Annotated in this window: 107 protein-coding genes, 1 pseudogene and 1 riboswitch (1 of these 109 running past the window's edge); of the genes and pseudogenes, 51 read left to right on the forward strand and 57 right to left on the reverse strand. The window is 70.2% G+C overall.

Annotated features, from left to right (window positions below):
• Positions 1-61 precede the first annotated feature (61 nt).
• Positions 62-757, forward strand: coding sequence for a FadR/GntR family transcriptional regulator (locus OG407_RS13595; RefSeq protein ID WP_405857984.1), 696 nt, complete (start codon positions 62-64; stop codon positions 755-757).
• Here the strand turns inward: OG407_RS13595 and OG407_RS13600 are convergent.
• From OG407_RS13600 to fabG, 3 genes are all read right to left on the reverse strand, one after another.
• Positions 732-1085 (reverse strand): hypothetical protein, encoded by a 354-nt coding sequence (locus tag OG407_RS13600; protein ID WP_405857986.1) that lies wholly within the window; start codon positions 1083-1085, stop codon positions 732-734. The genes OG407_RS13595 and OG407_RS13600 overlap by 26 nt on opposite strands.
• Positions 1086-1260: 175 nt before the next feature.
• Entirely contained in the window at positions 1261-2028 is a 768-nt protein-coding gene (gene fabI, locus OG407_RS13605) for an enoyl-ACP reductase FabI (RefSeq protein ID WP_365309025.1), read from the reverse strand.
• A 5-nt stretch (positions 2029-2033) separates the two neighbouring features.
• A complete protein-coding gene (fabG, locus tag OG407_RS13610; RefSeq protein ID WP_405857988.1) occupies positions 2034-2753 on the reverse strand; it encodes a 3-oxoacyl-[acyl-carrier-protein] reductase in 720 nt (239 codons plus the stop codon).
• 240 nt (positions 2754-2993) lie between these two features.
• Here fabG and OG407_RS13615 point away from each other — a divergent pair, with 240 nt between their 5' ends.
• From OG407_RS13615 to tyrS, 3 genes are read left to right on the forward strand one after another with little or no spacing between them, the layout of a single operon-like run.
• Positions 2994-4517: a TldD/PmbA family protein gene (locus tag OG407_RS13615; RefSeq protein ID WP_403601677.1), complete on the forward strand. Its 1524-nt coding sequence runs from the start codon at positions 2994-2996 to the stop codon at positions 4515-4517.
• On the forward strand, positions 4514-5908 hold the full coding sequence (locus tag OG407_RS13620; protein WP_405857990.1) for a metallopeptidase TldD-related protein: 1395 nt from the start codon (positions 4514-4516) through the stop codon (positions 5906-5908). The genes OG407_RS13615 and OG407_RS13620 overlap by 4 nt, the downstream gene beginning before the upstream one ends.
• 48 nt (positions 5909-5956) lie before the next feature.
• Complete coding sequence (gene tyrS / locus OG407_RS13625; RefSeq protein ID WP_405857992.1) at positions 5957-7225, forward strand: tyrosine--tRNA ligase; 1269 nt, start codon at positions 5957-5959, stop codon at positions 7223-7225.
• Positions 7226-7312: 87 nt separating this feature from the next.
• Here the strand turns inward: tyrS and OG407_RS13630 are convergent, their stop codons facing one another.
• On the reverse strand, positions 7313-7591 hold the full coding sequence (locus OG407_RS13630) for a GlsB/YeaQ/YmgE family stress response membrane protein (RefSeq protein WP_019060682.1): 279 nt from the start codon (positions 7589-7591) through the stop codon (positions 7313-7315).
• A 254-nt stretch (positions 7592-7845) separates the two neighbouring features.
• Between OG407_RS13630 and OG407_RS13635 the strand changes: the two genes are divergently transcribed.
• Both OG407_RS13635 and OG407_RS13640 read left to right on the forward strand, forming a co-directional pair.
• Entirely contained in the window at positions 7846-8232 is a 387-nt protein-coding gene (locus tag OG407_RS13635; RefSeq protein WP_405857994.1) for a DUF3099 domain-containing protein, read from the forward strand.
• Between the two features lie 236 nt (positions 8233-8468).
• Positions 8469-8687, forward strand: a complete 219-nt coding sequence (locus OG407_RS13640) for a hypothetical protein (RefSeq protein ID WP_327405070.1) — start codon at positions 8469-8471, stop codon at positions 8685-8687.
• Positions 8688-8711: 24 nt separating this feature from the next.
• Here the strand turns inward: OG407_RS13640 and moaA are convergent, their stop codons facing one another.
• The 3 genes from moaA to OG407_RS13655 all read right to left on the reverse strand — a co-directional run bounded on the left by moaA (position 8712) and on the right by OG407_RS13655 (position 11858).
• The gene (gene moaA / locus OG407_RS13645; RefSeq protein WP_328684179.1) at positions 8712-9701 is read right to left on the reverse strand and encodes a GTP 3',8-cyclase MoaA; all 990 of its coding nucleotides are present in this window, start codon (positions 9699-9701) and stop codon (positions 8712-8714) included.
• Between the two features lie 184 nt (positions 9702-9885).
• On the reverse strand, positions 9886-11505 hold the full coding sequence (locus tag OG407_RS13650; RefSeq protein WP_405857997.1) for a cation acetate symporter: 1620 nt from the start codon (positions 11503-11505) through the stop codon (positions 9886-9888).
• Positions 11502-11858, reverse strand: coding sequence for a DUF485 domain-containing protein (locus tag OG407_RS13655; RefSeq protein WP_327405067.1), 357 nt, complete (start codon positions 11856-11858; stop codon positions 11502-11504). Before OG407_RS13655 ends, OG407_RS13650 begins: the two co-directional genes overlap by 4 nt.
• Positions 11859-12109: 251 nt before the next feature.
• Between OG407_RS13655 and OG407_RS13660 the strand changes: the two genes are divergently transcribed.
• From OG407_RS13660 to OG407_RS13670, 3 genes are all read left to right on the forward strand, one after another.
• Entirely contained in the window at positions 12110-13648 is a 1539-nt protein-coding gene (locus OG407_RS13660; protein ID WP_405857998.1) for a S8 family serine peptidase, read from the forward strand.
• Positions 13649-13764: 116 nt separating this feature from the next.
• Positions 13765-15255 carry a CoA transferase gene (locus OG407_RS13665; RefSeq protein WP_405858000.1) on the forward strand — a complete coding sequence of 497 codons (1491 nt, stop codon included), beginning with the start codon at positions 13765-13767 and terminating at the stop codon, positions 15253-15255.
• A 100-nt stretch (positions 15256-15355) separates the two neighbouring features.
• Positions 15356-16366 carry a CopD family protein gene (locus OG407_RS13670; protein WP_405858002.1) on the forward strand — a complete coding sequence of 337 codons (1011 nt, stop codon included), beginning with the start codon at positions 15356-15358 and terminating at the stop codon, positions 16364-16366.
• 35 nt (positions 16367-16401) lie between these two features.
• On the opposite strand, the gene OG407_RS13675 is transcribed toward OG407_RS13670, so the two are convergent.
• From OG407_RS13675 to OG407_RS13710, 8 genes are all read right to left on the reverse strand, one after another.
• Positions 16402-17448 (reverse strand): zinc-dependent alcohol dehydrogenase family protein, encoded by a 1047-nt coding sequence (locus tag OG407_RS13675; protein WP_405858004.1) that lies wholly within the window; start codon positions 17446-17448, stop codon positions 16402-16404.
• A gap of 42 nt (positions 17449-17490) precedes the next feature.
• Positions 17491-18198 (reverse strand): lysoplasmalogenase, encoded by a 708-nt coding sequence (locus OG407_RS13680; RefSeq protein WP_405858006.1) that lies wholly within the window; start codon positions 18196-18198, stop codon positions 17491-17493.
• Complete coding sequence (locus OG407_RS13685) at positions 18195-19073, reverse strand: sterol desaturase family protein (RefSeq protein WP_405858008.1); 879 nt, start codon at positions 19071-19073, stop codon at positions 18195-18197. Before OG407_RS13685 ends, OG407_RS13680 begins: the two co-directional genes overlap by 4 nt.
• Positions 19074-19185: 112 nt before the next feature.
• Complete coding sequence (locus OG407_RS13690) at positions 19186-19905, reverse strand: VIT family protein (protein ID WP_403601649.1); 720 nt, start codon at positions 19903-19905, stop codon at positions 19186-19188.
• Between the two features lie 24 nt (positions 19906-19929).
• Complete coding sequence (locus tag OG407_RS13695) at positions 19930-21195, reverse strand: amidohydrolase family protein (RefSeq protein WP_405858010.1); 1266 nt, start codon at positions 21193-21195, stop codon at positions 19930-19932.
• The gene (locus tag OG407_RS13700) at positions 21192-22475 is read right to left on the reverse strand and encodes an amidohydrolase family protein (RefSeq protein ID WP_405858012.1); all 1284 of its coding nucleotides are present in this window, start codon (positions 22473-22475) and stop codon (positions 21192-21194) included. Before OG407_RS13700 ends, OG407_RS13695 begins: the two co-directional genes overlap by 4 nt.
• Positions 22476-22485: 10 nt before the next feature.
• On the reverse strand, positions 22486-23370 hold the full coding sequence (locus OG407_RS13705; protein ID WP_405858014.1) for an SDR family NAD(P)-dependent oxidoreductase: 885 nt from the start codon (positions 23368-23370) through the stop codon (positions 22486-22488).
• Positions 23370-24167: an acetoacetate decarboxylase family protein gene (locus OG407_RS13710; RefSeq protein WP_405858016.1), complete on the reverse strand. Its 798-nt coding sequence runs from the start codon at positions 24165-24167 to the stop codon at positions 23370-23372. The genes OG407_RS13705 and OG407_RS13710 overlap by 1 nt, the downstream gene beginning before the upstream one ends.
• Positions 24168-24339: 172 nt before the next feature.
• Here OG407_RS13710 and OG407_RS13715 point away from each other — a divergent pair, with 172 nt between their 5' ends.
• The 5 genes from OG407_RS13715 to OG407_RS13735 all read left to right on the forward strand — a co-directional run bounded on the left by OG407_RS13715 (position 24340) and on the right by OG407_RS13735 (position 29150).
• Positions 24340-25323 carry a DEDDh family exonuclease gene (locus OG407_RS13715; RefSeq protein ID WP_366494352.1) on the forward strand — a complete coding sequence of 328 codons (984 nt, stop codon included), beginning with the start codon at positions 24340-24342 and terminating at the stop codon, positions 25321-25323.
• 93 nt (positions 25324-25416) lie between these two features.
• Entirely contained in the window at positions 25417-25650 is a 234-nt protein-coding gene (locus OG407_RS13720; RefSeq protein ID WP_033286388.1) for a hypothetical protein, read from the forward strand.
• A gap of 85 nt (positions 25651-25735) precedes the next feature.
• On the forward strand, positions 25736-26530 hold the full coding sequence (locus OG407_RS13725) for an SURF1 family protein (protein ID WP_405858018.1): 795 nt from the start codon (positions 25736-25738) through the stop codon (positions 26528-26530).
• A 71-nt stretch (positions 26531-26601) separates the two neighbouring features.
• Positions 26602-28389, forward strand: coding sequence for a glycoside hydrolase family 15 protein (locus OG407_RS13730; RefSeq protein ID WP_405858020.1), 1788 nt, complete (start codon positions 26602-26604; stop codon positions 28387-28389).
• A 5-nt stretch (positions 28390-28394) separates the two neighbouring features.
• A complete protein-coding gene (locus OG407_RS13735; protein WP_405858022.1) occupies positions 28395-29150 on the forward strand; it encodes an SDR family oxidoreductase in 756 nt (251 codons plus the stop codon).
• Between the two features lie 68 nt (positions 29151-29218).
• On the opposite strand, the gene amaP is transcribed toward OG407_RS13735, so the two are convergent.
• The 5 genes from amaP to OG407_RS13760 are packed head-to-tail and all read right to left on the reverse strand — an operon-like array spanning position 29219 to position 31586.
• The gene (gene amaP, locus OG407_RS13740; protein ID WP_405858024.1) at positions 29219-29806 is read right to left on the reverse strand and encodes an alkaline shock response membrane anchor protein AmaP; all 588 of its coding nucleotides are present in this window, start codon (positions 29804-29806) and stop codon (positions 29219-29221) included.
• Entirely contained in the window at positions 29803-30480 is a 678-nt protein-coding gene (locus OG407_RS13745) for a DUF6286 domain-containing protein (RefSeq protein ID WP_405858026.1), read from the reverse strand. The genes amaP and OG407_RS13745 overlap by 4 nt, the downstream gene beginning before the upstream one ends.
• Positions 30477-30863, reverse strand: a complete 387-nt coding sequence (locus OG407_RS13750; protein ID WP_403601626.1) for an Asp23/Gls24 family envelope stress response protein — start codon at positions 30861-30863, stop codon at positions 30477-30479. Before OG407_RS13750 ends, OG407_RS13745 begins: the two co-directional genes overlap by 4 nt.
• Positions 30860-31045: a hypothetical protein gene (locus OG407_RS13755; protein WP_019060657.1), complete on the reverse strand. Its 186-nt coding sequence runs from the start codon at positions 31043-31045 to the stop codon at positions 30860-30862. Before OG407_RS13755 ends, OG407_RS13750 begins: the two co-directional genes overlap by 4 nt.
• A 55-nt stretch (positions 31046-31100) precedes the next feature.
• Complete coding sequence (locus OG407_RS13760) at positions 31101-31586, reverse strand: Asp23/Gls24 family envelope stress response protein (RefSeq protein ID WP_033286381.1); 486 nt, start codon at positions 31584-31586, stop codon at positions 31101-31103.
• Positions 31587-31673: 87 nt separating this feature from the next.
• On the opposite strand from OG407_RS13760, the gene OG407_RS13765 reads away from it, so the two are divergent.
• The gene (locus tag OG407_RS13765) at positions 31674-32456 is read left to right on the forward strand and encodes a nucleopolyhedrovirus P10 family protein (RefSeq protein ID WP_405858028.1); all 783 of its coding nucleotides are present in this window, start codon (positions 31674-31676) and stop codon (positions 32454-32456) included.
• A 21-nt stretch (positions 32457-32477) separates the two neighbouring features.
• On the opposite strand, the gene OG407_RS13770 is transcribed toward OG407_RS13765, so the two are convergent.
• From OG407_RS13770 to OG407_RS13780, 3 genes are all read right to left on the reverse strand, one after another.
• The gene (locus OG407_RS13770) at positions 32478-33290 is read right to left on the reverse strand and encodes an enoyl-CoA hydratase/isomerase family protein (protein WP_405858030.1); all 813 of its coding nucleotides are present in this window, start codon (positions 33288-33290) and stop codon (positions 32478-32480) included.
• A gap of 117 nt (positions 33291-33407) precedes the next feature.
• A complete protein-coding gene (locus OG407_RS13775; protein ID WP_019060653.1) occupies positions 33408-33626 on the reverse strand; it encodes a helix-turn-helix domain-containing protein in 219 nt (72 codons plus the stop codon).
• A 368-nt stretch (positions 33627-33994) separates the two neighbouring features.
• Positions 33995-35593 (reverse strand): ABC-F family ATP-binding cassette domain-containing protein, encoded by a 1599-nt coding sequence (locus OG407_RS13780; protein ID WP_328684157.1) that lies wholly within the window; start codon positions 35591-35593, stop codon positions 33995-33997.
• Between the two features lie 344 nt (positions 35594-35937).
• On the opposite strand from OG407_RS13780, the gene OG407_RS13785 reads away from it, so the two are divergent.
• The gene (locus tag OG407_RS13785; RefSeq protein ID WP_405858032.1) at positions 35938-36828 is read left to right on the forward strand and encodes a neutral zinc metallopeptidase; all 891 of its coding nucleotides are present in this window, start codon (positions 35938-35940) and stop codon (positions 36826-36828) included.
• A gap of 143 nt (positions 36829-36971) precedes the next feature.
• On the forward strand, positions 36972-37415 hold the full coding sequence (locus tag OG407_RS13790; RefSeq protein WP_405858034.1) for a VOC family protein: 444 nt from the start codon (positions 36972-36974) through the stop codon (positions 37413-37415).
• 6 nt (positions 37416-37421) lie between these two features.
• Here OG407_RS13790 and OG407_RS13795 read toward each other — a convergent pair whose 3' ends face one another.
• The 3 genes from OG407_RS13795 to OG407_RS13805 form a co-directional block, all read right to left on the reverse strand.
• Entirely contained in the window at positions 37422-38831 is a 1410-nt protein-coding gene (locus tag OG407_RS13795) for a hypothetical protein (protein ID WP_390158436.1), read from the reverse strand.
• A 243-nt stretch (positions 38832-39074) separates the two neighbouring features.
• A complete protein-coding gene (locus tag OG407_RS13800) occupies positions 39075-40202 on the reverse strand; it encodes an alpha/beta hydrolase family protein (RefSeq protein ID WP_405858036.1) in 1128 nt (375 codons plus the stop codon).
• A gap of 815 nt (positions 40203-41017) precedes the next feature.
• Positions 41018-41761: a class II aldolase/adducin family protein gene (locus OG407_RS13805; RefSeq protein ID WP_405858038.1), complete on the reverse strand. Its 744-nt coding sequence runs from the start codon at positions 41759-41761 to the stop codon at positions 41018-41020.
• Positions 41762-41957: 196 nt separating this feature from the next.
• Here OG407_RS13805 and OG407_RS13810 point away from each other — a divergent pair, with 196 nt between their 5' ends.
• The 10 genes from OG407_RS13810 to cobI all read left to right on the forward strand — a co-directional run bounded on the left by OG407_RS13810 (position 41958) and on the right by cobI (position 55760).
• The gene (locus tag OG407_RS13810) at positions 41958-42761 is read left to right on the forward strand and encodes a lysozyme (RefSeq protein WP_405868394.1); all 804 of its coding nucleotides are present in this window, start codon (positions 41958-41960) and stop codon (positions 42759-42761) included.
• A 110-nt stretch (positions 42762-42871) separates the two neighbouring features.
• Complete coding sequence (locus OG407_RS13815) at positions 42872-44134, forward strand: anion permease (RefSeq protein ID WP_405858040.1); 1263 nt, start codon at positions 42872-42874, stop codon at positions 44132-44134.
• A 34-nt stretch (positions 44135-44168) separates the two neighbouring features.
• The gene (locus tag OG407_RS13820; RefSeq protein ID WP_033287090.1) at positions 44169-44390 is read left to right on the forward strand and encodes a hypothetical protein; all 222 of its coding nucleotides are present in this window, start codon (positions 44169-44171) and stop codon (positions 44388-44390) included.
• Between the two features lie 134 nt (positions 44391-44524).
• Positions 44525-44667: riboswitch (cobalamin riboswitch) on the forward strand.
• A gap of 99 nt (positions 44668-44766) precedes the next feature.
• The gene (locus OG407_RS13825) at positions 44767-45708 is read left to right on the forward strand and encodes a cobalamin biosynthesis protein (protein WP_405858042.1); all 942 of its coding nucleotides are present in this window, start codon (positions 44767-44769) and stop codon (positions 45706-45708) included.
• Complete coding sequence (locus OG407_RS13830; protein WP_405858044.1) at positions 45705-47216, forward strand: cobyric acid synthase; 1512 nt, start codon at positions 45705-45707, stop codon at positions 47214-47216. The genes OG407_RS13825 and OG407_RS13830 overlap by 4 nt, the downstream gene beginning before the upstream one ends.
• A complete protein-coding gene (cobN, locus tag OG407_RS13835; protein WP_405858046.1) occupies positions 47213-50866 on the forward strand; it encodes a cobaltochelatase subunit CobN in 3654 nt (1217 codons plus the stop codon). The genes OG407_RS13830 and cobN overlap by 4 nt, the downstream gene beginning before the upstream one ends.
• Positions 50863-52896, forward strand: coding sequence for a putative cobaltochelatase (locus OG407_RS13840; protein ID WP_405858048.1), 2034 nt, complete (start codon positions 50863-50865; stop codon positions 52894-52896). Before cobN ends, OG407_RS13840 begins: the two co-directional genes overlap by 4 nt.
• Positions 52896-53495, forward strand: a complete 600-nt coding sequence (gene cobO, locus OG407_RS13845; protein WP_033287085.1) for a cob(I)yrinic acid a,c-diamide adenosyltransferase — start codon at positions 52896-52898, stop codon at positions 53493-53495. Before OG407_RS13840 ends, cobO begins: the two co-directional genes overlap by 1 nt.
• 7 nt (positions 53496-53502) lie before the next feature.
• Positions 53503-55029, forward strand: coding sequence for a cobyrinate a,c-diamide synthase (locus OG407_RS13850; protein WP_405858050.1), 1527 nt, complete (start codon positions 53503-53505; stop codon positions 55027-55029).
• Positions 55014-55760 (forward strand): precorrin-2 C(20)-methyltransferase, encoded by a 747-nt coding sequence (cobI, locus tag OG407_RS13855; RefSeq protein WP_327405032.1) that lies wholly within the window; start codon positions 55014-55016, stop codon positions 55758-55760. The genes OG407_RS13850 and cobI overlap by 16 nt, the downstream gene beginning before the upstream one ends.
• A 20-nt stretch (positions 55761-55780) precedes the next feature.
• Here cobI and OG407_RS13860 read toward each other — a convergent pair whose 3' ends face one another.
• Positions 55781-56509 carry a ZIP family metal transporter gene (locus OG407_RS13860; RefSeq protein WP_405858052.1) on the reverse strand — a complete coding sequence of 243 codons (729 nt, stop codon included), beginning with the start codon at positions 56507-56509 and terminating at the stop codon, positions 55781-55783.
• 139 nt (positions 56510-56648) lie between these two features.
• Between OG407_RS13860 and cobM the strand changes: the two genes are divergently transcribed.
• From cobM to cobC, 6 genes are read left to right on the forward strand one after another with little or no spacing between them, the layout of a single operon-like run.
• Complete coding sequence (cobM, locus tag OG407_RS13865; protein ID WP_405858054.1) at positions 56649-57479, forward strand: precorrin-4 C(11)-methyltransferase; 831 nt, start codon at positions 56649-56651, stop codon at positions 57477-57479.
• Complete coding sequence (gene cbiE, locus OG407_RS13870) at positions 57476-58714, forward strand: precorrin-6y C5,15-methyltransferase (decarboxylating) subunit CbiE (protein ID WP_405858056.1); 1239 nt, start codon at positions 57476-57478, stop codon at positions 58712-58714. Before cobM ends, cbiE begins: the two co-directional genes overlap by 4 nt.
• The gene (gene cobJ / locus OG407_RS13875; protein WP_405858058.1) at positions 58711-60420 is read left to right on the forward strand and encodes a precorrin-3B C(17)-methyltransferase; all 1710 of its coding nucleotides are present in this window, start codon (positions 58711-58713) and stop codon (positions 60418-60420) included. Before cbiE ends, cobJ begins: the two co-directional genes overlap by 4 nt.
• Positions 60417-61070 (forward strand): precorrin-8X methylmutase, encoded by a 654-nt coding sequence (locus tag OG407_RS13880; RefSeq protein WP_405858060.1) that lies wholly within the window; start codon positions 60417-60419, stop codon positions 61068-61070. Before cobJ ends, OG407_RS13880 begins: the two co-directional genes overlap by 4 nt.
• Positions 61067-62005, forward strand: coding sequence for a sirohydrochlorin chelatase (locus OG407_RS13885; protein ID WP_403601567.1), 939 nt, complete (start codon positions 61067-61069; stop codon positions 62003-62005). The genes OG407_RS13880 and OG407_RS13885 overlap by 4 nt, the downstream gene beginning before the upstream one ends.
• Positions 61995-63095 carry an Rv2231c family pyridoxal phosphate-dependent protein CobC gene (cobC, locus tag OG407_RS13890; RefSeq protein WP_405858063.1) on the forward strand — a complete coding sequence of 367 codons (1101 nt, stop codon included), beginning with the start codon at positions 61995-61997 and terminating at the stop codon, positions 63093-63095. Before OG407_RS13885 ends, cobC begins: the two co-directional genes overlap by 11 nt.
• 125 nt (positions 63096-63220) lie before the next feature.
• Here cobC and OG407_RS13895 read toward each other — a convergent pair whose 3' ends face one another.
• The 5 genes from OG407_RS13895 to OG407_RS13915 all read right to left on the reverse strand — a co-directional run bounded on the left by OG407_RS13895 (position 63221) and on the right by OG407_RS13915 (position 67926).
• Positions 63221-64126 (reverse strand): SCO1860 family LAETG-anchored protein, encoded by a 906-nt coding sequence (locus tag OG407_RS13895; protein ID WP_405858065.1) that lies wholly within the window; start codon positions 64124-64126, stop codon positions 63221-63223.
• Between the two features lie 131 nt (positions 64127-64257).
• The gene (locus OG407_RS13900; protein ID WP_405858067.1) at positions 64258-65349 is read right to left on the reverse strand and encodes an amidohydrolase family protein; all 1092 of its coding nucleotides are present in this window, start codon (positions 65347-65349) and stop codon (positions 64258-64260) included.
• Positions 65350-65438: 89 nt separating this feature from the next.
• On the reverse strand, positions 65439-66233 hold the full coding sequence (locus OG407_RS13905) for an amino acid ABC transporter ATP-binding protein (protein WP_405858069.1): 795 nt from the start codon (positions 66231-66233) through the stop codon (positions 65439-65441).
• Positions 66230-67069, reverse strand: coding sequence for an amino acid ABC transporter permease (locus OG407_RS13910; RefSeq protein ID WP_405858071.1), 840 nt, complete (start codon positions 67067-67069; stop codon positions 66230-66232). Before OG407_RS13910 ends, OG407_RS13905 begins: the two co-directional genes overlap by 4 nt.
• Positions 67066-67926 carry a transporter substrate-binding domain-containing protein gene (locus OG407_RS13915; RefSeq protein WP_405858073.1) on the reverse strand — a complete coding sequence of 287 codons (861 nt, stop codon included), beginning with the start codon at positions 67924-67926 and terminating at the stop codon, positions 67066-67068. Before OG407_RS13915 ends, OG407_RS13910 begins: the two co-directional genes overlap by 4 nt.
• Before the next feature lie 252 nt (positions 67927-68178).
• Between OG407_RS13915 and OG407_RS13920 the strand changes: the two genes are divergently transcribed.
• The 5 genes from OG407_RS13920 (at position 68179) to thpD (ending at position 72838) form a co-directional block, all read left to right on the forward strand.
• Positions 68179-69279 carry a pyridoxal-phosphate-dependent aminotransferase family protein gene (locus tag OG407_RS13920; RefSeq protein WP_405858075.1) on the forward strand — a complete coding sequence of 367 codons (1101 nt, stop codon included), beginning with the start codon at positions 68179-68181 and terminating at the stop codon, positions 69277-69279.
• Positions 69280-69649: 370 nt separating this feature from the next.
• Complete coding sequence (gene ectA / locus OG407_RS13925) at positions 69650-70156, forward strand: diaminobutyrate acetyltransferase (protein ID WP_405858077.1); 507 nt, start codon at positions 69650-69652, stop codon at positions 70154-70156.
• Positions 70157-70205: 49 nt separating this feature from the next.
• Positions 70206-71477, forward strand: coding sequence for a diaminobutyrate--2-oxoglutarate transaminase (ectB, locus tag OG407_RS13930; RefSeq protein WP_405858078.1), 1272 nt, complete (start codon positions 70206-70208; stop codon positions 71475-71477).
• A 54-nt stretch (positions 71478-71531) separates the two neighbouring features.
• The gene (locus tag OG407_RS13935; RefSeq protein WP_405858080.1) at positions 71532-71936 is read left to right on the forward strand and encodes an ectoine synthase; all 405 of its coding nucleotides are present in this window, start codon (positions 71532-71534) and stop codon (positions 71934-71936) included.
• Between the two features lie 5 nt (positions 71937-71941).
• Positions 71942-72838, forward strand: coding sequence for an ectoine hydroxylase (gene thpD / locus OG407_RS13940; protein ID WP_405858082.1), 897 nt, complete (start codon positions 71942-71944; stop codon positions 72836-72838).
• 97 nt (positions 72839-72935) lie between these two features.
• Here thpD and OG407_RS13945 read toward each other — a convergent pair whose 3' ends face one another.
• The 4 genes from OG407_RS13945 to OG407_RS13960 form a co-directional block, all read right to left on the reverse strand.
• Positions 72936-74021 (reverse strand): aminotransferase class V-fold PLP-dependent enzyme, encoded by a 1086-nt coding sequence (locus tag OG407_RS13945; protein ID WP_405858084.1) that lies wholly within the window; start codon positions 74019-74021, stop codon positions 72936-72938.
• Positions 74022-74104: 83 nt separating this feature from the next.
• Positions 74105-74839, reverse strand: coding sequence for a DsbA family oxidoreductase (locus OG407_RS13950; protein ID WP_405858086.1), 735 nt, complete (start codon positions 74837-74839; stop codon positions 74105-74107).
• Between the two features lie 77 nt (positions 74840-74916).
• On the reverse strand, positions 74917-75408 hold the full coding sequence (locus OG407_RS13955; RefSeq protein ID WP_405858088.1) for a GNAT family N-acetyltransferase: 492 nt from the start codon (positions 75406-75408) through the stop codon (positions 74917-74919).
• Complete coding sequence (locus tag OG407_RS13960) at positions 75405-76409, reverse strand: GlxA family transcriptional regulator (protein ID WP_405858089.1); 1005 nt, start codon at positions 76407-76409, stop codon at positions 75405-75407. The genes OG407_RS13955 and OG407_RS13960 overlap by 4 nt, the downstream gene beginning before the upstream one ends.
• 70 nt (positions 76410-76479) lie before the next feature.
• Between OG407_RS13960 and OG407_RS13965 the strand changes: the two genes are divergently transcribed.
• The gene (locus OG407_RS13965) at positions 76480-77862 is read left to right on the forward strand and encodes an MFS transporter (RefSeq protein WP_405858091.1); all 1383 of its coding nucleotides are present in this window, start codon (positions 76480-76482) and stop codon (positions 77860-77862) included.
• Here OG407_RS13965 and OG407_RS13970 read toward each other — a convergent pair.
• Both OG407_RS13970 and OG407_RS13975 read right to left on the reverse strand, forming a co-directional pair.
• Positions 77822-78430 carry a DUF1349 domain-containing protein gene (locus OG407_RS13970; protein ID WP_403601521.1) on the reverse strand — a complete coding sequence of 203 codons (609 nt, stop codon included), beginning with the start codon at positions 78428-78430 and terminating at the stop codon, positions 77822-77824. The two genes, OG407_RS13965 and OG407_RS13970, sit on opposite strands and share 41 nt — an antisense overlap.
• Before the next feature lie 129 nt (positions 78431-78559).
• Complete coding sequence (locus tag OG407_RS13975; RefSeq protein WP_405858092.1) at positions 78560-80089, reverse strand: aldehyde dehydrogenase (NADP(+)); 1530 nt, start codon at positions 80087-80089, stop codon at positions 78560-78562.
• A gap of 133 nt (positions 80090-80222) precedes the next feature.
• Here OG407_RS13975 and OG407_RS13980 point away from each other — a divergent pair, with 133 nt between their 5' ends.
• From OG407_RS13980 to OG407_RS13990, 3 genes are all read left to right on the forward strand, one after another.
• Positions 80223-80996 (forward strand): IclR family transcriptional regulator, encoded by a 774-nt coding sequence (locus OG407_RS13980; protein WP_366494305.1) that lies wholly within the window; start codon positions 80223-80225, stop codon positions 80994-80996.
• 3 nt (positions 80997-80999) lie between these two features.
• Positions 81000-81473: a GNAT family N-acetyltransferase gene (locus OG407_RS13985; protein ID WP_405858095.1), complete on the forward strand. Its 474-nt coding sequence runs from the start codon at positions 81000-81002 to the stop codon at positions 81471-81473.
• 88 nt (positions 81474-81561) lie between these two features.
• Positions 81562-83019, forward strand: coding sequence for a peptidoglycan D,D-transpeptidase FtsI family protein (locus OG407_RS13990; protein WP_405858097.1), 1458 nt, complete (start codon positions 81562-81564; stop codon positions 83017-83019).
• A gap of 81 nt (positions 83020-83100) precedes the next feature.
• Here OG407_RS13990 and OG407_RS13995 read toward each other — a convergent pair whose 3' ends face one another.
• Positions 83101-84552, reverse strand: a complete 1452-nt coding sequence (locus tag OG407_RS13995; protein ID WP_405858099.1) for an NCS2 family permease — start codon at positions 84550-84552, stop codon at positions 83101-83103.
• A gap of 264 nt (positions 84553-84816) precedes the next feature.
• On the opposite strand from OG407_RS13995, the gene OG407_RS14000 reads away from it, so the two are divergent.
• The 3 genes and pseudogenes from OG407_RS14000 to OG407_RS14010 form a co-directional block, all read left to right on the forward strand.
• A complete protein-coding gene (locus tag OG407_RS14000) occupies positions 84817-85383 on the forward strand; it encodes a SigE family RNA polymerase sigma factor (RefSeq protein ID WP_328684118.1) in 567 nt (188 codons plus the stop codon).
• Entirely contained in the window at positions 85380-86237 is an 858-nt protein-coding gene (locus tag OG407_RS14005) for a hypothetical protein (RefSeq protein WP_405858101.1), read from the forward strand. The genes OG407_RS14000 and OG407_RS14005 overlap by 4 nt, the downstream gene beginning before the upstream one ends.
• 90 nt (positions 86238-86327) lie before the next feature.
• A pseudogene (locus OG407_RS14010) lies at positions 86328-86507 on the forward strand (rhamnogalacturonase B precursor); the annotation flags it as partial.
• A gap of 72 nt (positions 86508-86579) precedes the next feature.
• Here the strand turns inward: OG407_RS14010 and OG407_RS14015 are convergent.
• Entirely contained in the window at positions 86580-87533 is a 954-nt protein-coding gene (locus OG407_RS14015) for a MerR family transcriptional regulator (RefSeq protein ID WP_405858103.1), read from the reverse strand.
• A gap of 189 nt (positions 87534-87722) precedes the next feature.
• Positions 87723-87851, reverse strand: coding sequence for a hypothetical protein (locus tag OG407_RS14020; RefSeq protein WP_405858105.1), 129 nt, complete (start codon positions 87849-87851; stop codon positions 87723-87725).
• Between the two features lie 106 nt (positions 87852-87957).
• Here OG407_RS14020 and OG407_RS14025 point away from each other — a divergent pair, with 106 nt between their 5' ends.
• Entirely contained in the window at positions 87958-88212 is a 255-nt protein-coding gene (locus OG407_RS14025) for an acetyl-CoA synthetase (RefSeq protein WP_405858107.1), read from the forward strand.
• Positions 88213-88250: 38 nt separating this feature from the next.
• Here the strand turns inward: OG407_RS14025 and OG407_RS14030 are convergent, their stop codons facing one another.
• The 4 genes from OG407_RS14030 to OG407_RS14045 all read right to left on the reverse strand — a co-directional run bounded on the left by OG407_RS14030 (position 88251) and on the right by OG407_RS14045 (position 93607).
• A complete protein-coding gene (locus OG407_RS14030; RefSeq protein WP_405858109.1) occupies positions 88251-90911 on the reverse strand; it encodes a glycosyl hydrolase in 2661 nt (886 codons plus the stop codon).
• A gap of 164 nt (positions 90912-91075) precedes the next feature.
• Positions 91076-92284: an MFS transporter gene (locus OG407_RS14035; protein WP_405858111.1), complete on the reverse strand. Its 1209-nt coding sequence runs from the start codon at positions 92282-92284 to the stop codon at positions 91076-91078.
• Positions 92281-92451, reverse strand: a complete 171-nt coding sequence (locus tag OG407_RS14040) for a hypothetical protein (RefSeq protein ID WP_405858113.1) — start codon at positions 92449-92451, stop codon at positions 92281-92283. The genes OG407_RS14035 and OG407_RS14040 overlap by 4 nt, the downstream gene beginning before the upstream one ends.
• A gap of 1 nt (position 92452) precedes the next feature.
• Positions 92453-93607 (reverse strand): right-handed parallel beta-helix repeat-containing protein, encoded by a 1155-nt coding sequence (locus OG407_RS14045; RefSeq protein WP_405858115.1) that lies wholly within the window; start codon positions 93605-93607, stop codon positions 92453-92455.
• A 324-nt stretch (positions 93608-93931) separates the two neighbouring features.
• Between OG407_RS14045 and OG407_RS14050 the strand changes: the two genes are divergently transcribed.
• A complete protein-coding gene (locus tag OG407_RS14050) occupies positions 93932-96067 on the forward strand; it encodes a family 43 glycosylhydrolase (protein ID WP_405858116.1) in 2136 nt (711 codons plus the stop codon).
• 17 nt (positions 96068-96084) lie between these two features.
• On the opposite strand, the gene OG407_RS14055 is transcribed toward OG407_RS14050, so the two are convergent.
• Positions 96085-96876: an HAD family acid phosphatase gene (locus tag OG407_RS14055; RefSeq protein WP_405858118.1), complete on the reverse strand. Its 792-nt coding sequence runs from the start codon at positions 96874-96876 to the stop codon at positions 96085-96087.
• 202 nt (positions 96877-97078) lie between these two features.
• On the opposite strand from OG407_RS14055, the gene OG407_RS14060 reads away from it, so the two are divergent.
• Genes OG407_RS14060 through OG407_RS14075 form a run of 4 tightly spaced genes read left to right on the forward strand, consistent with a single transcriptional unit; the run spans position 97079 to position 102491 of the window.
• Positions 97079-97441, forward strand: coding sequence for a hypothetical protein (locus OG407_RS14060; RefSeq protein ID WP_365301937.1), 363 nt, complete (start codon positions 97079-97081; stop codon positions 97439-97441).
• On the forward strand, positions 97425-101738 hold the full coding sequence (locus tag OG407_RS14065) for a DUF6531 domain-containing protein (RefSeq protein WP_405858120.1): 4314 nt from the start codon (positions 97425-97427) through the stop codon (positions 101736-101738). The genes OG407_RS14060 and OG407_RS14065 overlap by 17 nt, the downstream gene beginning before the upstream one ends.
• 20 nt (positions 101739-101758) lie before the next feature.
• Positions 101759-102226 carry a hypothetical protein gene (locus OG407_RS14070; protein ID WP_405858122.1) on the forward strand — a complete coding sequence of 156 codons (468 nt, stop codon included), beginning with the start codon at positions 101759-101761 and terminating at the stop codon, positions 102224-102226.
• Between the two features lie 34 nt (positions 102227-102260).
• Entirely contained in the window at positions 102261-102491 is a 231-nt protein-coding gene (locus OG407_RS14075) for a hypothetical protein (protein WP_405858124.1), read from the forward strand.
• A 45-nt stretch (positions 102492-102536) separates the two neighbouring features.
• Here the strand turns inward: OG407_RS14075 and OG407_RS14080 are convergent, their stop codons facing one another.
• The 11 genes from OG407_RS14080 to OG407_RS14130 all read right to left on the reverse strand — a co-directional run.
• Positions 102537-103649: a right-handed parallel beta-helix repeat-containing protein gene (locus tag OG407_RS14080; protein ID WP_405858126.1), complete on the reverse strand. Its 1113-nt coding sequence runs from the start codon at positions 103647-103649 to the stop codon at positions 102537-102539.
• 43 nt (positions 103650-103692) lie between these two features.
• Positions 103693-104715, reverse strand: a complete 1023-nt coding sequence (locus OG407_RS14085) for a pectinesterase family protein (protein ID WP_405868396.1) — start codon at positions 104713-104715, stop codon at positions 103693-103695.
• 7 nt (positions 104716-104722) lie between these two features.
• Positions 104723-105898, reverse strand: a complete 1176-nt coding sequence (locus OG407_RS14090; protein ID WP_405858128.1) for a pectinesterase family protein — start codon at positions 105896-105898, stop codon at positions 104723-104725.
• An 88-nt stretch (positions 105899-105986) separates the two neighbouring features.
• Positions 105987-107255, reverse strand: a complete 1269-nt coding sequence (locus OG407_RS14095) for a polysaccharide lyase family 1 protein (protein WP_405858129.1) — start codon at positions 107253-107255, stop codon at positions 105987-105989.
• A 59-nt stretch (positions 107256-107314) separates the two neighbouring features.
• On the reverse strand, positions 107315-108103 hold the full coding sequence (locus OG407_RS14100; RefSeq protein ID WP_405858131.1) for a rhamnogalacturonan acetylesterase: 789 nt from the start codon (positions 108101-108103) through the stop codon (positions 107315-107317).
• A gap of 98 nt (positions 108104-108201) precedes the next feature.
• Positions 108202-109539: an ABC transporter substrate-binding protein gene (locus OG407_RS14105; protein WP_405858133.1), complete on the reverse strand. Its 1338-nt coding sequence runs from the start codon at positions 109537-109539 to the stop codon at positions 108202-108204.
• A 114-nt stretch (positions 109540-109653) separates the two neighbouring features.
• The gene (locus tag OG407_RS14110; RefSeq protein WP_405858135.1) at positions 109654-111162 is read right to left on the reverse strand and encodes a family 43 glycosylhydrolase; all 1509 of its coding nucleotides are present in this window, start codon (positions 111160-111162) and stop codon (positions 109654-109656) included.
• Positions 111159-112004: a PmoA family protein gene (locus tag OG407_RS14115; RefSeq protein WP_405858137.1), complete on the reverse strand. Its 846-nt coding sequence runs from the start codon at positions 112002-112004 to the stop codon at positions 111159-111161. The genes OG407_RS14110 and OG407_RS14115 overlap by 4 nt, the downstream gene beginning before the upstream one ends.
• Complete coding sequence (locus OG407_RS14120; protein ID WP_405858138.1) at positions 112004-113257, reverse strand: Gfo/Idh/MocA family protein; 1254 nt, start codon at positions 113255-113257, stop codon at positions 112004-112006. The genes OG407_RS14115 and OG407_RS14120 overlap by 1 nt, the downstream gene beginning before the upstream one ends.
• A 49-nt stretch (positions 113258-113306) precedes the next feature.
• On the reverse strand, positions 113307-114191 hold the full coding sequence (locus tag OG407_RS14125; protein ID WP_405858140.1) for a carbohydrate ABC transporter permease: 885 nt from the start codon (positions 114189-114191) through the stop codon (positions 113307-113309).
• A protein-coding gene (locus tag OG407_RS14130; RefSeq protein ID WP_405858142.1) for a carbohydrate ABC transporter permease crosses the window boundary here: on the reverse strand, positions 114188-114423 show its final stretch. Its footprint extends 700 nt past the window's final position; the window shows 236 of its 936 coding nt (coding positions 701-936); the start codon falls outside the window, past its right edge — the gene reads right to left on this strand; the stop codon is at positions 114188-114190. Before OG407_RS14130 ends, OG407_RS14125 begins: the two co-directional genes overlap by 4 nt.

Genomic DNA, 114423 nt, shown 5'->3' on the forward strand with positions numbered 1-114423 from the left:
GGATGATTGGTTGTCCATCCCCGGGTGGCCCGCTCCCGCCCCGCCCATGCGAAGGTGTGCCATGCCCCTGAGCCATCCCCGTCGTTCGGCGCTGTCCGAGCAGGTCATCGCCTCACTGCGGAACCAGATCACCTCGGGCGAGTGGCCGGTCGGCTCCCGGATCCCGACCGAGCCGGAGCTGGTCGAGCAGCTCGGGGTCGCCCGCAACACGGTCCGCGAGGCCGTCCGCGCGCTCGCGCACAACGGCCTGCTGGACATCCGCCAGGGCTCCGGCACGTACGTCGTGGCGACGAGCGAGCTGGCCGGCGTGATGCACCGCCGCTTCGCGGACGCCGACCCCCGGCACATCGCCGAACTGCGCTCCACGCTGGAGTCGTCGGCGGCGCAGCTGGCGGCCGAGCGGCGCACCGAGAAGGACCTCAAGCAGCTGGACGCCCTCCTCGTACGCCGTGAGGAGGCCTGGGCATCGGGCGACACGGAGGCCTTCGTGACGGCCGACGCGACCCTGCACATGGCCGTGGTGGCGGCCTCGCACAACGACGTCATGACGGCGATGTACGCCGACCTGGGCGAGGTGCTGCGGGACTGGCTGCGCGCGGACGTCGGCGAGGCGCTGACTCCGGAGACGTACATGGATCACACGCGGCTGGTGGACGCGATCCGCACGGGTGACGCGCGGGCGGCCGCGGTGGAGGCGGCCGGCTATCCGTTCGTGTGCCGCCCGGGGAGGCTCAGCTCGCCCGCTTCTGGTGGCTGACCCACACCGCGCGGACGTCCTCCCAGCAGCGGCCGGTGAGCCGTACGGTCTGTGCCGGTCCGGCGTCGGTCGCGATGCCGTCGCTGTCGATGTCCCACCAGCGGTCGCACTCGATGTGCAGGCTGACGCGGTCGGTCCGGGGGTACGGGTTGTGGCAGTACGCGATCACTTGCGAGCCGTGGACGGCGGTGCGGCAGTCGGCGCCGAACAGCTGGGGTGGGGCCGGTTTTCGGGCCTCCACGCGTGCGTGGGGCGTCGCCTCGTACGCCAGGGAGATGACGAGCGCGACGGCGACGGTCACTGAGGCCAGGCTGCGGGACAGACGCACAAGGGAAACCTCCTCGGCAGTGCTGGGGAGGGAATCGCGTGGTGAACGCGTAATCCAGAGTGCGCGGTTGTGCCCTGCCCCCGCCCGGCCGGAGGGGCCGAACGGGTGACGCCCCGCTCCCCGCGCGGTGCGGGAAACGGGGCGTCGACGCCGTAGGAGAGGCCGGGCCGGGAGGTCAGGCTCCGATGGCGTGCAGGCCGCCGTCCACGTGGACGATCTCGCCGGTGGTCTTCGGGAACCAGTCGCTCAGGAGGGCGACGATGGCCTTGCCGGCCGGCTCCGGGTCGTTGAGGTCCCACTCCAGGGGGGAGCGGTTGTCCCACACGGAGGCCAGCTCGCTGAAGCCGGGGATGGACTTGGCGGCCATCGAGCCGAGCGGGCCCGCGGAGACGAGGTTGCAGCGGATGTTCTGCTTGCCCAGATCGCGGGCGAGGTAGCGGCTGGTGGCCTCCAGGGCGGCCTTGGCCGGGCCCATCCAGTCGTACTGCGGCCACGCGAAGGACGCGTCGAAGGTGAGGCCGACGACCGAGCCGCCGTTCTGCATCAGCGGCAGGCAGGCCGTGGTCAGCGACTTCAGGGAGAACGCCGAGACGTGCATCGCCGTGGCGACCGACGCGAACGGCGTGTTGAGGAAGTTGCCGCCGAGCGCGTCCGGCGGCGCGAACCCGATGGAGTGCACGACACCGTCCAGGCCGCCCAGCTCCTCGCCCACGATGTCGGCAAGGCGCGCCAGGTGCTCGTCGTTGGTGACGTCGAGCTCGATGACCTTGGTGGGCTTGGGGAGCTTCTTGGCGATGCGCTCGGTCAGCGTGGGCCGCGGGAACGCGGTCAGGATGATCTCGGCGCCCTGCTCCTGGGCCTGCTTGGCGGCGTGGAAGGCGATGGAGGACTCCAGCAGCACACCGGAGATCAGGACGCGCTTGCCCTCGAGAATTCCGCTCATGGTGATCAGTGACCCATTCCCAGTCCGCCGTCTACGGGGATGACGGCTCCAGTGATGTACGAGGCGTCGTCCGAGGCCAGGAACCGCACCGTCGCGGCGACCTCCTCGGGCTGCGCGTAACGGCCGAGCGGCACCTGCTTGACGATGCCCTCACGCTGCTCGTCGGTGAGCACCTTGGTCATGTCGGTGTCGACGAAGCCGGGCGCGACGACGTTGAAGGTGATGTTCCGCGAGCCCAGCTCACGGGCGAGGGAGCGCGCGAAGCCGACGAGGGCGGCCTTGGAGGCGGCGTAGTTCGACTGGCCGGGGCCGCCCATCAGGCCGACGACCGACGAGATCAGCACGACGCGGCCCTTCTTGGCGCGCAGCATCGCGCGGTTGGCGCGCTTGACGACGCGGAAGGTGCCGGTGAGGTTCGTGTCGATGACCGAGGTGAAGTCGTCCTCGGACATGCGCATCAGGAGCTGGTCCTTGGTGACGCCGGCGTTGGCGATCAGGACCTCGACCGGGCCGTGCTCGGCCTCGATCTCCTTGTAGGCCTGCTCCACCTGCTCGGAGTCGGTGATGTCGCACTTCACGGCCAGGCAGCCCAATTCCAGCAAGGCGGCCGGCGGCTCTCCCGAGCGGTAGGTGAAGGCGACCTTGTCGCCGGCGTCGGCGAACGCACGGGCGATGGCGAGGCCGATGCCCCGGTTGCCTCCGGTGACGAGAACCGAGCGGCTCAACGGATCACCCTTTCGATAGCGGTCCTGCACGCCTGCCCGGTACACCTGGTCGACAGGCGGCTTTATCGAAAACCTATCGGTCCGCCCCGTCCGGCGGACAATCGGGCACCGACAGTGGCTTACGGGACTCGCTGTCGGGTCCCTACAGAAAGTGCCGACGCAGCGCGGAAACGTGTGGTCCCCGCACCCGCTCGCGCGACATGATCGGACCCGACAGGCCACGACAGCAGGGAGACCTCCGTGCCCCATTCCATCGACGAAGCCTTCACGGCACTTCCGCTACGCGCCCTGGCCGACGCCGCGCTGGCACGCGCGCGTGCGCTCGGTGCCGAGCACGCGGACTTCCGGTTCGAGCGGGTGCGCAGCGCGTCCTGGCGGCTGCGGGACGCCCGGCCCGCCGGTACGTCGGACACCACCGACCTCGGGTACGCGGTGCGGGTCGTGCACGGCGGCACCTGGGGGTTCGCGTCGGGCGTGGACCTGAGCATGGACGCCGCCGCCAAGGTCGCCTCGCAGGCGGTGGCGATGGCGAAGCTCTCCGCCCAGGTGATCAAGGCGGCCGGGTCCGATGAGCGGGTCGAGCTGGCCGCCGAGCCCGTGCACGAGGAGCGGACGTGGATCTCGTCGTACGAGATCGATCCCTTCTCGGTGCCCGACGAGGAGAAGGCGGGGCTGCTGGCGGACTGGAGCGCCCGGCTGCTCGCGGCGGACGGCGTCAACCACGTGGACGCGTCGCTGCTCACCGTGCACGAGAACAAGTTCTACGCCGACACCGCCGGGACGGTGACCACCCAGCAACGCGTGCGGCTGCACCCGCAGTTGAACGCGGTGTCGGTCGACGAGTCGAGCGGTGAGTTCGACTCCATGCGCACCATCGCGCCGCCCGTGGGGCGCGGCTGGGAGTACCTGACGGGCACCGGCTGGGACTGGGACGAGGAGCTGGCGCGGATCCCCGAGCTGCTCGCGGAGAAGATGCGGGCACCGAGCGTCGAGGCGGGCCTGTACGACCTCGTCGTCGACCCGTCCAACCTGTGGCTGACGATCCACGAGTCCATCGGCCACGCCACCGAACTGGACCGCGCGCTCGGCTACGAGGCCGCCTACGCAGGCACGTCCTTCGCCACCTTCGACAAGCTCAACAAACTGAAGTACGGCTCCGAGCGGATGAACGTCACCGGCGACCGCACCGCCGAGCACGGCCTCGCGACCATCGGCTACGACGACGAGGGCGTCGAGGGCCAGTCCTGGGACCTCGTCAAGGACGGCACCCTGGTCGGCTACCAACTCGACCGCCGCATCGCCAGGTTGACCGGCTTCGAGCGTTCCAACGGCTGCGCGTACGCCGACTCCCCCGGGCATGTGCCGGTGCAGCGCATGGCCAACGTGTCGCTCCAGCCGGACCCGGCGGGGCTGTCCACGGAGGATCTGATCGGCGGGGTCGACCGCGGGATCTACGTGGTCGGCGACCGGTCGTGGTCGATCGACATGCAGCGCTACAACTTCCAGTTCACCGGGCAGCGGTTCTTCAGGATCGAGAACGGGCGGATCACCGGGCAGCTGCGGGACGTCGCCTACCAGGCGACGACCACCGACTTCTGGGGGTCCATGGCGGCCGTCGGCGGTCCGCAGACCTACGTCCTGGGCGGCGCCTTCAACTGCGGCAAGGCCCAGCCGGGCCAGGTCGCCTCGGTCTCGCACGGCTGCCCGTCGGCCCTCTTCACGGGCGTCAACATCCTCAACACCACGCAGGAGGCCGGTCGATGAGTCCTCGTACGAACAAGCCGCACGAGATCGTCGAGCGCGCCCTCGCACTGTCGCGGGCCGACGGCTGTGTCGTCATCGCCGACGAGCAGTCGACCGCCAACCTCCGCTGGGCGGGCAACGCGCTGACCACGAACGGCGTCACGCGCGGGCGCACGCTCACCGTCATCGCGACCGTCGACGGCAAGGAGGGCACGGCCTCGGGGGTCGTGTCCCGGTCCGCCGTCACCCCGGAGGAGCTGGAGCCGCTGGTGCGGGCCGCCGAGGCCGCCGCGCGCGGTGCCGCGGCCGCCGAGGACGCGCAGCCGCTGGTCACGGGCGTGGCGCAGTCCCCCGACTTCACGGACGGCCCCGCCGAGACCTCGTCCAGTGTGTTCGCCGACTTCGCCCCCGCGCTCGGCGAATCGTTCGCACGCGCGCGTGCGGGCGGTCGCGAGCTGTACGGCTTCGCCAACCACGAGCTGGTCACCAGCTACCTGGGCACGTCGACGGGCCTGCGCCTGCGCCACGACCAGCCCAACGGCACACTGGAGCTGAACGCCAAGTCCCCGGACCGCACGCGCTCGGCCTGGGCCGGCCGCTCGACCCGGGACTTCAAGGACGTCGACCCGGCGGCGCTGGACGCCGAGTTGGCCGTACGGCTGGGCTGGGCGGAGCGGAGGATCCCGCTGCCCGCGGGCCGCTACGAGACGCTGCTGCCGCCGACCGCGGTCGCGGACCTGCTGATCTACCAGATGTGGTCGGCGTCGGGCCGGGACGCGGTCGAGGGCCGCACGGTGTTCTCCAAGCCCGGCGGCGGCACCCGTGTCGGCGAGAAGCTCACCGAACTTCCGCTGTCGCTGCGCAGCGACCCGAACGAACCGGGCCTGGAATCCGCCCCGTTCGTGCTCGCGCACACCTCCGGGGGCGACCAGTCGGTGTTCGACAACGGGCTGCCGCTGACCGCCACCGACTGGGTGCGAGAGGGTGAGTTGCAGCACCTGCTGACCAGTCGGCACAGCGCGGGACTGACCGGGCTGCCGGTGGCGCCGTCGATCGACAACCTGATCCTGAGCGGGGGCGAGGACCGCTCCCTGGAGGAGATGGTCGCGAACACCGCGCGCGGGCTGCTGCTGACCTGCCTCTGGTACATCCGCGAGGTCGACCCGGCGACGCTGCTGCTGACCGGGCTGACCCGGGACGGCGTCTACCTCGTCGAGAACGGCGAGGTGGTGGGCGAGGTGAACAACTTCCGGTTCAACGAGTCGCCGGTGGATCTGCTGGGCCGGGCCACCGAGGCGGGGCGGACGGAGAAGACGCTGCCGAGGGAATGGAGCGACTGGTTCACCAGGGCCGCGATGCCCGCGCTGCGGGTGCCGGACTTCAATATGAGCTCTGTCAGTCAGGGCGTATAACCTCGTACCTGATTGATTCACGAGACCACTCAAGGAGATACGAGAACCGTGACGGACATCGTCGACGAGCTGAAGTGGCGGGGCCTGTTCGCCCTGTCCACCGACGAAGATGCTTTGCGCAAGGCGCTCGCGGACGGTCCCGTCACGTTCTATTGCGGCTTCGACCCGACCGCGCCGTCGCTGCACCTGGGGCACCTGGTGCAGGTGCTCACCGTGCGCCGGCTCCAGCAGGCAGGACACCGGCCGCTGGCGCTGGTCGGCGGGGCCACGGGCCAGATCGGCGACCCCCGCCCGACGGCGGAGCGCACGCTGAACGACCCGGAGACGGTCGCCGGCTGGGTCCAGAAGCTGCGCGGCCAGATCGAGCCGTTCCTGTCCTTCGAGGGCGAGAACGGCGCGGTCATGGTGAACAACCTCGACTGGACGGCGAACCTCTCCGCGATCGAGTTCCTCCGGGACATCGGCAAGCACTTCCGCGTCAACAAGATGCTGGCGAAGGACTCGGTCGCCAAGCGTCTGGACTCCGAACAGGGCATCAGCTACACGGAGTTCAGCTACCAGATCCTCCAGGGCATGGACTTCCTCCAGCTCTACCGGAGGTACGGCTGCACGCTCCAGCAGGGCGGCAGCGACCAGTGGGGCAACCTCACGGCGGGCCTGGACCTGATCCACCGCCTGGAGCCGGACGCCACGGTGCACGCCTACGGCACACCGCTGATGACCAAGGCCGACGGCACGAAGTTCAGCAAGTCCGAGGGCACCGCCATCTGGCTCGACCCGGAGATGACCACGCCGTACGCGTTCTACCAGTTCTGGCTGAACACGGACGACCGGGACATCTCCACGTACGCGCGCATGCTGTCCTTCAAGTCCCGCGAGGAGCTTGAGGAGTTGGAGCAGCAGACCGAGGAGCGCCCCCAGGCCCGCGCCGCTCAGCGCGCGCTGGCCGAGGAGCTGACGACGCTGGTGCACGGCGCCGAGCAGACGGCCGCCGTGACCGCCGCGTCCAAGGCCCTCTTCGGGCAGGGCGAGCTGGCGGAGCTGGACGAGAAGACGCTGGCCGCGTCGCTCTCCGAGGTGCCGCACGTCCAGGTCGCCGAACTCGGCCCGGTCGTCGACCTGTTCGCCGAGGTCGGCCTGGTGGCGAGCAAGTCGGCCGCGCGGCGGACCGTGAAGGAGGGCGGGGCCTACGTGAACAACGTGAAGGTCGCCGCGGAGGATGCCGTGCCGGCGAAGGAAGATCTGCTGCACGGGCGGTGGCTGGTGCTGCGGCGGGGCAAGAAGAACCTGGCGGCGGTCGAGGTGACCGGAGCGTAAGCGCCAAAGGGGCGCGGGTTAACTGCGGGCCGCGGCTTTCGTCGTGGCTGGTCGCGCAGTTCCCCGCGCCCCTTTGGGGCGCTGTCCTCAGGCTCTCTGTTTGTTCTTGCCGATCGTCGCCATGTACGCCATGTCGACGACGAAGACGATGATGACCGCGGCGACGAGCTGGAACGCGTGGCGGCTCCAGTCGATGCCGCTGGTCGCGTCGACGCCGGCCGCTCGGGCGATCGCGTTGCCCACGATGGCGCCGAGAATGCCGCAGATGGTGGTCAGCCAGAGCGGACTGTGCTGCTTGCCCGGGATGATCGCCTTCGCGATCAGTCCGAGCACGAATCCCACGATGATCGCCCACAACCAGCCCATGGCTGCCTCCTTGTACGGCTCGACGTCCGACGTGAGCATTACGCCAAGTGTGGGTCCGGTCGCAGTACGGCGCATGTCGGGTACGGCCATACGTGCTACGGCGCAGTTCGTTCGCCCAGGCCGGAGGTCCCCCGGTCTCGAAGGCGACGGAGGCGCGGCGTAACGTGGAACGCGTCGGGGCCCGGTTCCCGGATCGGGTGCGAACCGGGGTTGCGGGCCGGGGAGAGTCCGATGCGGGCGGACGGTGGAATGTGATGCGGAAGCTGCACGGCGAAGGCAAGGCCCAGGTGTTCCGGATCACCGGAGCCCGGACGGGACTCGCGGAGGACATCCGCGGGCGCCAGCGCCGGTACGTCATCTCGATGTCGGTCCGTACGGTGTCGGTGATCCTCGCCTGCGCGCTGTGGAACGTCGAACGGCACGTCGCGATCGTCGCGTTGGTGCTCGGTGTGCTGCTTCCCTATGTCGCCGTCGTGATCGCGAACGCCGGGCGGGAGAACGCGCCGGGGCTTCCGTCCACGTTCGTCACCGCGCCGCTGCGGCCGATGATCGCGCCGCCGAGGCCGGACGGGACGTTCGCGGAACCCGTCCCGGAAGGGGTCGTGCCCGAGCCGGCACCCCCCGTGGGAGGCGAACCGTAGGACCGGTCGTGACCATGGCGAACGTGCCAGAACCGGACGTCGGCTCCGCATCAAGCTCAAGAAAAGCTCAGATCAATCATGTTGTTCCGGTGCCGGGCGAGCGGTCACCCGTGACATACTTCGTACGCGCTCCGCATCCCCCGTCGGAGCGACGGACCGACGCCGGGCAGCTCCCCCCGTGGCTGCTCGGCGTCGCCTTTATCAGCGCATCTGTGAGACGAATTCCATGAGTTCCGGTGAGTGACGAGACCCCGATCTGCTCCGCGAAGGGCTGCCGCGCCGACGCCGTGTGGGTCCTCGCGTGGAACAACCCGAAGATCCATACGCCGGAGCGACGCAAGACGTGGCTCGCGTGCGAGGAGCACCGCGAGCATCTGTCCCAGTTCCTCGGTGTACGGGGTTTCCTGAAGGACGTCGTCAAGTTCGAGGACTGGGAAGAGCCCGAGATCCCGTAGGGCCCGTTCGGCTACGACGGCCGCTCAGCCGCCGATCGCCGACATCGGCCGGTCCGGCTGGAGGAACGACGGGTCGTCCAGGCCCGAGCCCGCCTTCTTGCCCCACATCGCCTGACGCCAGATGCGGGCGATCTCCTCGTCCGGGGTGTCGGAGCGGAGCGCGCCGCGGAGGCTGGTCTCCTCGCGGGCGAACAGGCAGTTGCGTATCTGGCCGTCGGCCGTGAGGCGGGTGCGGTCGCAGGCCGCGCAGAACGGGCGGGTGACCGAGGCGATGACGCCCACGCGGTGCGGGCCGCCGTCGACGATCCAGCGCTCGGCGGGGGCCGAGCCGCGCTCGTCGGAGCCTTCGGGCGTCAGCTCGAAGCGGGTGCGGAGGGAGGTGAGGATGTCGCCCGCGGTGACCATGCCCTCGCGCGTCCAGCCGTGCTGGGCATCCAGGGGCATCTGCTCGATGAAGCGCAGTTCGTAGTCGTGCTCCACGGCCCAGGCCAGCAGGTCCGGGGCCTCGTCGGCGTTGAGGCCCGGCATCAGCACCGAGTTGATCTTCACCGGGGTCAGGCCCGCGTCGTGGGCGGCTTCCAGGCCCGCGAGCACGTCCTTGAGGCGGTCCCGGCGGGTGAGGGTCTTGAAGACGTCGGGGCGCAGGGTGTCCAGGGAGACGTTGACCCGGTCCAGGCCCGCCTTCTGCAGGGCGGTCGCTGTGCGCTTGAGGCCGATGCCGTTGGTCGTCAGGGACATCTGGGGGCGGGGCTCCAGGGCCGCGACCCGCTCGACGATGCCGACCAGGCCGGGGCGCAGCAGGGGCTCGCCGCCGGTGAAGCGGACCTCCTCGATGCCGAGGGAGGTGACCGCGATGTCTATCAGGCGGACGATCTCGTCGTCCGTGAGGAGGTCGGGCTTCGCCAGCCACTGCAGGCCCTCCTCCGGCATGCAGTACGTACACCGGAGATTGCACCGGTCGGTCAGCGAAACCCGCAGGTCGGTGGCTACTCGGCCATAGGTGTCGATGAGCACGTGTGCCCCCTTCCTCGTTTCGGATCGCATGTTTTCCGACACCTGCGAGCGTACGCGACACCTCTGACAACGAGAGCGGCCCGATCCCACGAGGTACGGCACGGCCGCGTCGTAGGGATCTACGACGCGGCCGTCGACGTGGGGGGACCCGGTGGGGGGACTCGGGTGGACCGGGCGGGGCGGCTCAGTGGGCTCCGGTGCCGGTCAGGGACCGTACCTCCAGCTCCGCGAACTTGCCGGTGTCCGGCTCCTCCTTGGAGAGGATCGTGCCGAGCCAGCCCAGCAGGAAGCCGACGGGGATGGAGATGATGCCGGGGTTCTCCAGGGGGAACCAGTGGAAGTCGACGTCCGGGAACATCGACGCGGGCTTGCCGGAGACGACCGGCGAGAACAGGACGAGGCCGACCGCGGTGACCAGGCCGCCGTAGATCGACCAGAGGGCCCCGGGGGTGGTGAAGCGCTTCCAGAAGAGGCTGTAGAGGATCGTCGGGAGGTTGGCGGAGGCCGCGACCGCGAAGGCGAGGGCGACCAGGCCGGCGACGTTCAGGTCGCGGGCGAGGGCGCCCAGGAGGATGGAGACGGCGCCGATGCCGACCGTGGCGTAGCGGGCGGCGGCCATCTCCTGCTTCTCCGTCGCCTGGCCGCGCTTGATGACGTTCGCGTAGATGTCGTGGGCGAACGAGGAGGACGAGGCCAGGGTCAGGCCGGCGACGACCGCGAGGATCGTGGCGAAGGCGACCGCCGAGATGGTGGCCAGGAGGATGGCACCCCAGGTGGAGTCGACTCCGCCCAGATGCAGTGCCAGGAGGGGTGCGGCCGTGTTGCCCGCCTTGTTGGAGGCGATGATCTCGTCGGGTTTGATCAGCGCCGCGGCACCGAAACCGAGGGCCAGGGTCATCAGGTAGAAGGCGCCGATCAGGCCGATGGCCCAGATGACCGACTTACGGGCAGCCTTGGCGGTGGGCACCGTGTAGAAGCGGATCAGGATGTGCGGCAGGCCTGCGGTGCCGAGGACCAGGGCGAGGCCCAGGGAGATGAAGTCCAGCTTGGTGGTGCCGGTGGCGCCGTACTTGAGGCCGGGGTTCAGGAAGGCGGAGCCCTTGCCGCTGTTGGAGGCGGCCTTGCCGAGCAGGTCGGAGATGTTGAAGTTGAACTTCAGCAGCACCAGGAAGGTCAGCAGCAGGGCGCCGGCGATGAGCAGGCAGGCCTTGACCATCTGGACCCAGGTGGTGCCCTTCATGCCGCCGATGGTGACGTACACGATCATCAGGACGCCGACCAGGGCGACGATGCCGATCTTGCCCGCGTCGGTGGTGATACCGAGGAGCAGCGAGACCAGGACGCCCGCGCCGGCCATCTGGGCCAGCAGGTAGAAGATCGACACCACGATGGTGGAGGTGCCGGCCGCGGTGCGGACCGGGCGCTGGCGCATGCGGTACGCGAGGACGTCGCCCATGGTGTAGCGGCCCGAGTTGCGCAGCGGTTCGGCCACCAGGAGCAGGGCGACCAGCCAGGCGACCAGGAAGCCGATGGAGTACAGGAAGCCGTCGTAGCCGAAGAGGGCGATCGCGCCGGCGATGCCGAGGAAGGACGCGGCGGACATGTAGTCGCCGGAAACGGCGAGGCCATTTTGGAAGGCGGTGAACTGACGGCCGCCCGCGTAGAAGTCGGCGGCGCTCTTCGTCTGGCGGCCCGCCCATACGGTGATGACGAGCGTGGCGGCGACGAAGATCGCGAACAGGGTGATGATCAGCGGTCGGTGCTGGCTCGCCTCGCCTGCGGCCAGGGTGATCGTGGGGCTCATGCGCCGCCCTCCATCCGGGACTTGATGGCTTCGGCCTTGGGGTCGAGCTTCGCGGCGGAGTACCGCGCGTACCACCAGGCGATGAGGAACGTGGTCAGGAACTGGGCGAGGCCCAGGACCAGGGCGACGTTGATGTGGCCGACGACCTTGGTGTCCATGAAGTCGTCCGCGTAGTTGCACAGCAGCACGTACAGCAGGTACCAGACGATGAACGCGACGGTCACCGGGATGGCGAAGGAGCGGTGGGCGCGGCGCAGTTCGGCGAACTCCGCGCTCTCCTGGACCTGTTCGAACTCCTCGGTACTGGGGAGTTGGTGTTCGGCTTTCGAGGGGGGTGGTGTCTCGGTGGCCACGGTGTCTCCTCGCGTTACGGACCTGCGGGTTCTGGTCTGGCTCGGTGCTTCCTGCCCAAGGGCACGGCGCGACACGTCGACCGGTTCAACTCCTTTGACTTCTTTCGGTAGTCGTCTTTGGGAAATCATTGCTGGCCAGCCACCGCGGGAGATAGCTTCAGGTCTGCACCACTCGTCATGTACCTGATGTATCTGCCCGAGCGCGCCACCACGTCTCGGGCCGTTTCGTTTCCGGATGATGTGGAGATCCCATGGCTCATCTGCGCCCCAGACGCCGGCTCGCCCTCGCCGTACCGGTCGTCCTGTCGCTGACCGCCTCGCTCGGCTTCCTCCCGTCGGCGGCCTCGGCGGTCCCGGCCGCGGAGACCACAGCGCGGACCGCCGACGCGCCGAACCTCGCGTATGTGGTCAACACCCGGCTGGACCACTGGACGATCAACTCGGTCAAGAAGGCGATCAATGCGGCCGGCGGCACCATCGTGGTGACGTACGAGAAGATCGGTGTGATCGTCGTCCACTCGGCGAACCCCGACTTCGGCGCGCGGATCCGCGCGGTGCGCGGTGTGCAGTCGGCGGGTGCCACGCGTACGGCGCCGCTGAGCCTCGCCTCGACGACCGACGAGGGCGCGGTGCAGTACCTCTCCAAGGACCAGGCCGCGAAGACGGCGAAGGCCTCCGCCGCCGCCGGGGACAGCGAGCCGCTCGAAGCCGACCAGTGGGACCTGCCCGCGATCGGCGCCGACAAGGCCGCGAAGATCAACCCGGGCAGCAAGAGCGTGACGGTCGCCGTCATCGACGTCGGCGTCGACGACACCCACCCGGACATCGCCCCGAACTTCTCCGCCTCGCAGTCCGCGAACTGTGTCGGCGGCAAGGCGGACACGACGTACGGCTCCTGGCGTCCCGTGGACTCCGCCCACTACCACGGCACGCATGTCGCGGGTGAGATCGCCGCCGCCCGCAACGGCATCGGTGTGGCGGGCGTCGCGCCGGGCGTGAAGGTCGCCGGGATCACGGTGGCCGAGCCGGACTCGACCCAGCTGTTCTACCCGGAGAGCGTGGTCTGCGCGTTCGTGTTCGCCGCGGACCACGGCGTGGAGATCACCAACAACAGCTACTACGTTGATCCCTGGCTGTACAACTGCATGGACGACCCCGATCAACGTGCCATTGTTGATGCGGTCAACAGGGCCCAGCTGTACGCCCAGAGCAAGGGCACGCTCAATGTCGCGGCGGCCGGCAACTCCAACGACGACCTCGACTCGGACGCCCTCGTCGACGATTCCAGCCCCGACGACTCGACCGCGACGCCCCGGACGGTCGACCCGCACGAGTGCTTCGACGTACCGACCCAGTTGCCGGGCGTCGTCACGGTGAGCTCCGTCGGCGTCAAGAAGGCCAAGTCGTACTTCTCCAGCTACGGCAAGGGCGTCATCGACGTGTCGGCGCCGGGCGGAGACGCCCTGCAGATCCCGGACACCCCGTCGAAGAACGGCCGCATCCTCTCCACCCTGCCGAACAACTCCTACGGCTACCTCCAGGGCACCTCGATGGCGACCCCGCACGTCGCGGCCGTGGCCGCGCTGCTCAAGTCGACGCACCCGCACGCCTCTCCGGCCCAGTTGCAGGCGCTGCTGAAGGCCGAGGCGGACAACCCGGGCTGCCCGACCGCCCCGTACGACACCAACGGCGACGGCGTCGCGGACGCGACCTGCGTGGGCGGCAAGCGCGTCAACGGCTTCTACGGGTTCGGCATCGTCAACGCGCTGCGGGCGGTGAAGCAGAAGTAGCCGACACCTCACCTGTTCACGGGCCGGGCGGATCTCCGCCCGGCCCGTTCGTGTCCGTACGGCCATCCATATCCGCATGACCAATGTTGATTGAATCAATACTGCATAGTTCAATCATGACTGACATCAAGATGGCATGGGCCGCTCTGGGCGGCGATCCCGCTCTGGTCTCACGTGTCTCGACCGTCGCGCGTCAGGGGGCTCTCGAAGCGCGGCTTCCTGTACGGGAGTTGGCGCGGGCCTGCGTGGGAGCATGCGCGCTGGCCGCCGCGGAGCTGGGGGCGCGGCGAGCCGGGCTGGCGGAGGTACCCGGGGTACGGGTGGACGACGGGGCCGTCGCCACGGCGTTCGTCAGTGAGCGGCATCTGTTGATCGACGGGCGGGCGCCGGTCAGTTTCGCGCCGCTGTCACGGTTCTGGCGGACGGCCGACGGCTGGGTCCGCACCCACGCGAACTACCCGCACCACCGGGCGCGGCTGCTGGACGCGTTGAAGCTGCCGGGGGACGCGTCGGTGGAGGACGTGGCCGCGGTGCTCGCCGAGCGATCCGCGCCGGAGGTGGAGGAGACCGTCTACGGCGCCGGGGGCCTCGCGGTCGCGCTGCGGACGGCCGAGGAGTGGGCCGCGCACGCTCAGGGGGTCGCGGTGGCCCGGCGGCCGCTCGTCGAGCGCGAGCGGCTCGGCACGGCACGCGCGCGTGTGCTCCCGCCGCTGGACGGCGACCCGTTGCTGCCCGCCGCCGGGCTGCGCGTGCTCGACCTGACCCGGGTCATCGCGGGCCCGATCGCCACGCGGACGCTGGCCCTGCTGGGCGCGGACGTGCTGCGCGTGGACGCCCCGCAGTTGCCCGAGGATCCCGACGCGCACGCGGACACCGGTTTCGGGAAACGGTCGACCCGGCTGGACCTCGGACTGACCTCCGACCGTTACACCTTCGAGGAGTTGCTCGCGCGAGCGGACGTGGTCGTCACCGGGTACCGGCCGGGCGCCCTGGAACGGTTCGGGCTCTCCCCCGAGGCGCTGGCCGACCGTCGGCCCGGGGTGATCGTCGCGCAGTTGTCGGCGTGGGGCGCGTACGGGTCGTGGGGTGACCGGCGCGGGTTCGACAGCCTGGTGCAGGTCGCCTCGGGCATCGCGGCGATCGAGGGTTCACCGGAACACCCCGGCGCGCTGCCCGCGCAAGCCCTCGACCACGGCACCGGGTATCTGCTGGCGGGCGCGGTGCTGCGGGCGGTGACGGAACAGGCCGAGCAGGGCTACGGCATCGCCCTACGGCTGGCGCTCGCGCGGACTGCGGCGTGGCTGACGGCGGACGGGGGCGAGCGGGGAGGGGCGGTGCCCGGCGGGGCGGCTACCGGAACGGCGCGCGGGAGCGAGCAGGACCGGACGGCACACGGGCAGCGGGGCCGGGCGGCGGACGAGCGAGGCGGAACCGCAAACGACGACAGCGGGACGGCGTACAACCAGCCCGATGCCTGGTTCGTCGAGACGGACAGCGGTATCGGACGGCTACGGCATGCCCGGTCGCCGGTGTCGTTCGTCGGTGGGCCCTCGAACTGGGCGCGACCGCCGGGGCGTTGGGGCACGGACTCGGCCCGTTGGGCTTGATGCGGGGGTCGGGCGGAAACGTACCTATGAGCGGAATGCCGTTCCACCGGTCGTTTCGTTGCACTTGCCCGGTTCTGTGGCGGCTGGTGAAGATCTTGGGGTGACCTTGATACGACCGACTGTCGAAGTGGCCGACACCAGCGGCTCCGGGCGGCGCCCCGGTACGCGTCGGGCCGTCGCCGTACTGGCCCTGGTGGTGCTCGCCGCGCTGATACCCCTGCTCGGCCCGTCCGCCGCGCTGCACGACACCGGGGAGGCCGCCGCGCCCGGTGTCGGCGGCATCGCGCTGCTCCGAGCGGTGTTGTTCGGCGCGCTGTGCGTCCCCCTGGGTGAGCTGTTCGTGAACCGGCTCGCGCGTACCGTGCCCGGCGCTCCCCCGAACGGCCCCCGCAGCTGGGCCCTGTACGCGACCGGTGCCGGTTTCGTCGCCGCGCTGGGGCTCGCGTCGGTCGTGGCGACGGGCAACCTGGTGCCGCACAGCCTTGCCCAGATCGACGTCGGCGGCCTCTACCAGTCCCGGGACGGCAAGTTGGCGCTCCTGGAGGTCAACGCGTTCGCCGTGGCGGCCCTGTGCGCCCGGTCACGCAGGCCCGGCCTCCAGGTGTGGCCCCTGGGCGCCGTGGTCCTCGCGGAGGCGCTGCGCGTGCACCCGGCGAGCGAGCACAGTCCCCTGGTCGGCTCCGAACTGACCCTGGTGCACCTGACGTGCGCGGCGCTGTGGGTGGGCGGTCTGCTGCACGTGCTGCGGACGTTGCGGCAGTGGCGCGGTGCCGAGGCGGGGACCGCGCTGTTGGGGCTCTACGCGCGCGTGGCGGCCGTACTGCTCGCCGCGATCACCGCCACGGGGGTGTGGAGTTCGCTGCGCCGGATGCCGGCCGGCACGATCCTGGACCAGCTGACGACGACGGCGTACGGGCGCACCCTGCTCGCGAAGGTGATCCTCGTCGCCGCCGTCGCCGTCCTCGCGCTGTGGGCCCGGTACCGGCTGCGCAGGGCCTCCGATCCGCTGACCGCGCACTCACCCGCGCGGGCCGAGGTCGTCGCCCTGGGAGTGGTGGTCGTGGTCTCCGGACTGTTGACGGCATTGCCGGTGCCGATCCGCTGGCATTGACGGATCAATGAATCAATCCATCGATCAATAGTTGATCAGCTGTTCGTGACCAGGACCTTCAGGGCCGTGCGCTCGTCCATCGCCTTGTAGCCGTCGGGTACGCCCTCCAGGCCGACCGTCAGGTCGAAGACGGGCGAGGGGTCGATGGTGCCGTCCAGGATGTCGGGCAGCAGCTCCGGGATGTACGTGCGGACCGGTGCGACCCCGCCGCGCAGCGCGATGTTCCGGTCGAACATGACCCCGAGGTCGAGGCCGGTGCCGCTGCCGTGCGGTACCCCGACGAAGCCGATCGCGCCGCCGTCGCGCGCGATGCCGACGGCCGTCCGCATGGACTGCTCGGTGCCGACGGCCTCGACGACGGCGTGTGCGCCCTGGCCGCGGGTGAGTTCACGGACCGCCTCGACTGCGTCCTCACCGCGTGCGGCGACGACGTCGGTGGCGCCGAAGCGGCGGGCGATGTCCGTGCGCACCTCGTGGCGGCCGAGCGCGATGATCCGTTCGGCGCCGAGGCGCTTGGCGGCTAGTACCGCGCACAGGCCGACGGCTCCGTCGCCCACGACGGCGACGGTGGCGCCCTTGCGGACGCCCGCGCCGAGGGCCGCGTGGTGGCCGGTGCCCATGACGTCGGACAGGGTCAGCAGCGCGGACAGCAGGTGGTCGTCGGAGGCCGCATCCTTCGGCAGCCGTACGAGGGTGCCGTCGGCGAAGGGCACGCGTACGGCCTCGCCCTGGCCGCCGTCATAGCCCACGGCGCCCCAGAAGCCGCCGTGCACGCAGGAGGTGGTGAGGCCCTCGCGGCAGTAGTCGCAGACGCCGTCGGACCACACGAAGGGCGCGACCACGAGGTCGCCGGTCTGGACGCCGGTCACCTCGGAGCCGGTCTCCTCCACGATCCCGAGGAACTCGTGCCCGATGCGCTGCCCCGGCTGCCGGGCCGACTCGCCGCGGTACGCCCACAGGTCGCTGCCGCAGATGCAGGCGCGCAGCACCCGGACCACCGCGTCGGTGGGCAGCTGCACCAGAGGCTCGGGGACGTCCTCCACGCGCATGTCGAACGGGGCGTGGATGGTGGTGGCGCGCATGGCGAGGGTCCTTCTCGTCGCGGGTGTGCTGGTGCGGTGCGCTCAGGGGGTGGTCGAGCGCACTTCACGGTACGCCGCCGCCGGTGCGGGGCGCTCGGCGAGGGTGCCGAGCACGCCCTGGACCAGCAGGAACTGTGCGCCGGCGTACGTCAGCATGATCCAGAAGTCGGGCCTGGGCGGCTGCGGCCAGTCGGCGACCCCGGTCGCGATGAGGGTGTCGGAGACCATGAAGAGCGCCCCGCCGAGCCCGGCGGCGAGGCCGAACCGGGTGGCCGCGGCGCACGCCATGGCCGTCAGCAGGGCGCTGTAACCGGCCACGGGGACGCGCAGGTCCGCCGGGAGGTCCGGCCACAGCATCGTGACGGTGACGGCCAGGGCGACGGCGTACCCGGCGACGAGGAGACCGGCACGCACGCGTGGAGCACGTTTCGGGCCGCCGTACGTCCTGAAGACGGCGAGGTAGCAGAGGTGGCCCGCCGCGAAGCAGGCCATGCCGGCGAGGAAGGCGGGGTCGGCGTCGGAGAGCAGCAGGGTGTCGCCTCCCCAGCCGAAGAGGAGCGCGGCGACGAGGAGCCGGGGCGCGCCGCGCAGGGCCGCGTACGCGGCGAGGAGCGGCATCAGGAGGGGCTTGGTGACGGTGTGGCCGGGCTCGTAGCCGACAGCGAGCGAGAGCAGGTCCACGAGGGCTGCCAGTGCGAAGCCGATCAGGAGGGCGCGGGAGACGGCCGGGTGTGCGGTACGTGGGTTCACGCGGCCGCGGTCTCCTCGGCGGCCGGGACGCCCTGATCCGGGACGGGCACCGGCTGCCAGCCCGGTCCCCGGAACACGCGTCCCGCGCGCTCGCGCCAACTGGTCGCCGCTTTCAGGTCCTTGGCGATGGCGACGTACTCATGGGTGGCCACCTTGATCGGGTTGAACGTGTTGATGTTCTTGGTCAACCCATAGACGGGCCGCTCAACCTCCGGCACGAAGGACCCGAAGAGCCGGTCCCAGACGATGAGGATGCCGCCGAAGTTGCGGTCCAGGTAGCCGCCCTGGGAGGCGTGGTGGACCCGGTGGTGGGACGGCGTGTTGAAGACGAATTCGAACCAGCGGGGCATGCGGTCGATCCGCTCGGTGTGGATCCAGAACTGGTAGACGAGGTTCGCCGAGGAGCAGAACGCCAGCGCGGCGGGATGCACGCCCAGGGCGATGAGGGGGACGTAGAACGGCCATACCGTGAGGGTCGTCCAGGGCTGGCGCAGGGCCGTGGTGAGGTTGAACCTGCGGCTGGAGTGGTGGACGACGTGGCAGGCCCACAGGATGCGGATGACGTGGTGGCCGCGGTGGGACCAGTAGTAGAAGAAGTCCTGCCCGAGCAGCATCAGCGGGATCGTCCACCACAGGACGGGCACGCGCAGCGGGGTGAGTTCGTAGATCGCCGTGTAGACCGCGACGATCGGGATCTTCCAGAGGAAGTCGAAGACGAGGCTCCCGAGCCCCATGCCGACGCTCGTGACGGCGTCCTTCGTCTCGTAGCCCGCCGCGTCCTCGTCGGGGTGGATGCGCACGCTGATCACCTCGATCACGGTGAGCAGCACGAAGGCGGGTATCGACCAGAGCACGGCATCGGGCAGGTTCGGCATGGATGAACCGTAAAACCGCGAATCGGCCACGCCTAGACGTTGTTACCCACAAGTATTACCTGGGGTACGCGCTTGCTTGTTGGCGATCTCCGCCAACAGGTCACCCAACCGGTCACGCTCCCGCCGCCCCCAACAGCGTCCCCGCCACATACGTCACCGCCATCGCCAGCACGCCCCCGGCAACGTTCCGTACGATCGCGAGCTTCGGGTCGGCCGCGCCGAGGCGGGCGCTGGTCCAGCCGGTGAAGACCAGGGCGCCCAGGGACGAGACGACGGTGACGCCGAGCCGCCAGTCGGCCGGGGGCAGGACGATCGCCAGGAGGGGCAGCAGGGCGCCGGCCGTGAAGGACAGGAAGCTCGCCCAGGCCGCGTGCCAGGGGTTGGTGAGGTCGTCGGGGTCGATGCCGAGCTCCACGCTGGCGTGGGCGCGCAGGGCGTCGCGTTCCGTGAGCTGGACGGCCGCTTCCCTGGCCACGTCGCGGGTCAGGCCGCGGTCCTGGAGGAGTTCGGTCAACTCCTCCAGTTCGGCCTCGGGTTGCTCCTTCAGCTCGCGCTTCTCCAAGGCCAGGGCGGCCTTCTCGGAGTCGCGCTGCGTCGATACGGACACGTACTCCCCCGCCGCCATCGACATGGAGCCGGCGAGGAGACCCGCGAGGCCGGCCGTCAGCAGGGCCGTGCGGTCGGAGGTGGCACCGGCCACGCCGACGACGAGTCCGGCGGTCGACAGGATGCCGTCGTTCGCGCCGAGGACCGCGGCCCGCAGCCAGTTCAGCCGGGAGCCGAGGCTGCCGCCGTGGGCCTCGGAGTGGGACTCGCCGTTGGTTTCAGTCACCCCCGGAGGATTCCACCCCCGGTGTCACCACACCCGTACCGACGCTCCCCGCGCGAACACCGGGCTCGTGGCATCCTTCGGCGGTTCGGCGAGCGGTTCCGCGATCTCGCTCACCAGGGGGCCGACCTTCGCCGCGATCGGATCCAGGGTGCCGAGGTCGAAGCCGTAGACGCGGGCCGCGTTGCCGCCGACCATGGCGGCGACCTCGTCACGCGGCACGCGCGCGTAGGCGAAGCGCAGGCCCTCCCTGGAGTACGGGTACGTCCCCTCGTCGTGCGGGTAGTCGCTCCCCCACATGATCTTCTCGATGCCGATCCGGTCGCGCAGGGGCACCTCGTGGGGGCGCATGAAACTGGCGCCCACGAAGCAGTTGTCGCGCCATACCTCCGAAGGACCCTTGCCCATCGAACTGGCGAGCCCCGCGCCGAACTTGGACTCCGCGGTCGATGCCTTCGACGCCGCCGCGACCAGGCGCCCGTGGTAGTAGTCCAGCATGTCGAGCACCCCGGGGATCCAGCCGGAGCCCTGCTCGGTCAGGACCAGTCTCAGGTCCGGGTGACGGCGGAAGGCGCCGCCGAAGATCAGGTGCCACAGGGCGCGGTGCGAGAACCAGGTCGTCTCGACCATGTACACCGCGCGGGCGGCCGGTTCGTCGCCCAGGGGCGGGGACGCCGAGCCCGCGTGGTGGTTGACGGGGACGCCGAGTTCCGCGCAGACGGCCCAGATCGGGTCGTACGTCGACGAGTACAGCTCCGGCAGTCCTGAGCCGGGTGGAGTGCCAGGCAGCAGCAACCCGCCCCGGAGGCCCGCCTCGACCGCCCACCGGATCTCCTGGACGGCCTCCTGGACGTCGTTGAGGAGGATCTGGAAGACCCCGGCCCGTCGGCCCGGCGCGGCGGCGCAGAAGTCCGCCAGCCAGCGGTTGTGGGCGCGCAGGCCGGCCCAGCGGCGCCGGAACTCCTCGGCCGTGGGCGCGGGTGCCATCAGGGAGCCGGACGGGAAGAACGGCGGAATGGTGTTCGGGAAGACGACCTCCGCGACGATGCCGTCCTCCTCCAGCTCCGCGATCCGCCGCCCGGAGTTCCAGTTCTTGTCGGCCGTGTCGGCGAGCAGGTCCTCGTACGGGTTGACGTACGCGGCCGCCCACGCGTCGAACTCGTCGTGGTACCGCTTCTCCAAGTAGGGCCGGTAGTCCAGGAGATCGGCGCCCGCGTGGCAGTCCGCGGAGATGACCGTGTACCGGTCCGCGCCCTTGGAACCCGCCGAGCCCATGGAGTCCGTGGAGGTCATGGCGTCGCCCCCAGGACCGGGAAGTCGTGGTCGGTCAGCCAGTGCCGCCCGACCTCGCGCGAGCGCGCCCAGGACGCCCTCACGGCCTCCTGGTCGTCCTGCTGGCCGAGTTCGGCGGGGGTCGGGCCGATCCGGCGGGCCAGCGGGGTCAGAGCCGCCACGTCGAAGCCGAAGGCGTCCGCCGCCGCGAGGCCCAGCATGCGGCGGGTCTCGTCCACCGGGATGTCGTGGAAGGTGCGCTTCAGCCACGCGCGCGTGTCGGGCCAGGTGCCCTCGGGGTGCGGGAAGTCGCTGCCCCAGAGGATGTTCTCGACGCCGATCTCGTACCGCTGGGCCAGTTCACGGCGCTTGGTGTTGGTGGCGCAGATGAAGATCTGCCGGTCGAGGTACTCGCTCGGCGGCCGTTTCAGCTCCGCGAACGGCGAGAGCTTCTTGCCGCCGTGGGCGCCCAGGTAGAGGCGGTCCATGAACCACAGCTGGTTCGGCAGCCACCAACAACCCGACTCCGCCACACCGAACTTGAGGCCCGGGTGGCGCTCGAAGACCCCGGACCAGAGCAGGAACCAGAGCGGCCGGGCGGGCCACCAGGTCACCTCGCTCACATAGATGCCCAGATGGTCGCCGTACTCGTGGCGGGGCGCGGCCCCGGAGTGCGTGAGCACGGGCATCCCGCACTCAGCGGCGGCCGCCCATACGGGGTCGTAACGGCGGTCGTGGTAGGGCTCCTTGTCGACCCACATGGAGGGGATCATCAGGGCGCCGAGGCCCGACTCCTTGGCGCGGTGGACCTCCGCGACGACCTTCTCCGTAGGGGCCGTCACGGGCAACAGGGCGACTCCGCAATGCCGTTGAGGGTTCTCGGAGACGAAGTCGGCGAGCCAGCGGTTGTGGGCCTGCGCGCCCGCCATGCCCAACTCCGGGTCCTGGTCCCCGGAGAGGCCGAGGCCGACTCCGAAGGGCGCGGCCGTCTGGCTGTCCACGGCATCCGCGTCCGGGAAAACCACCTCGGCGGCCACCCCGTCCCCGTCCAGCTCCTTGAGGCGCTGCGCGGTGTCCCAACCCCCGCGCAGGCCTTCCTCGTTGTCCCGGAACCACTTCGTCGCGAACGCCTCGTTGCGGATGCCGAGCCGGGTCATCTCCTCGCGGCGCCGGTCGCGTCCGGCGAGGAACTCGTCGAAGTCCCGGTGGAACCGGGCGTCCAGATAGGGCCGGTACTCCTCGGTGGGCAGCCCGGCGTGGCAGTCGGAGGAGATGATCAGGTACGGCTCCTGGTCGGTCACAACAGCCCCCTCAGTCCAGGATGAAGCTCTCTAGGTACGACGGGTTCGCGCGGTCGAGCATCGAGCCCGCCCTCGCCCGGATCTGGGCGTCGCTGTGCTCGCTCTCGGGCAACAGCCAGAAGCGGTCCGCGCGGATGCCGTCCACGACGAGGTCGGCGACCTCCTCGACGGGCGTGAAGGCGACCTCCTTGCCCGCCTCCCTCATCGCGGTCTCCCACTGGTCGAGACTGCGATAAGGGGTCCTACGGGGGCGCTCCTTCGCGTACCGGTCGGGCCGGTTGCGGTGCGACTCCCACAGGCCCGTGCGCAGCATGTGCGGCCCAGGGAAGAGCACCGAGGCGCCCACGCGCGCGTGCTCCGCCTTCAAATGGGCGTACAGGGACTCGGTCATCGTCACGACGGCCGCCTTGGTGACGGCGTACACGGAGGCGGTGGGCAGCGGGGCGATCCCGCCGTCCCCGGAGGACGTGTTGACGACATGACCGGGTTGACCGGACTTGATCATCCTCGGCACGAACGCCTGGATGCCGTGGAAGACGCCCCACACGTTGACGGCGAACGCCCATTGCCAGTCGTTCGGTTCGTGCTCCCACATCCGGCCCTCGGCGCCCGAGCCGACCCCGGCGTTGTTGCAGAGGACGTGGACGGCGCCGTACGTCTCGTAGGCCGACTCGGCGAGATCCAGGACCTGTTGGCGTACACCGACGTCGACCACGCGCGCGTGCACGTCGGCACCGTCGGCGCGCAGATCGGCGGCGGCCTTGTCGAGGGCTCCCTGCTCGACGTCGGCGAGGACCACCTTGAGCCCGTCGGCGGCGAACCGCCGTGCCATCGCGAGCCCGATCCCGCTCGCGGCCCCGGTGACGACGGCGACCTGACCCTCCCTCAATTCCATCAGGCACTCCCCTCGGGCGGCCCGTCGTGGATCTGCTGCGGGTCGTCGTAGCGCTGGTGGATGTACGGCAACAGAGCCTGCGCGTCGACCCGTTCGACGACCTTGCCGCGCTGGTCGCTGGTCTTCTCGCCGATGGTGATGTCGACGAGGGTGCGGACCGGGAGGTCGGCGACCGGGTCGTACATGGACTCGCGCAAAACGACGTCTCCGGTGACGCGTTCCAGTCGGCGGACCTTCTCGTTGCGCAGGCAGTGCACGAGCACGGGGTCGGCGTCGAAGCCCGAACCGTCCACCGCGGGAAGGAACTTGAAGTAGAAGTCAGTCTTCTGCGTCGGCTCGGGGAGGGGCAGTTCCTCACTGATCGCGCCGCGGACCTCCACGAAGGCGATGCCGTGCCGGGCGAGGGACGCGTGCACGACGAGGCCCACGCGCTCGACGGTCACCTCGCCGAGTTTCTTGGGCTCCCCGAAGACCTCACGGCCGCCGGTGAGGGCCCGTTCGTGGGTCATCGGCATCACCAGGGGGTACCAGCCCTCGACGCCGTCGTGCGCGGCGGCGACCGCGAACGAGCCCGCGCCCAGGGGGTATCCGGTCAGCTCCACCTTGCTGATGTTCACCCGGACCAGGGGCCGCCCGGTGGGCTTGAGGGGCGGCGGCAGGACCGCCGCGACCGCGTCCGGGTCGCTCTCCCAGACGGCCACCACACCGGTGGACCAGATGTCGGGGAGCTTGGAACTCGCCGTGCGTGCGGCGGCGATCTCCGCCTCGGTCCGTGCGCCGTACCGTACGCGTGCCATACGCCGTACCGCCCTTCGTAGGCCGTCATCCGTCAGGCGGGCAGCACGCTTGCACCGGGCGGGCAAAAGGTCCATAGCCACGCGCACGCGCATTCGGCGGACCCGAACGGGCGGGCGGGGCAGGCGACCTGAGGGACAGGACTGTCAGTGGCGGCCCGTATCCTCAGTGACCATGCTCGAAGACCACTCGCCGACAGTGTCCGCAGCCACTCCGTGGCCGGCCGCATATCCCCAGGGGTATGCGGTAGTTGACGTGGAGACCACCGGCCTGGCCCGGGACGACCGGATAATCTCCGCGGCCGTCTACCGTCTGGACGCGCTCGGCGAGGTCGAGGACCACTGGTACACGATGGTCAACCCGGAGCGCGATCCCGGCCCCGTGTGGATCCACGGTCTGACGAGTGACGTCCTGGAGGGCGCGCCTCTCTTCAAGGACATCGCCGAGGAGTTCGCGACCCGCCTGGAGGGCCGCGTGCTGGTCGCGCACAACGCGGTCTTCGACTGGCAGATGATCGCGCGGGAGTACGCACGCGTGCAGATCGAGCCCCCGGTCCGTCAGCGGCTGTGCACCATCGCCCTGTCGAAGGAACTGAGCCTGCCGCTGCCCAACCACAAACTGGAGTCCCTGGCAGCGCACTTCGGTGTCGTACAGCAGCGCGCGCACCACGCGCTGGACGACGCGCGCGTGCTCGCCGAGGCCTTCCGGCCGAGCCTCCGGGCAGCGGCCCAGGGCGGCGTACGGCTGCCGCTGCACGAGTGCCGGCCGCTGACCGAGTGGGCCCAGCCCGCACCCCGGATCGGGCAGCAGGCGGGGGGCTACGGCGGCTTCGGGGCGGGCAGTTGGCGTCCCGCGCGCAAGCGGCCCGCGTGCCCCTACCCGAACCCGGGGCGCTTCGAGGACGGCAGGCCGCTCAAGCAGGGGATGCGGATCGCGTTCTCCGGGGACACGTCCATCGAGCGCGAGCTGCTGGAGGACCGGGCCGTGGAGGCCGGCCTGCACGTCGCGACGAGCCTGTCCCGGCTGACCAGCCTCCTCGTCACGAACGACCCGGACTCGGGCACCTCGAAGGTGGTCAAGGCCAAGCAGTTCGGCACACCTGTGGTGGACGAGGCCGCGTTCGGGCAGCTGCTGCGGGACGTCGAGGCGGCGGACTGACGATGCCCTGGTGACCGTACGGACGGGTGATTGTCGTACGACTCGCCCCGCGCCCGCTCGCCCGTGCCGGGCGGACGGCCCACCCTGTGGCGCATGGCGAGATGTGAAGTGTGCGGCAATGACTACGGCATGAGTTTCGAGGTGCACGCGCAGGGCGCGGTGCACGTCTTCGACTGCTTCTCCTGCGCGATCCACCGCATGGCCCCGATCTGCGAGCACTGCCGGGTGCAGATCATCGGCCAGGGCGTGGAGGTCGAGGGCCGCTGGTTCTGCGGCGGCCACTGCGCGCGGGCGGAGGGAATGGTGGGGATCATCGACAAGGTGTGAGCCACCGGCCTTCCGGGAGCCGGACCCCGTATCCCTTCCGGTACCCCCCTGAATGCGCCCCACGACCGAGTTGTACGGTCGTGGGGTGTACCGCTTCCTGATGTCCCGGCAGTGGGTGATCCTCGCGTTGATCACCCTTCTCCTGATCCCGACGATGATCAGGCTGGGCATCTGGCAGATGCACCGCTACGAGATGCGCAGCGCCCGGAACCAGTTGGTCACGAACGCGCTGCGCGCCAAGCCGGTCCCCGTGGAGACGATCAGCACCCCGGGGCACGCGGTCACCCGTACGGAGAGGTACCGCACCGTCACCGCGACGGGCACCTTCGAGACTTCTAAAGAAGTCGTCGTCCGGCGGCGTACCAATGACGACGACGAGGTCGGCTTCCACGTCCTCACCCCGTTCGTGTTGACGGACGGCAAGGTCGTGTTGATCAACCGTGGGTGGATCCCGGCGACCGGGGTGCAGACGGCCTTCCCGAAGATCCCCGCGCCGCCGAGCGGCAAGACGACCATCACCGGGCGGCTGATGGCCGACGAGACGACCGCGGCGAGCGGCATCAAGGACATCAAGGGCCTGCCCGACCGCCAGATCATGTTGATCAACAGCGAGGAACAGGCGAAGCGGCTCGACGCCCAGGTGCTCGGCGGCTACGTCGAGCAGACCGCGCCGGAGCCGAAGGGCGACACCCCGGAGCAGATCTCCGACCCGGGCAAGGAAGACGCCCCGCTGAACTACGCGTACATGATCCAGTGGTGGCTGTTCGCGGCGGCCGTCCCGGTCGGCTACGTGGTCCTCGCCCGCCGCGAGGCCCGCGACCGCCGGGAGGCGGCGGCGAAGGTGGAGGAGACGGCTGAGGCCGAGCCCGCGACCGTGTGACCCGGGCTTCTCTTCACCCGCCCGGCCCCGAACCTTGATTGCCTCACCGACAGGCAGGGAACCCGCACCCCGTGCACCCACGTATCGAGGACTACGCCCTCATCGGCGACGAACAGACCGCGGCCCTGGTCGGCATGGACGGCTCGGTCGACTGGCTGTGCCTGCCGCGCTTCGACTCGGCCGCCTGCTTCGCCAGAATGCTCGGCGACGAGGACAACGGCCACTGGCGCATCGCCCCCAAGGGCGCCGACCGCTGCACCCGCCGTGCCTACCGCCCCGACACCCTGGTCCTGGACACGGAGTGGGAGACCGACGAGGGCACGATCCGCGTCACCGACCTGATGCCCCAGCGCCACCGCGCCCCCGACGTCGTACGCATCGTCGAAGGCGTCAGCGGCAAGGTCACCGTCCACAGCAGGCTCCGCCTGCGCTTCGACTACGGCGCGGTCGTGCCGTGGATGCGCCGGTCCGACGGGCACCATGTGGCCGTCGCGGGCCCCGACTCGGTGTGGCTGCGCAGCGAGCCCGAGGTGCGCACCTGGGGCGAGGACTTCAGCACCCTCTCGGAGTTCACCGTCGAGGCCGGCCAGAAGGTCGCCTTCGTCCTCACCTGGCATCCCTCGCACGAGCCCCGTCCGCCGCTCGTCGACCCGTACAAGTCGCTGCACACCAGCGTCGCGGACTGGAGGCGCTGGGTGGCCCGCTGCCGCTACGACGGCCCCTACAGGGACGCGGTCGTACGGTCCCTGATCACCCTCAAGGCCCTCACCTACCGCCCGACCGGTGGCATCGTCGCCGCGGCCACCACCTCGCTGCCCGAGGAGATGGGCGGCGTCCGCAACTGGGACTACCGCTACTGCTGGCTGCGCGATTCGAGCCTCACCCTGGGCGCCCTGATCGCCGCGGGCTACCACAGGGAGGCCGAGGCCTGGCGCGACTGGCTGCTCCGCGCGGTCGCCGGCGATCCCGCGGACCTGCAGATCATGTACGGCGTGGCGGGCGAGCGACGGCTCCCCGAGTTCGAACTGCCGCACCTCTCCGGCTTCGCCGGTTCGGCCCCCGTCCGGATCGGCAACGGTGCCGTCAACCAGCTCCAACTCGACGTCTACGGAGAGGTGCTGGACTCCCTGTGGCTGGCCCGCCGCGCGGGACTGTCCCCCAAGCCGCACATGTGGTCGCTCCAGGCCGTCCTCCTGGAGTGGCTGCGCGCGCAGTGGCAGCAGCCGGACGAGGGCCTGTGGGAGGTGCGCGGCGGACGCCGGCACTTCGTGCACTCCAAGGTCATGGTGTGGGTGGCCGCCGACCGCGCCGTCCGCACCCTGGAGGAGTACGCAGACCTGCCCGGCGACCTGGAGGGCTGGCGCGAACTGCGCGACGCGGTGCACCGGGACGTGTGCGAGAAGGGCTACGACCCGGAACGCAACACGTTCACGCAGTACTACGGCTCGCAGGAACTCGACGCCGCCCTGCTGCTCATCCCCCGCTTCGGCTTCCTGCCGCCCGACGATCCCCGGGTCGTCGGCACGGTCGACGCGGTCCGCGAGGCCCTGGGCCACGACGGCTTCGTCCGCCGCTACGACACCGCCGCCGACACCCCGGTGGACGGGCTGCCCGGCGACGAGGGCGCCTTCCTGGCGTGCTCCTTCTGGCTCGTGGACGCGCTGCAGATGACGGGCCGCAGGAAGGAGGCCCGGGTGCTGTTCGAGCGCCTGGTGGGCCTCGCGAACGACGTGGGGCTGCTCGCGGAGGAGTACGACCCGGTGGCCGGCCGTCAGCTGGGCAACTTCCCGCAGGCGTTCAGCCACATCGGCCTGGTGAACACCGCCCTCACCCTGTTCGGGGACGAGGAGGCAGGATAGGGGCCATGGATCTTGGACTGAAGGACCGGGTGTACGTCGTCACCGGAGCCACTCGCGGGCTGGGCAACGCCGCCGCGCGCGAGCTGGTGGCCGACGGCGCGAAGGTGGTCGTCACCGGGCGCGACGAGAAGCGGGCCGCCGACGCGGCGGCCGAGCTGGGGCCGAACGCGGTCGGCGTGGCCGTCGACAACGCCGACGCGGAGGCACCGGCCCGGCTGATCGCCGCCGCGCGCGAGCACTTCGGGGGCTTCGACGGCATCCTCGTGAGCGTCGGCGGGCCGCCGCCCGGGTTCGTCGCCGACACCACCGACGAGCAGTGGCAGTCGTCGTTCGAGTCGGTGTTCCTGGGCGCGGTACGGCTCGCCCGCGCGGCGGCCGAGGAGTTGGGGGCGGGCGGGGTCATCGGGTTCGTGCTCTCCGGGTCGGTGCACGAGCCGATCCCGGGGCTGACGATCTCGAACGCGCTGCGGCCCGGTCTCGCCGGTTTCGCCAAGTCCCTCGCGGACGAGCTGGGCCCGCGCGGCATCCGTGTCGTGGGGCTCCTGCCGGCCCGCATCGACACGGACCGCGTGCGCGAGCTGGACGGCCTCTCCGCGGACCCGGTGGCCACGCGTGCGGCCAACGAGTCGCGGATTCCGCTACGGCGGTACGGGACCTCGGACGAGTTCGGGCGGGTGGCGGCGTTCTTGCTGTCGCCGGCCGCGTCCTACCTGACGGGGATCATGGTCCCTGTTGACGGTGGGATGCGGCACGGGTTCTGACGACCCATCAACTCAATCATCCCGCTCAACCCCTCAATCAACCTGCGCTCAACCCATCAATCAACCTGTCAACTCACCCGCTCCGCGCGGTGCTTGACGCCCGTCAGGCGGACCTCTGTCGGCAGCATCTCCAGGCCGGCCGAATCGCGGGCGTGGGCAAGGGCGTTGGCCGTCAGGTGGTCGAGGGCGACTCCGGGGTCCACGTGCGGTTCCAGGCTGAGCTGGACGCGGGCCTCGGGTGCGGTGCGGGTGCCGGCGAGCCGCACGTGCGCGTGGGCAACGCCGTCCAGGGCGCCCGCGTCGGCGGCGAGGACGCCTTCCAGGGCCCGGCCCCGCAGGAGCGCGCCCTCGCCGTCGCCGGTGCTGACGGCGACCTCGGTGAGCCGACGGCGCCGTAGCACCGCGACGAGCCACCACAGGGCCAGCAGGACGAGGACGGCGAGCACGGCGAGGACCGTCGGCCACCACCAGCCGTCGCCCCGCCAGCGGGTCCGCCGGGCGTCGCTCAGCAGGACGTCGTGGCGCCCGTCGTAGATCCACCAGGAGGGCGGCTTCACGCCGAGGCCGACGGCCAGTACCGAACCGCCGAGCACGAGCAGTACGAGGCCCACGACACCGATCACCGCACGGTTGACGATCCTGAGCACCGGCCTCATCCCTTCCGTCCGGAACGGCCGACGTGCACCGACAGGGCGGGCGGCCGGGCGAGTCCGAGCCCGGTGATCGCGTCGCCGAGCACGGCGTCCAAGTCGGCCCGTACGTCGTCGAGTTCACGGAAATGCGACACCGCGCGGACGTCGGCCTTGGTCCGGCTCGTGCGCACGCGTACCGACTGCACGCCCGAGACCTCCATGGCCCGGTCGCGCAGCACCATCGCGGCGGCGGCGCGTTGCAGGCCCGCCCGGACGTCGGCGTGGGTGCGGCGCATCGGCAGCACCTGGCGCAGGCCGGGTGTCACCGCGAGCACGATCAGCCACAGGCCGAGGGCGGCGGCGATGCCGGCGCCGACGAGCACCCAGGTGTCGTCCAGGGGCCGTTGGGCGAGTTGCCGGGCCAGTTCCCGGCGCCAGTGCGCGGCGGGCCGCTCCGCGCGCACGGCGGTGACGTCGTAGAGCAGGGCGCCCGCGCCGGCGAGCAGCAGGACGGCGACGATACCCGCGGGGACGCGGCGCGCCGACCAGAAGCGGCCGCCCTTGCCGTCCCCGTCATGGACGACGGGAACGGGATCGTAGTCGGACGCGGCGGTGTACCCGCCGGGTCCGGGATCGGTCTCCTTCTCGATGACCGGTAGTCGTTGGGTCGTGCCGTCGGAGCCCTGGGGCTCGCTCATCGCGTCCTCCCCTGTGCCGCGCCATGTGCCGGATGGAGCCGTTCCACTTGGACGGCGACCTCGGGCACGTCCATGCCCACCAACGCGCGTACCCGCTGAACCACCTGTCGACGCACCTGAAAACAGCGGGCGCCGATGTCGCAGGGATAGTCGAGTTCGAGGTGCACGCGCACGCGTACCGTTTCGTGGTGTACGACGACGGTGGCATGCGGCGACGCGGCGTCCGGGTGCAGCGGTCCGAGCGCCTCGCGCGCGGCCTGCGCGGCGATCTTCGCCACGACCCGGTCGGCGATCCGGGTGGCGCCCCGCTCACCGGGTGCGACGACCGCCAGGGGCCTGCCGCGCTCGTCGACAGCGCCGTCCCGGCCGCTCACGGGCGTCATCGCCGCCGGTCGTCACGCGAGCGGAAGAAGTCGCCGAGTTCCAGGTCCCCCTCCAGGAACCGGCCGACGACGAACCCGATGGCGCCCAGGGCCGCCACCAGCAGGAACGCCCCGAACCCGCCGAAGTATCCGGCGAAGCCCAGTGCCATTCCGGCGATCATGCCGACCACGGCCCTGCTCATCCTGCGCTCCTCAACTCGTTCGTCGGCCCGCTCGTTGACTCGTTCGCCGGCTCGGTCACTGGAGCCTGGGCTCCGGTTCGTCGTCCTCTTCGTCCGGCAGTTTCACGTCGCTGACCGCGATGTTGACCTCGACGACTTCGAGTCCGGTCATCCGTTCCACGGCCGCGATGACGTTCTCCCGTACGGCGCGGGCCACGTCCGCGATCGACACCCCGTAGTCGACGACGATCTCCAGGTCGAGCGCGGTCTGCACCTCGCCGACCTCGGCCTTCACGCCCCGGGACACCGACTTCGTACCGCCGGGCACCCGGTCGCGCACGGCCCCGAAGGTGCGGGACAGGCCGCTGCCCATGGCATGGACGCCCAGGACGTCCCGGGCGGCCAGCCCGGCGATCTTCTCCACGACGCCGTCGGCGATGGTGGTCCGCCCCCGGGACGCGGGGTCGCCGCCGCCGCGTTTGGTGGGGGGTTTGCGGGTCTGTACGGACTCCCGCTCGCCGTCGGGGTCCTGTGTCCGGTTCCGCTCCGTCATGTCGGTCATCGCCGTACATCCCTTTCGGTCGTCGTCCTTCGACCACCGTAAGTGCGGTTGCTCGGTCTCGCGCTGGACATGCGGCAGGCTGGAGGAATGACGGCGGACGCGTGGACGCGAGCAGTACGGGATCAACTGCGGCTCGGCAGGCTGCTGCCCCTGGGGGATCGGCGGGACGGCGCGTGGATCGCCGAGCGGGCGGCCGAGGGCGTACTGCGGGGCGCGGCGGAGCAGGTGCGGGGTGTGCGGCTGGGCGCGCTGCGGATCGCGCTCGCCGATCCGGCGGACGCGCACGAGCCCGCCGTACCGCCCCCGCCGGGTGCGCTGCCGCCCGGGCCGCTGCGGATCACGGCCGACTTCGCCGCCGTGGCGACCGAGCCGCTGCCGGCCTCGGCGTCCCGGCTGCGTACGGCCCTGGCCACGGCCGCTGCGGAGCGGCTCGGCCTGGTGGTGGACGAGGTTGATCTACAGGTGACGGTCCTGCTGGACCATATGGACGACGTTGACGGCATGGACGATGTCGACCGTGTGGACGATGCGGATCGCGATCCCGCTGCCGACATTGACCATGTTGATGACATTGATCGTGTGGACGATGTTGACCGTGTTGACGGCGACGACGAGTCCCTGGTCGCCGCCGCCGCACTCGCCGTCCCGGGAGTGGCCCGGCTGACCGGTGCGCTGGGCGGGCTCGGCCGGGCGGTGCACATCCAGGAGGTCGCCGGCGAAGGGGCGCTGCCTCGTCGCCACGCGCGCGTGGAGCTCGCGGTGCGCGCGGACCACCGGGCCCTGGATGTGGCCCGGGAGGTCCGCGCGGGGGTCGGCGAGGTGCTGCCGGATCACCCGACCGTGGCCGTACTGGTCACCAAGGTGGGCTGACGGCAAGGTGGGCTGACGGCCTTATTCGCCGACGCCGGCCAGGTCTCGCAGGCGCCGGGCCTGTGCGGCGCGCTCGGCGGCGCGCTGGTCGTCGTAGGCGCGGCCCTGGACGCCCTGGAGCAGCGCCTTGGTCTCGATGAGGGCGTCGCGCGGGGCGGCCAGCAGTGCGGTCGCCAGGTCGCGTACGGCGTCCTCCACCTGGTCGGCGGGTACGGCGATGTTCGCGAGGCCGGTGCTGACGGCTTCCTCGGCCAGGACGGAGCGCCCGGTCGCGCAGATCTCCAGCGCGCGGGCGTAGCCGACGAGGCCCACCAGGGGATGCGTGCCGGTCAGGTCGGGCACCAGTCCGAGGCTGGTCTCGCGCATGGCGAACTGCACATCGTCGGCGACGACGCGCAGGTCACAGGCGAGGGCGAGCTGGAACCCGGCCCCGATGGCATGCCCCTGGACGGCGGCGATGGACACGATGTCGCTGCGTCGCCACCAGGTGAAGCCCGCCTGGTACTCGGCGATGGTCCCGTCGAGCGTGGCGTCGTCGCTGTGCGCGAGGTCGATGAACGACGGTTCGCCGTCGAAGCCCTCGGGCGTGAACGCCTGGCGGTCGAGTCCGGCCGAGAAGGACTTGCCCTCGGCACGCAGCACCACGACACGGACGGAGCCCGGCAGCAACCGCCCGGCCTCCGCCAACGCCCGCCAGAGAGCAGGACTTTGAGCGTTGCGCTTGGCCGGGTTGGTCAGCGTCACCGTGGCGATCGCGTCGTCGACGGTGAGCCGTACGCCGTCCTTGTCGAGTACGGGACCGAGGTCCTTGTCGTCCTGTTCGGGCGAAGCCATGGGGCGCCTCCGATGTGTGCGGTCAGCAGAGCAGAGCTAAGTGACTGCACAGTAACCACCCGGTCGGTCAGTCGTCCGACCGGGTGGCCACCATCGAAGCCGATGAGCCACCCGGGGTCAGGCCGAAGCCTTCTTGCCCCGGGTCGCCCCGCCACGCCCACGAAGCGTGACGCCCGACTCACTGAGCATCCGGTGGACGAAGCCATACGAGCGGCCGGTTTCCTCGGCCAGCGCTCGGATGCTCGCACCGGAGTCGTACTTCTTCTTCAGGTCTGCCGCGAGCTTGTCGCGCGCGGCGCCGGTTACCCGGCTGCCCTTCTTCAGAGTCTCGGCCACCCGTGCCTCCTCATGGGAAGTGCGCTCTTGGTCTCCTCATGATCACCCCTCCAAGCGTTCATGGCCACCCATTCGGCAAGGTCCGTAAGACAAGGTTTTGACGACAGGAGCACGTCCCCACAAGTGGAATGTGGAATTCCTGAGGATCTTGTCCGTACGGCCGAACGAGTTGTTCCGCAAAGTACCTGGTCAGAGACGCGGGACGGCCGAGCCCTTGTCGATAAAGGACTCGGCCGGGAAATCGGTGTACGACACACCTCGGTACGAGGAGATCTCACACAGATGGTGGATCACCGGTAGGCCGAATGATCCATACGCCGTGGATCAAGCATTCGGTCAACCGGCACTGGCCGTCGGGCGGCCGGCTGTCAGGCGAGCGCGACGAGATCCGCGTAGTCCGCGCCCCACAGGTCCTCGACGCCGTCCGGCAGCAGGATGATGCGCTCCGGCTGGAGAGCTTCCACGGCGCCCTCGTCGTGGGTGACGAGAACGACGGCGCCCTTGTAGGTGCGCAGTGCGCCGAGGATCTCCTCGCGGCTGGCGGGGTCCAGGTTGTTCGTCGGCTCATCCAGGAGGAGGACGTTCGCGGACGACACCACCAGGGTGGCGAGCGCGAGCCGGGTCTTCTCTCCTCCGGAGAGAACACCGGCGGGCTTGTCGACGTCGTCTCCGGAGAACAGGAACGAGCCGAGCGTCTTGCGGACCTCGACCAGGTCCAGGTCGGGGGCGGCGGAGCGCATGTTCTCCAGGACCGTGCGCTCCGGGTCGAGGGTCTCGTGCTCCTGCGCGTAGTAGCCGAGCTTGAGGCCGTGGCCCTCGATGACCTCGCCGGTGTCCGGCTTCTCGGCGCCGCCGAGGAGCTTCAGGAGGGTCGTCTTGCCGGCGCCGTTCAGGCCGAGGATGACGACGCGCGAACCCTTGTCGATGGCCAGGTCGACGTCGGTGAAGATCTCCAGGGAGCCGTACGACTTCGACAGGCCCTCCGCCATGAGCGGGGTCTTGCCGCAGGGCGAGGGCTCCGGGAAGCGCAGCTTGGCGACCTTGTCGGAGACACGCACCGCGTCGAGCCCCGCGAGCAGTCGGTCGGCGCGCTTGGCCATGTTCTGCGCGGCGACCGTCTTGGTGGCCTTGGCGCGCATCTTGTCGGCCTGCGAGTGCAGGGCGGCGGCCTTCTTCTCGGCGTTCTGCCGCTCGCGCTTGCGGCGCTTCTCGTCGGCCTCGCGCTGCTGCTGGTAGAGCTTCCAGCCCATGTTGTAGTAGTCGATCTGGGAGCGGTTGGCGTCCAGATAGAACACCTTGTTGACGACGGTCTCGACGAGGTCGGTGTCGTGGGAGATCACGATGAAGCCGCCGCGGTACGTCTTCAGGTAGTCGCGCAGCCAGACGATCGAGTCGGCGTCGAGGTGGTTCGTGGGCTCGTCGAGCAGGAGCGTGTCCGCGTCGGAGAACAGGATGCGGGCCAGCTCGATACGGCGGCGCTGACCGCCGGAGAGCGTATGGAGCGGCTGGCCGAGGACACGGTCCGGGAGGTTCAGCGCGGCGGCGATGGTGGCGGCCTCGGCCTCGGCGGAGTAGCCGCCCTTGGTGAGGAACTCCGTCTCCTGGCGCTCGTACTGGCGCATGGCCTTCTCGCGGGTGGCGCCGCTGCCGTTGGCGATGCGCTGTTCGTTCTCGCGCATCTTGCGGATCAGGGTGTCCAGGCCGCGCGCGGAGAGGACGCGGTCGCTGGCGAGCACGTCCAGGTCGCCGGTGCGGGGGTCCTGCGGGAGGTAGCCGACCTCGCCGGAGCGGGTGACGGTGCCGCCGGCGGGCTGGCCCTCGCCGGCCAGGACCTTGGTCAGGGTGGTCTTGCCGGCGCCGTTGCGCCCGACCAGACCGATGCGGTCGCCCTTGGCGACACGGAAGGTGGCGGACTCGATGAGGACGCGGGCACCGGCGCGCAGCTCGATACCGGAGGCGGAGATCACGGTCAGACTCCAGAGCGGGGTCGTAGGCGGAAGGGGCGGCTGAGGACGTTCCCGCCGTCTAATGCGCGAGGAGAATGGCCATGGGCCAAGTCTAACGGGGCCGTGCAAGCGCTTTTCCTGTGCGCGGTGGGTCATCGCCCCGGAGCGGGCGGCCCGGGTGATCCGGTACAGGGCGTCCACTGCGATGAGCTGCGCGGTCGGGGCCGGTGCCGGGAGATGAGCACCTCACGCGCGTGACGTACGGCACGCGCGTGCGTGCGGGCTCGGTGGGCGGGGCTGGACGCGTGTCCCCCGTTCGGCCCTCGTCCGGCGCCTTGGAGGGAACGGCGCGCGAGGATGACGCCATGCAGTTCGACGACGACGCGAATCTGGACACCTCCGAGGTGCAGGACGTGCGCGGCAGCCGAATTCCCGGTGGCCGGGCGACCGTGGGCGGTGGCCTCGCGGGGCTGATCGCGCTGCTGCTCGGGCTCTTCTTCGGTGTCGGTCCCGACAACCTGGGGTTGTCGTCGGGCAGCGACTCACCGGCGGCGACCGCGTCCTCGCTGGCCCAGGTGCAGTCGTCCTGCCGTACCGGGCAGGACGCGAACACCAAGGAGGACTGCCGCATCGTGGCCGTGGTCAACAGCGTGCAGGACTTCTGGACGCAGGAGTTCCGGCGGCGCAGCGGTACGTACACGCGGTCGCCCACGGTCTTCTTCAGCGGGCAGGTCGCCACCGCGTGCGGGACGGCGACCTCGGCGGTGGGGCCGTTCTACTGCCCCGGCGACCGGAAGGTCTATCTGGACCTGGGGTTCTTCGACGAGCTGCGGACGAAGTTCGGCTCCAGCGGCGGGCCGTTCGCGCAGGCCTATGTCGTGGCGCACGAGTACGGACACCACGTGCAGGACCTGATGGGCACGCTCGGCCGGTCGCAGGACGGGCGGACCGGCGCGAACAGCAACGCGGTGAAGGTGGAACTGCAGGCCGACTGCTACGCCGGGGTCTGGGCGCACCACGCGACCACCACGAAGGACGAGTCGACCGGGCGGCCGTTGATCACCAGCCTCACGGACGCCGACATCCGGGACGGCCTGGACGCGGCGGCGGCCGTGGGCGACGACCGGATCCAGGAGCGGTTCCAGGGCCGGGTGACGCCGGAGAGCTGGACGCACGGGTCGGCGGCGCAGCGGCAGCAGTGGTTCTACACGGGCTACCGGACCGGGGACATGGCGCAGTGCAACACCTTCCGCTGACAGCCTCGCGGGGCGTTCTCGCGGGGCGTTGTCAGTGGCGGGTGCAAGACTCGTCGAAAGCGATCGAAGCAGCGGAAACGCTGAGGAACCCGACAACGACCAAGAACGGCTGAGAACCCCAGACGCACAAGGAAGTGATCGGCATGGCAGGCGAGGACAGCGGGCGTCCCGGCATCCACCCGTCCATCTACCCGTCCCTGCTGTACGCGGACGCGAAGGCGGCGATCCGGCAGCTCACGGAGGCCTTCGGCTTCACCGAGCTGGCCGTGTACGAGGGCGAGGACGGCTCGGTGATGCACGCGGAACTGGTGCAGGGCAACGGCGCGGTGATGCTCGGCTCCAAGGGCCGCGGCGGCCGTTTCGACGAGGCGATGAAGAGCGCGGGTCCCGCCGGGGTGTACATCGTCGTGGCCGACGTCGACGCCCATCACCGGCGGGCCGTGGAGCACGGCGCGGAGATCCTGATGCCCCCGACGGACCAGGAGTACGGCTCGCGGGACTACATGGCCCGGGACGCCGAGGGCAACATCTGGAGCTTCGGTACGTACGCTCCGGAGTTGCCGGAGATACCGAAGACAGGGGCCTGACCGCGCCTAGCTTCCCCCCGTGTGCACCTGGAAGGCCGCCCGGCGTACGGCCTTGGCGAGCGCCGGGTCGGGGTGGGCCGCGGCGAGTGCGACCAGGACCTGCACGGTGCGGGGATGGCCTACGGCGCGCACCTCGTCGAGGAGCATCGGGACGGTCGGCTGGATCGCGGACTCCAGGTGGCGCACCAGCAGCGGGGCCTCCCCGTGGTCGGCGACGGCGGCGGCGCTGTCGACCCACAACCAGGTGGCCTCTTCGCGGGTGAGGACCTCGTGGGCGTCCTCCGGGTCGATCCCGTCGTGCTCGGCGAGCCACAGCAGGGCGTACGGCCGAAGGGTCGCCTCGTCGGCGACGGCGCGGACATCGGGCTCGGCCGGGGCGCCGACGACGCGCAGCGCCTCGAAGGCGAGGCCGCGCAGCAGGGCGTCCTCACCGCGGGCGGCGTCGATCAGCTGGCCGACGGCGGTGCCCACGGTGCGGGCGGCGAGCCAGGCGCGGTACTCGGCGCGGGCGGCGTTCGGGCGGAGCTGGGAGCAGCCGCGGAGCATGTCCTCGGCGGACTGCTCGATGTTCCCGGCGGGGCTCTGCGCGGCCACGCAGATCTGCTCCAGCTTGACCCAGACCGCCCAGCTGCCGAGCGGGGTGAGGGTGGCCTGGGCGTCGCCGTAGGTGAGGGCGCCGACGGAGGCGAGGGCGTGCAGGGCCCAGTCGAGGAGGGGGTCGAGGGGAGTGTCGGGGGTGTCGGCGGCCGGCGGCTGCTGGACGGGTTCGGGCTGGGGGCCGTAGGGAATCTCGCAGCGCTCGGTGCGCAGTTCGGTGACCCGTTGGCCGAGGAGGTCGAGGAGTTGCTCGACGGGGACGGGGCCGGCGGACAGCTGGAGGAAGGAGAGCACCTGAGGCATGGCCGAGACGACCTCGGCGACGGCTGAGGGCTCGTGCTCCCGGGGTTCCGGGTGGGCGAGCGACCAGGCGTCGAAGAGGGCGACCCAGCCTCGCAGTACGGCGCTGTCGTCGCGGTCCCAGGCGCGCAGCCGCCAGCCGGGGCGGGCCTCGTCGCCGTGCACCTCGACGAGGCCGGCGAGGCGGGCGGTGTCCCAGTCGGCGCGGACCTGAGCCGGGGTCAGGCCCAGATCCTCGGCCGCGAGTTCGGCGGTCGCGTCGGAGAGGGTGCCTTTGCCGTCGGGGCTCGCGCTGTCACGGCCGGGGCGTAGTGCGGCGTCGGCCCAGTGGGCGACGCGGGCGGCTCCGGCCAGGCCGGAGCGAGCCATTCTGGCCAGTTCCGCGGGGGCCGGTGTGCCCTCCGGAGGGCGGGGTGCGGGGCGGCGCGAGCGCCGCTGGTTCATCGCTCGGGGGGCGGCGGCCAGGGGTCGCGGGCGGACGAGTCGAAGCCTGGAGTCGCGCGGGATACGGGACGTCACGGGTGCAGTCTTCCGGTTGACGGTCCGAAAACCCAAACGGAATGTCACGGCGGGCGACGGGGAGGGCCAAGGCACGGGGTCCCGCGGGCGGCTGGGGACCGGGATCAGGCCAGTGGTACAGGGCTAAACGGAAGGTCGGCGGGGTGTGGCGAGGGTGGGAGTCGGGGGTGGTGAAGGAAGGGCGGCCGGTACGGGCCCGACGGATCACATCAGGGTGCGCGAAACACGGCAGCCCCCATCCGCTCACATCAGCGGGGTCAGAAAGCGGCGCAGGATTTCCTCGTATCCGGCCGGGTCGGCGTTCCACATCGCGCTGTGCGGGGCGTGGTCGACCGGCTGGAGGGTGATCAGGTCGGGGCGGTGGGCGGCGAAGCGGCGGGAGAGGGTCCAGGGGGCCACCGTGTCGTCCGGGCCGTGGAAGATCAGGGTCGGGACCCGGAGCCGGGCCGGGTCGGCGGCCTCGGCGATGCGGTCGCCGTGCAGACCGGTGCGGCCCTGGGCGGCGCGGACCGCCAGCGGCAGCAGCGCGCCCGGGGTGTGCCGGGCGGTGGCGAGGGCGCGCAGCGTGGTCTCCCAGTCGAGCACCGGCGAGTCCAGCACCAGGCCGGAGACGCGGTCGCGCATCGCGGAGTGGGCGGCGGCGCGCAGGGCCATGGTGGCGCCGGTGGACCAGCCGTACAGGACGACGTGCTCGGCGCCGTACCGCACGGCGTAGCGGATCGCCGCGTCCAGGTCGCGCCACTCGGTCTCGCCGAGGTGGCCCAGGCCGTCGGGGTTACGCGGTGCGCCCAAGTCGCCGCGGTAGGCGAGGGCGAGCACCGGGAAGCTGTTGCGGTGCAGGAACTCCATGACGTTCAGGGAGAGTTCGCGGGTCGCGGCGAGTCCGTGCACCGCGATCACCCAGGTGCTGCGCGCTCCGGGCACGAACCACGCGGGCAGGGAGCCGAGTTCGCCGGGGATGTCGATGTCGGCGTGGTCCAGGCCGAGGGCGGTGCTCGGGTTGCCGACGTGGACGTTCGGGGTGAGCCACACCTTGTCGCCGGGGCGCAGGGTGCCGTGGGTGACGCGTTCGAGGCGGCGTACGACGGCGTCGGCGGAGGCCGACGCGGTCTCGACGACGGGCCCGACGACCGCGTGGGAGCCGTCGCCGGCGAGGCCGTAGGTGCCGGGGCGCAGGGATGCCAGGTCCCGGGTGAGCGTGATCTGCCCGGCGGCGGTGGAGTGCACCGTGAGCCGGGGTTCGTTCGGCAGGGGACGCCCGGGCGGCGCCTTCAGCGCGGCGTCGCTGGCGAACCGGCCGACGGCGACACCGGCGACACCGGCCGCGAGGGCCACGGAGACGGCCGCGGCCGCCGCTTTGACTGTGCGCACGGGTCCAGTGTCCCGGGGGAGGCGGTTGGCGGCCAGCCGGAGGGGGCGGGGGGATTGTCGGGGCGGGGTGTTTCGGTGGCGGTGAGGGGCGGTGTCGGTGGGGCGGGGCTGCCGGGGGTGGGGCTGGGATGTCTCGGTGGCGGCGACAGAGGGCGACAGAGATGGAGCAGCGACGGTGGGCGCCGCTCGGGGGGCAGGCGCCGGTATTCAGGGACCGGGACGTCCCGGTGATCGCGGAAGACACGGTGCCGGTGGTAGCTGGCGCTGCTTGAGTGGCGACGCGGGTGAGGGTGGGGGGACTGCGCCGGTCGCGCGGGACCCTAGGGGTGATGCGCGGCGGGTTGGCGGAACGAGGCACGAGGGTGACGCCAGGTAGGCCGGTTGCGCGGGACATGGGGGATGCGAGGCAGGCCGGTGGCACGGAGATGACGCGAGGCGTGCCGGTGGCGCGACGCCGTGCGGGTGAGCTGCGCGGGTGAGTTGTGCGGGTGAGTTGTGCGGGTGATACGAGGCAGTTCGGCGCCGCCGGAGGGGTCCTCGCCGGAAGCACGCCGCGAAAGGCCCCGAAGGAAGCGAGCCGCCGACAGCGCCCCTTGGCCCTCGCCGCGCTCACCCCCCGCCATCCGATCCCTTCATCCCGTCACCCCGGCCGACCCCGCCCCGTCACCGCCGCCCATACCCTCTCCCTTGCGTCCACCGCCCTCACCCCTTCACCCCCGCCACCCTCAACCCAGCCGACCCCGCCCCCTCACCACCGCCCATCCCCTCTCCCTCGCATCCACCGCCCGCGCCCCCTCACCCAGCGGTGCGCCCCCTCACCCCGCCGCGCGCCCCCGCTGCCCATACCCCCGCAACCGCTCCCCCGCCTCAGCGACCTGTTCCCCCGTCAGCAACGTCGGCGACAGCCCCGGCACCGACGACGCCGTGAGCCACAACCGGCACATCCACTCCAACTGGGCCGTGCGGTCGAAGGCCTGGTCAAGGGAGTTGCCGTAGGCGATCGTGCCGTGGTTCTGGAGGAGGCAGGCCGAACGGTCCGTCAGGGCGTGGAGCATGTTCTCGGCCAGTTCCTCCGTGCCGTAGGTCGCGTACGGGGCGACCCGGACCGGGCCGCCGAGGGCGCCGGACATGTAGTGGACGGAGGGGAGTTCGGGGACGAGGGTCGAGACGGCCGTCGCGTGGACGGCGTGGGTGTGGACGACGGCGTGGGCGTCGGTGCTGCGGTAGACGGCGAGGTGCATGGGCAGTTCGCTGGTCGGGAGCAGGGTGCCGAGGACCTGCCGGCCGTCGAGGTCGACGCCGACCGTGTCGGCGGGCGCGAGGCGGTCGTAGGGGACGCCCGACGGTGTGACCAGGACGGTGTCGCCGACGCGGACCGAAACGTTTCCGGAGGTGCCGACGACCAGGCCGTCGGCGACCGTCCGGCGCGCGGTCGCGACAAGCGCGCCCCAGGCGTGCGCCTCCTCGGGGAGCACACTGCGCCTCCGCGTCTCCCCCGCAGCTCCCGCACTCTCCCGGGCGCCCCGCTGGTCCCGCTGGTCCCGCCGTTGCTCAGCCATGTCGCGATCCTGTCAGCCGGTGCTCCAACGCACGTTCGGGCGAAGGCACTTTAGGCCGGAAGCCGCACGTCCGAAAGATGACATATGGGCGTGAACCGCCCACTCCAGTCGCCCGGCTGGAGACCGACCGGCATCGACGGATCGCCCGACAACCTCTGGGGGATCCGCCGTGCACGCCGCCATCCCCGGGGGAAACATGGCCCGCGACCGCACACCGTCCCTGACCCGCGTCCGCACCCGCATCCGCCTCCGCGCCAACCCCCGCGCCCGCCTCGCCGCGGCCGCCGTCGCCGCGCTCACCGTCGGCGCGACCACCCTCACGCTCGCCGAACTCCCGGCCGTCGCCGCAGACATCGCCGCGAGTTCACCGAAGGGCCACGACGTCTCCTCGCACCAGAAGAACGTCGACTGGCCGAGCGCGAAGGCGAAGGGCGCCACGTTCGTCTACGTCAAGGCGACCGAGTCGACCACCTACCGCAACCCGTACTTCGATCAGCAGTACGACGGCGCCCGCAAGGCCGGCATCATCCGCGGCGCGTACCACTTCGCCCTGCCGGACAGGTCGTCGGGCGCGAGCCAGGCCGCGTACTTCGTGGCGCACGGCGGCGACTGGAAGGCGGACGGCTGGACGCTGCCGCCCGCGCTGGACATCGAATACAACCCGTACGACAAGAAGCACGGCTGCTACGGCCTGAGCAAGACCGCGATGGTCAACTGGATCAAGGCCTTCAGCGCCGAGGTGAACCGGGAGACCGGCCGCCGCCCGGTGATCTACACGACCACCCTGTGGTGGAAGACCTGCACGGGCAACAACAGCTCCCTGGCCTCGACACACGCGCTGTGGATCGCCCGCCACAACGCGGCGGACGCCGGCCCGCTGCCCGCCGGATGGTCGTACTGGACCTTCTGGCAGTACGACAACAGCGGGAGCCTGCCGGGTGACCAGAATCTCTTCAACGGGACGGTGAGCCAACTGAGGAAGTTCGCCCGGGGCTACTAAGCGATTTACTAGGCAATCCGGCCACCGCAGGGACCCCCTCAGTTCATCTTCCGTTCATCCAGATTGCCTACGGTCAACGCGCCGATGACCTCGAACGATTGCCTGGGTAAATGGAAAACTTCTCGCTGATCCTCGCGATTGTGGTCATCACCGCACTCGCGTTCGATTTTACGAACGGTTTCCACGACACCGCCAACGCGATGGCCACCACCATCTCGACCGGTGCGCTCAAGCCCAAGGTCGCGGTGGCCATGTCGGCCACCCTCAACCTGGTGGGCGCTTTTCTCTCCGTGGAGGTCGCCAACACGATCTCCAAGGGTCTCGTCGACGAGAGCGGCATCCGTCCCGAGGTCATCTTCGCCGCCCTCGTCGGCGCGATCCTCTGGAACCTGGTGACCTGGCTCGTCGGCCTGCCGTCCAGTTCCTCGCACGCCCTGATGGGCGGTCTGATCGGCGCCACCATCGCCTCGGCCGGCACCGGCGCGGTCCACGGCGACGTCCTGGTCACCAAGGTCCTGCTCCCGGCGGTCGCCGCCCCGATCGTCGCGGGCATCGCGGCGATGCTCGCCACCCGCTTCTCCTACGCCCTGAGCCGCAACGCCGGGGGCAAGGCCGCCGACAGGGGCTTCCGCGCCGGCCAGATCGCCTCCGCCGGACTGGTCTCGCTGGCCCACGGCACGAACGACGCGCAGAAGACGATGGGCATCATCACCCTGGCCCTGATCGCCGGCGGCTCCATCGCCCCCGACTCGGACCCGCCCACCTGGGTCATCCTCTCCGCGGGCCTCGCCATCGCGATGGGCACCTACATCGGCGGCTGGCGCATCATCCGCACCATGGGCAAGGGCCTGACCGACCTCCAGCCGCAGCAGGGCTTCGCCGCCCAGACCAGCGCCGCCGCGGTCATCCTGGCCTCCTCGCACATCGGCTTCTCGCTCTCCACCACGCACGCCGTCTCCGGCTCGGTGATGGGCGCGGGCCTCGGCCGCAAGGGCGGGGTCGTCCGCTGGTCGACCGCGACCCGGATGTTCGTCGCCTGGGGTCTGACGCTGCCGGCCGCCGCGCTGGTCGGCGCGCTCGCCGAGTCCGTGACCGACCTCGGCGACTGGGGCACCGCGCTGGTGGCCGTCTTCCTGGTCGCCTCCAGCGCCGGCATCTGGCTGCTCTCCCGCCGCCAGGTCGTCGACGCCTCGAACGTCAACGAGATCGACGAACCGGCCGGCGTGATCACCACCGCGATCGCCGCCGTGACCCCGCCGCCCCCGTCGGTCGCCCTCTCCGAAGGCCTCACGGCGACGATCCCCTCGCCGCCCGTGAACCCGGCCCCCATCGTGCAGTCCGACCCGGCGACACCGCCGGCCGCCGCCGTCTGAGCCCCGCGCCCCGGACACGAAGGAACGAATCAGCATGCACATCGACTGGGCAGCCCTCGGCTCCGTCTTCGGCGTCAGCCTCGTCGCCACCGTCTCCCTGGTGGCCGTCTTCACCCTCGGCATCGTCGGCCTCTCCCGCCGCGAACGCGCCACCGCCCAGGGCGACTCCGCGCCCCTCGCCCTGACCGGCGCGTACGCCTGCTTCGCGGCCTGCGCGGCGGCGGTGGCGTACGGGATCTATCTGATCGTGGCCTGACCGGCCGCCAGTCGAACGGAACGTGGGGTGCGGGACGGATCGCCGTCCCGCACCCCACGTCCGCGTGACCCCTCCGATCCCTCGCGTGTGGGCATCAGCACACTCCGTCCCCGCAGGTCAACAGCAAGTTGACGGCCCTTCCAACAGCATGGTGGACTGCCGGAGCCATATACGGCGGCAGGAGAGGAAGCCGGTGCGAATCCGGCGCGGTCCCGCCACTGTCACCGGGGTAGACACCCCCGGGAGCCAGGAACTCTCACCGCCGGTCTCGTCGAACCAGGGCGTGGACACCCTGAGTGAGGACATATCGCCATGCTCGGCTGTCGTTCGAGGTCCCGTACCCGCACCGTGTCCGATCCAGCGATCGGCTGACCCGATGCGTGCCGATCGCGTCTTCGCGTACGGCGCCGCCGCCGGCCTCCTCGGTGACCACCTGCTCGGCGATCCCCGCCGCGGGCATCCGGTCGCCGCCTTCGGCCGTGCCGCGGGCGCCGTGGAACAGGTGCTGTGGCGCGACCACCGGGGCTGGGGCGCCCTGCACACCGCCGTGTGCGTCGGTGGCACCATCACCCTCGCCGCCGCGGCCACTTCGGCCCTACGACCGTCCCGTACGGCCTCTGCCGCCCTCACCGCCGCCGCCACCTGGGCCGTCGTCGGCGGGACCTCCCTCGCGCGCGAGGCCGGGGTCATCGGGCGGGCGCTGGAGGCCGGTGACATCGACGGTGCGCGGGCCCGGCTCCCCCACCTCTGCGGGCGGGACCCGCAGTCCCTCGACGCCGACGGGATCGCCCGGGCCGTCGTCGAGTCCGTCGCCGAGAACACCTCCGACGCGGTCGTCGGCGCCCTGGTCTGGGGCGGCATCGCGGGCGTCCCGGGCCTGGTCGGCTTCCGGGCCGTGAACACCCTCGACGCGATGGTCGGCCACAAGTCGGCCAAGTACCGCCGCTACGGCTGGGCTTCGGCCCGCCTCGACGACGTCGCCGGCTGGCCGGGCGCCCGCCTCACCGCCGCCCTCGCGACCGTCGCGGGCGGCGACCCGCGCGGCGCCGCCCGCGCCTGGCGCACCGACGCCCGCAAACACCCCAGCCCCAACGCAGGCCCCGTGGAGGCCTCCTTCGCGGGAGCCCTCGGCGTACGCCTCGGCGGGACGCTCTCCTACGGCGGCCGGGTCGAGCACCGGCCCGTGCTGAACGGCGACGGACGCGCCGTCGCCGTACCGGACATCGCGCGTGCCGTACGGCTGTCCCGGCGCGTCGGTCTGCTCGCGCTCGGGGTCAGTGTCGCCGGGCGGCTGCTGGTGAAGGGGCTGAAGTCATGAGCGGCGGTGGGTTGTTGGTGGCCGGCACCACCTCGGACGCCGGGAAGAGTGTCGTCACCGCCGGGATCTGCCGGTGGCTGGTGCGGCAGGGTGTGAAGGTCGCGCCGTTCAAGGCGCAGAACATGTCCCTGAATTCGTTCGTGACGCGCGAGGGTGCCGAGATCGGGCGGGCGCAGGCCATGCAGGCCCAGGCGTGCCGGATCGAGCCGACCGCGCTGATGAATCCCGTGCTGCTGAAGCCGGGCAGCGACCGCACCAGCCAAGTCGTGCTGATGGGCAGGCCCGTTGGCGAGATGAGTGCCCGCGGCTATCACGGCGGGCGGCAAGAGGCCCTGCTCGGGACCGTGTTGGACTGTCTCGCCGAGTTGCGGGGCACGTATGACGCGGTGATCTGTGAGGGGGCCGGTTCGCCCGCGGAGATCAATCTGCGGCGGACCGACATCGTGAACATGGGCATCGCGCGCAATGCCCGACTGCCCGTGCTCGTGGTCGGCGACATCGACCGCGGGGGCGTCTTCGCCTCCTTCTTCGGGACCGTCGCGCTGCTCAGCCCCGAGGACCAGGCCTTCGTCGCCGGGTTCCTCGTCAACAAGTTCCGGGGCGATGTATCGCTGCTGGAACCGGGGTTGGAGATGCTGCTCGGCCTCACCGGGCGGCGGACGTACGGCGTGCTGCCGTTCCGGCACGGGCTCGGGATCGACGAGGAGGACGGGCTGCGGATCTCGCTGCGCGGCACCGTGCGCGAGTCGAACACCGCGCCGCCGGTCGGCGAGGACGTGCTGCGGGTCGCCGTCTGCGCGATCCCCCTCATGTCCAACTTCACCGACGTGGACGCGTTGGCCGCCGAACCGGGTGTCGTGGTGCGGTTCGTGGACCGGCCGGAGGAGCTGGCCGACGCGGACCTCGTCGTGATCCCGGGGACCCGGGGGACGGTGAAGGCGCTGGAGTGGCTGCGGGAGCGGGGACTTGCGGACGCCCTCGTGCGCAGGGCGGCCGAGCAGCGGCCAACTCTCGGTATCTGCGGTGGCTTTCAGATCCTCGGCGAGCACATCGACGACGAGGTCGAGAGCCGGCAGGGGCCGGTCGACGGGCTCGGCGTCCTGCCGCTGCGCGTGCGGTTCGCGCGCGAGAAGACCCTCACCCGGCCCGTCGGCGTAGCCCTCGGCGAACCGGTCGAGGGCTACGAGATCCACCACGGAATCGCCCAACTCACCGGCGGAGAAGCCTTCTTGGACGGCTGCCGGGTCGGTCAGACCTGGGGTACCCACTGGCACGGCTCGCTGGAGTCGGACGGATTCCGGCGGGCGTTTCTGCGCGAGGTGGCGGCCGCCGCGGGCCGCCGGTTCGTGCCGGCGCCCGACACCTCGTTCGCCGCGCTGCGCGAGGAGCAGCTCGACCGGCTCGGCGACCTCATCGAACAGCACGCGGACACGGACGCGCTCTGGCGACTCATCGAGTCCGGCGCGCCGCAAGGACTGCCTTTCATTCCACCGGGAGCGCCCGCATGAGCACAGTGTTGTTGTTGTCGACCGCCGACACGGATCTGCTGGCGGCCCGGGCCTCCGGCGCCGGGTACCGGATCGGCAACCCGAACCGGGTGGACGTGGCGGCCGAGTTGCCCGCGCTCGTCGCGGGCGCGGACGTCGCCGTCGTACGACTGCTCGGCGGCAAGCGCGCCTGGGAGGACGGGCTCGCCGCGCTGAAGGCGTCCGGGATTCCGACCGTGCTGCTGGGCGGGGAGACCGTCCCCGACGCGGAGTTGATGGCCGAGTCGTCGGTACCGGCGGGTGTGGTCGCCGAGGCGCTCAGGTATCTCGTCGAGGGCGGACCGGAGAACCTCGCCGAACTCGCCCGGTTCCTCTCGGACACGGTGCTGCTCACGGGCGAGGGCTTCGAAGAGCCGCGGGAGATGGCCGAGTTCGGCGTCCACGGCGAGCGTGCCTTCGTCGAGGGCCGGCCGACCGTCGGCGTCCTCTTCTACCGGGCGCACCACCTCAGCGGCAACACCGCCTTCGTGGACACCCTCTGCGACCAGATCGAGGCCAAGGGCGCCAACGCCCTTGCCGTGTACTGCGGTTCGCTGCGCGGCGCCGACTCCGGGCTGTACGAGATCCTCGGCAGGGCCGACGCACTCATCGCCACCGTCCTCGCCGCCGGCGGTACGCACGCCTCACAGGCATCGGCAGGCGGCGACGAGGAAGCCTGGGACATCGGCGCGCTCGCCGACCTCAACGTCCCTGTGCTGCAGGGACTTTGCCTTACGTCGTCCAGGGCGACCTGGGACGATTCCTCCGCCGCCCTCTCCCCCATGGACGCCGCGATGCAGGTCGCGATCCCGGAGTTCGACGGACGGCTCATCACCGTCCCGTTCTCCTTCAAGGAGGAGGGCCCGGACGACGTCCCGGTCTACGTCGCCGACCCCGAGCGGGCCGCGCGGGTCGCCGGAATCGCCGTACGGCACGCGAAGTTGAAGCACAAGCCGAACGCCGAGAAGAAGCTCGCGGTCGTCTTCACCGCCTATCCGACGAAGCACTCGCGGGTCGGCAACGCGGTCGGCCTGGACACGCCCGCCTCGGCGATCCGGGTGCTCGATGCCCTGCGGGACGCCGGGTACGGGGTCGACGAACACCCGGACAACGGGGACGAGTTGATCCACCGGCTCATCAACGCCGGTGGCCACGACGTCGAATGGCTCACCGAGGAGCAACTGGCCGCCGCGCCCGCGCGCGTGCCGCTCGCCGACTACCAGGCATGGTTCGACAAGCTCGAACCGGACCTCAGGCAGGGCATGTTGGACGCCTGGGGTGAGCCGCCCGGCAACCTCTACGTCGACGGCGACGACATCGTGCTCGCCTCGCTCCAGTTCGGGAACGTCGTCGTGATGATCCAGCCGCCGCGCGGCTTCGGGGAGAACCCGATCGCGATCTACCACGACCCCGACATGCCGCCCTCGCACCACTACATGGCCGCGTACCGGTGGCTGGACAACAGCTTCGGCGCCGACGCGATCATCCACATGGGCAAGCACGGCACCATGGAATGGCTGCCGGGCAAGGGACTTGGGCTCAGCAGCGGCTGCGCGCCGGATGCCGTACTCGGTGAACTCCCGCTGATCTACCCGTTCATCGTGAACGACCCCGGCGAGGGGACGCAGGCCAAGCGGCGCGGGCACGCCACGGTCGTCGACCACCTGGTGCCGCCGATGGCGCGTGCCGACACCTACGGCGACCTGGCGAAGCTGGAGCAACTCCTCGACGAGTACGCCCTCGTGTCCGACCTGGACCCGACGAAGGCACCGGCCGTGCGCGCGCAGATCTGGACGCTGGTGAAGGCGGCCGAGCTGCACCACGACCTGCATGTGGACGACCAGCCGGACGACGCGGCGTTCGACGAGTTCGTCATGCACATCGACGGCTACCTGTGCGAGATCAAGGACGTACAGATCCGCGACGGACTGCACATCCTCGGCGGCGGACCGGTCGGCGAGGCACGCGTGAACCTCGTCCTCGCCGTGCTGCGCGCCTCGCAGGTGTGGGGCGGGCAGGCGAACGCGCTGCCGGGCCTGCGGGCCGCGCTGGCCGAGCACTTCGGCCTGGTCGAGAAGGAGTTGCTGGCCGAGCCCGGTGCGCCGGTGAAGGTGCCGGTGGAGCTGACCGAGCTGGTCGACGGTCCGGCCCGTTCCGCCGCCGACGCGATCGATCTGCTGGAGCAGTTGTGCCGCCGGTTCGCCGAGGGCATGGAGTCCCAGGAGTGGGAGGTCACGGCGGTCCCGGCGCTCGTCCGTGCCGTCATCGGCGCCGAACTCCCGGACGCCGTCGCGGTGTTGGAGTTCGCCTGCGACGAGGTGGTCCCCCGGCTGGCCCGCACCACCGACGAGATCGACCACATCCTGCTGGCGCTCGACGGCGGTTACGTCCCGGCGGGCCCCTCGGGCTCCCCGACCCGCGGTCTGGTCAACGTCCTCCCGACCGGCCGGAACTTCTACTCGGTCGACCCCAAGGCCATTCCGTCCAGGCTGAGTTGGGAGGTCGGGCAGGCGCTGGCCGACTCACTCGTGCAGCGGTACCTCCAGGACAACGGCGAGTTCCCCACGTCCGTCGGCCTCACAGTGTGGGGTACGTCGGCGATGCGCACCCAGGGCGACGACATCGCCGAGATCCTCGCGCTGCTGGGCTGCCGTCCCGTCTGGGACGACGCCTCGCGCAGGGTGACCGGCTTCGAGATCGTGCCCGTCACGGAGTTGGGCCGGCCGCGCATCGATGTCACGGTGCGGATCTCCGGCTTCTTCCGGGACGCGTTCCCGCACGTCGTCGGGCTGATCGACGACGCGGTGCGGGCGGTGGCCGAGCTGGAGGAGCCGCCGGAGTCCAACTACGTCCGCAAGCACGCCGACGAGGACACCGCCGAGCACGGCGACCGGCGCCGCGCCACGGCCCGCATCTTCGGCTCCAAGCCGGGGGCGTACGGGGCGGGGTTGCTGCCGTTGATCGACGCGCGCAACTGGCGTTCGGATGCCGACCTGGCCGAGGTGTACGCGGTGTGGGGCGGTTACGCGTACGGGCGCGGGCTCGACGGGCGGGCGGCGCGCGGGGACATGGAGACGGCGTTCAGGCGAATTGCCGTAGCGGCCAAGAACGTTGACACCCGCGAGCACGATCTCGTCGACGCGGACGACTACTTCCAGTACCACGGCGGCATGGTCGCCATGGTGCGCCACCTGACGGGCACCAGCCCCGAGGCGTACGTCGGCGACTCCGCCACCCCGGACCAGGTGAAGACCCGCACGCTGGGCGAGGAGACCCACCGCGTCTTCCGCGCGCGGGTCGTCAACCCCCGCTGGATGGCGGCGATGCGGCGCCACGGCTACAAGGGTGCCTTCGAGATGGCGGCGACCGTCGACTACCTCTTCGGGTACGACGCGACGGCCGGGGTCGTCGACGACTGGATGTACGAGAAGCTCAGCGCTGAGTACGTCTTCGACCCGGAGAACCGGGACTTCATGAAGAAGTCCAACCCGTGGGCGTTGCGCGGCATCACCGAGCGGCTGCTCGAAGCGGCCGAGCGCGGTCTGTGGGCCGAGCCGGACGCGGACACGCTGGAACGACTGCGGGCCACCTACCTGGAGCTCGAAGGCGACCTGGAGGGCGACGACAAGTGACAACTCCCTTTCCGTTCACGGCCGTTGTCGGCCAGGACGATCTGCGGCTCGCGCTGCTGCTGAACGCCGTGTCGCCGGCGGTCGGCGGTGTGCTGGTGCGCGGCGAGAAGGGCACCGCCAAGTCGACGGCCGTGCGCGCGCTTTCGGCACTGCTGCCGGAGGTCGCCGTCGTCCCCGGCTGCCGCTTCTCCTGCGATCCCTCCTCCCCCGACCCGGCCTGCCCGGACGGCCCGCACGAGACCGGGCCCGGGGCCCAACGCCCCGCCCGTATGGTCGAGTTGCCGGTCGGCGCCTCCGAGGACCGGCTCGTCGGCGCACTCGACATCGAGCGCGCGCTCGCCGAGGGCGTCAAGGCCTTCGAGCCGGGCCTGCTCGCCGACGCGCACCGGGGCATCCTCTACGTCGACGAGGTCAACCTCCTCCACGACCACCTGGTCGACCTGCTGCTGGACGCGGCGGCGATGGGCGCGTCGTACGTCGAACGCGAAGGTGTCTCCGTCCGGCACGCCGCCCGTTTCCTGCTCGTCGGCACCATGAACCCCGAAGAGGGCGAACTGCGGCCGCAGTTGCTCGACCGCTTCGGCCTGACCGTGGAGGTCGCGGCCTCACGGGAGCCCGACCAGCGGGTGGAGGTCGTGCGGCGCAGGCTCGCCTACGACGACGATCCGGAAGGGTTCGCCACGCGCTGGGCGGACGAGGAGTCCTCCGTACGGGCGCGGATCATCGCCGCGCGTGCGCTGTTGCCGTCCGTGCGGCTGGGCGACGGGGCGTTGCGGCAGATCGCGGCGACCTGTGCCGCCTTCGAGGTGGACGGCATGCGGGCCGACATCGTGATGGCCCGTACGGCGACCGCGCTGGCCGCGTGGGCCGGGCGGACCGACGTGCTCGCCGAGGACGTACGGCAGGCCGCGTTGCTCGCGCTGCCGCACCGGCGGCGGCGAAATCCCTTTGACGCGCCGGGACTTGACGAGAACAAGCTCGACGAGACGTTGGAGGAGTTCGCGGAGCAGGAGAAGGGGCAGGAGCAGGGGTCCGAGGACGACGATCCGGATCCGGACGGTGGTCCTGACGGTTCCGGTGGGGGTGGCGGGCAGCAGCCGCCCGAGTCCGATTCCGATGGGCCCGAGGGCGATGACGCCGGGGCGCGGCCCGAGGCCGGGGAGGGCGGGGAACCGCAGCCTTCGGGCACGGGCTCGGGTGAGCAGCAGCCCGTGCGGGCCTCCGAGCCCTTCCGGACCAAGGTGTTGAGCGTGCCGGGTCTCGGCGAGGGTGCCGCCGGACGGCGGTCGCGGGCGCGCACCGAGCACGGGCGGACCACCGGGGCCCGACGGCCCCAAGGGGCGCTCACCAAGCTGCACTTGGCGGCCACCATCCAGGCGGCCGCTCCGCATCAGCTGGCGCGTGGACGGGCCGGGCGTGGACTGGTCGTACGCCGGGACGATCTGCGGCAGGCGACGCGGGAGGGGCGTGAGGGCAACCTCGTGCTGTTCGTCGTGGACGCGTCCGGGTCGATGGCGGCGCGGCAGCGGATGAGTGCGGTGAAGGGGGCTGTGCTGTCGCTGTTGTTGGACGCCTATCAACGGCGGGACAAGGTGGGGCTGGTGACCTTCCGGGGGGCGGCGGCTGATGTCGCCCTGCCTCCGACTTCCTCCGTGGACGCCGCCGCCGTACGGCTGGAGTCGTTGCCGACGGGTGGGCGGACGCCGATTGCCGCCGGGTTGCTCAAGGCGCATGACGTGCTGCGGGTGGAGCGGTTGCGGGATCCGGCCCGTCGGGCGTTGGTAGTCGTAGTGACCGATGGGCGGGCCACCGGTGGTCCTGAACCGGTCGCGCTTGCCGGGCGGGCGGCGCGGTTGTTCGCCGCCGACGGGGTCGCTTCCGTGGTCGTGGACTGCGAGTCGGGGCCCGTACGGCTGGGGCTGGCCGGGCAGTTGGCCGGTGAACTGGAGGGCACGGCGGTGACGCTGGACGAGTTGCGGGCGGACTCGATCGTCGGGCTGGTCAAGGACGTTCAGAGGAGGGCCGCGTAATGCCGCAGGGGCAGCCGAGTGTCGTACCGGACGACGGACTGACGACCCGTCAGCGTCGTAATCGGCCACTTGTCGTCGTGCATACGGGAGTTGGGAAGGGCAAGTCCACCGCTGCTTTCGGGCTCGCGTTGCGTGCCTGGAATCAGGGGTGGCCGATCGGGGTGTTCCAGTTCGTCAAGTCGGCGAAGTGGAAGGTCGGGGAGGAGAACGCGCTTCGGGTGCTGGGGGCTTCCGGCGAGGGCGGGTCCGTCGACTGGCACAAGATGGGCGAGGGGTGGTCGTGGGTTCAGCGCGACTCCCAGATGGACAACGAGGAGAAGGCGCGCGAGGGGTGGGAGCAGGTCAAGCGGGATCTCGCCGCCGAGACCTACAAGCTGTACGTGCTGGACGAGTTCGCCTATCCGATGCACTGGGGGTGGGTCGATGTCGATGAGGTCGTCTCCGTGCTGCGGGATCGGCCGGGCACGCAGCATGTTGTGATCACCGGGCGGAACGCGCCCGAGAAGCTCGTCGAGTACGCCGATCTCGTCACCGACATGTCCAAGGTCAAGCACCCGATGGACGCCGGGCAGAAGGGTCAGCGGGGTATCGAGTGGTGAAGCTGTCGTGACTTCCTTGTCCTCCCTGGTCTCCGTTCCTCGGTTGGTTATCGCCGCGCCGTCCTCCGGTAGTGGCAAGACAACCGTCGCTACTGGGTTGATGGCCGCGTTCGCCTCGCGGGGGCTTGCCGTGTCTCCGCACAAGGTCGGGCCGGACTTCATCGATCCCGGGTATCACGCGCTCGCCACCGGGCGGGTGGGGCGGAATCTCGACGCGTATCTGTGTGGGGCGGAGTTGGTCGGGCCGCTCTTCGCGCACGGTGCTCGCGGGTGTGATCTCGCTGTTGTCGAGGGTGTGATGGGGATGTTCGACGGGGCTGCGGGGGAAGGGGAGTTGGCGTCGACGGCGCATGTCGCGAAGTTGCTGCGGGCGCCGGTTGTTCTTGTCGTCGACGCTTCTTCGCAGTCTCGGTCTGTTGCCGCGCTCGTGCATGGGTTTGCTTCCTGGGATCCGGAGGTTCGGGTTGGGGGCGTGATCCTGAACAAGGTGGCGTCCGACCGGCATGAGGCGTTGTTGCGGGAGGCGTTGGACTCGGCGGGGGTGCCTGTGCTGGGTGTGTTGCGGCGGGCTCCTCAGGTGGATACGCCGTCCCGGCATCTGGGGTTGGTGCCGGTCGCCGAGCGGCGGGCTGCTGCGGTGGAGGCCGTCGCGGCTATGGGGGCGCAGGTGGACGCCTGGTGTGATCTTGAGGGGTTGCTTGCGCTGGCGCGTAGTGCCGGTGCGTTGTCGTGTGCGGCTTGGGATGCGGCTGAGGCCTTGGTTTCTTCGCCCCCGCCGCCCCTACCCGTCCCATCACTGGGGGCTGCGCCCCCAGACCCCCGCTTCGGCCCTGAAGGGGCCTCGTCCTCAAACGCCGGACAGGCTGAATTTGCCGGCCTGCGCCCAGAAGTGAGCGGACAGGCACGGAGTGCCGCCCCGCAGCAAGAAGCCAAAGTGAGGGTTGCCGTCGCCGGCGGCCCCGCCTTCACCTTTTCCTACGCCGAGCACGCCGAACTGCTCACAGCCGCCGGTGCCGAGGTCGTCGTATTCGATCCGCTGCGGGATGAGCAACTCCCGGACGGGACGCGCGGGTTGGTCATCGGGGGCGGGTTTCCCGAGGTGTACGTGGCTGAGTTGTCCGGCAATGAGCCGTTGCGCAAAGCCGTTGCCGCCCTCGCGGAGAGTGGTGCTCCCGTCGCCGCCGAGTGTGCCGGACTCCTCTACCTGTCCAGGGAGTTGGACGGGATGCCCATGTGCGGGGTGCTCGATGTGTCCGCGCGGATGAGCGAGCGGCTGACGTTGGGGTATCGGGATGCCGTCGCGTTGAGCGACAGTGTGCTGGCCGTGGCCGGGACGCGGATGCGGGGGCACGAGTTTCATCGGACCGTCGTCGAGCCCGGCTCGGGGGCGGCTCCCGCCTGGGGGGTTCGCGCTCCTGAGCGGCGGGTCGAAGGTTTCGTACAACAGGGTGTGCACGCGAGTTATCTGCACACGCACTGGGCGGCCGAGCCCGGTGTGGCCCGTCGGTTCGTGGAGAGGTGCCGGACGTCATGAGCAGCAGCAGGTTGATCGGAGTCGGGGTGGGTCCCGGGGATCCCGAGCTGGTGACCGTCAAGGGTGTCAACGCTCTGCGGGCCGCCGATGTCGTGGTGGTGCCCGTTATGGACAGCGGGGAGCGGGGGCGGGCCGAGGCCACCGTTCTGCATTACGTGCCTGAGGAGAAGGTGCTGCGGGTTGTGTTCGCGCTCAACGAGCGGACCGACCGGGCCCGGCGCGAGGCCGCCTGGGATGCCGCGGGGGCGAAGGTCGCCGAGCTGCTCGGCGCGCATCGCGTCGTCGCGTTCGCCACCATCGGGGACCCCAACGTCTACTCCACCTTCACCTATCTCGCCCTGACCATCGGGGAGTTGGTGCCGGGGACCGTCGTCGAGACCGTGCCCGGGATCACCGCCATGCAGGATCTCGCCGCGCGGTCCGGGGCCGTACTCACCGAGGGGACCGAGCCGCTCACGCTCGTGCCGGTGACCGCGGGGGCCGCCGTGCTCAAGGACGCGCTCGCCGGGCCGGGGACGGTCGTGGCGTACAAGTTCGGGCGGCAGGCTGCGGAGGTCGCCGAGGCGTTGCGGGTGACCGGGCGGATCGGGGACGCGGTGTGGGGGTCGGCGCTCGGGCTGCCCGAGGAGTCGATCCGGCCCGCCGCCGAGTTGGACGGAGAGCCGTTGCCGTACCTTTCCACGCTCATCGCGCCCGCGCGGCGTGAGGGCGGGCGGGGCGGGAAATTGTGACCGGTCGTAGATGTCGTGGATCAGGCCGCGAGGCCTACCACCAGCCAGATGAACGCCGCTCCCGCGACCGTGCACAGCAGGGTCGCGGGTGCGGGGTGCTCGTGGTGGGCCTCGGGGAGGATCTCGGCGGCGGCGAGGTAGAGGAGCACGCCGCCGAAGAAGCCGAGATAACCGCCGAGCAGAGCCTCCGGGATGGTGAGGAAGGCCGTCGAGGCGGCGCCCGCCACCGGGGCCGCCGCATCCGCGACCAGCATCGCGATCGCCTTGCGGCGGGCGTTGCCGTACAGGCTCGTGATCGTGTACGTGTTGAAGCCGTCCGCGAAGTCGTGGGCGATGACCGCGAGCGCGACCGCCGTGCCCATGCCGCCGCCGACCTGGAAGGCGGCGCCGATCGCGACCCCGTCCATGAAGCTGTGGCCGACCATCGCGGACGCCGCCGTGAGACCCACCTCGGGCGCGCGGCCGTTGTTCTCCTCGGCCCCGTGCGAGGCCTGGCGGGCGGCGAGCAGGCGTTCGACCATATGGGCCACGAGGAAGCCGGCCACGAAGAGCAGCAGGGCGGCCGGTACGCCGAAGACCTCGCGGCCCGCCGCGTGCAGCGCCTCCGGCAGCAGGTCGAGGCCGACCACGCCCAGCATCAGGCCGCCGGCCAGGCCCAGGACGAGATGACGGCGGTCGGTCACACGCTGTGCCGTCCAGCCGCCGGCCAGCGTCATCAGGAACGCGCCGAGCGCGACGAAGACCGCCATAGTCCCCTTGCTATCCGATCAACCCCTGTTCGCGCACATCCTGGCCCACTCCGCCCCCATTCGTATTGACGTTCCCCACGTCTCCCACGTTCCGTATGTTCCGCGTGTTCCGCATGTTGTGTTTGAGAGGATCCGACCCATGGCCGAAGCCGATGCCGATACCCCCACCGGCAAGGTGACCTTCGTCGGTGCCGGCCCCGGCGCCGCCGACCTGCTGACGTTCCGTGCCGCGCGCGCCATCGCCGAGGCCGATGTCGTGATCTGGGCGGCCAGCCTGGTGCAGGCCGAGGTCCTCGACCACGCGCGCGTGGGCGCCGAGATCCTGGACTCGGCGACGATGTCCCTGGAGGACGTCGTCGCCGTGTACGAGCGGGCCGGTGCGGAAGGGCTGCGCGTCGCGCGTATCCACTCCGGCGATCCGGCCCTGTGGGGCGGTACTCAGGAGCAGGTCGACCGGTGTGCCGCGATCGGGATCGCGACCGAGATCGTCCCGGGGGTCTCGGCGTTCTCCGCCGTCGCCGCCCTCGCGCAGCGCGAGCTGACGATCCCCGAGGTCGCGCAGTCCGTCGTCCTCACCCGGCTCGGCGGGGGCAAGACACCGATGCCGCCCGGCGAGGAGGTCCGCGAGTTCGCGCGCCACGGCACGACCATGGCGATCTTCCTTTCGGCCGCCCGCAGCGGGCAGTTGGTGCGGGAACTGCTGGAGGGCGGCTATCCGACGGAGACGCCCGTCGTCGTCGCCTACCAGGCGACCTGGCCCGAGGAACTGATCGTGAAGTGCACGGTCGCCACGCTGGAGGAGACGGTCAAGGAGCACAAGCTCTGGAAGCACACCCTCTTCCTGGTCGGCCCGGCCCTCGACGCCCACGGCACCCGTTCGCACCTCTACCACCCGGGCCATTTCCACGGTTACCGCAAGGCCGACCCGGAGGCCCGCCGGGCCCTGCGCTCGCGGGGTGCGAGCACGTGATCACCGTCATCGGGATGGGGACGGGGGCGCCGGTCGCGGAGGACGTGCTCCACGGCGCCCGGCTCGTCGTCGGCGGTCGGCGCCATCTCGCCGCCATCACCGTCCCGGAGGACGCCGAGCAGGTCGTCCTCGGTCCGCTGGCGCCCGCGCTCGACACCATCCAGGCCTACGTCGAGAAGGGCGAGCCGGTCGTCGTGCTGGCCTCGGGGGACCCCGGGTTCTTCGGGATCGTCCGGGCGCTGGCGGAACGGTTCTCCAGTGACGCCCTCGACGTCCGCCCCGGCGTCTCCTCCGTCGCGACCGCCTTCGCGCGCGCCGGTCTGACCTGGGACGACGCCGTCGTCGTCAGCGCGCACGGACGTGACCTGCGTACGGCGGTCAACGCGTGCCGCGCGCATCCCAAGGTCGCCGTGCTGACCGGGCCGGGGGCCGGACCCGCCGAGCTGGGCGCCGCGCTCACCCATCGGGTCACCGGGCGCGTCCTCGTCGTCGCGTCCGCGCTGGGGTCCGGGGAGGAGCAGGTGGAGCGGGTCACGCCCGCCGAGGCCGCCGCCCGGGACTGGGGTACGGCGGTGAGCGTGGTGCTGTGTCTGGACGAGTCGCGGGTGCCGGGTACCGTGCGGACGGTCGCCGGGGCCGGCGTCGGGCCTGCCCAATGGGCGCTGGACGAGCGGGAGTTCGAGCACCGGGACTCGATGATCACCAAGTTCGAGGTACGGGCGCTGGCGCTTGCCCGGCTCGGGCCGCACCTCGGCGATCTGGTCTGGGACGTCGGCTCGGGCTCCGGGTCCGTGGCCGTCGAGTGCGCGCGGCTCGGCGCCGCCGTCACCGCGGTCGAGAAGACCCGGGACGGTGTCGAGCGGATCCGCGCCAACGCCGCTGCGCACGGCGTCGACGTCCACACCGTGCACGGGGCGGCACCGACCGTACTGTCCGACCTCGACGACCCCGACGCCGTGTTCGTCGGCGGGGGCGGGCGCGAACTGCCCGCCATCGTCACCGCGTGCGCGCGGCGGGCCCGGCGGACCGTGGTCGTCGCGATGGCCGCGCTGGACCGGGTACCGGCCGTGCGGGAGGCTCTCTCGGCGGCCGGGCTCGCGGTCGACGGGGTGCTGTTGCAGTCGTCCCGGCTCACGCCGCTGCCGGGTGACGTGACCCGGCTCGCGGCCACCAATCCTGTTTTCCTGTTGTGGGGCGTCCGGCCTCCGGCACCTGTTGAAGGAGTTGCTCAGTGATCGGCCTCATCTCCGCCACCGCGGCGGGAGCGACGGCGCGGGACCGGCTGGCCGCCGCGTGGCCGGACCGTACGCGCGTGTACGAGGGTCCCGTCGGGGACGCCGTCCGGGCCGCGTTCGCTGAGTGCGAGCAGCTCGTGTGTTTCCTCGCCACGGGAGCCGTCGTACGGCTGATCGCCCCGCTGCTCGGCGACAAGCGGACCGACCCGGGGGTCGTGTGCGTCGACGAGGGCGGCCGGTTCGCCGTGTCGCTGGTCGGCGGGCACGGCGGCGGGGCCAATGAACTCGCCGTGGAGGTGGGCGAGTTGCTCGCCGCGCAGCCAGTGGTGACGACGGCCACGGACGCGGTCGGTGTGCCCGGTCTCGACACGCTCGGGTTCCCTGTGGAGGGGGATGTCGCCGGGGTCACGCGAGCCCTCCTGGACGGTGAACCGGTCGCCCTGGACGCCGAGTTGGCGTGGCCGCTGCCGCCGTTGAAGGTGTCGCCCCAGGGTGGCTACGTCATCCGCGTCACCGATCGCGCCGTCGAACCCGGCGAGCGCGAGGTCGTACTGCGGCCGCCGTCGCTCGTCGTCGGGGTCGGCGCGTCCAAGGGCGCACCCGTGAACGAGGTGCTCGGACTGGTCTACGACGCTCTGCGCGAGGCGGAGCTGTCCGTCGGCAACCTCGCCGAACTCGCCACCGTGGACGCCAAGTCGGACGAGCCCGGCATCGTCCAGGCGGCTCAGCGGCTCGGCGTGCCGCTGGTGACCTACTCCGCCGGGGAGCTGGCCGCCGTAGAGGTGCCCAATCCGTCGGACGCGCCGCTCGCCGCCGTGGGCACGCCGTCCGTGGCGGAGGCCGCCGCGCTCGTCGGCGGGGGCGAACTCCTCGTCCCCAAGCGGAAGTCGGAGCGCGCCGACGGGCAGCCGGCGATGGCGACCTGTGCTGTCGTACGACGGCTCGCGCGCGGGCGGCTCGCGGTGGTCGGGCTCGGGCCGGGCGCCCGGGATCTGCTCACGCCGCGCGCGAAGGCCGAACTCCGGCGCGCTGCCGTGCTGGTGGGGCTCGACCAGTACGTCGACCAGATCCGGGATCTGCTGCGGCCCGGGACCGTGGTTCTGGAATCGGGGCTCGGTGCCGAGGAGGAGCGGGCCCGTACCGCCGTGGCCGAGGCACGGAAGGGGCAGGCGGTCGCGCTGATCGGCAGCGGGGACGCCGGGGTCTACGCGATGGCCTCGCCCGCGCTCGCGGAGGCGTCGGACGACATCGACGTGGTCGGAGTCCCGGGCGTGACCGCCGCGTTGGCCGCCTCGGCGATCCTCGGGGCGCCGCTCGGCCACGACCACGTGTCGATCAGCCTCTCCGATCTGCACACGCCGTGGGAGGTCATCGAGCGGCGGGTGCGGGCGGCGGCCGAGGCGGACATCGTGGTGACGTTCTACAACCCCCGTAGCCGGGGCCGGGACTGGCAGCTCCCGAAGGCCCTCGCGATCCTCGCCGAGCACCGGGAGCCGACGACGCCGGTCGGTGTCGTACGGAACGCCTCACGGCCCGACGAGTCCAGCCGGCTGACGACATTGGCCGCGCTGGATCCGGCGTGGGTCGACATGATGACGGTGGTGACCGTGGGCAACACGGCCACCCGGGACATCGCGGGGCGCATGGTGACGCCGCGTGGGTACCGCTGGCAGGCGTCGCAGGCAGCGCAGGAGGTGGCGAAGTGAGTTCCGTGGACCGTGCGGACCGTGTGGTTCATCCGATCGAGGTGGAGTCCTACCGGCGGATGCGCGCCCGGCTGGACACATCGCACCTCCCGCCGCTGACCCGTGCGGTCGTGGAGCGGGTCGTCCACTCCGCCGCCGATCTGGAGTACGCGTCCGATCTCGTCCTGGACGAGGGCGAGTTGGCGAAGGCGCACAGCGCGCTGCACGCCGGGGCGCCGGTGGTCGTGGACGTGCGGATGGTCGCGGCCGGGATCACCCGGCGCGAGACCGTCTGCCGACTCAAGGACGCCAAGTCCGGTCCGGGGCTGACCCGTTCGGCACACGCGATCCGGCTCGCCTACGAGGAGGTCGGGCCCGGTGCCCTCTGGGTGATCGGCAACGCGCCGACCGCCCTGGAGGAGTTGCTGACCCTGGACGCCTCCCCCGCGCTCGTCATCGGGCTGCCCGTCGGTTTCGTCGGCGCGGTCGAGTCCAAGGCCGCGTTGCGCGAGAGCGGACTGCCCGCGGTGAGCAACGTGTCCGAGAAGGGCGGGTCGGCGGTGGCCTCGGCTGCGCTCAACGCCCTGCTGTATCACCCCACTTCATCACCTTCATCATCCGAAGCACTGTCCGTATCACCGTCCGCATCACTGTCCGAGGAGAAATCGTGACCACCCCGCCGCCCGCCCTGCTCATCGCCGGACACGGCACCCGGGACGAGGCCGGAGCCGAGGCGTTCCGGTCCTTCGTACGGGAGTTGGGCCGCCGCCACCCCGAACTGCCCGTCGCGGGCGGGTTCATCGAGCTGTCGCCGCCGCCGTTGGGCGACGCGGTGACCGAGCTGGTGGAGCGGGGGGTGCGCCGGTTCGCCGCCGTACCGCTGATGCTGGTGTCCGCCGGGCACGCCAAGGGGGACATCCCGGCGGCGCTGGCCCGGGAGAAGGAGCGGCACGAGGGGATCTCGTACACGTACGGCCGTCCGCTGGGCCCGCATCCCTCGCTGCTGAAGGTGCTGGAGCGGCGGCTCGACGAGGCGCTCGGCGAATCGGCGCGCACGCCCGCCGACCGGGCCGACGTGACCGTGCTGCTCGTGGGGCGCGGTTCGACCGACCCGGACGCCAACGCCGAAGTGCACAAGGCGGCACGGCTGTTGTGGGAAGGGCGCGGATACGCGGGCGTGGAACCGGCGTTCGTGTCGCTCGCGGCGCCGGATGTGCCGAGTGGCCTCGACCGGTGCGTGAAACTGGGCGCCCGGCGGATCGTCGTCCTGCCGTACTTCCTCTTCACCGGCATCCTGCCGGAACGGGTGCGGCAGCAGACGGAGGGCTGGGCGGCGGCGCACCCGGAGATCAACGTCCTGTCCGCCGAAGTCATAGGCCCGGAGCCGGAGTTGCTGGACCTGGTGATGGAGCGGTACCGGGAGGCGGTCAAGGGTGATCTGCGGATGAACTGCGACTCCTGCGTGTACCGCATCGCGCTGCCGGGCTTCGAGGACAAGGTGGGGCAGCCGCAGCAGCCGCACTTCCACCCGGACGACGACGGCCACGACCACGACGGCCACCACCATGGGCATCACCATCACGGTGGGCACGCCCATGCACACTGACAGAGCCCACGGCCACGATCCCACGGACAGAGCGCACGATCTTCGCCATCACGGTGACGTCGAAGTCCGGGACGACGGCGCCCAGTTGACCGACCTCGCCGTGAACGTCCGCGCGGACACGCCACCGGCCTGGCTGCGGGAGCGGATAGCCGGTTCGCTGACCGGGCTCGCCGCCTACCCGGACGGGCGGGCCGCGCGGGCGGCGGTCGCGGCGCGGCACGGGCTGCCGGTGGAGCGGGTGCTGCTGACCGCGGGTGCCGCCGAGGCCTTCGTGCTGCTCGCCCGTGCGCTGAAGGTCCGTCAGCCGGTGGTCGTGCACCCGCAGTTCACGGAGCCGGAGGCCGCGCTGCGGGACGCGGGGCACTCGGTGGGGCGGGTGCTGTTGCGGGAGGCGGACGGTTTCCGACTCGACCCGGGAGCGGTGCGGGCGGTGCCCGAGGACGCGGACCTGGTGCTGATCGGCAACCCGACGAACCCGACGTCCGTCCTGCACCCGGCTGCGGTGATCGCCCAACTCGCTCGCCCCGGGCGGACGTTGGTGGTCGACGAGGCGTTCATGGACGCGGTGCCGGGTGAACGGGAGTCGTTGGCGGGGCGGACCGACATCCCCGGCCTGGTGGTGTTGCGCAGCCTCACCAAGACGTGGGGATTGGCGGGGCTGCGGATCGGGTACGTCCTGGCCGCGCCCGACACCATCACGGAACTGGAGCGGGCCCAGCCGCTCTGGCCGGTGTCCACGCCGGCCCTCGCCGCGGCGGAGGCCTGCATGGAGTCGCGGGCCCTCGCCGAGGCCGCGCACGCGGCGCACCGCGTCAGCGCCGACCGTGCCCATCTCGTCGCCGGGCTGGCCGAGTTCGCCCCCGACGGACTCGGGGTCATGGAACCCGCCGAGGGGCCGTTCGTCCTCCTCCGCGTCCCGAACGCGGTCGCCGTACGCCGTCATCTCCGCGACCTGGGCTTCGCCGTTCGCCGTGGGGACACGTTCCCGGGGTTGGACGAGGAGTGGCTACGGCTCGCTGTGCGGGACCGGGCGACAGTGAACCGGTTCTTGCAGGCGCTGGACCAAGCGGTGACGTTGGCGGGGCGGTGAGGAGGGCTCCGCGCCGCACCCACCCACCAAGCGTTTCCCACCCACCCGCCCGCCCGTTTGCTGTCTTTTCAAGCTGAGCCTCTGAAACGCCCGAGACGGGTGGGTAGGTGGGCAAGGCAGTTTCCTCAGCCTCGGCGTCGGCGCGTCATCAGTACCGCTCCGCTGCCCGTCGCCAGCAACAACACCGCCCCACCCGCGATGTACGGCGTCATGGAGCTACCCCCCGTCTCGGCCAACCCCGCCTCCGCAGGCGCCCCTTGGGGCTTCACATCCGGCGCGGGCTTGGAAGAGGGCGGGGTCACGGAGGCAACCTTCGGCGCCTCGCACGTCGCCTGTGCCAACGTCACCGTCCCCTCCACGTCGGCAACGTTCAGCTTCAACGGGTTGACGGAGACCTTGAGTTCGAGCGCGGTCGCAGCGGCCGTACGGGACGTGGTCGACGTCTTGGACAAGTCGAGGCGGACGGACCCGACCCCCGGCACCTCAACATCCGTAGGACCACTGGCGGTTACCGTGATCCGCTTGCCGAGCACCGTCACCGCCCCCGGCAGATGCGACGTGGCGACGGGCGTCTTCCCCGCCTCGCACGTCGCCTTCGAGGTGACCGCGTCGACCTCGATCAAAGAGAGCAGTGGCAGGCCGGGAACATGGAGCCGCGCGTGGGCAAGGTTCGCGTAGCCCTCGGCCTTCGTCGCGGACACCGTCGCCTTCGCCGTGGCGACGTCCGCGCTGAGCACACTGAAGGGCTGACCGCCGTTCACCCCGTCCAACTGGGCGGTGAGCGCGGTCTTTTCGGCACTCTGCGGCGCCTGGACCTCGTTGAGGGAGACCGCGAGCGGGACGTCCACGGTCTTGTTGAGCAGGGACACGTCGAGCCCGGTGCGGAGCACGACGGCGCTCGCGCGACCCTGGTCGGTGGTCGCGTGGGCGGACCCCGCGCCGGCCAGCGCCACAGGACCGGCGGCGAGGGCGGTCGCCGTGGCCACGGTGGCCCAACGGCGTGCGGGCATGCGGAAGTTGGTGCCGTTCAAGGTGTGGGACCCCCAGAAGAGACATGCTTGGGACCCGGTAAGAATTACCCACGACGAGTGAACCGTCAGCGATCCCGCGTCACTTCACCCCATCGTGGGTTTTCCGTGAACGTATTCGAATCGCCTGGCGACTATTCGACCACCAGCCCGTTCAGTACCACCCGCCGCGGCGACGCCAGCACGCGCACATCGGCGCGCGGGTCCGCCTCGTAGACGACGAAGTCCGCCGGCGCACCCTCATCGAGCCCCGGCCGCCCGAGCCACCGCCGCGCCCCCCACGCGGTCGCCGACAGCGCCTCTACGGCGGGGATGCCGGCGGTGACGAGTTCGGCGACCTCGGCGGCCACCAGGCCGTGGGCCAGGGAACCCCCGGCGTCCGTGCCGACGTAGACCGGGACGCCGGCGTCGTAGGCGGCGCGCACGGTGTCGTAGCGCCGCTCGTACAGTCGCCGCATGTGAGCCGACCAGCGCGGGAACTTGGCGTCGCCGCCCTCGGCGAGCTGCGGGAAGGTCGCGATGTTCACGAGGGTCGGGACGATCGCGACGCCCCGTGAGGCGAAGAGCGGGACGAGGTCCTCGGTGAGGCCGGTCGCGTGCTCGACGCAGTCGATGCCCGCCTCGACCAGGTCGCGCAGCGCCTCCTCCCCGAAGCAGTGCGCGGTGACGCGCGCGCCGAGCCGGTGGGCCTCGGCGATGGCAGCGTCCACGGCCTCGCGCGGCCAGCAGGCCGACAGGTCGCCGAGGTCCCGGTCGATCCAGTCGCCGACCAACTTGACCCAGCCGTCGCCTCGTTGGGCCTCCTGGGCGACGTAGGCGACGAGTTCGTCGGGTTCGATCTCGTGGGCGAAGTTGCGGATGTAGCGGCGGGTGCGGGCGATGTGTCGGCCGGCGCGGATGATTTTCGGGAGGTCTTCGCGGTCGTCGATCCAGCGGGTGTCCGAGGGGGAGCCGGCGTCGCGGAGCAGGAGGGTGCCGGCGTCGCGGTCGGTGACGGCCTGTGTCTCGGCGGTCTCGGCGTCTACGGGGCCGTGGGTGCCGAGGCCTACGTGGCAGTGGGCGTCGACGAGGCCGGGGAGGGCCCAGCCGTCGACCGTGCGGATGTCGCGTCCGTGGGCCGGACGGTCGTAGGAGATACGGCCGTCGATCACCCAGAGTTCGTCGCGGATGTCCTCGGGGCCCACCAGGACCCGGCCCTTCATGTGCAGCACCGGTAGATCGCTCATGGGACGCACGATAGTTCGTCGGGTGCGGGTCCGTTGTGGCTGGTCGCGCCCACCCGGCGGAGCCGCAAATCGACACAGCCCCGCGCCCCTTAAGGGGCGCTGTCGTCGTCCTGTACCTCAGCCATCGCGGGGTCCAGTAGGCGCGACAAGAAGTGGCGGGTGCGTTCGTGTGTGGGGTTCGTGATGACCTGGGTCGGTGTTCCGTCCTCGACGATCACACCACCATCCATGAACACCACCCTGTCGGCCACCTCACGCGCGAACGTCATCTCGTGGGTGACGACCATCATCGTCATGCCCTCGTTCGCGAGCATCCGCATGACCGCGAGCACGTCTCCGACCAGCTCCGGGTCGAGTGCCGAGGTCGGTTCGTCGAACAGCATCACCTCGGGGCCCATCGCCAACGCCCGTGCGATCGCCACGCGTTGCTGCTGGCCGCCGGAGAGGGACGCGGGGTAGGCGGTGGCCTTCTCGGACAGACCCACGCGGCGGAGGTTCTCCGCGGCGACCTTCGCCGCCGCCGTCCTGTCGCGGCGCAGGACCCGGCGTTGGGGCAGGGTGAGGTTCTCGGTGACGGTCAGGTGCGGGAAGAGGTTGAACTGCTGGAAGACCATGCCGATACGGCGGCGTACGGCGTCGATGTCGACATCGGGGTCGGTGATCTCGGTGCCGCCGACGAACACCTGTCCCTGGGTGGGCTCTTCGAGCAGGTTCACGCAGCGCAGGAGGGTCGACTTGCCGGAGCCGGAGGGGCCGATGACGCACACGACCTCGCCCTGGCCGATCTCCAGGTCGATGCCACGCAGGACTTCGTTGGTGCCGAACGACTTGTGCAGGCCGCGTACTTGGATCTCCGGAGTGCCCGTGACTGGACCGCGGTTCACCGGACCGCCTCCCCCGTCTTCGTCTCCATGCGGCGGACCACGAAGCTCAGCGGGATCGTGACGAGGAGGTAGCACAGGCCCGCCACCAGGATCGGCGTGGAGTTGGCCGTCGTACTCGCCAAGTCCCGTCCGTATTTGGAGAGTTCGCGTTCCTCCAGGGTGACGCCGAGGAACAGGACCAGGGAGGAGTCCTTGAAGAGGAGGACGAGTTCGTTGGTCAGCGGCGGGAGGATGATCCGGAACGCCTGCGGGACGATGATCGACACCATGGCCCGCGCCGGGGAGAAGCCGAGCGAACGGGCCGCCTCCAACTGCCCTTTGGGCACCGCCTGGATGCCCGCGCGGATCGTCTCCGCCATGTACGCGGCCGACACCAGGCCGAGCGCGAGGGCGACCTTGCCGTACGTGCCGCCGACGATCTCCGTGCCCGGGAAGGCGAGCGGCACGGCCACGCCGACGAAGATGAAGATCAGCAGGGCGGGCAGGCCGCGGAAGATCTCGATGTAGATCCCGGCGAGCCAGCGGTAGGGCCCCACGGACGACAGCCGCATCAGCGCTACGACCATGCCGAGGACCAGGCCGAAGACGAAGCCGGAGAGCGTGTAGAGCACGGTGTTCTTCAACGCCAGGGTGATGACGTCGGGGAACATCTGCTTGGCGATGCTCCACTGCGCGAACTGGTTCTTCAGGCGGCCCCAGTCGGCGGTGACCGCGAAGACGATCACGACGGCGGCGAAGACGGCGTACTGCACGCCTTGGGACAGCCTGCGCCGCTGACGTCTGCTCAACCCCTGTCTCCTGGGCTGGAGTTGGGGGTCCGTCGTGTCGCCGGTCATGAGGCCGACGGAGAGGCGGTGGCCGAGGCGTCGTAGGGGCCGATCCACTTCTCGTAGAGCTTCTTGTACGTGCCGTCGGCCTTCGCGTCCTTGATGGCCCTGTTGATGGCGGCGAGGAGTTTCGTGTTGCCCTTCTTGACCGTGAAGCCGTACTGCTCACCGGTGTTGAGGTTGTCGACGACCTTGAAGGCGTCGGCGTTGGCCTTGGTCTTGAGCCAGCCCTGGACGACCGGGTAGTCGATGATGACGGCCTGGACCTGGCCGGTGCGCAGGCCGTTGAGGACGGCGTCGGAGGACTCGAAGGAGACGGGGTCGAAGCCCTTGCTCTTGACGTAGTCCTCGCCGGTGGTCTGCGCCTGGGCGCCGAGCTTCCTGCCCTTGGTCTTCACGTCTGCGAGGGAGGTGATCCCGCTCTTCTTGTCGACGAGGACGGCCTGGGTGGCGTCGAAGTACGGGTCGGAGAAGTCGACGTTCTTCTTGCGCTCGGCGGTGATGGTCATGCCGGCGGCGGCCAGGTCGCACTCGTCGGCGTTGAGGAAGGCGCCGGTCTTGAAGTTCTCGAAGGGGGTGTCGAGGATCGTCTGCTTCACGCCGAGGTTCTTGGCGACCAGGTCGATGAGGGAGACGTCGAAGCCCTGCACCTTGCCGTCGATCTCGGACTGGAAGGGCGGGTAGGGCAGGTGGGTGCAGGTGGTGAGCCGGCCGGCCTTGACGAGTTCGACGCCACCGGCGGCGGTCTTCGAACCACTGCCGCCGCTGTCGCTCGACGTGCAGCCGGCCACGAGGACGAGGGCGATCGCGGCCGTCGCGGTGGTGGCGGCCAGGGTGCGGGACCGGCGGCCGAGGAGCGTGTTCACGGAGGCCTCCTGTGACGGAACTATGGGTTCCGATTATTCGGAGGAGTTGGGCGGGCCGCTCACCCGGAACGGTGACCAGGGGGCCGTCCGGGCTAAGAAGTCGCCGGTTACGCTCATCTCCGTCGATCAGGACCGTCCCTCCCGGCCCCTCTCCCTGTCCCTGCCGGCCCCTTTCCCTGTCCCTGCCGGCCCCTCTCCCAGTCCCTGCCGGCCCCTCTCCCAGTCCCTCCCCGCGAGCGAAAGAGCACCGCCATGACCCACCCCTTCCTCGACCTGGCCCCGCTGAGCGCCGCGCACTTCGCCTCGATCGAGGACCGGGTGGCCCGGCTGCTCGGCACCGAGCAGGATGTCGTGATCATGCAGGGCGAGGCGCTGCTGCCGCTGGAGGGCGCGATCCGTTCGACGGCGGGGCCGGGCACGCTCGCGCTGAACGTCGTCACCGGCCCCTACGGGCAGACCTTCGGGAACTGGCTGCGGGACTGCGGCGCCGAGGTGATCGATCTCGCCGTGCCGTTCCACACCGCGGTGACCGCCGACCAGATCCGGGAGGCCTTCGCCGAGCACCCGGAGATCGACTTCGTGTCCCTCGTCCACGCGGAGGCCGCGACCGGCAACACCAACCCGGTCGCGGAGATCGGCGAGATCGTGCGCGCGCACGGCGCGATCTTCTACCTCGACGCGGTGGCGTCCATCGGCGCGGAGCCGGTGCTGCCGCAGGCCTGGGGTGTCGACCTCTGCGTGATCGGCGCGCAGAAGGCGATGGGCGGGCCGGCGGGTGTGTCGGCGGTGTCGGTGAGCGCGCGGGCGTGGGCCCGTATGACGGCCAACCCCGGGGCCCCGCGCCGCTCGTACCTCTCCCTCCTCGACTGGAAGGACCGCTGGACCGACGCCGGCCGCACGACGCTGCCGCACGCACCGGCCCAGTTGGAGATGCTCGCGCTGGAGGCGTGCCTGGAGCGGATCGAGTCGGAGGGCCTGGATGCGCTGATGCGCCGCCACGCGACCGCGGCGGCGGCGACGCGCGCGGGCGCGCTCGCCCTGGGCGGCGGCCTCGAACCGTACGTCCACGATGCCGCCGAGGCCGCGCCGGTCGCTACGACGCTCAGGACGCCGTCGGGTGTCGTGGCCTCGGAGCTGGTGGCGAGGGCCCTGACGTCGGACCCGACCTTGCCGCTCGCCGCCGGCGGGGGCGCCCTGGCGAAGGAGATGATCCGGGTCAACCACTACGGGGTGGACGCGACGGCCGGGGCGGTACAGAGCTCCTTGGCAGCGCTGGGCGCGGCGCTGGCCGAGCAGGGGGTGTCGGTGGATCTGGAGGCCGCCCGGTCCGCCGTCGAAAGCACGTGGCGGTAGTCGTGGGCTGAGGTGGTGCTGGGGGCTCCGCCCCCAGACCCCCGATCGGTGATTCAGCTGGTCGAGTAGGGACGGCGTCACCGGAGCCTAATTCCGAGGTAATTCCCGGGAATTTCATCGCCGTCTTTACGGGCAGTTTCCCATTGCTCTTCTGCCCGATTTCCGTGCACCCAAACGCAAATAATTCGCGTAGATCTCGTGAGGGTTACACCCTTGTGACCCGTTACACAGGCAGGCCGTTTTACCCTTTATCTACTGGTCAAAGTGGTACATAACCTGCACCTTCGCACGCGTGATAACACAGCACCGCCTCAGACGTAACCCCATCCCTCCATGCAATTTCGAATTTCCCTCGGTAAATTCAATTCGCATGACTGCCACCCAAGCAGACCTGCACATCGACCGCCCCACGGTGGCCGACGGCGCCGCGTTGTGGCGTATTGCCAAGGACTCGAACGCCCTCGACCTGAACTCGTCGTACAGCTATCTGCTGTGGTGCCGGGACTTCGCCGGTACCTCCGCCGTCGTGCGGGACGAGCGCGGGGAGCCGGTCGGCTTCGTCACCGGGTACGTGCCGCCGGACCGGCCGGGCACCCTGCTCGTGTGGCAGGTGGCCGTCGACGCCGCGCAGCGCGGTCGCGGACTGGCCGCACGGCTGCTCGACGGACTCACCGAGCGGGTCGCGGGCGACTACGGGGTGACCGCGATCGAGACCACGATCACCCCCGGCAACACCGCGTCCGAGCGCCTCTTCACGTCGTACGCCGAACGCCACGGCGCCACCGTCGAGCGCACGGTCCTCTTCGAGGCCGGTGACTTCCCGGACGGCCCGCACGACCCCGAAGTGCTGTACCGCATCGGCCCGCTGGGTCTCTGAGCCCCCCGTTGCCCGACACCCCCACCCCCCACCCCGAGGAGCAATTCGCGTGACCATCACCCAGCCCGATCTCAGCATCTTCGAGACCCTGGAGTCCGAGGTCCGCAGCTACTGCCGCGGCTGGCCCACCGTCTTCGACCGGGCCCGGGGCAGCCGTATGTACGACGAGGACGGCCACGCCTACCTCGACTTCTTCGCGGGCGCCGGCTCGCTGAACTACGGGCACAACAACCCTGTCCTGAAACGGGCGTTGATCGACTACCTGGAGCGGGACGGCGTCACGCACGGGCTCGACATGTCGACCAGTGCCAAGCGCGCCTTCCTGCAGACCTTCCAGGACCTGGTGCTACGGCCGCGCGATCTGCCGTACAAGGTGATGTTCCCGGGCCCGACCGGCACCAACGCCGTTGAGTCCGCACTGAAGTTGGCGCGGAAGGTGAAGGGGCGGGAAGCGATCGTCTCCTTCACCAACGCCTTCCACGGGATGTCCCTCGGCTCGCTCGCCGTGACCGGGAACGCCTTCAAGCGGGCCGGTGCCGGTGTCCCGCTGGTGCACGGCACGCCGATGCCGTTCGACAACTACTTCGACGGCAAGGTCCCCGACTTCCTGTGGTTCGAGCGGCTGTTGGAGGACCAGGGCTCCGGCCTCAACAAGCCCGCCGCCGTGATCGTCGAGTCCGTGCAGGGCGAGGGCGGCATCAACGTCGCCCGCCCCGAATGGCTGCGCGCGCTGGCCGAGTTGTGCGAGCGCCAGGACATGCTGCTGATCGTCGACGACATCCAGATGGGGTGCGGGCGGACGGGCGCGTTCTTCTCCTTCGAGGAGTCGGGCATCGTCCCGGACATCGTCACCGTGTCGAAGTCCATCAGCGGCTACGGCCTTCCGATGTCCCTGTGCCTGTTCAAGCCCGAGCTGGACATCTGGGAGCCGGGCGAGCACAACGGCACGTTCCGCGGCAACAACCCGGCGTTCGTCACCGCCACCGCCGCCCTGGAGACGTACTGGGCGGACGGTTCCGCGATGGAGAAGCAGACCCGGGCCCGCGGTGAGCAGGTCGAGCAGGGGCTGATCTCCATCACCGAGGAGAACCTCGCCGACATCAAGGAGTACCGGGGCCGCGGGCTGGTCTGGGGCATCGAGTTCAAGGACCCCGAGCGCGCCGGGCGGATCTGCGCCCGCGCCTTCGAACTCGGCCTGCTCGTCGAGACATCGGGCCCGCAGGGCGAGGTCGTGAAACTGCTCCCCGCGCTGACCATCACCCCCGAGGAACTGGACGAGGGACTGAGCATCCTCGCCCGAGCCGTACGCGAAACCGTCTGAACAACCTGACCGGCCTGACCATCCGACACCACGTCAAGGAGGCGTCACCCCACCGTGATTGTCCGTTCGTTCAAGGAACTCGAAGGCACCGACCGGCACATCAAGTCCGCGTCCGGCACCTGGGAGAGCAAGCGCATCGTCCTCGCCAAGGAGCGGGTCGGCTTCTCGGTCCACGAGACCGTCCTGTACGCGGGGACCGAGACGTCGATGTGGTACGCGAACCACATCGAGGCCGTCGTCTGCGTCGAGGGCGAGGCCGAACTCACCGACGACGAGACCGGGCAGACGTACCCGATCACGCCCGGGACCATGTACCTCCTCGACGGACACGAGCGGCACACGATGCGGATCAAGGAGGACTTCCGCTGCGTCTGTGTCTTCAACCCGCCCGTCACGGGACGGGAGGACCACGACGAGAACGGCGTCTACCCGCTGCTGACCGAGCCCGAGGAGGTGTGACGAGCATGACCACCGTCACCGGCGTCACCGACCTGTACCCCAGCCGCGGCACCACCGAGGTGTCCGCCCCGCGCAAGGACCCCGTCGTCTGGGGCTCCCCCGACACCCCGGGGCCGATCCCGACGGCCGACCTCCAGGCGTTCGAGCGCGACGGCTTCCTCTCCATGCGGGAACTCCTCCGGGACGACGAAGTCGACGTATACCGGCGGGAGTTGGAGCGGCTGGTCGCGGACCCGGCGATCCGGGCCGACGAGCGGTCCATCGTCGAGTCGAAGTCCAAGGAGATCCGGTCCGTCTTCGAGGTGCACCGGATCAGCGAGGTGTTCGCGCGGCTCGTGCGCGACGAGCGGGTCGTCGGGCGGGCGCGGCAGATCCTCGGCTCGGACGTGTACGTCCACCAGTCCCGGATCAACGTGAAGCCCGGCTTCGGCGCGAGCGGCTTCTACTGGCACTCGGACTTCGAGACCTGGCACGCCGAGGACGGGCTGCCGAACATGCGCACCGTGTCCGTGTCGATCGCGCTCACCGAGAACCACGACACCAACGGCGGCCTCATGATCATGCCGGGCTCGCACCGGACGTTCCTCGGCTGCGCGGGCGCGACCCCCGAGGACAACTACCGTCAGTCGCTGCGGATGCAGGACGCGGGCACCCCGTCCGACGAGGCGCTGACCGGCATGGCCTCCGAGTACGGCATCAAGTTGTTCACGGGCAGGGCGGGTTCGGCGACCTGGTTCGACTGCAACTGCATGCACGGCTCCGGCGACAACATCACGCCGTTCCCGCGCAGCAACGTCTTCATCGTGTTCAACAGCGTGGAGAACAAGGCCGTCGATCCGTTCGCGGCTCCGGTACGACGCCCCGAGTTCATCGGCGCCCGGGACTTCACCCCGGTGCGGTGACGGCGCGGCGGTACACCGCGAGGGCACCCCGGTCACGGCGGCCGGGGTGCCCTTCCGCACTTCGACTCCCCTACAGCATCAGCCTCTTGTGCCCGCGTCAGCCGGCCAGGACCTCCAGCAGACGGTCGACGTCCTCAGCGGAGTTGTAGAGATGGAAGGCCGCCCTCAAGTTCCCCGCCCGGTCGGAGACTTCGACCCCGGCCGCGCTCAACTCGCCCTGCCGGTGGCCGAGTCCGGGCACGGACACGATCGGTGAGCCGGGGGCCGCCACCGGTTCGTGCCCGAGGGTGTCGAGGCCCGCGCGGAAGCGGTCGGCGAGGGTCAGGTCGTGGGCGCGTACGGCGTCGACCCCCAACTCCTCCAGCAGCGCGAGGGAGTGGCGGGCACCGGCGTAGGAGAAGAGGGCCGGGCTCTCGTCGAACCGGCGGGCGGAGTGGGCGAGTTCCTCGACCGGGCCGTAGCAGCTGTCCCAGGGCGCCTCGCCCGCGACCCAGCCGGCGAAGACCGGGTTGAGGCCGCCGAGGTCCTCCGGGGTGACCAGGAAGGCGACCCCGCGCGGGCAGAAGAGCCACTTGAAGCCGACGGCGGAGACATAGTCGTAGGCGTCCGCGTCGAGGTCGAACCAGCCGGCGGCCTGCGACGCGTCGAGGTACGTACGCGCCCCGTGTTCGCGTGCCGCCGCCCGGAGCGCGGGCAGGTCGGCGATGCGGCCGTCGGCGGACTGGGCGGCGCTGACCGCGACGAGCGCGGTGCCGGGGCGTACCGACTCGGCGATCCGCTCCAGCGGGACGGCGCGCACCTTGAGGTCGGCGCGCATGTGGAAGGGGTTCACGACCGAGCTGAAGTCGGCCTCGGCGGTGAGGACTTCGGCGCCTGCCGGCAGTGAGGAGGCGATCAGTCCGCTGTAGACCGCGACCGAGGCACCGGCCGCGACCCGGCCGACCGGCACGCGGGTCAGGCGGGCGAAGGCGGCGCGGGACGCCTCGACGTCGTCGAACATGTCGGTCGGTGTGCCGACCGCGGCGGCCTCAATGGCGGTGTGCATCGCCGTGACCGTGCGGGTCGGGAGGAGGCCGGTGCTCGCGGTGTTGAGGTAGGTGTTCTTCGGGGCGAACTCGGCGCGGACGAGGCTCTCGAAGGTCTCCATGCCACCACTCTGCGGTGCCGAGAAGCCCTCGTCCATTGCGATTTTTTACGTGGATCCGCTAAGGAACGCTTATGGGTCACGGCATGATCGACGGGCGATCGGCCCTGACCAGCGCCTTTTCAGGCCTGCGGTACCGCGCAGCCGTCGGGGCCGCATGCCTCCGCGCCGCCGTCGCCACCAGTGCCGGCCCCGCTGTCGATCAGCTTCAGTGGCGAGTGCTCGCCCCACGCCTGGGTCAGCGCCTGGGCGAAGACCTCGGCGGGCTGGGCGCCGGAGACGCCGTACTTGCGGTCGAGGACGAAGAAGGGGACGCCGTTCGCGCCCAGCTCGGCGGCCTCGCGCTCGTCGGCGCGGACGTCGTCGGCGTACGCGGTCGGGTCGGCCAGCACCTTGCGGACGTCCTCGGCGTCCAGTCCGACGCCGGCGGCCAGCTCAACGAGCCGCTCGTCGTCGCCGAACACGGACCGCTCCTCGGCGAAGTTCGCCTTGTACAGGGCCTGGATCAGCTCGTCCTGGCGGCCCTCCGCCTTGGCGAAGTGGAGGAGGCGGTGCATGTCGAAGGTGTTGCCGTGGTCGCGGTCGCGGGTGCGGTAGTCGAGCCCCTCGGCGGCGGCCTGCGCGCCCAGGTTGTCCTCACCGGCCTGCGCCTGCGCCTCGCTCATGCCGTACTTCTTGGTGAGCATCTTGAGCACGGGCTGGGTGTCGTCCTTGGCGCGCCCCGGGTCCAGTTCGAAGGACCGGTGCACGACCTGGACCCCGTCGCGGTGCGGGAACGCGTCGAGCGCCTTCTCGAAGCGGGCCTTGCCCACGTAGCACCAGGGGCAGGCGATGTCGGACCAGATCTCGACGCGCATTCTTCGGCTCTCTTCAGGACGTACGGGTGAGGGACAGAGGCTCTCTGTCTCCCCCGTGAACGTTCAAGCAGCTCGCTTCATTCCCCCGTCACGACCAGGCGCATCCCCAGGTGATGACTGCCGTCGGCCGGCTCGGCGACCCAGCCCTGGCGGACGTAGAAGGCCTGCGCGCGTTCGTTGTCGACATGTACGTCGAGTACGGCGGTCCGCCGGCCGTCGGCCCGCCACTGTTCGAGGCAGGCCGCGTGCAGGGCCGTGCCGAGGCCGGAGCGCCACTGGTCGGGGTCGACGTGGAACTGGAACAGCGTGACCGTGTCCGCCGGGTCGCCCTCCTGGGTGCGGAAGCAGGCGACGGCGACGATACGGCCGTTCTCGACCACGCACAGCACATGGGCGTCGGGCCGCTCGATGACGCCCCGCCAGGCGGCGAGCCAGTCCCGCCCGTCCTCCGGGACGCCGTCGGGGTAGTACGTCGCCCGGGCCCGCGCGTGCAGCGCGGCGACGCTCTCCGCCTCGGCGGGCAGGGCGGTTCTGATCACCCGGTTCTCGATGGCACGGTCGCTGATCATGCAACCGATGACGTGACCTCGGCCCCGCCGGTTCCCAGGCGGCTGAACTGGGCCCGGTAGGCGCTCGGCGTCAGCCCGGTGCGGCGGACCAGGTGGCCGCGCAGGGAGTCCGCCGTGCCCAGGCCGCAGGCGCGGGCCACCTGGTCCATGGGGAGGGCGGTGGTCTCCAGGAGTTCCCTGGCCCGCTCGACGCGCTGGTGGAGCAGCCACTGCAGGGGGCTTACGCCGCTCTCGGCATGGAACCGGCGGGTGAGCGTGCGGACGCTGACGCCCGCGTGCCGGGCCAGGTCGGTGAGGGTGAGCGGCCTGTCGAGGTTGCGCATGGCCCAGCCGCGGGTGTCGGCGCAGGCGGTGCCGCGCTCGGGCGGCAGCGGGGTCTGCGTGAACTGGGTCTGCCCGCCCGGCCGTACGGGTGCGACGAGGGCGAGGCGAGCGACCTCGTTGGCGACGGCGGCGCCGTAGTCGGTGCGGATGATGTGCAGGCAGAGGTCGATGCCGGCGGCGTATCCGGACGCGGTCAGGAACTGGCCGTCCTGGACGTAGAGGACATCGCCGGTGAGGTCGACCTCCGGATAGCGCCTGCGCATCTCCTCCGCCTGGTTCCAGTAGGTCGTGGCCCGGCGGCCGTCCAGGAGGCCGGCTTCGGCCAGGGCGAACGCGCCGCTGCAGATGGAGGCGATGCGCTTGCCCGCGGCGGCGGCCTCGCGCAGCGCGCTCACCGTGCGCGGATCAGGCGTGTACCGGTGGCCGGTCCCGACGACGAGGACCATGTCCGCGTCCCGCACGGCGTCGAGGCCCTGCCGTACGTGCAGGTCGAGGCCGCCCGTGGTGGGCACGGGACCCGGTTCCGGGGCGCAGATGACCGTCTCGTAGCCCGGCTCCCCGTCGATCTCGACCCGTTCGAACAGCAGCTCCGGGATGGCCAGGTTGAACATCGAGACGGGGGTCGCCGCGACGACGGCGACCCGACGGGGACGGCCGGGGCGGCCGGACTGGGTCATGGCCAGAACCTCCGGGTGTATGGCGTTCCGGCCACTACTCTACGGCGTCGCACATCCGCAGCATGGACGCATGACAACGCCCGCGCCGACGTCCGCCACCCAACTCACGCCCCGCACCGGCGATTTGAAGAATCCCTCCCCCACCCTCACCCTCACCGCCGCCCTCCTCGGCTTCGCGCTCATCACCCTCGACGCGTCCGTGGTGAACGTGGCGCTGCCGTCGATCGGGACCGCGCTGGGCGGCGGGATGTCGGGGCTGCAGTGGGTGGTCGACGCGTACACGCTGTCCTTCGCCGCGCTGATGCTGTCCACCGGCGCCTTCGCGGACCGGGCCGGGGCGAGCCGCGCGTACGCGATCGGCATCACGGTCTTCACCCTCGCCTCGGCGGCCTGCGGCCTGGCCCCGAACCTGCCCGCGCTGATCGGCGCCCGCGCACTCCAGGGCATGGCGGCGGCCGTGGTCCTCCCCGCCTCCCTGTCCCTCGTACGACAGGCCTACGCCGAACCCGTCAAGAGGGCGCGGGCGGTGGCGACCTGGGCCGCCGGCGGCGCGGTGCCGGTGGCCCTCGGCCCGGTGGCCGGCGGTGTGCTGACCACGCTCTGGGACTGGCGGGGCATCTTCTTCATCAACCTGCCCCTGGGCGCGACGGCACTCGCCCTGCTGCTCCGGGCCCCCCGCTCGGAACGCCGCCCCGCACCCCTGGACCTGCCCGGCCAGCTGACGGCGGTGATCGCCCTCACGGCGGTGACGTTCGCGGTGATCGAGCGCGGGGGCACGGGACTTGGGGCCGCACTCGTCGCGATCCTCGCCGCCGCGGCGTTCCTCCGCGTCGAACGGCGCCAGTCGCACCCGGTGGTGCCGCTGGCCCTGTTCCGCAACCGCACGGTGTCGGTGGCGGTCGCGACGGGCGCGGCGTGCAGCGTCGCCTTCTTCGGCCTGACCTTCGTCTTCGCGCTCTTCTTCCAGCAGGTGCAGGGCCGTTCGGCGTTGTACGCCGGCCTGATGTTCCTGCCGATGACCGGTCTGATCCCGCTGACGAACATCGTGGCGGGCAGACTGGCGGCCCGGTACGGCGCCCGACTCCCCATGCTGGTAGGGCAGTTGCTGGCCGCACTGGGCGCACTCGTCCTGCTGTACGTCGACGCGGGCACGCCGCCGCTCCTGGTGGCCGTACTCCTCGTACCGATGGCCCTGGGCTGCGCCCTCACGGTCCCACCGCTGACCGCCGTGATGATGGACGCGGTGGCGGCGGAGCGTGCGGGCCTGGCGGCCGGAGTCCTCAACTCCGCACGTCAGGTGGCCGGCGGCCTGGGCATCGCCGTGTTCGGGGCGCTGGTCTCCGCCGACTTCACGGCCGGCCTGCGAGAGAGCCTCGCGATCAGCGCGACCCTCTTCACGGTGACGGCCTTCCTCAGCTTCCGTCTCGCAGATCGTCCGGCCAACTGGGCCTGAACTCAAGGTGGTCGTACGTCACGACACACCCCTCCCCCATCGGCGACTGCGTCATGAACCCGACGAGCGCATCGCCGGTCTCCTTCTCGTCACCGAGGGTGAAGAGCCGGATGAATATCCACCGCTTCCCGTCCCGAGAGGCATGAAAGGCAAACGCCCGCCCGGTCCGACTGACCCGCAGCCACACCGAACTACCGTCCACGGCAAAGGAGTTGGCATCATCCGAGTGCCCCCGAGTGACCACCGTGCAGACGGTGGGCACATCGGGCGAGTACTCCAAGCAGAGCTTGGCCCAAGCCCGCTCTCCGACGTGGACGTACAGCACCCCGGCGTCAAACGACCCCGCGAACCCCACGGTGACGCGGGCTATGAGCTGAAAGTCCCCGTGCGGCGCCCCGAGAAGTCGAGGCGCATCGGAGGCGGGGTCCAACCCCTCCCCGGTGGGCGGAACGAACCGATCCTGCCGAGGCCCGGCCCACCCACTGAGCACACCATCGTCGTACGACCAATGCCCGTCAGGCCCGTAAGTCCGGAGGGGAAAGGGCAGTTGGGAGAGTTCCAAGTCCATCCACTCATCATCTCAGGCCAAGGGGATGTCCTTTAGGGGCGCGGGGCTGTATCGATTTGCGGCTCCGCCGCGTGGGCGCGACCAGCCACAACGGACGGTCAGACCGAAGACCACCGCACCCCAACGACGCTACCGCTCCAGATGCCCGTCATAACGCCGAGGCAGCCCCAGCGGATTACCGTCCCGCAACTCCAACGGCAGCAACGCTTCAGGCGTGTTCTGGTAAGCCACAGGCCGCAGCCACCGCTCAATAGCCGTACCACCAACAGAAGTTGAGGTGGAGGTCGTGGCGGGGTAAGGCCCCCCGTGATGCTGCGCGGGCGCCACCGCAACCCCCGTAGGCCACGCATTGACCAACACCCGCCCGGCCAACGGCGTCAGCTCCGCCAGGATCTCCACCCCACGCCCCTCCCCGGCCGCCTCCCCCGCCGACAGATGAACCGTCGCCGTAAGATTCCCGGGCAGTCGCGACAACACGGCGTTCGCCTGCGCGTCATCGTCGTAGCGGGCCACCACGGTGACCGGACCGAAGCACTCCTCAAGAAGCAGGTCGTACGCCCCCTCGGACACCAGCTTCTCCGCCGGCACCGTCAGGAATCCGGGACTCACCGTGTGCTCACTGCCCGCCCCCGGCGTCACCGGCGACTCCACCTCGGGCAACCCGGCCCGCTCGGTGACGCCCGCGAGGAAGTTGTCGCGCATCCGGTGGTCCAGCAGCACCCCGGAGTCCGTGTCGCTGACGGCATCGGTGAGGGACTTGACCAGCCCGTCCCCCGCGGAGCCGGACGGCACGAGCACGAGACCCGGCTTCACGCAGAACTGGCCGACGCCCAGGGTCATCGAACCGGCGAGCCCGGTGCCGATCGCCTCGGCCCGCTCGGCGGCAGCGGCCTCGGTGACAACTACCGGGTTCAGGGAGCCCAGTTCGCCATGGAACGGGATCGGGACCGGCCGCGCCGCCGCCGCGTCGAACAACGCGCGACCGCCCCGCACGGAACCGGTGAACCCGGCCGCCGAGACCAGCGGGTGCTTGACCAGTTCGACGCCCGCCTCGAAGCCGTGCACCAGGCCGAGGACGCCGGCCGGGATGCCCTGCTCGGCGGCGGCCCGGCGCAGCACGCTCGCGACCAGCTCGGACAGGCCGGGGTGGTCGGGGTGCGCCTTGACGACGACCGGGCAGCCGGCGGCCAGCGCGCTCGCGGTGTCGCCGCCGGGGACCGAGAAGGCGAAGGGGAAGTTGGAGGCCGAGTAGACGGCGACGACGCCCAGCGGCACCTTGTAGCGGCGCAGGTCCGGGATCGGCGGAGTGGCCGTGTCGTCGGGGTGGTTGATGACCACGTCGAGGAAGGCGCCCTCGTCGACGATGTCCGCGAAGGCCCTCAACTGGTAGCAGGTGCGGGCGAGTTCGCCGTTGAGCCGGACCGGGCCGAGCGCGGTCTCCGCGTCGGCGACCTCGACCAACTGGTTCTTGGCCGCTTCGAGCTGGTCGGCGGCACCGCGCAGGAAGGCGGCCCGGACCGTACGGTCGGCGAGCGAACGCCGTGCCGCGTGCGCGGCGCGGACGGCGGTGTCCACCTCCTGGGCTGTGGCCTCCACCGCAACCTGTTCACGCTGCTTCCCGGTTCGGGGGTCGACACTCCAGACTGGTGCTGCTGCCACCGCGGGTCCCTCCACACATGTAATGCCGCAGTTCTGGGTCATTCACCAAGGTCGTTCGATATGCTGAACGCTGTCTCTGATGATGAATATGCTCTCGGAGACTATTTCCCGTCGAACGAAGGGGTCAAGGGCGATGTCGGCAGGCGAGACAGGCGGCGGGGCACAGGTCAAGTCCGCGGTGCGGACGGTGGAGCTGCTCGAATACTTCGCGGGCCGGCCCGGTATGCACTCCCTCGCGTCGGTCCAGGAGGCCGTCGGATATCCCAAGTCCAGCCTCTACATGCTGCTGCGCACGCTCGTGGAACTGGGCTGGGTGGAGACGGACGCGACGGGCACGCGGTACGGCATCGGCGTACGGGCACTCCTGGTGGGCACGTCGTACATCGACGGCGACGAGGTCGTGGCGGCGGCCCGTCCGACGCTGGACCGGCTCTCCGACGACACCACGGAGACCATCCACCTCGCGCGCCTCGACGGCACGAACGTGGTCTACCTGGCCACCCGCCAGTCCCAGCACTATCTACGGCCCTTCACCCGCGTCGGCCGCCGCCTCCCGGCGCACTCGACCTCGCTGGGCAAGGCGCTGCTGAGCACCTACTCCGACGAGCAGGTCCGCAAGATGCTTCCGGAGACGCTGCCCGCGCTCACCGAGCACACGATCACCGACCGCGAGAAGCTCATCGAGGAACTCCACCAGGTCCGCGACCAGGGCTTCGCCGTGGACCGCGAGGAGAACACGCTGGGCCTGCGCTGCTTCGGCGTCGCGATCCCGTACCGCACCCCCGCGCGGGACGCGATCAGCTGCTCGGTGCCGGTGGCCCGGCTGACCCCCGCGCACGAACAGATGGTGAAGGACGCCCTGTTCGACGCCCGTGACCGACTGACCCTCGCCACCCGGAGGCTCTGAACCATGCAGGTCGCGCTCCGTCCCGTCCACGACAGTGATCTGCCGGTCTTCTTCCGGCTGACGAACGACCCCGAGTCCGTCCGGATGGCCGCCTTCACCGCGAAGGACCCGACCGACCGGGACGCCTTCGACGCCCACTGGAAGCGCATCCGCGCCCTGCCCGGCGTGCTGAACCGCACGATCCTCGCCGACGGCGACGTGGTGGGCAACGTGGCGGTCTACGGGGACCCGGACGAGCGCGAGGTGACCTACTGGATCGACCGCGCCTACTGGGGCAAGGGCATCGCGACGGCCGCACTGCGCGACCTCCTGGCCGAGGCGCCCGAACGCCCGGTGCACGCGCGCGTGGCGGCCGACAACGAGGGCTCGCGGCGCGTGCTGGAGAAGTGCGGGTTCCGCGTCACCGGAAACGACCGGGGGTTCGCGAACGCGCGGGGCGAGGAGATCGACGAGCTGGTGCTGACGCTGAGTTCGTGAACACTCGCCGAGTCGGCTTCATGAGCGCTCGATGAGAAAAGCGCCGTAAGGGAACGATTCGTTCCCGTCGGGTCGTCTTCAGAGCGGGATGAACAAGACGATCAGGCGCACCTCCGTCTTCGTACTGCTCCTCGTTCTCGCCCTCCTGCTGCGGGCGACCTGGGTGCAGTTCTACGACGGCCAGGCACTCGCGGACGACAAGGACAACCGGCGGAACGCGATCGAGACGTACGCGGACCCGCTCGGGAACATCATCGTGGCCGGGAACGCGATCACCGGCTCGGCGCGGACGGGAAGCAGCAGCGACCTCGCGTACAAACGCACGTACACGGACGGCAAGCTCTACGCGGCGGTGACGGGCTACGCCTCGCAGAGCTATGCGCCGACACAGTTGGAGGGGATCTACGCCGATCTCCTCGACGGCACGGACAGCGGCCTGAAGACCGCCATGGACACGGTCACCGGCGAGCGGGCCGCCCCGGGCAACGTGGTCACGACGATCGACCCGGATGTGCAGAAGGCGGCGTACGACGCGCTCGGCGACAAGAAGGGCGCGGCCGTCGCGATCGATCCGACGACCGGCAAGATCCTCGCCGTCGTCTCGACCCCGTCCTACGACCCGTCCGCGCTGACCGACGCCGATACGGCGGCGTCGGCCTGGAAGCAGCTCAACGCCGACTCCGACAAGCCGCTGACCAACCGCGCGCTGCGCCAGCCGCTGCCGCCGGGGTCGACGTTCAAGCTGGTCGTGGCGGCTGCCGCCCTTGAGGACGGCCTGTACTCCTCGGTGGACGAGAAGACGACGAGCCCCTCGCCGTACACCCTGCCGGGCACGGTCACGAAGCTCACGAACGAGAGCTCCTCCGCGCCCTGCACGAACGCCTCGATCAGGGTCGCGCTCCAGTACTCGTGCAACACCGTGTTCGCGAAGATGGCCGTCGACCTGGGCCAGGACAAGGTCAAGGCGATGGCCGAGAAGTTCGGCTTCAACGACGACAAGCTGGACATCCCGGTGCGGGCGTACCCGAGTGTGTACCCGTCGAACATGAACAAGTCGTCCACGGCCCTGACGGGCATCGGCCAGTACGACGTGACCGCCACCCCGCTCCAGATGGCCATGGTGTCCGCAGCCATAGCCAACGACGGCAAGCTGGTCTCCCCGCACATGGTGTCCGAGACCACCGACAGCGGCGGCGATGTGGTCCACAACTACGACGACAGCACGACGACGCAGCAGATCGTCAGCTCGCGCACGGCCCGGCAACTCCAGTCGGCGATGCAGACGGTCATCACGGACGGCACGGGCACGAACGCCGAGATCGCGGGCGTGACGGTCGGCGGCAAGACGGGTACGGCCCAGCACGGCGAGAACAACGACCAGTCGCCGTACGCCTGGTTCACCGCGTACGGCAAGTCCGACTCGACGGGCAAGCAGGTCGCGGTGGCGGTCCTGGTGGAACAGTCCGACGCGGCAAGGTCGGAGATCAGCGGCAACGGCTTGGCTGCCCCGGTGGCCAAGGCCATGATGAAAGCGGCCTTGCAGTAACGCCGTTGTCTTTCAGGGGCGCGGGGAACTGCGCGACCAGCCACGACGTACCGTCGGCCGACCGCGCAGCGACCTCTACTTCTACTTCACACCCAGAATCTGCTCCACAGGGTCGATGGCGAAGTACACCAGGAACAGCGCGGACACCCCCCACAGCAACCAGTTGACCTCCTTCGCCTTACCGAGCACCGCCTTGATCACGACGTAAGAGATGAACCCGGCACCGATCCCGTCAGTGATCGAGTACGTGAACGGCATCGCGGCGATGGTCAGGAACGCCGGAATCGCGATCTCGTACTTGTCCCAGTCGATGTGCTTGACGTGGGTCATCATCAGGAACCCGACGGCGATCAGCGCGGGCGCGGCGGCCTGAAGCGGCACGATCGTGAGCAACGGCGTAAGGAACAGCGCCAGCCCGAACAACCCCCCGGTGATCAGATTCGAGAACCCGGTCCGCGACCCCTCACCGACCCCGGACGCCGACTCGATGTACGCGGTGTTGGAGGACGCGGACCCGATCCCGCCGGCGACGGCGGCCGCCCCGTCGATGAACAGGACGCGACCGATGTTCGGCACCTGACCGTCGTCGTCCAGCAGACCGGCCTCCGCGCTGATACCGACGATCGTGCCCATCGCGTCGAAGAAGTCCGACAGGATCAGCGTGAAGATCAGCAGGACGACGGTGATCGCGCTGGTCTCGCCGAACGCGCCGAACAGGCTGAAGTGGCCGATGAGTCCGAAGTCGGGCGCGGCCACGATCTTGTCCGGCACCTTGGGGGTCATCAGGCCCCAACTCTTGATGTCGGCAACGGAGTTGATGATGATCGCGAGGACGGTCATCGTGACGATGCTGATCAGGATCGCGCCCTTCACCTTGCGGGCGAACAGCGCGATGGTGAGCAGGACACCGAGACAGAAGACCAGAACGGGCCAGCCGGTGAGATGACCGACGGCGCCGAGCTGTACGGGGACGGTGGTCTCGGCGGCGTCCGGTATACGACTGACGAAGCCGGCGTCGACGAAGCCGATGAACGCGATGAACAGGCCGATGCCGACGCCGATGGCCTGCTTGAGCTGTTGCGGGATCGCGTTCATGATCGCCTCGCGCAGCCCGGTGAGGACCAGGACGCAGATCAGGACGCCCTCGATGACGACGAGGCCCATCGCGTCGGGCCAGCTCATCAGCGGCGCCAACTGGAAGGCGACGACGGCGTTGAGGCCGAGGCCCGCGGCGATGGCGAGCGGCAGGTTGCCGCCGACGCCCATGATGACCGTCATCACACAGGCCACCAGGGCGGTGGCGGTGACCAGTTGGCCGGTGTCGAGGGTGTGCCCGAACTTGTCCTTGGCGCTGCCCAGGATGATCGGGTTCAGGACGAGGATGTAGGCCATCGTGAAGAACGTGGCGAAGCCGCCGCGTATCTCACGGCCGAAGGTGGATCCCCGTTCGGAGATCTTGAAGAACCGGTCGACACCGTTCGCCGCCGGTGGTGCGGCACTTGGCCGGTCGGGCACCTTCTCTGACTCGGACATGCGGGTACTCCTCGTGGCTTCAATGATCGGTGCGCGGATGCTGGCTGGATTGTTCCCGCGTTGAACCTGTTTCAGGTTTTCCCCGTGTTACGGAATCGAGGTCGGCCCGCGAGTCCGTGGTCGACTGACCAGACACTGTTCGAAGGTCCCTACCAGACCGGCCAGTTGGTCACTGCTACGCTTCCGGATCTCGCGGGGGTCATCCCCGAACAAACACGTGTCATCTACATGACACACACAAACCGCAGCGAGGAGAGGTCCGCCGTGGGCACAGTCGTCGACGACGCCGCCTCCGAGGAGTTCCACGCCTTCTTCGAACGCCACTACGCCGAACTGTCCCGGCTCGCCCACCTGTTGACCGGTGAGGCGGACGCCGCCGACGATCTCGCGGCCGACGCGCTCCTCGCGCTCTGGCACCGCTGGGACCGCGTGCGCGCCGCCGACCATCCCGCGGCCTACGCCCGTGGAGTCGTCGCCAATCTGGCCCGCACCCGGATCCGCAGCGCGGTGCGCGAGCGACGGCGGGTCGCCCTGTTCTGGTCGCAGCGCGAGGAGAAGACCGAGAACCCGGACGTGGCCGGCGTGGTCGACGTCCAAGAGGCCCTGCGCAGGCTGCCGTTCCGCAAGCGGGCCTGTGTCGTGCTGCGGCACGCGTTCGACCTGTCGGAGAAGGACACCGCGCTCGCCCTCGGTGTTTCCGTCGGTACGGTTAAGAGCCAGACGTCGAAGGGCATGGCCGAGCTGCAACGTCTGCTCGGCCCGCAGAGTCCCCCGCTGCGGATGCACGCGGCGCTGGCACGCGGCGGCGAGACCGGAGGGAGGACCCGATGAGACACCAGGACGTGCACGACGACGAGTTGATCGCCCGGCTGCACGAGGCGGCCGAGGCACACGAACCCGACCGCTCCCGCATCCTGGCCCGGCTCGAACGCGGCATGGCCGCACAGTCCGGCCCCGACCACCGGTACACCCGGCCGCCCGTGTTCGGCTGGGTGCGGGTGGTCAGCGCCACGGCCGCGGTGGCGAGCGTCCTCGCGATCGGCGGCTACGCGGTGGCGTCCGCGGTGAAGAACAACACCCCCGCCGAGCAGACGGTGTCCGTCTCACCGACGCCGACGCCCACTCCATCACCGGACGCGACGAGCCGTACGCCGGTCAAACCGGTTGCCCCGAGCCCGAGTTCGGGTTCCGGCGACACCTCGCACAGCTCCCCGAAGGCGAGCACCTCGCCGACGAAGTCCCCGACCACCTCCGCATCCACACCCGTGCTGCCGGCCGCGTCCGGTACCCAGGACGGCCCCCTCTGGTCGGACGGTTCGATCGACCCGGGCAGCAACGACTTCTGGGCGCAGAGCGACGTCACCCTGAAGACGACCAAGCAACTCACCGCGCTCACCGTCCAGTTGAAGGTCAAACAGACCGGCGGGGTCACCTCGTCGGGCGCCTGGCGCTCACTGCCCGAGCAGGACTTCACGCAGACGGTGACGGAGCGGGACGGGTTCCTGGTCTACACGTGGGTGCTCAAGAAGGGCCGTACGGTCGCGGTCGGGGACTGGGTCTTCGCCGGTCAGTACAACCATGCGCGCGGCGACCGGGACGCCAAGGACGACAGCTACTCGGCGGCGGGCACGGCGGCCGGCCAACAGCTCGCGGTGAAGGGCGACTTCGCGGCACAGAAGTCGTAGAAGGAAGTGTCGTACAGGAAGCACCTCACCCGTAGGCGGGTGCTCGGGGCCGCCGCGTTCGGCTGCACCGACGACGGCTCCAATTACGTGATCACCACGGGTTCCTGCCGCGGAAACAACCACACGTTCGTTTTCAACGTCCCTTCCAGTGCGTGCAGTTCGGATACGACGCACTACAACGTCCTGAAGATCAATGTCGTCAGTGGTTCGACGGGCTCGGGCTTCCTCAGCCCAGGCACGTCGTTCGACTGCATAGACCTGCTGACCTGAGCCCCCCTCGGTCAGCAGAGCGACGCCCCCGCCGGTGACGATCGGCGGGGGCGTCGCGTTGGCCCCTGGATCTCAGGGACTCGTGCGCCCCGGTGTCCGGACACGCAGAGCCTGGACGGACCAGTCGAAGACGGGGGCGAGACTTTCCGGTGCCGTCCAACCGTTGACCACCGCGAGCAGCTGGAGATATCGCTCCCTGCGGGGGTCGTTGACTCTCTCCAGCCGAGTCGCGAGCCGGTGGCGGAGCTCGATGCCGTCGGGACAGCCGAGGAGCTGCGCGTAGTGCGCGGTGAACGCCGCGACGAAGGGATCGGCCTGAGGTGAGGCCGGGTCGATGCCGACGGTGAGGGCCGGGCCGGCCTGGTCACGGACGACTGCGGCGATGTCGCGGGTCGGGACCGTGGTCTCGCCCCTGGCCTGCTCGGCTGTCTGGTCCTCGGCCATCCGCCGCACGGAGGCGCGGAAATCCGGGTCCAGGGACAGTTCGGCCAACTCCACCCACGCCTGGACCTGTTCGGCCTCCGGGTTGTCGGGCAGTTCGGGGGTCATCGAGCGCATGACCCCGGCGAATGCGGGGGCGGCGGCGCCGAGACCGCCGAATGCGGCGTCGAGGAAATCGCCGATCAGACGTCGGCGTTCGTCCTCGGAGAGCTGGGCCAGCCGGTGCATGAGTTCCGTCTCCTCAGGTGTGGACCCGCGCTCGGCGACCGCCGTCAGCACCGCGTGCCGCAGTCGCAGGACGCGGATCTGCACCGCCAGCGCATCGGCGTGCGCCGCGGCGACCTCGGGCAGCGAGAGCTCGCGGTCCACGACCTTGCGGATCGTGGAGAGGTCGAGTCCCAGCTCGCGCAGGGTCCTCACGAGGTCCAGGCGTGCGACGGCGTCGATGCCGTACAGGCGGTAGCCGGCCGGGCTGCGGTCCGTCGGCGCCACGATTCCGCGATCGGAGTAGAACCGAACGGTCTTGACCGTGAGCCCGGTCCGCCGAGCGAGTTCACCGATCGGGTAGAGCGTGTCGCCGTCCATGCCGCCCACCTTTACGTCTCCCCCTACTGGAGACTCAAGCCCCTTCCTGAAGGAGTCGGCGGTTCAGGAGGGGGATTCGTCGGCGTCGCCGGGGCATGCTGGTGGTTCCAGGCGTGGGCCGGGAGGTGCTGGGATGCGGTGGTGGGCCGGGGGATGGATGGTCGCCGTGGCGGTTGTCCTGGCGGGGTGTCACGCGTCGGAGGGCGGTGGTTCGGTGGGAGGGCCGTCGGAGAGCAGCGGTTCGGCGCGACCGTCGGCCAGTGCGTCGACGCACACCTCGGGAGTGCCGACCGCGGGAAGCCCGTCGGCGTCCGCCACCAGTTCCTCCGCTTCGCCGGCGAGCTGTGCCGCCGGTCACACGGAGGTCACCGTCAGCCCTGGCGACGCGGTCGTACGGCGCATCTGTGTGCGGCCAGGGACCGTGGTGTCGCTCGTCCTGCGGCCTCGCCCGGACGACAAGCGGTGGACGGCCGTGCGGAGTTCCGCGCCGGTGTTCGTCCTCGCATCCGGGTGGCGGGCGGACGCGGACGGTACGGCCCATGCCTCGCTACGGTGCGCGGGGGCAAGGGGCGGTACGACGGACGTCACCGCGTCGGCGAAGGCACCGGACGTGGCCGGTGCGGCGCGGGTCGCCTTCACCCTGCGCGTGAGTGTGGTGCCCTACACGACGCAGGGGTGACCCCGGAACCCGGGATCACCCCATCGGACGTCGCTGCGTCAGTGGCAGTCGCTCACCTTGATCGTGTAGATCCCGCGGCCGTGCGTGGCCGCGTACAGCGTCCGGCCGTCCGGGCTCAGCTTCAGCTGGAGTACGGCGACGGCCGGGAGGTTCCCGACGCGCTGCCAGGTCGTACGACCGGGCGCGCGGTAGACGACGCCTAGGTCGGTGGCGACGGCGAGGCCGCCGTTCGGGGTGACGACCGCGGAGTTGGTCGGCACGTCGGGGAGGTTCTTCGAGATGTCCTTCCAGGTGGTGCCGCCATCGGTGGACTCGAAGACGTGGCCGACGCCGGCGCCGGGGCCCTCGGTCCAGTGCCGGGAGAAGCCGTTGACCGCGAGGTAGACGTGGTCGGCGTTCTTGGGGTCGACGGCGAAACCGGCGAGGTAGCGGTTGGGCACGGTGCCGTCCGTGCCCGTGGCCGGGAGGGCGATGTCGTGCCAGCCGGTGCCGTCCGCGTTGCCGACGGAGATGCCGCGGGCGAAGCCCTGGTTGTTGCAGGGACCGCACCAGGCCGCGTACACCTTGCCGCCCGAGGCCGCGACGGCGGTCGCGGTGCGGCCCTCGCCGAGGTCGTGGACGCTGGTCCACTCGGCTCCGCTGCGGATGGCGTAGCCGTGGGTCTGGACCCAGATGTGACGGCCGCCGGCGATCCAGGTCGAGCTGTTCTTCATGTCGGCCGTGATCGGGGCGATGAAGCGGGCCTCGCCGGTGGCGTTGTCGGCGGGGGCGACGTTGTACGACGTGATCTTGCTGGGGTCGGTGACCCAACTCCCGTCGTTGATCGCGCAGTTCTGGGTCACCTGGATGGCGAGGTAGACGTACTCCTCGGCGAGGTCGCAGCCGTTGGCCGGGTCGGTGAGGGTGTCGCCGCCGTCACCGCCGAAGTTGGACCCCATGACCTTGTCGTTGCTGCGCAGGATCGACTGGCCGTTGTCCTGGAGGCCGCCGGTGACGGAGAGGCCGCCGTAGGTGAGGTCCTTGCCGATGCCGACCGAGTAGTACTGGAGGGTGTCGATGGTGCCGTCGTTGAGCGAGGTCCAGTCGGTGGCGTGGCCGGAGGCGTCCTGGGAGCCGTTGAGCGGGCGTTTGTAGACGCCGCCGTCGTTGCCGACGTAGACGAAGCTCTTGCCGTGGTCGCTGCCGATCGCGACGCCGTGCTGGTCGGAGTGGGTGGTCGGGCTGCAGTCGCCGGTCTGCTTGGTGGGGTCGATGCTCCAGCAGGGGAACCCGAAGTTCCAGTACGGGCCGACGGTCGACCAGTTGGTGCCGCCGTCCTTGGTCTCGTAGACCTCCTCCAGGCCCGCGTAGACGTGCTCCGCGTTCGCCGGGTCGACGGTCAGGAACTGGTTGTACCAGGCCTGGACGCCGGGCATGTACCCGCTGGAGGTGAGCGCCGAACCGTCGGCGGCCAGGCCCTGGTAGTCGGCGATCTTCGTCCAAGGACGGGTCGGAGAACCGGACTTGGAGACGTAGATGCCCTCCAGGCCGCTGTCCGGATTGGTGTTGAGCTGCTCCGGGGACTGGTCGATGGCGTAGTAGCGCGACCCGTCGGCGGAGCGGGCGAAGGTGACGTTGCCGACGTCGTCCGCGTCGGCCGGCAGGTCGCCCAGGCCGCTGGTGATCCGCGTCCAGGTGCCGCCCGCGCCCTTGGTGTAGAAGCCGTTGTAGTCGTCACCGCTGCGCCAGCCGACCGCGAGAACCACCTTGGAGGGGTCCTTCGGGTCGATCGCGATGTCGTTGGCGATGTTCTTGTACGCGGCCGAGTCGTCGTTCGCGAGTGAACCACCCGGCAGATAGGCGGGGTTGGGTGCGAACTCCAGCTTCCAGGCGCCGCTGAGCCTCTTCGTGGAGTGGCTCCACACGCCCTCGCTGGTCGCCGCCCACACCTTGCCGCCGCCGAAGCGCAGTTCGTGGACGGTGGTGGATTCCAGCTCGTCGCCGCCGACCCGGCTGCGGGTCGAGAACATGCCGTGGCGGGGGTTGGACAGGACGTAGACCCCGCTGCCGAGATACGCGTCCGCGTTGGTCGTCGCCTCGCCGGTGCCCAGCCACAGCCGCCCGGCGCCGTCCAGCGCGAGCGCGCCCGTGGACTGCGAGGACAGCGCGTCGCTGATGGGCTGCCAGTGCCCGCCCCCGGTGCGCGAGCGCCATACTCCGCCGCCCGCGCTGCCCGCGTACACGTACCCGTCGTCGTCGGCGGCCATCGCGGCCATCCGGCCGGTGACATTGCCCGAGCCGCCGCTGGAGTTGGAGTCGTAGTCGCGGTAGCGGGGGTCGTCGGAGTTGTACGGCAGATCGGTGATGTTGCGCCAACTGCCGCCGGTGTCGGGCAGGTTGGTCAGACTCGTCCAGGCGGCTCCGTAGGCGCCCGGTGCGACGACACCGGGTGAGGTGCGGGCCTCGGCGTACTGGTCGGCGCCCTCGGCTATCTCGTCGGCCTCGTTGCCGTCGTCACCGCCGTCGTCGTCAGTCTTGGCTTTCGGGCCGGCCGCACCCACCGACTGGCCTCGTTCGGCGGCGAGTTGAGCGAGCGCGCGGGCCCCGAAGGGGCTGCTGCCCGAGTCGGGCGCGGCGCCGGCGGGTAGCGCCACGAGTGCGGCGGATGCGGTGATGGCGCAGATCGTGAACCAACGTCTCTTGCGGGTCGGTACTGACACCAGGTCCTCCCGAGCGGGCACGGATACAGCCGTCGGGGACGACCCGACCACCGACGGCAGGAGGAGTCCGACATTTGGACAGTCCTTGACCAGAACCTGTCACTACCCATGGCTGGAAGCCGACCGGTTCACCGACTCATCGCGCTTTCGTCGGGGACCTGGGGTCAGCGGGCCGCGGTCCGCGCGCGGGCGATGACCGGCAGCACACCGGCGAGGGCCAGTGCGATGCCGCCGGAGACCAGCAGCGGAAGGCGGCCGTCGGCGCCCCAGGCGAGTCCGGCCCAGACGCCCGCGAGGAGCACGGCGGCGCCGGTGGCGCCCTGGAACAGGCCCTGTGCGGTGCCCTGTTGGCGGTCGGGGACGAGTGCGGAGATCCAGGCTTTGCCGACACCGTCGGTGCAGGCCGCGAAACCGCCGTAGAGCGGCAGCACGACGAACACCGGCCAGGAGGTGTGGATCAGGCCGAGGCCCAGATAGCCGGTCGCGAAGAAGACCAGGCCGGCGGCGAAGACCAGCGGGCGCGGCAAGCGGTCGGACAGCGCCCCGGCGGGGTAGGACAGGGCGGCGTAGACGAGGTTGTAGACCGCGTACGCGCCCACCACCCCGGCCGTGGACAGGCCCAGGTCGTGGGCACGCAACAGCAGCAGCGCGTCGGGGAAGTTGACGAGGTTGAAGGCGAGCAGTACCCCGAGGACCCGCCAGTACGGGCGCGGCAGGGATCGCCACGGTGTCCGGACCGCCTTCGTCGGTGTGCCGTCGGCCGTCTTACGGGAGCGGGGGTCGCGGACGGCGGCGACCAGCGCGACCGACGCGACGGCGGGGATCACGGCGACCCAGAACAGCGGGCGCAACCGGTGGTCGAGCGCCTCGTACAGGACCAGCCCCACAAGCGGGCCCACCACCGCGCCGGCGGTGTCGGCGGCCCGGTGAAGACCGAACACCCTGCCGCGCTGCTCCTTCGGTACGCCCTCGACGAGCAGGGCGTCGCGAGGCGCCCCGCGCATGCCCTTGCCGAGCCGGTCGGTGACCCGGGCCAGGAGCACCAGCGGCCAGGCGGTCGCCAGCGCGATCAGCAGCTTGCCCACCGCGGCCAGGCCGTATCCGACGCCGATCAGGGGACGACGGTCGAACCGGTCCGCGAGGCGGCCGGCGGCCACCTTGGTGATCGACGCCGCGCCCTCGGCAAGTCCCTCGATCGCACCCACGACGGCAGGCGGGGCGCCCAGCACCACGGTCAGGAAGATCGGCAGGATCGGGTAGAGGAGTTCGCTGGCCGCGTCCTGGAGAAAGGACACCCCGCACAGCACCTTGACGTTGCGGGTCAGCCACGCGGGGCGTCGTCCTGCCTGCGGCGGGGTGGTGGGCTCGGTCATGGGTACAGCATCTCCGGGAAGCGGGCGAGCACCGTGGTGACGCGGGCCGGGGTGAGGGCTGTCGCGGCGACCAGAACCGCCACGGTAACGGACACCGATGCGATCCCCGCCCCATCGGCCACGTGGTACGACAACTCGCGGTCGGCAAGGAGTCTGCGGCGAAGCACGTCAGTTCATCGTCGCGCCGATCGTCGTAGACCCCGTCGTCAGAAACGTCGTCGCCGGCAACGTCCCGCCAGACGACCGGGCCCCGTACGCGGTAGTCGCATCCGTCGACTTGAAGGACGGAGTGGCGACGCCGCCGTCCCAGCCGTTTGCCGCGGAGACCGCCGACGAACCCAGCGTGTCCGCACCCCCCTTGTTGCCGACCGCGAGGTTGCGGGCCAGGCGGGACTTGCTCGTGGCGAAGAAGAAGCCGGACTCCGTGTTGGCGTACGCGGTGTTGCGGTTGAGGATGATCGCGCCGGTGTTGGAGTTCTCGGTGAAGCCGTTGAGGGTGTTGTCCCAGGCCGCGTTGTCGTTGACGACGTGTGCGACCGAGACGCCTCCGCCGCCCAACTTGAAGCCGTTGCCGTTACCTTCGAAGGCGGAGTCGTTCCAGCGGTTCTTGCCGTTGCCGAAGGCCCAGGAGTGCTCGATGGTGACGGGTGAGGAGAACTGCCAGAGGTCGAGGCCGTCGTCCGAGTTGTTGTAGAGGCGGGCGCCGGTGACCTTGTTGCCGGTGCCGGAGCCGAACTTGATGGCGATGCCGTCGGCGTTCTGACCGTGTCCGGCGGCGTCGTAGTTGCCGTAACTGTCCAGGTTCTGGACGAGGTTGTTGGTCGTACCGTCGCCGCGCAGGGTGAAGCCGGAGTCGCCGTTGTTCGCCGTCACCAGGTTCTTGAAGATGCCGCCCACCGACGACGTGGCTACGAAGCCCTGTGCCGGGGAGTTCTGGAAGGTGAGGTTCTGGACCGTCCAGTAGTCGCCGTAGATACCGGTCAGCCACTGGCCCGCGGGCAGCTTGGAGCCGTCGATCTTCACCTTCTCCGTGCCGTACGCCTCCAGCGTGATGCGGGCCGAACTGGTGCCGTCCGCCGTGGACTTGAGGGTCGCGGCCGGGATGTAGGTGCCTGCCCTGACCTGGATGACCGTACCCGCCGCGGCGTTGGCGACGGCCGACTCCAGCTGGGCGGTGGTGGACACGGTGACCGTCGACGAAGCGGCTTGTGCGCCACCGCTGTTGAGGCCGAGGTAGACGCCGCCCGCCCCCGCGGCGACGGCCACCGCGGCGGCGATCGAGAGGGTACGGGTCCTGCGGTGGCGTCCGGTGCTCGTACGCACGGGGTTGGTTCCTTTCCTGGATGACGAGGACGAAACGGGCCGGAGGGGCCGCCCCGGCCCGTTTCTGATCACTGGTCGCCGCCGTGGCCGGTAAGGGTTGCCGCGCGCACGGGAAAAGCACGGGGAAGCTCGGGGAAGTTCGGGGGTACCTCCGGGGAAGAAGCGAAACTTTCGATTCCCCCCTGGCGCACCCGCGTCGATTGACTCACCGCACCTCACTGGTGACACTCCGAAAGATCATCTCCCTGCCCGACACCCCACGCCCCACTCCCGCGCCCCACCCAGGAGCACGCCCGTGACCCACCCTCAGCCAGGAGCACGCCCGTGACCCACCCCCAGTACGCCGGCTACCTCTTCGTCTACTTCACCGGCGACGACACCGCCGCCGACGAGCAGATCCGCTACGCCCTCAGCCGCGGCAACGACCCCTTGCACTGGCGGGAGTTGGACGACGGGCAGCCCGTGCTGACCTCGACGATCGGGGAGAAGGGGCTGCGCGACCCGTTCGTGATCCGCTCCCCCGGCGGCGACACGTTCTACCTCGTCGCCACCGACCTGCGCATGTACCGGAACAGCAGCGGCAGTTGGGACGACGTCCAGCGGCACGGCAGCAGGTCGGTGATGATCTGGGAGTCGACCGACCTGGTCCACTGGACCGACCAGCGGCTGGTGAAGGTGGCCCCGGACAACGCGGGCAACGCCTGGGCGCCGGAGGCCTGTTGGGACGACTCGCTCGGTGCGTACGTCGTCTTCTGGGCGTCCAAGCTCTACGCCGACGACGACCCCGACCACACCGGCTCGGCCTACAACCGCATGATGTACGCGACGACCAAGGACTTCCGCACCTTCAGCGCGCCGCAGGTCTGGAACGACCCCGGCCACTCCGTCATCGACTCAACTGTCCTGAAGCACAGGGGCACTTACTACCGCTACACCAAGGACGATCGCGACCCGTCCTCCGACTCCTCCGACTCCCCCAACTCCCCGGGCTCCCCCTGCTCCAAGTTCATCACCGGCGAGAAGTCGACCTCGCTGACCTCCACGTCGTACGACTTCGTCTCGGAGTGCATCGGCAACGGTGCGATCGATCACGGCGAAGGGCCGACGGTGTTCAAGTCCAACACCGAGGAGAAGTGGTACCTGTTCGTCGACGAGTACGGGCTGCGCGGCTACGTCCCCTTCGAGACCACCGACCTCGACTCCGGCGAGTGGATCCCGTCCACGGACTACCAACTCCCGGCAAGTCCCCGGCACGGCACGGTACTTCCGGTGACGCAGACCGAGTACGACCGACTGCTGGCCGCGTATCCGGCGACACCCACCTCGGTCGTGGACGCGACGGCACACGAGCAGTTGGGGTACGCGGTCGTCACCGAGGCCTCGTCGAAGGTCGTCCTGCCCATGCAACCCGGCGCTGATCTATGGCACTTGGCGCCGACCCTCGTCATCGGCGCGGGCGCGACGCTCACCCCGCCCTCCGGAACGCCACGCGACTTCCACACCCAACAGCAGTACACCGTCACGGCGGCGGACGGAACGAGCCGGACCTGGACAGTGGAAGCGGTGCCGACCCGAAGTCCCGTGCTGCCGGGGCTGACCGCCGACCCGGACGTGCACTGCCTCGACGGGCAGTACTGGATCTACCCGACGAGCGACGGCTACGCGGACTGGGGCGGGACGAGCTTCAAGGCGTACTCCTCAAGGGACTTGGTCCACTGGCGGGACCACGGAGTGATCCTCGATCTGGGGCCCGACGTCACCTGGGCCGACGAGCACGCGTGGGCGCCGGCGGTCGCGGAGCGGGACGGGAAGTACTTCTTCTACTTCTGTGCCGAGCAGCAGATCGGGGTCGCGGTGGCGGACTCTCCCGCCGGCCCCTTCAAGGACGCGCTGGGCCAACCCCTCGTAGGGAAGGCGAAGTTGGCGGGTCAGATGATCGACCCGGCGGTCTTCACCGACGACGACGGGCAGTCGTATCTCTACTGGGGCAACGGGCACGCGTACGTCGTGCCGTTGAACGACGACATGACGTCGTACGACGTGACGAAGGTGAAGGAGATCACGGCGGGCGACTTCCGTGAGGGGTCCTTCGTGGTGAAGCGGCAGGGGACTTACTACTTCATGTGGTCCGAGGACGACACCCGCAGCGAGGACTACCACGTGGCCTACGCGACGGGACCGTCCCCGCTCGGTCCGTGGACCGAGCGGGGCACGGTTCTGTCCAAGAACCCCGAGTACGGCATCCTGGGCACCGGCCACCACTCCGTGGTGAACGCGCCGGGGACCGACGACTGGTACATCGTCTATCACCGGTTCGCCCTGAACGGGCCAGGAAAGCCTGGTGGGGACGGCACGCACCGGGAGACCACGATCGACCGCCTGCGGTTCGCGGCGGACGGGACGATCCGGCCGGTGGTGCCCACCCTCGGGTCAGTCGGACCCATGAAGATCAGCCGGTGAGGACCAGCCGGTGAGGATCAGCTGACGAAGTAGGTCGGGTTCGGGATCTTGTACGTCTTGTCGGCGTAGCCCCCGTCGAGGTCCGAGTACTGGTCGCCGAAGTTGGCGACGATGTTGTACCCGAGGTCCTCGATGTGCTTCCGGGTACCGGACTTGTACTGCACGGTGGTGCAGGTCCAGGTGCCGGCGGTCGCGCAACCGCTCAGGTACGACGGCGGGTTGGCCGTGTTCTTGAGGAACATGTGGTCGGCGTCGAGGTTGACGTCCGCGCCGACCTTCTTCAGGTTGTCGACCGCGTAGGTGCGCTGCGCCTCGCTGAGACCCGAGTTGTAGAACACCGTGACGCCCTTGGACGCGGCGTACTTGACCAGCTCGGGGGTGCCGAAGACCTCCGGGCGGTTGGCCTGGGCGACGTACGCGGCCCAAGTGGCCGAGCTGTAGCCGTAGTTGTTCTTCTTCTCGTAGTCGAGGCTGAGCAGCAGCGTGTCGTCGATGTCGAAGACGACCGCCGGCTTGGCGCCCTTGTGGTGCTTGTGGACGGCCTCGTCGATGTACTTCTTGGCCGAGGCGTCGATGCGCGCCAGGTCCTTGGCGTACGGGCTGGTCGCCGACGCCTGGTACACGCCGCCGCTGTCGAGCGTCGTGCCGTAGTAGGTGTCGATGTCCTTCGTCAACAGGCCGATGTTGTACGGCTCGTGCGTCGAGTTCGCCGTCGACTGGCCGGCGGTGGCGACGCCACTGCCGTACAGGGCGGCACCGGCGACGACACAGGCGGCGCCGAGGGCGGCCGCTCTAAGGGACTTCCGCATGGAATCTCCGGATCTGGTTCCGATGGGTGATGCACCAGGTCACGGACTGTCTACGCGCATCACACGCCAGGCGCGAGGACCTTTATGCGATCGATACACAACACACAGGACGGGGAATTACCCGCGCATGGGCTCCACTTGACCTTCCCTTGGTCGGCTTCCCCTACCGTCGTGGACGCGACTGCGAACGGGGGAACGCGCGATGGGTGACGGCAAGGACCCGGCCAAGGTCCTCGACATCAAGACCGCCGATATCAAGCGGGCGGCACCGGACTTTCAGACGGCGGCAGTTGATCTGGGCAAGGCGTTGACCGCGCTCGTGAAGTCCCTCGACGGACTGGGCGAGCCCTGGGGAAACGACAAGCAGGGCAAGGAGTTCGGCGACTCCTACAAGCCGTTGCAGAAGAAGATCGAGAGCGCGGCGGGCACGCTGGTGCTGGGTCTGACGAGCATTCACGAGGCGATGGCCGACATGGCGGACGGTCATGTCGACAACGACGAGCTGATCGCCGGGATGTTCACCGAAGTGAAGGTCACGAAGTCGGACGGTGCCGGTGAGCGTTGAGGACGAGGCCCGGAAGATCCTGCTCCATCTGGGCCTGTGGTGGCCGGAGGCCGACTCCGGGAAGCTGCGGTCGGCGGCGACGGCCTGGCGCACCTTCGCGGACGCCGTGGACGACGTACGCGGCCCGGTCGATCAGAGCGCGTCGTCGATCATCCACAACAACACCGGTCAGTCGATCGAGGCGTTCGGGAAATTCTGGGGCCGTTACGCCAAGGACAAGGACACCGGCTGGCTGAAGGACCTGGCCGACTCGGGGCGTCAAATGGCCACCGCGCTCGACAAGTTCGCCGACGCGATCGACGACGCCATCAACAAGCTCTGGACGCAGATCGGCATCGACGCCGCCGTGATCGCGGGCGGGGTGGCGCTCGCGTTCTTCACCGCGGGCCTGGCCTCCGGCGCGGCCGTCGCGGCGGCCGACCTCGTCATCGAGTTCGGCGCGGGTCTCGGCGTCGCGGTCTCCACGACGATCGCCGAGATCGCCGCGGGCACCCTGGTCGCCGCCACCTTCGGCGGGATCGAGTCCGTGACCGTCGACCTTGCGGTGGCCCAGCCGCTGAAGATGGCGACCGGTCTGCAGCAGGGCTTCAGCCTCGACGAGGTCAACCAGGCCGCCAAGGACGGCATGATCTTCGGCGGCGCGCTGGGCGCGGGCGGCGGGGTCGTCAAGGCGGGCATCGAGGGCGCGTTCAGCGACACGACACCGCTGTTGCTCCGGCCGCCGTCGCTCCGCCCCGACCTGGTGGAGCTGGGCCCGGCCGCCCGCAACGCCGACCGCACCCCCTGCGTCGGCGAGCCGATCGACGTGGCGACCGGCGCGATGCTGATGACAGCGACCGACCTCGCGCTGCCGGGAAGCCTGCCGCTGGAGTTCACCCGCACCCACCTCTCCTCCTACCGCGGCGGCGTCCGCTTCGGCCCGACCTGGATCTCCACGCTCGACGAGTGCCTCCAAATCGACGGCGAGGGCGTGGTGTTCGCGGCGGCGGACGGCATGCGCCTGGTCTACCCGGTCCCGGAACCGGGCGTCCCGACCATGCCGGTGAAGGGCGTCCGCTGGCCCCTGGAATGGGACGGCAAGCCGGACAGCGCGATGACGGTCACCGACCCGGCGACGGGCGTCGTCCGCACCTTCGCCGCCCCGGTCCCCTCCCCCACCTTCGGCGTCTTCCACCTCGCCCTGGACTCCTGGAGCGACCGCAACGGCACCCGCGTCGACGTCGAACGCGACGACAGGGGCGTCCCGTTCGGCCTCCGCCACTCCGGCGGCTACTACGTCGCCGTCGACACGACCGGCCCCCGCATCACGGCCCTGCGCCTGCTCGACGAACCCCCGTCGCGCTACGGCCCCGACGGCCCGGTGGGCGAGGGCACGGTCGTCATGCGCTACGGCTACGACGGCGCCGGCAACCTCATCGAGGTCGTCAACTCCAGTGGGGAACCACTGCGGTTCGCCTACGACACCGAGGGCCGAGTCACCAAGTGGACCGACCGGAACGGCACTTGGTTCGCCTACGTCTACGACGAGCGCGGCCGGGTCGTCCGCACCGAGGGCGTCGACGGCATCCTGTCCGGCACGCTGACCTACGACGACGCGGCGCGCACGACGACGTACACGGACTCCCAGGGCCGCCTCTCCACGCACCGCCACAACACGGAGGGCCTTGTTGAGGAGGAGACCGACCCGCTGGGCAACGTCACGCGGACGCGGTGGGACGAGCACGGTGCGCGCCCCGTCTCGGTCACCGACCCGCTGGGCCACACCACCCGGTACGGCTACGACGACGCGGGCAACCTCACCGAACTCACCTTGCCCGACGGGTCGTTGACGCGAGCCGAGTACGACGCGCTCGGCCTGCCGACGGAGGTCGTGGAGCCGGGCGGGGCGGTGTGGCGGCACACGTACGACGAGCGCGGCAACCCGCTGGCGACGGTCGATCCGACGGGTGCCGAGACCCGCTACGCCCACGACGCGTCGGGCCGACCGACCTCGGTCACGAACGCGTTGGGCCACACCCGGACGGTGGCGTACGACGGGGCCGGCCTGCCGGTGTCCCTGACCGACGAGTTGGGCCACACGACGTCGATCCGCCGGGACTCCCTCGGCCGGATCACCGCGATCACCGACCCGCTCGGGCACACCACCCGCATGGGCTGGACCCCGGAGGGCAAGCCGTCCTGGCGTGAACTGGCCGACGGGGCACGGGAGTCGTGGGCGTGGGACGCGGAGGGCAACCTCCTCGTCCACACGGACGCCGCGGGCAACGTCACGCGACACTCCTCCACCCACTTCGACGTGCCCGCGTCGCGGACCGACCCGGACGGGGCGCGGTACGAGTTCGCGTACGACACCGAGTTGCGGCTGACGGGAGTGACCAATCCGCAGGGGCGGACATGGTCGTACACGTACGACGAGGCGGGGCGGCTGACCGCGGAGACGGACTTCAACGGGCGCACGTTGACGTATGCGCATGACGCGGCTGGGCGGCTGAACCGCCGTACGAACGGGGCCGGGCAGTCACTGTGCTTCACCCGCGGTCCCCTGGGCCGTGTGGTGGAGCAGCGCGACGAGGCATCCGGCGACATCAGCACGTACGCGTACGACGCGGACGGAAGGCTGATCCGGGCGAGCAACAAGGACGCCGAGGTGGTGGTGCGACGGGATCCGCTCGGCCGGGTCGCGTCGGAGACCGTCAACGGCCGGACGACCACCTTCGAATACGACGCCCTCGGGCAGCGCACTCGGCGCGTGACGCCGTTCGGGCTGGTCTCCGACTGGACCTACGATCCGGCCGGGCGGGCAACCGGACTGCGCACTGCGGGACGGGAGTTGACTCTCTCCTACGACGCGGCGGGCCGTGAGACCGAGCGGCACGTCGGCGACGCCGTCACTCTCACCCAGAACTGGAGCGCGGCCGGTCGTCTGACCACACAGACGGTGGCATCACCGTCCGCCACGGCCGAGGCCGACCGACTGCTTCAGCACCGTACCTACGCCTACCGGGCCGACGGCTACCTCACCGAGATCCGCGAACTGACCTCCGGCACCCGCCACTTCGTCCTGGACGGCATGGGCCGGGTCACCGGGGTGCACGCTCACGGCTGGACGGAGACCTACGCGTACGATCCCGCCGGGAACATCGTGTCGGCGCAGGCACCTGGGCACGGTTCCCCCGGCGAGCGCGAGTTCGACGGAACGCTCGTCCGTAGCGCGGGGCGCACCACTTACGAACACGACACCCAGGGCCGCCTGGTGGGCAAGAGGCTCAAGCTGCTCGACGGCCGGACGCGCGCTTGGTCGTACGACTGGAACGCGGAGGACAGGCTCACCGAGGTGGTCACCCCGGAGGGGAGCCGTTGGTGTTACGCCTACGACCCGTTCGGGCGCCGTATCTCCAAGCATCGTGTGAGGGACGACGGGACCGGGACCGACCGCGTCGACTTCTTCTGGGACGACTCCCGGCTCGCCGAGCAGACCGGCCCGGACGGCAGGGCCATCACCTGGGACTACGCACCGGACACCGACCGTCCTCTCACCCAGACGGATCACCGGCCGACGGCCCTCCGTCCCGGGGCTTCGTTCCTCGCCCGGCTGGCCGAGGAGACGACAGCCGGCGACGACACCCGCTTTCACGTGATCATCACCGATCCGGTGGGCACGCCTGCCGAGTTGATCACTCCCGACGGCCGGGTCGCTTGGCAGCGGCGTACCTCTGTGTGGGGGACGGGGCTGCCGTCGGTGCCCGACGACGAGGTGCCGGTGGACTGCCCATTGCGCTTCCCCGGCCAGTACGCGGATTCCGAGACCGGTCTGCATTACAACGTCTTCCGGTATTTCGATCCGGAGACGGGAGGATTCATCTCGGCCGATCCGCTCGGTCTCGATCCTCATCCCAACCACTACGCGTACGCGTCCAACCCCTTCGCCTGGCTCGACCCGTTGGGGCTCGCCTGCAAGAAGATCCCGACCGACGAACTGAATTGGAACGCGCGCAGTCGGCCGACCTTCGGGCACACCTTCAGTGAGCACGGAGCGGGCGCGAAGAACACGAAGAGTCTGACCGACCGTGCACGCAACACGGGGAATTCACAAGGCCAGTGGCTGGACAACGACAAGGCTCTGGACTTCCTCAAGGCGCAGCACGACCCCGAGGGAGGAGTTCGTGAGGTCGCCCTCCCGAAGGGAATGGGGCAGGTCATCATGCCCAACGGTGAGATAGTGGAGGCCAACTACGTGAGGTTGGTGCCCAAGCCTGACGGATCCTACAAAACAGCGTTTCCGATCGTGAAGAAGTGAGTACGTCCGTGGAATTCCGCATGAGTCTGAATCCGCCGTCCCGCGAAACCCCGTTGACGCCCGACTTCGAGCTCGACGAGGACTACGAGTCCCTGGTCATGGACACATGTCAGCTCTTGGCGGAGACGGACTGTCGTTTTCACGTCGCGGGTTTCGGCCAGGATCCCTGGCCGGTCGACCTCTCCTACGACCTCTCATCGGTCATGGAGCAACTGCCTGAGGCCATGGCCTCTTTGGGCGACGGGAAGCCCGCGCGGATCGACTTCTACGGCCAGGGAGTCGAACGGCTCGTGACGTTCGCTCCGCACGACGGACAGGTCGTCATCACCTGCACGACGGAGACCGGCTGGACTCCCGATCCGGGCACGGAGACCGTCTCGTCAGAAGAGGCGAGGGCCATGTTGGCCGCCCTGGCCCACGACTTCAGGCGAGCACTGGATCTGGTCTGCCCGGACATCGCCGCGGTCCAGCCGTTCGCCCACTGGTGACGGCACCAACAATCACTGCGTCAAGGATCTGGAATTGTCCGGTATCCATGTGGCCACCGACAAGAGCGGCGGGCTGACCCTGGAATTCGCCCCGAACCAGTGGAAGCACAACTCCGGGCTGCGCATCAGCTATTCGAGCGTGAAGCATTTCTCCATCGACTACGAGCATTCCATCGACTGGATGCTGGTCGACACCGTGCTCCTCGATACAAGCATCACGGTGCGTTGCCAGGATCTGGAAGCCGTGTGGGGCGACAAGGCCTGACATGGGCCCGGCCCGGGAACGTCCGAACCGGACCCACCGTACAAGTCAGTTCATCGTCGCGCCGATCGTCGTGCTGCCCGTCGTCAGGAACGTCGTGGACGGGAGCGTGCCGCTCGACGAGCGGGCGTTGTACGTCGATGACGCGTCCGTGGAGATGAACGACGGGGTGGAGACGCCGGAGTCCCAGTTGTTGCCGGACGAGGTGACCGCGGAGCCCTTGGTGACCGAGCCGCTGCCGTTGCTCACCGCGAGGTTCTTGCCGAGTTTGGCGGAGCTGGTGGCGAAGTAGTAGCCCCACTTGCTGTTGGCGTACGCGGTGGTGCGGTTGATGACGAGGGCGCCGGTGTTGGAGTTCTCGGTGAAGCCGTTGCCCGCGTTGCCCCAGGCCGCCGAGTTGTTGATGACGTGCGCGACGACCTCGCCGTCACCGCCCAGCTTGAAGCCGTTGCCGTCACCCGCGAAGGACGAGTCCGACCAGCGGTTGACGCCGTTGCCGAAGGACCAGGTGTGCTCGACGGTGACCGGTGTGGAGAAGGACCAGAAGTCGATCCCGTCATCGGAGTTGTTGTAGAGACGTGCGCCGGTGACGAGGTTCCCGCTGCCGGAGCCGAACTTGATGGCGACCCCGTCCGCGTTCTCGCCGTGCGTCGCGGCGTCGTAATTGCCGTACGAGTCAAGGTTCTTGACCGTGTTGTTGACGGTGCCGTCGCCGGTGAGCGTGAAGCCGGAGTCGCCGCCGTTGATGGTCTTGACGTTGTTCCAGTTCGTGCCGGTGCAGGACTGGCAGACGACCGCGCTGTCCGGGGAGTTCTGGAAGGTGAGGTTGGAGACGTTCCAGTAGTCCGCCGTCAGCTTGAAGATCCAGGACCCCGACGGCAGTGACGAACCGTCGATCTTGACCGTCTCCGAGCCGTACGCGGTGAGCGTGACCGGCGAGGACGACGTGCCGTTCGTCGTGGACTGGAGGGTGGCCGTCGGGTAGTACGTGCCGCCGCGCACCTGAATGACCGTGCCGGCGGTGGCACTTGAGATCGCGCTGGTCAGTTCGGCGGTCGTGTCGACGACGACCGTCGCGGCCTGCGCCTGGGTGGGGAGGACGGCCAACCCGGCGCCGAACGCCAGGACTGTGCCGAGGGTGAGAGCGGTACGACGAGACATAGGAGTGCGGTCCTTTCGTCGTTCTGTCGCGGATGGGGGGATTTCAGGGACGCCAGTCACCGAGGTAGGCCGCAGGGGTGTGCAACTCGGCCTCGATAACCGTGAGTTGGGGCCGGTTCTCCGCGACGGTGATCACGGCACCCGGGCCCGTGTTGCGGTACTCGTGGAAACGCATCGACTGCCAGGGATAGGCGTCGCGCATGTTCGTGTACGGCGCGACCGGGTCGATGCCGGGCCCGATCCGGGTGTCCCGCACGACGAGGGACGGCCAGGCCGTCGTCTCGTACGACGGGACCCACGGCCGGGCCAGCTTGTACGCGGCGTCCTCGGCGCCGGAGGTGATCCGCGAACGGACCGCGAGGATGCCGTGCGGGTTGGCGCGGGCGGTGGACGGCGCGAAGACCATGCCCTTGGGCGTGAAGGCCACGTCCCGCTGGAGGGTGTGGAAGTGGCAGTCCGCGAAGACAGCCGTCGCCCGCCCGAAGACGAAGTCGACGTCCCCCTCGATGTAACAGCGGGAAAAGTACTGCCGGTTGAAGGCCTCCAGCGCCGCCGTGTCCACGAACAGCGTGTCCTGGTGAGCCAGGAGACGGACGTGCGCGAACTGCGAGCGATCACCCGTCACATACGCGGCCACCGCCTGCGTCCCCGTGATCTCCGGGTGGTCCGCGCGCAGCCAGTCGTTGGCGAGGGTCAGGTCCCGTACGGTCAGCCCGGGCGCCGCCGACGTGAAGGTCGCGGACCCCGCCGTACCGTACGTCCCCGAACCATCCGGCCGCTGTGTCCCGTTGGCGTTGTCATAGACGATGACGACGTCACGCGGATCGCCAGTGGCACCCCGCAACGTCAACTCCCCCGCCCCCACGGGCACGTTGACGACCTCGCGGTACGTCCCCGGGTGCACGACGATCGTCCAGCCGTCACCCTCCACCGCGTCCACGGCCGCCTGCACCGAGCCACCGGGTCGGACGTGCAGGACACGACGACGGTCGAGCGCTACGGCGGACCCGGCGCCGGCGGCCACCAGACCACCGGCGAGCCCGCTCAGAAGGGTGCGTCTGCGCAGGGCCATCTCAGCGCCTCCGCCCCGGCGCCCAGTCCCCCAGATACGCCTCGCGGGTCGCCGACTCGGCCTGCACGGCGGTGAGTTGGGGCCGGTTCTCCGGAACGCTGATCACGGCACCCGGGCCCGTGTTCCGGTACTCGGCGAACCTCTGCCCCTGCCAGGGATAGGCGTCCGACATGTTGGTGTACGGCGCCACCGCGTCGATCCCCGCGCCCAGCGCCGTGTCCCGCACGGTGAGCATCGGGTGGGCGGTGGTGTCGGATCCGGGTACCCAGGGACGGGCCAACTTGTAGTAGCCGTCCGGGGCTTGGCTGCTCACGCGGCTGCGCGTCACCAGGTATCCGCGCGGGTTCGCGACCGCCGTGGAGGGCGCGAAGACGAAGCCGTACGGTGCCGTCGCCAGGTCGGTGCGGTTGAGCGTCCGGAAGTGGCAGTGGTCGTAGACGGCGGTCGCGCGCCCGAAGACGAAGTCGACGTCTCCTTCGACGTAGCAGCGCGCGTAGTACTGGCGGGCGAAGACGCCGAGCGCCAACGAGTCGGCGTACAGCGTGTCTTGATGGCCCAGGAAGTGGCAGTCGAAGAACGCCGAACGGTCGCCCTGCACCTTGATCGCGACCGCCTGTGTGCCGGTGATGTCGGGGTGGTCGGCGCGCAGCCAGTCGTTGGCGAAGGTGATCCGGCGGGCGGTGAAACCGTCGGTGCGGATGGTCGTGGTGGCCGAGCCGGAGGTGCCGTAGGTGCCCGAACCATCGGGTTTCCGCGTCCCGTTGGCGTTGTCGTAGACGATGACGACGTCGCGCGGGTTCTCGCTCGCGCCGATCCAGGTCATCTCGGAGGCGGCGGTGGTGAGTTGGCCGGTCGCCGGGTCGGTGACTCCGGCGGTGACCGTCTCGCGGTAGACGCCGGGCGCGATGACCAGGGTGTATCCGGCGCCGGTCGCGGCGGTGACGGCGGCCTGGACGGTGGTGAAGTCGCCCCGGCCGCGCGGGTCGACGTACAGGGTGAGCGGGGTGAGGCGCACGGCCGGTGAACCGTAGCGGCCGAACGGGCGCGGTCTGCCGACGGCGAGGGCGGGGACGGCAGGAACTGCGGTGAGGCCGATCGCTGCGCCCGCGCCGACGCTCGCCTTGAGGAATCCCCTTCTGGACAGGGGCAGTTGGAGGGGGTGGTGGTGCGAGGGCATGCGGGTGCTCCTTCGCGGTGTGGCTCGTGAGGTGGGCCCCGGTGCCGGGCCGGTCGGACGGAACCGGCCCGGTGTGTACGGGGGTTGGTCAGCGCAGGCGGCCCGCGCCCGCGCCCCGGTCGACGATGAACGGCACGGCCTTCGCGGGGTCGATCTTCGTGCGCAGGGTCGGGGTCCAGCCCGCGCCGGACTGCAGGATCTCGGCCGGAACTCCCGCGTTGTGGACGGCGATCAGGTCGGTGAGCCTGCCGTTGACGTAGTTGTCGTCGGCGGTGAGCGGCGCCTCCGACCACTTCTTGAGGATGGTCGCCTCGGAGATGCCGGCCGGGACCGTGAACGCGTTGTGTTCCGCGACGAGTTGGGACTCCAGGCCGATGCCGTAGCTGTAGCCGTAGCCCGGCTCGGCGACGAAGTGGTTGTTGTACGAGTCGACTTGGCCGAAGCGGACGCGGGGTGCGCGCTCGACGAGGTTGGCGAACAGGTTGTGATGGAGCGTCACCTTCAGGTGGCCCCGGTCGACGGCGGCCGTGGAGGCGCTGTCGCTGTTGCCGATGAGGATCGTCTTGTCGTGGTCGGCGAAGACGTTCCAGGAGGCGGTGACGTAGTCGGCGCCCTTGACGATGTCGAGTTCGCCGTCGTGCTGCTCGAAGATCCGCCCGTAGTAGGCGGGCAGCGAACTGTCCGGGTGGGCGCCGTCGGTGAAGGTGTTGTGGTCCAACCACACATGCGTGGAGCCGTAGATGACGGCGCTGTCGTACTCGGAGTTCCAGTTGCCGGTGTCGCCGTCGGTCGGGTCCCACTGCGGGAAGCAGTCCAACGGGCTCTCGAAGGCGAGGTTCCGGACGATGACGTTGTCGACGGCCTTGATCTGCAGGCTGGCGCCCTTGAAGCCGGCGTTCCGGCCGATACCGACGATGGTGGTGTTCGCGGGGATGAACGCCTTGATGGCGGCGTCCTGGTTGGCGGCGGAGACACGGCGCAGGCCCTCGGGGCTGTCGGCGGGTTCGTTGTCGAGGTTCTGGTCGTAGCCCCAGACGGCGGGGTCGTAGGTGGCGAGGTACTGGGCGAAGTCGTAGCCGGGCGCGGCGAAGGAGTCGCACCCCTCGGCGTTGGCGTCGATCACACCCTTCACTCCGATGACCTTCGGCGCGGTTCCGCCGGCGGCCAACGCGGCCTTGAAATCGGCCCAGTTGGAGACGGTGTAGACGTGATCCGGGGTGGCGTCCGCGCCACCGCTGGTGCCGGTGCCGTAGGAGGCCCAGCCGTCACCGGTGCCGAGGGTCTGCCGGTCGAGGGGGCGCGGATGGGCCTGGGCGGTGGTGCTGGTGAGGGCGAGAGCCAGTGCCGTGCAGCCCACGAGCGACGCAATGACGCGTCCATGACACTTAAATGTACGCACTGTGCGGGTCTCCTTGCTCAGAGGGTCGAGGCGTCCGTCGCCTCGGGCCAGGTGATCCAGGACGTCGGAATGTCCTCGTGCAGCCGGACGACGTCACGCGGCGCGAGCACCCGGGTGCGCGGCAACTCCCGCGCCACGAGCCGCGCCACGGCGATCGCACCGGGCGGATTGAAGTGCGTGTTGTCCTGCTCGGTGTCGGTCCAGTTGAAGTAGACCTTCGTCTCCTCCACCCCGAGCCGCTGCCACAACGCGAGCGACAACGCCTCGATGTCGAGCAGCGCGACCCGCTCCTCCTGCGCGAGCGCCCGCATCGCCGCCGGGTAATCCCCGTGCGTCGGCAGCGCGTTGCCGTCGACGTCGAACCGGCGCCGCTCGACGGGGGTGGCGAGCAGCGGCCGGGCGCCACGGCTTCGGGCCCCGTCGATGTACATCCGCAGATAGTCCTGGTACGTCGTCCAGGGCTCGGTGTAGCGGGTGGGGTCGGCGGTCTTCTCGTCGTTGTGCGCGAACTGGACGAGGAGGAGATCGCCGGGCCGGATGGCGGCGAGGATCACGTCCAGCCGCCCCTCGTCGACGAAGCTCTTCGAACTCCGGCCGTTCACAGCATGGTTGGCGACCTTTACTTCCCTCCGCAGGAAGAAGGGGAGGGCCATTCCCCACCCGGTTTCCGGGGCTTCGGTGGAGTACTTCTGGGCGGCGGTGGAATCCCCGGCGATGTACAGGGTCCGATTCCGCCGAACACCGCCACCACGTAAAGGAACGGCGGCGAGAGCACCTAACGCGACTTGCCTACGAGTAAGAGACACGATGGGTCCACCTCTCGGCTTTTGTCTTTTAGGGGCGCGGGGAACTGCGCGACCAGCCCCCACCGGCCCGCAGCCCCCCACAAACCGAACCACCCAACTCAGTGGTTCTGCTTCCAGTCCGCCTGCGCCTTGTTCAACTGGTCGGCCAACGTGTCCAAGAACTCCTTGGCCGTCACCTTCCCCAGCAACAACTTCTGGAAGTTCGGCTCATTGTCCGCCTTGGAGATCGTGTTCCAGTCCGGCAGGTAATACGGCAGCTGCACAATCTTCGTGGAGGCCCCGTTCAACGCAGCCGCAGCCAACTCCGTAGGCTCCGACTTCTGAAGCCAACCCGCGCTCGCCGCATCCGTGTTGGCCGGCACCTGCCCGGCAGACTCGTTGTACTTGGAGTTCTCCGCCGCGGACACCGCGAACTCGATGAACTTCCAGGCCGCTTCCTTGTTCTTGCTGGACTTGAACAGACTCAACCCGTCAACGGGGTTGGAGATCTGCACCCGCGTACCGTCGTCCAGCGTCGGATTGGGAATGCCCTTGAACTTGTCCGCGCCCAGAGCCTTCAGATGGTCCTGGTACGACCCGAGGTTATGACTCAGCATCCCGATCGTCCCGCTGTCCCACTGCGCGACCATCTTCGTGAAGTCGTTGTTGAGGTCGGCGGACGGAGTGTCCTTCTTGAACAGCCCGACGTACTTCGCCAACGCGGCAACGTTCTTCGGGTCGTTGACCGTCGTCTTGTCACCGTTCCAGAAGGACGTGATACCGGTCTGCCCGTACACCGCGTCCAACGCGGGCGCGATGGACCCCTCGCCACCCCGAATGGTGAACCCGAACTTGTTCTTCGCCTTGTCGGTGAGCTTGTCCGCGGCGGCGTAGAACTTCGACCAGGTCGTCGGCGCGTCCAGCCCCGCCGCCTTGAACAGATCGGTGCGGTACCACAAGGTCCCGTTGTTGGCGGAGGTGGGAATTTGGTACAGCGTGTCCCCGCCCCCCGCGCTCTTGCTCACGTCGAGCAGGTTCTGGCTCAACTGCCCGTTCAGGGAACTCGACTTGAGCCGGCTGTCCAACGGCTCCAACGCCCCCTGCACCGCGACCTCCGCGAGCACCGCGGTCCCCACACCGCCGACGTCGGGCAGCCCCCCGCCCTGGATCGCGGTGTCGTACTTGGACTGGGCGCTCGCGGCCGGTATCCCCACGTACTTGACCTTGATGTCGGGGTTCTTCTTCTCGAAGTCCGCGATGATCTGCTTCCAGATGTCGGTGCGGACACCGCCGTTGTTGTCCCAGAAGGTGATCGTGCCCTTGCCGGACCCCTCGTCGCCCTTGTCCCCCGCGGCACCGCTGCCGTCGTCGCCGCACGCGGTGGCGGTCAGCGCGAGCACGGAGCCCAGGGCGACGGCCACGGCGGCACGCCTGCTTCTGCGGATGCTGGTCTTCATAGAGCGGCTCTCTTCTTGTGGATGCGACGGTGTGATGGCCTCGCTGGCGGTGGGCAAGCGCTTGCCACGGAGGTGCGTCATTGCGACTCCCAACAGGCGGACGGGCAGGGTGAGTCAGAGAGAACTGATCCGGAACCGCGTGAAACCGGCCGCGCCGGCATGTCCCGTGCCGACGGGCGCGAGCGCGAAGAGCCCGAGCAGGGCGCCGACCCAGCGCCAGGGGGTGGCAGCGAAGACCTGGCCGCTCGGCCGCGGCCCGTCCCCGACGTCGTAGAAGAAGCGGCATCGCGCGCCCGCGCCGGTCTCGATGCGGAGTCGGACCCGGCCCTCGGGGGCGGGGTGCGACTCCCCCGCGTCCCGTTCGCGCTCGGCGACGGGCTCGGCGAAGCGGTGGACGAACATCACCCGGCCGTCCGTGCTCCGCTCCAGCCCGATCCAGCTGTACGCGTCGCCGAGCACGGCGAGTCCGGCGCGTGCGCCCAACTCCTCGCTGTCCAGACCCAGTTCGACCTCGACGGCGACGGGTGTGCCGGGGAGGCGCTGGGTGAGGAGGTTCGGGAGCCGGCGCAGGTCGTGGGTGTCGGCCGTACGGGCGCAGGTCAGTCGTAGGCCGTCGCCCGAGTGGTGGGTGGCCCAGCCGTCCTGCGGGTTCGCGGTCCACTGCCACTGGCGGCCGTACCGTCCGCCGGGGAAGTCGTCGTCGGTGGCGGGCGCGGCGGGCGGCTGCGGCGGGAGGTCCGGTTTCCGGTGTACGGCTACGGGGGCGCCCGCGTCGCCCATGACCGGCCAGCCCTCGTCGTCCCAGCGCATCGGCTGGAGGTGGACCAACCGGCCGTAGGCGCCCCGCTGTTGGAAGTGCAGGAACCAGTCCTCGCCGGACGGGGTGTTCACCCACGCGCCCTGGTGGGGGCCGTTGATGTCGGTGTCCCCCTGTTCCAGGACGACCTTCTCCTCGTACGGGCCGAAGAAGCCGCGCGAGCGGAACGCGCCCTGCCAGCCGGTCCCGACTCCCCCTGCGGGGGCGAGGATCCAGAACCAGCCGTCGTGCTGGTGGAGTTTGGGGCCCTCCAGGGTGAACCAGCCGGGGATGCGGTCCGCGTCGACGATGACCTTGCCGTCGTCGAGCAGGGTCGTGCCGTCGGGGTGCATACGGTGGCCGGTGAGGCGGTTCTTGATGCCCGCGCGGGACTTGGCCCAGGCGTGGACGAGGTAGGCCTCGTCGGTGTCGTCGTCCCACAAGGGGCACGGGTCGATGAGGCCCTTGCCCTCCTTGAGGAGGTGCGGGCGGGTCCAAGGGCCGCGTATCTCGGGGGCGTTGACCTGGAAGATGCCCTGGTCGGGGTCGCCCCAGAAGATCCAGAAGCGTTCGTCGTGGTACCTCAACGCCGGTGCCCAGACGCCGCAGTCGTGCCGTGGGGTCCCGAACTCCCCTGCCGGTTCAAGGCGTTGGAGGGCGTGGCCGATCAGGGTCCAGTTGACCAGGTCGCGGGAGTGCAGCAGCGGCAGGCCCGGTACGCGGCCGAAGCTGGACGCGGTGAGGTAGAAGTCGTCGCCGACGCGGATGACGTCCGGGTCGGACCAGTCGGCGTTCAGGACGGGGTTCGTGTACGTCTCGGGCGTCACTGGCCGACCGCCTTCCGCACGAGTGCCGCGGCCTCGGCACGGGAGAGGCAGCCGTCGGCCACGACGGTGACGATCCGTCGTACGGCCGTGTCGCCGGGCGGTATCGGCAGCCGCTCGTCCGACGCCAACGACGCGCCCACGCCCGGGTATTCGGCGGTGCGGACGAACCACGGGTCCTGGCGGGAACGGTCCGTGGCGCCGGCGAAGACCAGGGTCCAGCCGGTGCCGGCGAGGGCGAGCCAGTCGGCGCGGGTGCCGTGGATCTCCGGTTCGCCCTCGTGGTCGGCGGTGAAGACGCGCGGGGTCTCGGCCTCTTTGCGGGCCCGCCAGAAGAAGCCGCCGTACGCGGCTCCGGGGCGGCCGTTGGTGGCGGGGCTGCCGATCGAGAGGGGGTCCGTCGTCACGTTGGTGAGGGAGAAGGTGAAGTCCAACGCCCAGGCGGTGTCGGTGAGTTCGGTGGCAGCGACCGTACGGCGTTCGCGGAGCAGTTCGGCGCCGGAGGCCACCCAGCGGAGTTCCTCCACGAAGCCGTCGGGGTCGCGGAGTTGGAAGGCGGAGTGGCGTTGGGCGCCGTGGTTGTCCAGTTCCGTGGGGCCCTGGTCACGGACGTAGGTGCGGCCGCCCCAGAAGTTGTGCCCCTCGACGTCGGGAACGGCGACACCGACGCCGAGGTGGTGGGTGTGGTCGACGGGGCTCAACTCGGTGACCGCCGTGCCCGCCAGGGTGGTCACCGGGTGCAGATACGGGCGCGGGGAGAGCCGGTCGGGCAGCTCGGGCCGGGTGACGTACCGGGCGACCGGGCGGCCCGCCACGCGCAGCACCGGCGTGTCATGGGTGATCATCAGGTGCTCACCTCTTTCGGTGGGGCCCAGGAGGCGCCCAGCTCGGAGTAGAGGGCGAGGGTGTCGGCCGCCGCCGTGACCAGTGCGTCGATGCCGGGGACCACCCGGCGGTTCTCGGCGGTCAGCAAGTGCCAGGCATCGGTGGGGAGTTGAGCCGGGTCGGAAGCCTCTCGGATCGCTTCGACGACCTTCATGAAGGCGCCTGTCGCGTCCGGTTCGACCAACAGCTCGTCGCCGTCGGTGAGATGGGCGACCAGGTTCTCCAGCAGGTCCGTGCTGCCGTACTCGAACTCCTCCGGGCCGTGGCCCGCCCGCTGGAGCAGGACGCGGTCCTGCTTGTACCAGTAGGTGATCCGGCCCTCGCTGCCGTGCACCAACACGTAGGGCTCGCCGGGGTGTTCGGCGCACAGGGTCACGGCGACGGTGACCGGGCGGCCCTGGACGGTGGTGACGCGGACGCAGGAGGTGTCGTCGGACTCGATGTCGTTGGCGCGCACGAGTTCCGTCTCGATGCGGACGACGTCCTCGGCGCGGGTCGTGTCGTTGAGGGCGAGGGCGGTGGCGACGGCGTGTGCGAGGGGGTTCGTCAGGGCGCCGTCGATGACGTCGACGCCGTTCAGGCGCCGCTTGCCCGCCCAGGGGGCGCGTCGGTAGTACGCCTCGTCGCGCGCCCAGGCACCGGCGCCGCCGACCCCGGTCACCGTGCCGATCGCGCCCTTGGCGATCAGCTCGCGGATCCCGGGCACGGCGTGCGAGCCGAGCGACTGGAACCCGATCTGGCAGACCACCCCGGCCGCGGCGACGCCGTCGGCCATCCGGCGGAACTCGGCGTACGAGGGCGCGGGCGGCTTCTCCAGCAGCAGGTGCACGCCCCGCTTCGCGGCGGCCAGGGCGAGGTCCGTGTGGGTCGGGATCGGGGTGCAGATCACGGCCACCTGGGCGCCGGTGGAGTCGAGAAGGGCGCCGAAGTCCGGTGACTGCGCGGGGAGTTCGCCCCCGAACTCCTCCTCGGTCAGCGGGGTCAGCTCGCAGATTCCGGCGAGGCGTACGAGCCCCTTGTCCTGGAGCCGGCGGATGTTCTCGACGTGCCAGCGGCCGTGGCCCCGGGCGCCCGCGAGGACGATGGAGACGGGCGGGGCGAGGGGCGTGGTGACTGCCGTGGCGGCGGGTGCGGTGACTGCCGAAGCGGCTGGTGCGGTGACAGTCGTAGGACCGGATGCGGTGACGGTCGTAGGACCGGTGGTGGATGTCATGGGATTCTCCCTGCGTCGACGATCTTCGCCAGCAGGGTAAGCGGTTGCCTCATCCCTTCACCGCCCCCGCGCTGAAGCCGGTGATCAGCCACTTCTGGATGAAGGCGAACACGATGACCACCGGTATCGCCGCGACGATGCCGCCTGCGGCGAGGGCGCCGAGGTCGACGCTGTCCGCGCTCATCAGGGTGTTGAGGCCGACCGGGATCGTCTGCTTGCTCTGGTCGGACAGGAACATCAGGGCGAAGAGGAAGTGGTTCCAGGCGTGCACGAAGGCGAAGGAGCCGACGGCGATCAGCCCGGGCCGCAGCAGCGGGAGGACGACGATGCGGAACGCGGCGAAGCGGTTGCAGCCGTCGACCCAGGCGGCCTCTTCGAGGGACTGCGGGACGTTCCGGATGAAGCCGCTGATGAGGATCATCGAGAGCGGCAGCTGGAAGACGGTCTCCGCGAGGATGACGCTGCCGAGCGAGTTGATCATCTGGAGCTTGGCGAAGATCTGGAACAGCGGGACCAACAGCAGGGCACCCGGCACGAATTGGGAGCAGAGCAGGGCCAGCATGAAGGCGCGCTTGACCTTGAACTCGAAGCGGGCGAGCGCGTAGCCGCCGGCGAGGGCGACCACGGTGGTGAGGATCAGGGTGGCGACGCCGACGTAGACGCTGTTCTGGAAGTAGACGCCGAAGCTGCGTTCGGTCCACACCTTCTGGAAGTGGTCGAGGGTCATCGGCCAGGGGACCAGGGAGGTCGAGCCGGCCGGGCGGAACGCGAAGAGCAGGATCCAGTAGAAGGGGATCAGGGTGAAGACGAGGTAGATCCCCAGGGGGAGGTAGATCTGCCAGCGCGGGACCTCGTCCCAGGCGCGGCGGACCTTGCGCGGCTGCTGCGGTGCGACGGACTCCCGCTCGCGGGCCGGAGCGATCTCGGTGATCACTTGTCGCCGCCTCCGAACTTGCTCAGGCGCAGATAGATGATCGAGAAGAAGAGCAGGATCACGAAGGCGACCGTGGTGAGGGCGGACGCGTAGCCGAAGTTGTGTGCCTCGACGCTGGTGTTGGCGACGTAGAGCGGGAGCGTGGTCGTCTCGCCGGCCGGGCCGCCGCCGGTCAGGGTGTAGAGGAGGTCGACGTTGTTGAACTCCCAGACCGCGCGCAGCAGTGTGGACA

It is taken from the genome of Streptomyces sp. NBC_01515 (assembly GCF_045040345.1).
Classification (GTDB): Bacteria; Actinomycetota; Actinomycetes; order Streptomycetales; family Streptomycetaceae; genus Streptomyces.

What these genes read in the sequence shown, in the direction of transcription:
- OG407_RS13595 (WP_405857984.1), top strand. Translation starts at nt 62, where the DNA reads ATGCCCCTGAGCCATCCCCGTCGTTCGGCGCTGTCCGAGCAGGTCATC.
- fabI (WP_365309025.1), bottom strand. Translation starts at nt 2,028, where the DNA reads ATGAGCGGAATTCTCGAGGGCAAGCGCGTCCTGATCTCCGGTGTGCTG.
- OG407_RS13620 (WP_405857990.1), top strand. Translation starts at nt 4,514, where the DNA reads ATGAGTCCTCGTACGAACAAGCCGCACGAGATCGTCGAGCGCGCCCTC.
- OG407_RS13630 (WP_019060682.1), bottom strand. Translation starts at nt 7,591, where the DNA reads ATGGGCTGGTTGTGGGCGATCATCGTGGGATTCGTGCTCGGACTGATC.
- OG407_RS13635 (WP_405857994.1), top strand. Translation starts at nt 7,846, where the DNA reads ATGCGGAAGCTGCACGGCGAAGGCAAGGCCCAGGTGTTCCGGATCACC.
- OG407_RS13650 (WP_405857997.1), bottom strand. Translation starts at nt 11,505, where the DNA reads ATGAGCCCCACGATCACCCTGGCCGCAGGCGAGGCGAGCCAGCACCGA.
- OG407_RS13660 (WP_405857998.1), top strand. Translation starts at nt 12,110, where the DNA reads ATGGCTCATCTGCGCCCCAGACGCCGGCTCGCCCTCGCCGTACCGGTC.
- OG407_RS13665 (WP_405858000.1), top strand. Translation starts at nt 13,765, where the DNA reads ATGACTGACATCAAGATGGCATGGGCCGCTCTGGGCGGCGATCCCGCT.
- OG407_RS13675 (WP_405858004.1), bottom strand. Translation starts at nt 17,448, where the DNA reads ATGCGCGCCACCACCATCCACGCCCCGTTCGACATGCGCGTGGAGGAC.
- OG407_RS13685 (WP_405858008.1), bottom strand. Translation starts at nt 19,073, where the DNA reads ATGCCGAACCTGCCCGATGCCGTGCTCTGGTCGATACCCGCCTTCGTG.
- OG407_RS13695 (WP_405858010.1), bottom strand. Translation starts at nt 21,195, where the DNA reads ATGACCTCCACGGACTCCATGGGCTCGGCGGGTTCCAAGGGCGCGGAC.
- OG407_RS13705 (WP_405858014.1), bottom strand. Translation starts at nt 23,370, where the DNA reads ATGGAATTGAGGGAGGGTCAGGTCGCCGTCGTCACCGGGGCCGCGAGC.
- OG407_RS13710 (WP_405858016.1), bottom strand. Translation starts at nt 24,167, where the DNA reads ATGGCACGCGTACGGTACGGCGCACGGACCGAGGCGGAGATCGCCGCC.
- OG407_RS13715 (WP_366494352.1), top strand. Translation starts at nt 24,340, where the DNA reads ATGCTCGAAGACCACTCGCCGACAGTGTCCGCAGCCACTCCGTGGCCG.
- OG407_RS13720 (WP_033286388.1), top strand. Translation starts at nt 25,417, where the DNA reads ATGGCGAGATGTGAAGTGTGCGGCAATGACTACGGCATGAGTTTCGAG.
- OG407_RS13735 (WP_405858022.1), top strand. Translation starts at nt 28,395, where the DNA reads ATGGATCTTGGACTGAAGGACCGGGTGTACGTCGTCACCGGAGCCACT.
- amaP (WP_405858024.1), bottom strand. Translation starts at nt 29,806, where the DNA reads ATGAGGCCGGTGCTCAGGATCGTCAACCGTGCGGTGATCGGTGTCGTG.
- OG407_RS13745 (WP_405858026.1), bottom strand. Translation starts at nt 30,480, where the DNA reads ATGAGCGAGCCCCAGGGCTCCGACGGCACGACCCAACGACTACCGGTC.
- OG407_RS13750 (WP_403601626.1), bottom strand. Translation starts at nt 30,863, where the DNA reads ATGACGCCCGTGAGCGGCCGGGACGGCGCTGTCGACGAGCGCGGCAGG.
- OG407_RS13755 (WP_019060657.1), bottom strand. Translation starts at nt 31,045, where the DNA reads ATGAGCAGGGCCGTGGTCGGCATGATCGCCGGAATGGCACTGGGCTTC.
- OG407_RS13760 (WP_033286381.1), bottom strand. Translation starts at nt 31,586, where the DNA reads ATGACCGACATGACGGAGCGGAACCGGACACAGGACCCCGACGGCGAG.
- OG407_RS13765 (WP_405858028.1), top strand. Translation starts at nt 31,674, where the DNA reads ATGACGGCGGACGCGTGGACGCGAGCAGTACGGGATCAACTGCGGCTC.
- OG407_RS13770 (WP_405858030.1), bottom strand. Translation starts at nt 33,290, where the DNA reads ATGGCTTCGCCCGAACAGGACGACAAGGACCTCGGTCCCGTACTCGAC.
- OG407_RS13785 (WP_405858032.1), top strand. Translation starts at nt 35,938, where the DNA reads ATGCAGTTCGACGACGACGCGAATCTGGACACCTCCGAGGTGCAGGAC.
- OG407_RS13790 (WP_405858034.1), top strand. Translation starts at nt 36,972, where the DNA reads ATGGCAGGCGAGGACAGCGGGCGTCCCGGCATCCACCCGTCCATCTAC.
- OG407_RS13805 (WP_405858038.1), bottom strand. Translation starts at nt 41,761, where the DNA reads ATGGCTGAGCAACGGCGGGACCAGCGGGACCAGCGGGGCGCCCGGGAG.
- OG407_RS13810 (WP_405868394.1), top strand. Translation starts at nt 41,958, where the DNA reads ATGGCCCGCGACCGCACACCGTCCCTGACCCGCGTCCGCACCCGCATC.
- OG407_RS13815 (WP_405858040.1), top strand. Translation starts at nt 42,872, where the DNA reads ATGGAAAACTTCTCGCTGATCCTCGCGATTGTGGTCATCACCGCACTC.
- OG407_RS13820 (WP_033287090.1), top strand. Translation starts at nt 44,169, where the DNA reads ATGCACATCGACTGGGCAGCCCTCGGCTCCGTCTTCGGCGTCAGCCTC.
- OG407_RS13825 (WP_405858042.1), top strand. Translation starts at nt 44,767, where the DNA reads ATGCGTGCCGATCGCGTCTTCGCGTACGGCGCCGCCGCCGGCCTCCTC.
- OG407_RS13830 (WP_405858044.1), top strand. Translation starts at nt 45,705, where the DNA reads ATGAGCGGCGGTGGGTTGTTGGTGGCCGGCACCACCTCGGACGCCGGG.
- cobN (WP_405858046.1), top strand. Translation starts at nt 47,213, where the DNA reads ATGAGCACAGTGTTGTTGTTGTCGACCGCCGACACGGATCTGCTGGCG.
- cobO (WP_033287085.1), top strand. Translation starts at nt 52,896, where the DNA reads ATGCCGCAGGGGCAGCCGAGTGTCGTACCGGACGACGGACTGACGACC.
- OG407_RS13860 (WP_405858052.1), bottom strand. Translation starts at nt 56,509, where the DNA reads ATGGCGGTCTTCGTCGCGCTCGGCGCGTTCCTGATGACGCTGGCCGGC.
- cobM (WP_405858054.1), top strand. Translation starts at nt 56,649, where the DNA reads ATGGCCGAAGCCGATGCCGATACCCCCACCGGCAAGGTGACCTTCGTC.
- cobC (WP_405858063.1), top strand. Translation starts at nt 61,995, where the DNA reads ATGCACACTGACAGAGCCCACGGCCACGATCCCACGGACAGAGCGCAC.
- OG407_RS13900 (WP_405858067.1), bottom strand. Translation starts at nt 65,349, where the DNA reads ATGAGCGATCTACCGGTGCTGCACATGAAGGGCCGGGTCCTGGTGGGC.
- OG407_RS13910 (WP_405858071.1), bottom strand. Translation starts at nt 67,069, where the DNA reads ATGACCGGCGACACGACGGACCCCCAACTCCAGCCCAGGAGACAGGGG.
- OG407_RS13920 (WP_405858075.1), top strand. Translation starts at nt 68,179, where the DNA reads ATGACCCACCCCTTCCTCGACCTGGCCCCGCTGAGCGCCGCGCACTTC.
- ectA (WP_405858077.1), top strand. Translation starts at nt 69,650, where the DNA reads ATGACTGCCACCCAAGCAGACCTGCACATCGACCGCCCCACGGTGGCC.
- thpD (WP_405858082.1), top strand. Translation starts at nt 71,942, where the DNA reads ATGACCACCGTCACCGGCGTCACCGACCTGTACCCCAGCCGCGGCACC.
- OG407_RS13945 (WP_405858084.1), bottom strand. Translation starts at nt 74,021, where the DNA reads ATGGACGAGGGCTTCTCGGCACCGCAGAGTGGTGGCATGGAGACCTTC.
- OG407_RS13950 (WP_405858086.1), bottom strand. Translation starts at nt 74,839, where the DNA reads ATGCGCGTCGAGATCTGGTCCGACATCGCCTGCCCCTGGTGCTACGTG.
- OG407_RS13955 (WP_405858088.1), bottom strand. Translation starts at nt 75,408, where the DNA reads ATGATCAGCGACCGTGCCATCGAGAACCGGGTGATCAGAACCGCCCTG.
- OG407_RS13960 (WP_405858089.1), bottom strand. Translation starts at nt 76,409, where the DNA reads ATGACCCAGTCCGGCCGCCCCGGCCGTCCCCGTCGGGTCGCCGTCGTC.
- OG407_RS13965 (WP_405858091.1), top strand. Translation starts at nt 76,480, where the DNA reads ATGACAACGCCCGCGCCGACGTCCGCCACCCAACTCACGCCCCGCACC.
- OG407_RS13970 (WP_403601521.1), bottom strand. Translation starts at nt 78,430, where the DNA reads ATGGACTTGGAACTCTCCCAACTGCCCTTTCCCCTCCGGACTTACGGG.
- OG407_RS13980 (WP_366494305.1), top strand. Translation starts at nt 80,223, where the DNA reads ATGTCGGCAGGCGAGACAGGCGGCGGGGCACAGGTCAAGTCCGCGGTG.
- OG407_RS13985 (WP_405858095.1), top strand. Translation starts at nt 81,000, where the DNA reads ATGCAGGTCGCGCTCCGTCCCGTCCACGACAGTGATCTGCCGGTCTTC.
- OG407_RS13990 (WP_405858097.1), top strand. Translation starts at nt 81,562, where the DNA reads ATGAACAAGACGATCAGGCGCACCTCCGTCTTCGTACTGCTCCTCGTT.
- OG407_RS13995 (WP_405858099.1), bottom strand. Translation starts at nt 84,552, where the DNA reads ATGTCCGAGTCAGAGAAGGTGCCCGACCGGCCAAGTGCCGCACCACCG.
- OG407_RS14005 (WP_405858101.1), top strand. Translation starts at nt 85,380, where the DNA reads ATGAGACACCAGGACGTGCACGACGACGAGTTGATCGCCCGGCTGCAC.
- OG407_RS14015 (WP_405858103.1), bottom strand. Translation starts at nt 87,533, where the DNA reads ATGGACGGCGACACGCTCTACCCGATCGGTGAACTCGCTCGGCGGACC.
- OG407_RS14035 (WP_405858111.1), bottom strand. Translation starts at nt 92,284, where the DNA reads ATGACCGAGCCCACCACCCCGCCGCAGGCAGGACGACGCCCCGCGTGG.
- OG407_RS14055 (WP_405858118.1), bottom strand. Translation starts at nt 96,876, where the DNA reads ATGCGGAAGTCCCTTAGAGCGGCCGCCCTCGGCGCCGCCTGTGTCGTC.
- OG407_RS14060 (WP_365301937.1), top strand. Translation starts at nt 97,079, where the DNA reads ATGGGTGACGGCAAGGACCCGGCCAAGGTCCTCGACATCAAGACCGCC.
- OG407_RS14070 (WP_405858122.1), top strand. Translation starts at nt 101,759, where the DNA reads ATGAGTCTGAATCCGCCGTCCCGCGAAACCCCGTTGACGCCCGACTTC.
- OG407_RS14080 (WP_405858126.1), bottom strand. Translation starts at nt 103,649, where the DNA reads ATGTCTCGTCGTACCGCTCTCACCCTCGGCACAGTCCTGGCGTTCGGC.
- OG407_RS14090 (WP_405858128.1), bottom strand. Translation starts at nt 105,898, where the DNA reads ATGCCCTCGCACCACCACCCCCTCCAACTGCCCCTGTCCAGAAGGGGA.
- OG407_RS14105 (WP_405858133.1), bottom strand. Translation starts at nt 109,539, where the DNA reads ATGAAGACCAGCATCCGCAGAAGCAGGCGTGCCGCCGTGGCCGTCGCC.
- OG407_RS14115 (WP_405858137.1), bottom strand. Translation starts at nt 112,004, where the DNA reads ATGATCACCCATGACACGCCGGTGCTGCGCGTGGCGGGCCGCCCGGTC.
- OG407_RS14120 (WP_405858138.1), bottom strand. Translation starts at nt 113,257, where the DNA reads ATGACATCCACCACCGGTCCTACGACCGTCACCGCATCCGGTCCTACG.